Origin of the sequence: Leptolyngbya sp. NIES-2104, assembly GCF_001485215.1 — a bacterium.
Lineage (GTDB): Bacteria > Cyanobacteriota > Cyanobacteriia > Leptolyngbyales > Leptolyngbyaceae > Leptolyngbya.
Window position 1 is genome coordinate 1,607,200 of the sequence record NZ_BBWW01000001.1, and the last position, 115,343, is coordinate 1,722,542.

The 115,343-nt window shown below is 46.7% G+C and carries 98 protein-coding genes (2 of these 98 only partly in view); 54 read left to right on the forward strand and 44 right to left on the reverse strand.

Translation table 11 applies throughout. The features are described 5' to 3' along the window. A protein-coding gene (locus NIES2104_RS07420) for a YkvA family protein (protein WP_058997183.1) crosses the window boundary here: on the forward strand, positions 1–238 show its 3' portion. The gene continues 53 nt to the left of window position 1, outside the view; only the last 238 of its 291 coding nucleotides appear in the window; the start codon falls outside the window, past its left edge; its stop codon occupies positions 236–238. Positions 239–296: 58 nt separating this feature from the next. Here the strand turns inward: NIES2104_RS07420 and NIES2104_RS07425 are convergent, their stop codons facing one another. The 4 genes from NIES2104_RS07425 to NIES2104_RS07440 all read right to left on the reverse strand — a co-directional run bounded on the left by NIES2104_RS07425 (position 297) and on the right by NIES2104_RS07440 (position 5,180). Then, on the reverse strand, positions 297–1,139 hold the full coding sequence (locus NIES2104_RS07425) for a hypothetical protein (RefSeq protein ID WP_156426888.1): 843 nt from the start codon (positions 1,137–1,139) through the stop codon (positions 297–299). A 43-nt stretch (positions 1,140–1,182) separates the two neighbouring features. After that, positions 1,183–2,316 (reverse strand): glycosyltransferase family 4 protein, encoded by a 1,134-nt coding sequence (locus NIES2104_RS07430; protein ID WP_058997188.1) that lies wholly within the window; start codon positions 2,314–2,316, stop codon positions 1,183–1,185. An 8-nt stretch (positions 2,317–2,324) separates the two neighbouring features. Continuing rightward, positions 2,325–3,524: a glycosyltransferase gene (locus NIES2104_RS07435; protein ID WP_058997190.1), complete on the reverse strand. Its 1,200-nt coding sequence runs from the start codon at positions 3,522–3,524 to the stop codon at positions 2,325–2,327. A 582-nt stretch (positions 3,525–4,106) separates the two neighbouring features. Continuing rightward, complete coding sequence (locus tag NIES2104_RS07440; protein WP_059001608.1) at positions 4,107–5,180, reverse strand: polysaccharide biosynthesis/export family protein; 1,074 nt, start codon at positions 5,178–5,180, stop codon at positions 4,107–4,109. 279 nt (positions 5,181–5,459) lie between these two features. Between NIES2104_RS07440 and NIES2104_RS07445 the strand changes: the two genes are divergently transcribed. From NIES2104_RS07445 to NIES2104_RS07470, 6 genes are all read left to right on the forward strand, one after another. Then, the gene (locus NIES2104_RS07445) at positions 5,460–7,733 is read left to right on the forward strand and encodes a polysaccharide biosynthesis tyrosine autokinase (protein ID WP_058997192.1); all 2,274 of its coding nucleotides are present in this window, start codon (positions 5,460–5,462) and stop codon (positions 7,731–7,733) included. 148 nt (positions 7,734–7,881) lie between these two features. Continuing rightward, positions 7,882–8,784 (forward strand): FkbM family methyltransferase, encoded by a 903-nt coding sequence (locus tag NIES2104_RS07450; RefSeq protein ID WP_058997195.1) that lies wholly within the window; start codon positions 7,882–7,884, stop codon positions 8,782–8,784. Then, complete coding sequence (locus NIES2104_RS07455; protein WP_058997197.1) at positions 8,785–10,137, forward strand: hypothetical protein; 1,353 nt, start codon at positions 8,785–8,787, stop codon at positions 10,135–10,137. It begins immediately after the preceding gene. Further along, the gene (locus NIES2104_RS07460) at positions 10,134–11,285 is read left to right on the forward strand and encodes a glycosyltransferase family 4 protein (protein ID WP_058997198.1); all 1,152 of its coding nucleotides are present in this window, start codon (positions 10,134–10,136) and stop codon (positions 11,283–11,285) included. The genes NIES2104_RS07455 and NIES2104_RS07460 overlap by 4 nt, the downstream gene beginning before the upstream one ends. A gap of 12 nt (positions 11,286–11,297) precedes the next feature. Continuing rightward, positions 11,298–12,356 (forward strand): glycosyltransferase family 4 protein, encoded by a 1,059-nt coding sequence (locus tag NIES2104_RS07465; RefSeq protein WP_058997200.1) that lies wholly within the window; start codon positions 11,298–11,300, stop codon positions 12,354–12,356. Further along, positions 12,353–13,516, forward strand: coding sequence for a glycosyltransferase family 4 protein (locus NIES2104_RS07470; RefSeq protein WP_058997202.1), 1,164 nt, complete (start codon positions 12,353–12,355; stop codon positions 13,514–13,516). Before NIES2104_RS07465 ends, NIES2104_RS07470 begins: the two co-directional genes overlap by 4 nt. Here NIES2104_RS07470 and NIES2104_RS07475 read toward each other — a convergent pair. From NIES2104_RS07475 to NIES2104_RS07500, 6 genes are all read right to left on the reverse strand, one after another. Next, positions 13,492–14,412 carry a glycosyltransferase gene (locus tag NIES2104_RS07475; protein ID WP_058997204.1) on the reverse strand — a complete coding sequence of 307 codons (921 nt, stop codon included), beginning with the start codon at positions 14,410–14,412 and terminating at the stop codon, positions 13,492–13,494. The two genes, NIES2104_RS07470 and NIES2104_RS07475, sit on opposite strands and share 25 nt — an antisense overlap. A 100-nt stretch (positions 14,413–14,512) precedes the next feature. Then, a complete protein-coding gene (locus NIES2104_RS07480) occupies positions 14,513–16,537 on the reverse strand; it encodes a hypothetical protein (protein ID WP_058997206.1) in 2,025 nt (674 codons plus the stop codon). A gap of 11 nt (positions 16,538–16,548) precedes the next feature. After that, positions 16,549–17,322, reverse strand: coding sequence for a bifunctional 2-polyprenyl-6-hydroxyphenol methylase/3-demethylubiquinol 3-O-methyltransferase UbiG (locus NIES2104_RS07485; RefSeq protein WP_058997208.1), 774 nt, complete (start codon positions 17,320–17,322; stop codon positions 16,549–16,551). Between the two features lie 2 nt (positions 17,323–17,324). Then, entirely contained in the window at positions 17,325–18,584 is a 1,260-nt protein-coding gene (locus NIES2104_RS07490) for an ABC transporter ATP-binding protein (protein ID WP_058997211.1), read from the reverse strand. Positions 18,585–18,596: 12 nt separating this feature from the next. Beyond that, positions 18,597–19,421 (reverse strand): ABC transporter permease, encoded by an 825-nt coding sequence (locus NIES2104_RS07495; RefSeq protein WP_058997213.1) that lies wholly within the window; start codon positions 19,419–19,421, stop codon positions 18,597–18,599. A gap of 92 nt (positions 19,422–19,513) precedes the next feature. Continuing rightward, on the reverse strand, positions 19,514–20,584 hold the full coding sequence (locus tag NIES2104_RS07500; RefSeq protein ID WP_058997215.1) for a hypothetical protein: 1,071 nt from the start codon (positions 20,582–20,584) through the stop codon (positions 19,514–19,516). A gap of 244 nt (positions 20,585–20,828) precedes the next feature. On the opposite strand from NIES2104_RS07500, the gene NIES2104_RS07505 reads away from it, so the two are divergent. The 3 genes from NIES2104_RS07505 to NIES2104_RS07515 are packed head-to-tail and all read left to right on the forward strand — an operon-like array spanning position 20,829 to position 24,090. After that, a complete protein-coding gene (locus tag NIES2104_RS07505) occupies positions 20,829–21,581 on the forward strand; it encodes a bifunctional 2-polyprenyl-6-hydroxyphenol methylase/3-demethylubiquinol 3-O-methyltransferase UbiG (protein ID WP_058997217.1) in 753 nt (250 codons plus the stop codon). Position 21,582: 1 nt separating this feature from the next. Beyond that, a complete protein-coding gene (locus tag NIES2104_RS07510) occupies positions 21,583–22,689 on the forward strand; it encodes a glycosyltransferase family 1 protein (RefSeq protein ID WP_058997218.1) in 1,107 nt (368 codons plus the stop codon). A 3-nt stretch (positions 22,690–22,692) separates the two neighbouring features. After that, positions 22,693–24,090 carry a glycosyltransferase family 4 protein gene (locus tag NIES2104_RS07515; RefSeq protein WP_058997220.1) on the forward strand — a complete coding sequence of 466 codons (1,398 nt, stop codon included), beginning with the start codon at positions 22,693–22,695 and terminating at the stop codon, positions 24,088–24,090. A 39-nt stretch (positions 24,091–24,129) separates the two neighbouring features. Here the strand turns inward: NIES2104_RS07515 and hisC are convergent, their stop codons facing one another. Then, complete coding sequence (gene hisC / locus NIES2104_RS07520) at positions 24,130–25,176, reverse strand: histidinol-phosphate transaminase (RefSeq protein ID WP_058997222.1); 1,047 nt, start codon at positions 25,174–25,176, stop codon at positions 24,130–24,132. Positions 25,177–25,215: 39 nt separating this feature from the next. Further along, the gene (locus tag NIES2104_RS07525; RefSeq protein WP_058997225.1) at positions 25,216–25,629 is read right to left on the reverse strand and encodes a hypothetical protein; all 414 of its coding nucleotides are present in this window, start codon (positions 25,627–25,629) and stop codon (positions 25,216–25,218) included. A gap of 87 nt (positions 25,630–25,716) precedes the next feature. Here NIES2104_RS07525 and NIES2104_RS07530 point away from each other — a divergent pair, with 87 nt between their 5' ends. Then, positions 25,717–29,442, forward strand: coding sequence for a tetratricopeptide repeat protein (locus NIES2104_RS07530; protein WP_058997227.1), 3,726 nt, complete (start codon positions 25,717–25,719; stop codon positions 29,440–29,442). Positions 29,443–29,547: 105 nt separating this feature from the next. Here the strand turns inward: NIES2104_RS07530 and NIES2104_RS07535 are convergent, their stop codons facing one another. Together NIES2104_RS07535 and NIES2104_RS07540 are read right to left on the reverse strand one after the other, a co-directional pair. Beyond that, positions 29,548–29,934 carry a XisI protein gene (locus NIES2104_RS07535; RefSeq protein WP_082689947.1) on the reverse strand — a complete coding sequence of 129 codons (387 nt, stop codon included), beginning with the start codon at positions 29,932–29,934 and terminating at the stop codon, positions 29,548–29,550. Beyond that, complete coding sequence (locus NIES2104_RS07540; RefSeq protein WP_072218040.1) at positions 29,913–30,314, reverse strand: element excision factor XisH family protein; 402 nt, start codon at positions 30,312–30,314, stop codon at positions 29,913–29,915. The genes NIES2104_RS07535 and NIES2104_RS07540 overlap by 22 nt, the downstream gene beginning before the upstream one ends. 165 nt (positions 30,315–30,479) lie before the next feature. Here NIES2104_RS07540 and NIES2104_RS07545 point away from each other — a divergent pair, with 165 nt between their 5' ends. The 3 genes from NIES2104_RS07545 to NIES2104_RS07555 all read left to right on the forward strand — a co-directional run bounded on the left by NIES2104_RS07545 (position 30,480) and on the right by NIES2104_RS07555 (position 31,644). After that, complete coding sequence (locus NIES2104_RS07545; RefSeq protein WP_058997234.1) at positions 30,480–30,986, forward strand: DUF4365 domain-containing protein; 507 nt, start codon at positions 30,480–30,482, stop codon at positions 30,984–30,986. Beyond that, complete coding sequence (locus NIES2104_RS32235; protein ID WP_058997236.1) at positions 30,976–31,233, forward strand: hypothetical protein; 258 nt, start codon at positions 30,976–30,978, stop codon at positions 31,231–31,233. Before NIES2104_RS07545 ends, NIES2104_RS32235 begins: the two co-directional genes overlap by 11 nt. 129 nt (positions 31,234–31,362) lie before the next feature. Continuing rightward, positions 31,363–31,644, forward strand: a complete 282-nt coding sequence (locus tag NIES2104_RS07555) for a hypothetical protein (RefSeq protein ID WP_058997238.1) — start codon at positions 31,363–31,365, stop codon at positions 31,642–31,644. A 244-nt stretch (positions 31,645–31,888) separates the two neighbouring features. Here the strand turns inward: NIES2104_RS07555 and NIES2104_RS07560 are convergent, their stop codons facing one another. From NIES2104_RS07560 to NIES2104_RS07590, 7 genes are all read right to left on the reverse strand, one after another. Then, positions 31,889–34,687: a hypothetical protein gene (locus NIES2104_RS07560; protein WP_058997240.1), complete on the reverse strand. Its 2,799-nt coding sequence runs from the start codon at positions 34,685–34,687 to the stop codon at positions 31,889–31,891. 4 nt (positions 34,688–34,691) lie between these two features. Further along, positions 34,692–36,956 carry a hypothetical protein gene (locus tag NIES2104_RS07565; RefSeq protein ID WP_058997242.1) on the reverse strand — a complete coding sequence of 755 codons (2,265 nt, stop codon included), beginning with the start codon at positions 36,954–36,956 and terminating at the stop codon, positions 34,692–34,694. A 74-nt stretch (positions 36,957–37,030) separates the two neighbouring features. After that, on the reverse strand, positions 37,031–39,265 hold the full coding sequence (locus NIES2104_RS07570) for a hypothetical protein (RefSeq protein WP_058997244.1): 2,235 nt from the start codon (positions 39,263–39,265) through the stop codon (positions 37,031–37,033). A 191-nt stretch (positions 39,266–39,456) separates the two neighbouring features. Next, positions 39,457–39,990 (reverse strand): hypothetical protein, encoded by a 534-nt coding sequence (locus tag NIES2104_RS07575; protein WP_156426890.1) that lies wholly within the window; start codon positions 39,988–39,990, stop codon positions 39,457–39,459. Then, positions 39,987–41,726 (reverse strand): hypothetical protein, encoded by a 1,740-nt coding sequence (locus NIES2104_RS07580; RefSeq protein ID WP_058997248.1) that lies wholly within the window; start codon positions 41,724–41,726, stop codon positions 39,987–39,989. Before NIES2104_RS07580 ends, NIES2104_RS07575 begins: the two co-directional genes overlap by 4 nt. A gap of 8 nt (positions 41,727–41,734) precedes the next feature. Continuing rightward, positions 41,735–44,266, reverse strand: coding sequence for a hypothetical protein (locus tag NIES2104_RS07585; RefSeq protein WP_058997250.1), 2,532 nt, complete (start codon positions 44,264–44,266; stop codon positions 41,735–41,737). Positions 44,267–44,550: 284 nt separating this feature from the next. Continuing rightward, on the reverse strand, positions 44,551–45,861 hold the full coding sequence (locus NIES2104_RS07590; protein WP_058997252.1) for an NAD(P)/FAD-dependent oxidoreductase: 1,311 nt from the start codon (positions 45,859–45,861) through the stop codon (positions 44,551–44,553). A 92-nt stretch (positions 45,862–45,953) separates the two neighbouring features. Here NIES2104_RS07590 and yidD point away from each other — a divergent pair, with 92 nt between their 5' ends. Continuing rightward, positions 45,954–46,175 carry a membrane protein insertion efficiency factor YidD gene (gene yidD / locus NIES2104_RS07595; RefSeq protein WP_058997257.1) on the forward strand — a complete coding sequence of 74 codons (222 nt, stop codon included), beginning with the start codon at positions 45,954–45,956 and terminating at the stop codon, positions 46,173–46,175. Then, the gene (locus tag NIES2104_RS07600) at positions 46,172–46,861 is read left to right on the forward strand and encodes a M15 family metallopeptidase (RefSeq protein ID WP_058997263.1); all 690 of its coding nucleotides are present in this window, start codon (positions 46,172–46,174) and stop codon (positions 46,859–46,861) included. Before yidD ends, NIES2104_RS07600 begins: the two co-directional genes overlap by 4 nt. A 207-nt stretch (positions 46,862–47,068) precedes the next feature. Here NIES2104_RS07600 and NIES2104_RS07605 read toward each other — a convergent pair whose 3' ends face one another. Then, positions 47,069–47,509, reverse strand: coding sequence for a peptidylprolyl isomerase (locus NIES2104_RS07605; RefSeq protein ID WP_058997265.1), 441 nt, complete (start codon positions 47,507–47,509; stop codon positions 47,069–47,071). Between the two features lie 61 nt (positions 47,510–47,570). After that, entirely contained in the window at positions 47,571–48,701 is a 1,131-nt protein-coding gene (locus tag NIES2104_RS07610; RefSeq protein WP_058997268.1) for a cob(I)yrinic acid a,c-diamide adenosyltransferase, read from the reverse strand. A gap of 160 nt (positions 48,702–48,861) precedes the next feature. On the opposite strand from NIES2104_RS07610, the gene NIES2104_RS07615 reads away from it, so the two are divergent. Continuing rightward, positions 48,862–49,398: a phosphate-starvation-inducible PsiE family protein gene (locus tag NIES2104_RS07615; protein ID WP_082689948.1), complete on the forward strand. Its 537-nt coding sequence runs from the start codon at positions 48,862–48,864 to the stop codon at positions 49,396–49,398. A gap of 264 nt (positions 49,399–49,662) precedes the next feature. Here the strand turns inward: NIES2104_RS07615 and NIES2104_RS07620 are convergent, their stop codons facing one another. Genes NIES2104_RS07620 through ptsP form a run of 3 tightly spaced genes read right to left on the reverse strand, consistent with a single transcriptional unit; the run spans position 49,663 to position 54,886 of the window. Continuing rightward, complete coding sequence (locus tag NIES2104_RS07620; protein WP_058997270.1) at positions 49,663–51,468, reverse strand: PTS fructose-like transporter subunit IIB; 1,806 nt, start codon at positions 51,466–51,468, stop codon at positions 49,663–49,665. 2 nt (positions 51,469–51,470) lie between these two features. Beyond that, complete coding sequence (gene pfkB, locus NIES2104_RS07625; RefSeq protein WP_058997271.1) at positions 51,471–52,424, reverse strand: 1-phosphofructokinase; 954 nt, start codon at positions 52,422–52,424, stop codon at positions 51,471–51,473. Continuing rightward, complete coding sequence (ptsP, locus tag NIES2104_RS07630) at positions 52,421–54,886, reverse strand: phosphoenolpyruvate--protein phosphotransferase (protein ID WP_058997272.1); 2,466 nt, start codon at positions 54,884–54,886, stop codon at positions 52,421–52,423. The genes pfkB and ptsP overlap by 4 nt, the downstream gene beginning before the upstream one ends. Before the next feature lie 296 nt (positions 54,887–55,182). Between ptsP and ppsA the strand changes: the two genes are divergently transcribed. From ppsA to NIES2104_RS07645, 3 genes are all read left to right on the forward strand, one after another. Next, positions 55,183–57,660, forward strand: coding sequence for a phosphoenolpyruvate synthase (gene ppsA, locus NIES2104_RS07635; protein ID WP_058997278.1), 2,478 nt, complete (start codon positions 55,183–55,185; stop codon positions 57,658–57,660). A gap of 61 nt (positions 57,661–57,721) precedes the next feature. Beyond that, entirely contained in the window at positions 57,722–58,489 is a 768-nt protein-coding gene (locus NIES2104_RS07640) for a class I SAM-dependent methyltransferase (protein ID WP_058997285.1), read from the forward strand. Positions 58,490–58,492: 3 nt separating this feature from the next. Continuing rightward, on the forward strand, positions 58,493–59,179 hold the full coding sequence (locus tag NIES2104_RS07645; RefSeq protein ID WP_058997290.1) for a hypothetical protein: 687 nt from the start codon (positions 58,493–58,495) through the stop codon (positions 59,177–59,179). Here NIES2104_RS07645 and NIES2104_RS07650 read toward each other — a convergent pair. Beyond that, positions 59,166–59,570 carry an NIL domain-containing protein gene (locus tag NIES2104_RS07650; protein ID WP_058997292.1) on the reverse strand — a complete coding sequence of 135 codons (405 nt, stop codon included), beginning with the start codon at positions 59,568–59,570 and terminating at the stop codon, positions 59,166–59,168. The genes NIES2104_RS07645 and NIES2104_RS07650 overlap by 14 nt on opposite strands. A 251-nt stretch (positions 59,571–59,821) precedes the next feature. On the opposite strand from NIES2104_RS07650, the gene NIES2104_RS07655 reads away from it, so the two are divergent. Both NIES2104_RS07655 and NIES2104_RS07660 read left to right on the forward strand, forming a co-directional pair. Next, a complete protein-coding gene (locus tag NIES2104_RS07655) occupies positions 59,822–60,535 on the forward strand; it encodes a PTPA-CTERM sorting domain-containing protein (RefSeq protein ID WP_058997294.1) in 714 nt (237 codons plus the stop codon). 61 nt (positions 60,536–60,596) lie between these two features. Next, on the forward strand, positions 60,597–61,772 hold the full coding sequence (locus NIES2104_RS07660) for a PP2C family protein-serine/threonine phosphatase (RefSeq protein ID WP_058997296.1): 1,176 nt from the start codon (positions 60,597–60,599) through the stop codon (positions 61,770–61,772). Between the two features lie 151 nt (positions 61,773–61,923). On the opposite strand, the gene NIES2104_RS07665 is transcribed toward NIES2104_RS07660, so the two are convergent. Further along, positions 61,924–62,256, reverse strand: a complete 333-nt coding sequence (locus NIES2104_RS07665) for an STAS domain-containing protein (RefSeq protein WP_058997298.1) — start codon at positions 62,254–62,256, stop codon at positions 61,924–61,926. A gap of 332 nt (positions 62,257–62,588) precedes the next feature. Here NIES2104_RS07665 and NIES2104_RS07670 point away from each other — a divergent pair, with 332 nt between their 5' ends. Both NIES2104_RS07670 and NIES2104_RS07675 read left to right on the forward strand, forming a co-directional pair. Beyond that, positions 62,589–63,569, forward strand: a complete 981-nt coding sequence (locus NIES2104_RS07670; protein ID WP_058997300.1) for a sugar transferase — start codon at positions 62,589–62,591, stop codon at positions 63,567–63,569. Between the two features lie 21 nt (positions 63,570–63,590). Then, positions 63,591–64,049: an anti-sigma regulatory factor gene (locus NIES2104_RS07675; RefSeq protein WP_058997301.1), complete on the forward strand. Its 459-nt coding sequence runs from the start codon at positions 63,591–63,593 to the stop codon at positions 64,047–64,049. Here the strand turns inward: NIES2104_RS07675 and NIES2104_RS07680 are convergent. Further along, the gene (locus NIES2104_RS07680; RefSeq protein WP_058997302.1) at positions 64,046–64,741 is read right to left on the reverse strand and encodes a Uma2 family endonuclease; all 696 of its coding nucleotides are present in this window, start codon (positions 64,739–64,741) and stop codon (positions 64,046–64,048) included. The two genes, NIES2104_RS07675 and NIES2104_RS07680, sit on opposite strands and share 4 nt — an antisense overlap. A 116-nt stretch (positions 64,742–64,857) precedes the next feature. On the opposite strand from NIES2104_RS07680, the gene leuD reads away from it, so the two are divergent. Further along, positions 64,858–65,454 carry a 3-isopropylmalate dehydratase small subunit gene (gene leuD / locus NIES2104_RS07685; RefSeq protein ID WP_058997306.1) on the forward strand — a complete coding sequence of 199 codons (597 nt, stop codon included), beginning with the start codon at positions 64,858–64,860 and terminating at the stop codon, positions 65,452–65,454. 4 nt (positions 65,455–65,458) lie between these two features. Here the strand turns inward: leuD and NIES2104_RS07690 are convergent, their stop codons facing one another. Together NIES2104_RS07690 and NIES2104_RS07695 are read right to left on the reverse strand one after the other, a co-directional pair. Next, positions 65,459–65,920 (reverse strand): CYTH domain-containing protein, encoded by a 462-nt coding sequence (locus tag NIES2104_RS07690; RefSeq protein WP_058997307.1) that lies wholly within the window; start codon positions 65,918–65,920, stop codon positions 65,459–65,461. A gap of 4 nt (positions 65,921–65,924) precedes the next feature. Next, positions 65,925–66,968 (reverse strand): carbohydrate kinase, encoded by a 1,044-nt coding sequence (locus tag NIES2104_RS07695; protein ID WP_263970925.1) that lies wholly within the window; start codon positions 66,966–66,968, stop codon positions 65,925–65,927. A gap of 1 nt (position 66,969) precedes the next feature. On the opposite strand from NIES2104_RS07695, the gene NIES2104_RS07700 reads away from it, so the two are divergent. The 4 genes from NIES2104_RS07700 (at position 66,970) to NIES2104_RS07715 (ending at position 74,507) form a co-directional block, all read left to right on the forward strand. Next, on the forward strand, positions 66,970–68,265 hold the full coding sequence (locus NIES2104_RS07700) for a cytochrome P450 (protein WP_058997309.1): 1,296 nt from the start codon (positions 66,970–66,972) through the stop codon (positions 68,263–68,265). A 186-nt stretch (positions 68,266–68,451) separates the two neighbouring features. Then, complete coding sequence (carB, locus tag NIES2104_RS07705; RefSeq protein ID WP_058997311.1) at positions 68,452–71,688, forward strand: carbamoyl-phosphate synthase large subunit; 3,237 nt, start codon at positions 68,452–68,454, stop codon at positions 71,686–71,688. Between the two features lie 582 nt (positions 71,689–72,270). Further along, positions 72,271–73,227: an RNA polymerase sigma factor, RpoD/SigA family gene (locus NIES2104_RS07710; RefSeq protein ID WP_058997313.1), complete on the forward strand. Its 957-nt coding sequence runs from the start codon at positions 72,271–72,273 to the stop codon at positions 73,225–73,227. A gap of 494 nt (positions 73,228–73,721) precedes the next feature. Then, positions 73,722–74,507, forward strand: a complete 786-nt coding sequence (locus NIES2104_RS07715) for an alpha/beta fold hydrolase (protein WP_058997317.1) — start codon at positions 73,722–73,724, stop codon at positions 74,505–74,507. Here NIES2104_RS07715 and NIES2104_RS07720 read toward each other — a convergent pair. Then, positions 74,486–75,934 carry a proton extrusion protein PcxA gene (locus NIES2104_RS07720; protein WP_058997319.1) on the reverse strand — a complete coding sequence of 483 codons (1,449 nt, stop codon included), beginning with the start codon at positions 75,932–75,934 and terminating at the stop codon, positions 74,486–74,488. The genes NIES2104_RS07715 and NIES2104_RS07720 overlap by 22 nt on opposite strands. A gap of 168 nt (positions 75,935–76,102) precedes the next feature. Between NIES2104_RS07720 and NIES2104_RS07725 the strand changes: the two genes are divergently transcribed. Then, positions 76,103–78,178 (forward strand): hypothetical protein, encoded by a 2,076-nt coding sequence (locus NIES2104_RS07725; RefSeq protein WP_058997321.1) that lies wholly within the window; start codon positions 76,103–76,105, stop codon positions 78,176–78,178. A gap of 235 nt (positions 78,179–78,413) precedes the next feature. On the opposite strand, the gene NIES2104_RS07730 is transcribed toward NIES2104_RS07725, so the two are convergent. Next, a complete protein-coding gene (locus NIES2104_RS07730; protein WP_058997323.1) occupies positions 78,414–79,343 on the reverse strand; it encodes a phosphoribulokinase in 930 nt (309 codons plus the stop codon). A 276-nt stretch (positions 79,344–79,619) separates the two neighbouring features. Between NIES2104_RS07730 and NIES2104_RS07735 the strand changes: the two genes are divergently transcribed. Further along, on the forward strand, positions 79,620–80,408 hold the full coding sequence (locus NIES2104_RS07735; protein ID WP_058997325.1) for a 2-phosphosulfolactate phosphatase family protein: 789 nt from the start codon (positions 79,620–79,622) through the stop codon (positions 80,406–80,408). A 33-nt stretch (positions 80,409–80,441) separates the two neighbouring features. On the opposite strand, the gene hflX is transcribed toward NIES2104_RS07735, so the two are convergent. Further along, the gene (gene hflX, locus NIES2104_RS07740; protein ID WP_304607999.1) at positions 80,442–81,962 is read right to left on the reverse strand and encodes a GTPase HflX; all 1,521 of its coding nucleotides are present in this window, start codon (positions 81,960–81,962) and stop codon (positions 80,442–80,444) included. Between the two features lie 264 nt (positions 81,963–82,226). Here hflX and NIES2104_RS07745 point away from each other — a divergent pair, with 264 nt between their 5' ends. Both NIES2104_RS07745 and NIES2104_RS07750 read left to right on the forward strand, forming a co-directional pair. Further along, on the forward strand, positions 82,227–82,526 hold the full coding sequence (locus NIES2104_RS07745; RefSeq protein WP_058997331.1) for a type II toxin-antitoxin system HigB family toxin: 300 nt from the start codon (positions 82,227–82,229) through the stop codon (positions 82,524–82,526). Beyond that, the gene (locus NIES2104_RS07750; RefSeq protein ID WP_202815038.1) at positions 82,510–82,917 is read left to right on the forward strand and encodes a type II toxin-antitoxin system HigA family antitoxin; all 408 of its coding nucleotides are present in this window, start codon (positions 82,510–82,512) and stop codon (positions 82,915–82,917) included. Before NIES2104_RS07745 ends, NIES2104_RS07750 begins: the two co-directional genes overlap by 17 nt. Positions 82,918–82,953: 36 nt before the next feature. On the opposite strand, the gene NIES2104_RS07755 is transcribed toward NIES2104_RS07750, so the two are convergent. The 3 genes from NIES2104_RS07755 to NIES2104_RS07765 all read right to left on the reverse strand — a co-directional run bounded on the left by NIES2104_RS07755 (position 82,954) and on the right by NIES2104_RS07765 (position 86,428). Further along, a complete protein-coding gene (locus tag NIES2104_RS07755) occupies positions 82,954–84,810 on the reverse strand; it encodes a S8 family serine peptidase (RefSeq protein ID WP_058997336.1) in 1,857 nt (618 codons plus the stop codon). Positions 84,811–85,119: 309 nt separating this feature from the next. After that, complete coding sequence (locus tag NIES2104_RS07760) at positions 85,120–85,596, reverse strand: molybdenum cofactor biosynthesis protein MoaE (protein ID WP_058997338.1); 477 nt, start codon at positions 85,594–85,596, stop codon at positions 85,120–85,122. A 31-nt stretch (positions 85,597–85,627) separates the two neighbouring features. Then, entirely contained in the window at positions 85,628–86,428 is an 801-nt protein-coding gene (locus NIES2104_RS07765; RefSeq protein ID WP_058997340.1) for a DUF2927 domain-containing protein, read from the reverse strand. 305 nt (positions 86,429–86,733) lie between these two features. Between NIES2104_RS07765 and psaB the strand changes: the two genes are divergently transcribed. Beyond that, positions 86,734–88,950: a photosystem I core protein PsaB gene (gene psaB, locus NIES2104_RS07770; protein WP_058997342.1), complete on the forward strand. Its 2,217-nt coding sequence runs from the start codon at positions 86,734–86,736 to the stop codon at positions 88,948–88,950. A 105-nt stretch (positions 88,951–89,055) separates the two neighbouring features. Next, entirely contained in the window at positions 89,056–89,211 is a 156-nt protein-coding gene (locus NIES2104_RS32240; RefSeq protein WP_192843567.1) for a hypothetical protein, read from the forward strand. A 64-nt stretch (positions 89,212–89,275) separates the two neighbouring features. Here the strand turns inward: NIES2104_RS32240 and NIES2104_RS07775 are convergent, their stop codons facing one another. Then, complete coding sequence (locus NIES2104_RS07775; protein ID WP_059001610.1) at positions 89,276–89,971, reverse strand: glutathione binding-like protein; 696 nt, start codon at positions 89,969–89,971, stop codon at positions 89,276–89,278. 75 nt (positions 89,972–90,046) lie between these two features. Here NIES2104_RS07775 and moaA point away from each other — a divergent pair, with 75 nt between their 5' ends. From moaA to ilvC, 3 genes are all read left to right on the forward strand, one after another. Next, entirely contained in the window at positions 90,047–91,033 is a 987-nt protein-coding gene (gene moaA / locus NIES2104_RS07780; protein ID WP_058997343.1) for a GTP 3',8-cyclase MoaA, read from the forward strand. A 64-nt stretch (positions 91,034–91,097) separates the two neighbouring features. Then, on the forward strand, positions 91,098–92,567 hold the full coding sequence (locus NIES2104_RS07785) for a DEAD/DEAH box helicase family protein (protein WP_339375078.1): 1,470 nt from the start codon (positions 91,098–91,100) through the stop codon (positions 92,565–92,567). 71 nt (positions 92,568–92,638) lie between these two features. Further along, the gene (gene ilvC / locus NIES2104_RS07790; RefSeq protein ID WP_058997346.1) at positions 92,639–93,634 is read left to right on the forward strand and encodes a ketol-acid reductoisomerase; all 996 of its coding nucleotides are present in this window, start codon (positions 92,639–92,641) and stop codon (positions 93,632–93,634) included. Here the strand turns inward: ilvC and NIES2104_RS07795 are convergent. The 3 genes from NIES2104_RS07795 to NIES2104_RS07805 all read right to left on the reverse strand — a co-directional run bounded on the left by NIES2104_RS07795 (position 93,612) and on the right by NIES2104_RS07805 (position 96,429). After that, entirely contained in the window at positions 93,612–94,577 is a 966-nt protein-coding gene (locus tag NIES2104_RS07795; protein ID WP_058997350.1) for a hypothetical protein, read from the reverse strand. The two genes, ilvC and NIES2104_RS07795, sit on opposite strands and share 23 nt — an antisense overlap. Before the next feature lie 82 nt (positions 94,578–94,659). Next, on the reverse strand, positions 94,660–95,109 hold the full coding sequence (locus tag NIES2104_RS07800; RefSeq protein WP_225895215.1) for an aspartyl protease family protein: 450 nt from the start codon (positions 95,107–95,109) through the stop codon (positions 94,660–94,662). A 90-nt stretch (positions 95,110–95,199) separates the two neighbouring features. Next, positions 95,200–96,429, reverse strand: a complete 1,230-nt coding sequence (locus NIES2104_RS07805; protein WP_058997351.1) for a S8 family serine peptidase — start codon at positions 96,427–96,429, stop codon at positions 95,200–95,202. Positions 96,430–96,625: 196 nt separating this feature from the next. On the opposite strand from NIES2104_RS07805, the gene NIES2104_RS07810 reads away from it, so the two are divergent. Together NIES2104_RS07810 and NIES2104_RS07815 are read left to right on the forward strand one after the other, a co-directional pair. Next, entirely contained in the window at positions 96,626–98,785 is a 2,160-nt protein-coding gene (locus NIES2104_RS07810) for a pentapeptide repeat-containing protein (RefSeq protein ID WP_058997354.1), read from the forward strand. A gap of 271 nt (positions 98,786–99,056) precedes the next feature. Then, entirely contained in the window at positions 99,057–100,565 is a 1,509-nt protein-coding gene (locus NIES2104_RS07815; RefSeq protein ID WP_082690111.1) for an LCP family protein, read from the forward strand. Positions 100,566–100,615: 50 nt separating this feature from the next. On the opposite strand, the gene NIES2104_RS07820 is transcribed toward NIES2104_RS07815, so the two are convergent. After that, positions 100,616–101,266: a hypothetical protein gene (locus NIES2104_RS07820; RefSeq protein ID WP_058997355.1), complete on the reverse strand. Its 651-nt coding sequence runs from the start codon at positions 101,264–101,266 to the stop codon at positions 100,616–100,618. A gap of 218 nt (positions 101,267–101,484) precedes the next feature. After that, positions 101,485–102,780 (reverse strand): phosphopyruvate hydratase, encoded by a 1,296-nt coding sequence (eno, locus tag NIES2104_RS07825; protein ID WP_058997357.1) that lies wholly within the window; start codon positions 102,778–102,780, stop codon positions 101,485–101,487. 171 nt (positions 102,781–102,951) lie between these two features. Here eno and NIES2104_RS07830 point away from each other — a divergent pair, with 171 nt between their 5' ends. Both NIES2104_RS07830 and NIES2104_RS07835 read left to right on the forward strand, forming a co-directional pair. Continuing rightward, positions 102,952–103,728 (forward strand): DUF2887 domain-containing protein, encoded by a 777-nt coding sequence (locus tag NIES2104_RS07830; protein ID WP_058997359.1) that lies wholly within the window; start codon positions 102,952–102,954, stop codon positions 103,726–103,728. Positions 103,729–103,871: 143 nt separating this feature from the next. Continuing rightward, positions 103,872–104,996, forward strand: a complete 1,125-nt coding sequence (locus tag NIES2104_RS07835) for an AI-2E family transporter (RefSeq protein ID WP_059001613.1) — start codon at positions 103,872–103,874, stop codon at positions 104,994–104,996. Positions 104,997–105,196: 200 nt separating this feature from the next. Here NIES2104_RS07835 and ald read toward each other — a convergent pair whose 3' ends face one another. Further along, positions 105,197–106,291, reverse strand: coding sequence for an alanine dehydrogenase (gene ald, locus NIES2104_RS07840; RefSeq protein WP_058997360.1), 1,095 nt, complete (start codon positions 106,289–106,291; stop codon positions 105,197–105,199). Between the two features lie 114 nt (positions 106,292–106,405). Between ald and NIES2104_RS30735 the strand changes: the two genes are divergently transcribed. The 12 genes from NIES2104_RS30735 to NIES2104_RS07895 form a co-directional block, all read left to right on the forward strand. Beyond that, positions 106,406–106,576: a chlorophyll a/b-binding protein gene (locus NIES2104_RS30735; protein WP_072218042.1), complete on the forward strand. Its 171-nt coding sequence runs from the start codon at positions 106,406–106,408 to the stop codon at positions 106,574–106,576. A gap of 80 nt (positions 106,577–106,656) precedes the next feature. Beyond that, positions 106,657–106,962, forward strand: a complete 306-nt coding sequence (locus NIES2104_RS07845) for a hypothetical protein (RefSeq protein ID WP_058997362.1) — start codon at positions 106,657–106,659, stop codon at positions 106,960–106,962. Continuing rightward, complete coding sequence (locus NIES2104_RS07850) at positions 106,946–107,356, forward strand: heavy metal-responsive transcriptional regulator (protein ID WP_058997364.1); 411 nt, start codon at positions 106,946–106,948, stop codon at positions 107,354–107,356. Before NIES2104_RS07845 ends, NIES2104_RS07850 begins: the two co-directional genes overlap by 17 nt. A 66-nt stretch (positions 107,357–107,422) precedes the next feature. Further along, a complete protein-coding gene (locus NIES2104_RS07855) occupies positions 107,423–108,037 on the forward strand; it encodes a DUF3611 family protein (RefSeq protein ID WP_058997366.1) in 615 nt (204 codons plus the stop codon). A 116-nt stretch (positions 108,038–108,153) separates the two neighbouring features. Continuing rightward, positions 108,154–109,320, forward strand: a complete 1,167-nt coding sequence (locus NIES2104_RS07860; RefSeq protein ID WP_058997367.1) for a DegT/DnrJ/EryC1/StrS aminotransferase family protein — start codon at positions 108,154–108,156, stop codon at positions 109,318–109,320. A gap of 4 nt (positions 109,321–109,324) precedes the next feature. Then, complete coding sequence (crtB, locus tag NIES2104_RS07865; RefSeq protein ID WP_058997369.1) at positions 109,325–110,206, forward strand: cyanoexosortase B; 882 nt, start codon at positions 109,325–109,327, stop codon at positions 110,204–110,206. Next, positions 110,206–110,877: a cyanoexosortase B system-associated protein gene (locus NIES2104_RS07870; protein ID WP_058997372.1), complete on the forward strand. Its 672-nt coding sequence runs from the start codon at positions 110,206–110,208 to the stop codon at positions 110,875–110,877. Before crtB ends, NIES2104_RS07870 begins: the two co-directional genes overlap by 1 nt. Before the next feature lie 100 nt (positions 110,878–110,977). After that, complete coding sequence (locus NIES2104_RS07875; RefSeq protein ID WP_225895216.1) at positions 110,978–112,189, forward strand: polysaccharide biosynthesis/export family protein; 1,212 nt, start codon at positions 110,978–110,980, stop codon at positions 112,187–112,189. 29 nt (positions 112,190–112,218) lie between these two features. After that, positions 112,219–114,390, forward strand: a complete 2,172-nt coding sequence (locus NIES2104_RS07880) for a polysaccharide biosynthesis tyrosine autokinase (protein WP_058997374.1) — start codon at positions 112,219–112,221, stop codon at positions 114,388–114,390. A 48-nt stretch (positions 114,391–114,438) separates the two neighbouring features. Continuing rightward, the gene (locus NIES2104_RS07885) at positions 114,439–114,708 is read left to right on the forward strand and encodes a hypothetical protein (protein WP_058997376.1); all 270 of its coding nucleotides are present in this window, start codon (positions 114,439–114,441) and stop codon (positions 114,706–114,708) included. A gap of 15 nt (positions 114,709–114,723) precedes the next feature. Then, entirely contained in the window at positions 114,724–115,056 is a 333-nt protein-coding gene (locus NIES2104_RS07890; protein ID WP_202815155.1) for a type II toxin-antitoxin system PemK/MazF family toxin, read from the forward strand. A gap of 99 nt (positions 115,057–115,155) precedes the next feature. After that, positions 115,156–115,343 carry the start of an FAD-dependent oxidoreductase gene (locus tag NIES2104_RS07895; protein WP_058997380.1) on the forward strand. Its footprint extends 1,159 nt past the window's final position, so the window shows 188 of its 1,347 coding nt (coding positions 1–188); the start codon lies at positions 115,156–115,158; the stop codon falls past the right edge of the window.

Sequence of the window (115,343 nt, forward strand, 5' to 3'; positions counted from 1 at the left end):
CCGCTGGTTGATTATTGCTGGAACATTACTTTATCTGTTTAGCCCGATCGATTTGTTACCGGATGTGATTCCGGTCATTGGACAGATTGATGATACGGTCATTCTGGGTCTGCTGGTGGCGGAAGTGTCTTCGATGCTGATGGATCGCTTAAAAGCTCAAAAGGGTACAACGACTACGACGGTGAATGGTCAGCCTGCTGAAGATGCAGTCGAGGTCGAAGCGACAACGCTCAAGTAGTTTTTGATGCAAATGAATAGATTGAGTGAGGCGCGAGAGATTGCGCCTCTTTTGCTGATTATTTCTTCGCGATCGCTTTTCTCAACCGAGACAACCCGAACACACCAAATCCGAACAACGGATTGAACGCGAAAGGAATGGGTGTGATTGCAGGAGACAACTCGACTTGATTTAGCCTGAAGCTACCTCTTGCTGAGGTGGTATTGTCGCCGATGAAGATAAAGTTTGAAGTGTTATAGACAGCAGAAGCGGGTCCAGGAAAATCGATCGCTTCTTGGCGGTAATCTCGTAAAAGACCCGAAAACAGCGGAGTTGTGTAGTTGCCGTTTGCGTAAAGGTAATAAGTGCTGCCCAAAAAAGATAAATCGTATCGATTGATGGCAGTGTTTGTCGTGAAATCAGCGAATTCTGTTTGTGATTGAGTAAATCGAGTTCCCATAGGATTGGTTACTGGATCTGCTTTAGTTGCACCGTCATTCTGTGCCCAAACTCGATCTGCAAAAAAGCCGAGTTCGATCGCTCTTGCTCTGTCATTACTGACTACAAGAATGCTCAATCCAGCTCGATCGTCTCTTCCATCTAAGTTGTTGTCTGCGTTGCTATTCCGAGCTTCTTGAAGCAGTTGTAAATCAAATCGAAGATTGAATCCAATGTCTGGATTTAGAGTAGGTCCCATTCGGCTGTACCCGTCTCGAATGCCAAAATTCGATCCACTCCCGTTAGTGTCAAATACTACGCCTGTACTCTGAGGAATCTCAGTTCCATTAGGAGGAGATGGCGATAAAGCCCATCCTTGGGTGGTGGGGGACTGTCCTGAGAAGCCATTGTACAGCGCTGAAGCTCTGGTAGGACTTAAGAGCAAAATGCTACTTGTTAGGGCAATTGTCAGTAATTGTTTCATAATTCAGGGGGCAAAAAGCAATGATCGTAGTTTTCCCAATCTTTTAGAAAGTTGATAGCTCAGGCGTTTTTTCAAACAGCGATCGCTCAAGAATCTCATACAGCTTGTTCAGTTGTTGCACTGGATCACAGAGTGAAATTGCTCGATCGAGACACCCTTGAGAGAGTCGATCGCGTTCTCTCGCATCGGTAATCAATCGCTCTAACACTTGCGCGATCGCAGAATTATCTCCCGCAGGCACCAAACAGCCACAACTCTGATCAACAATCTCCGGTGCCGCCCCGATCGCAGTTGTCACGATCGGTAATCCTGCATATAGCGCCTCGATCAATGAAATTCCGAAGGACTCTGCATGACGATTAGGCTGACAGTACAAATCTGCGGCAGCGAGTAGTTCGGACACATCTGAACGCTGACCGAGAAATTTAACACGATCGACAAGCTGCAATTCTGTTAATTGCTTTTGTAGCGAAGCGAGATAAGTTCGCTCTTGTGCACGTTGCGGACCGCCTACGAGCCACATCTCCCAATCTGGAATCGATTTTAATTGACTCAATGCCACCAACAACGATCGATGTCCTTTACATTCTTCAAGTCGGCTCACTTGGGCGATTACCACTCGATCTGCGGGCGTTTGGAACTGCGATCGTATCCGCTGCCGGACAACGGTTGAATCTAAGCATTGCGAACTCAGCACCGGGAAATAAACAGTGCGACTAGGAACTTCTGGATAAAGATGGTTCAGCGTTGATGCAGTATAGTTACTGTTGGCTATGACTAAATCAGGAACAATTCGCTTTGCTAATCGCTCTAACCATTCCCGACCTGAAACAATGTTATGAGCATAAAACACTAAAGGCAAATTCTGAGCCTTCACCACTGATCCAAAAATGGCTTGTACCCAGCAAGCATGAGCAATAATAACATCGAATGATTTTTGCTGTAACAGTGCTTTGAGTTGCGATCGCGCTTTCCAAACTGTCCAAGGATGGCGAATTTGTACTGCACCGAGATTATGTACGATCGCGCCTGCTTGCTGAAGTTCTGAAGACAATCGCCCTTGAAAGCAAAGTGCGAATTCATGTTGCATCTGTGGCAGGCTCGTTTTTGCCAGCGTCACTAAATACGTCTCAATTCCTCCGAATAAATTTCCAGCATACAGATGCAGAATTCTCATTGCGACTCCTACACTAAAACAGGCTGCACATCTTTCTGATAGATCACACGCTCATAGATCCGTAAGCTTTCTTGAGCCATCAGCATTTGATCAAACTGTAAGGCTCGTGCTTGAGATGCGATCGCAAATTTCCCCCGCAGATGAGGCTCACGCAACAATCGATTTGCTGCATCCGCTAATGCCCTTGAATCATTGATCGGAACAGTAAATCCTTCGAGTCCATCGCGACTCACCCAAGTCACACCACTGTTCGGAATCGCTGCATTAATCACCGGACATCCACTTGCCATCGCTTCCACTTGCACTAAACCAAACGCTTCACTCCGAGCATTTGAAGGAAACCATAAAGCAGTCGCAGCTCGATAGGCACCAATCAGTTCATCTTGACTCACTTGCCATTTGAACACCACACGATCGCTGACTCCAACCTCGATCGCATGTTTTTGCAGCGAATCCGCCAATTCTCCTTTGCCCACAATGATTAATGTCCCTGGAACCGTTCTTAATGCTGAAATCGCAATGTGTAGAGCCTTATAGTAAACGAGCCGCCCGACACAGAGCCAGATTGGACCCGGATACAGCGATCGTAATCGTTTTTCATAAGCGATCGCCGCTGCACTCGGTTGCCGATACAAAGACAAATCAATCCCAAACGGCAGCACTTCTGCTTGATTTCGATAGGGACGCAAAAAATCTGATCCCGCTAAATAAGTCGGACTTGCAATTAAGATTCGAGCCGCTCGACGATAGATATGATTTAACAACGGACTGACGACATGCTTGAGAACTCTTTGCTTCACAATGTCGCTGTGATGTGTGACAACTAATGGAACCGTAGAATTAGCCAGTGTCCAGTGAAGCGCCATTGCAGGATTCGGGGCATGTAAATGTGCAATGTCATAGCCAAAGCCCTTTGCTTCAAAATACTCAGAAAACGCTCCAAACACATCAAATCGCGCCAATGTTCCCATGCGCCCTAACCGAATCACACGCACATTGCGATCGAGTTCTTCAACCGTTGCTGTCCGCTTTGCTTCTCTACCTTCTTCATCACACGCATTTACACAAATCACATCAACCTTCGCGCCTAATGCAGCTTGCGAAGTGGCTAATGCTCTGACATGTGTTTCGATACCTCCCGGTTGAGGAGGATAATACTTCGACAAATGACAGATACGAAAGGGTGTATCGGGATCTCGTCTGGTCACCCGGAGGTTAGATGGGACAAGGCGATCTGAGGTTTGGGTGTACGACATAGAAAGAATGCGATTTCACAATGTGGGCACAGACAAGCAGGTTGTAGCAGGCACGAAGTAAACACAGCAAAATCTGCTATGGGAACATTGCAAGTAGGGTGAGTGTTGAAATTCTGTTGATTGGATTGTACTGAGGATTATTTTTTTAGGAGCTACGTAGATGTGCGGGTTCTACAAAATGGATTAAAAGAATATGCGTAATTTTAGATAGTGACCACGGTAGATTGATAACGCAATTTCTTTTATTCCTTAAGAGGATGTTTGAAAAGTTGTCGTTTGTTGCAGCGTCCCGCCCTGAAATGAATTTCGGGCTAATCGGCGAAAGTCCATTAGAAATGGACTAAGAACCTGAAACTGCCTCTGAGTCTACTTCAGTAGACTTTCTACGGTTAGCCCGAAATTCCATTTCAGGGCGGGATGCAATCGAAGCGAAAAGGCTTTTTATGCTTTTCAAACACCCTCTAAGCTGAACATCAGAAAAACTCCGATTTTTAACGATCGGAGTTCTCATCTCAACTCAACTCAATAGCGCATTTAATTACCTAACAACAATCGCAACAATCCAAATGCTCCTGTAATCGGACTCACAATTGATCCAAGTAAATCAGACACTTTTGCAGTATTGCTGCGATTGACGACAATCACATCGTTTTGATGAATCGCAGGATTCGAGCTTTCATCTAATCCGCGGGTTACATCGAACTTAAATTCTCGTCGATCGACTCGACCATCCGGCAACAATCGCACGAGTTCAATCTTCGCTTTGTTGCCGCGTCCTGGAGTAACGCCCCCTGCCGCTAGAACAGCTTGCATTAAAGTTGAATTGGGGCGCACTCCCACACCGCCCGGACGCATCACTTCACCCACCACATTGACTTGAATCTGCTCTGGCGATAGATTGCTCATCGCGATTTGGTTGGCTTGAGTGGGATCAATCGCGATCGCAGTCGGCACGAAGATCGTATCGCCATCCTGAAGCGAAATATCCTGTGCGAGTTCTCCCGCTTGCAAATACTTCCACAAATCAACTTTAAGCTTTTCTGTGGTTCCATTTGCCTGTGGGCGACGGACTTCAATTTCGCGAATGTTGGCTAACTGTGCAATCCCGCCTGCGGTTTGAATCGCTTTAGATACGGTGGGCCACTGACTTCCGCTTTCTGTCGTACTCCGCTGGCTGAGACTTGCCTGAGTGACTTCACTCCCGATCGTATTCACAATGTAAGATCCGGGACGATTCACCGCTCCAATAATGCCAATCTTCAAAGGACGCGGTGCAATCAGACTGACGGTAATCACCGGATTCTGCACATACTTCTGATATTGTTCTCTCAAGCGCTCTGAAGCCTGCGCCAGCGTCAATCCTTGCACTGATACTCCACCCACCCAGGGCAAATTCAGCGCACCATCTAATAACACCGTGTATCGCGGCTCCAGCGTTAACTCTGGAACATCAAAAATATCCAATCGGACTAAATCCCCTGCACCGAGCTTGTAGCTACTATCAACAGGTAAAGTTCCTGCTTCTGATAGCTGCGGTTGCAATAAGGGGAGAGTACGCGAGGGCAGCATCGGAGTCTGTGCCCACACTAGAGTAGGTTGTACAGTCATAGTCAGGGCAAGACCAAGCCGAAACGCTAGACGATTGAAAGCATCATTCATACAAAAGGGAACCGAAATGATGTGCAGGCTGATTTAAGGTAAGCGATTCAGCAAAGTTCATACTCTGTGAAATCTCTGGATTCTCAGTGTTTGCCGAGATTCAAGGTTCAGTACTCTTACGGACTCTCGAATAGAAAGGGCATGAAATACTGAGCGCAACTGCATGAAGTTGTGTACGTGTCAGCAGATGTGCGCGAGTGACATCACGGATTACCCTTTCTAAGTCGCATGAGTAATAATCCCTTATCAAAATTGTATCAATCCGAGCTAAGTCAAGAGACGGGGAACTCCCTGCAATTTCTTAGGTTCAAAGGTGCAGAACATCGATCGGAGCTTGACCTGAAGAAACTGTGGGATGTGGTGCGACGGCGGAAAATATTTGTCGGCACAGTCGCGCTCATTTTGTTCACAGCAACGATGGCTTGGTCAACCACTCGTAAGCCTGTCTATATGAGTACGTTTCGGTTACTGATCGAACCGACCAAATCCAATGCGGGACAGCAACTCGCCCTACCCCTGAACGAACAAACAGTTGGCACAAATTACAACACCCTCATTCAAGTACTCAGAAGCGCTCAGATTCTAGAACCTGCGTTTAAGACACTGCAAAAACAGTATCCGTCTCTGACCTTTAATCAGTTTTTAATGAATCTCTCAGTGACGCGGCTGAAAGAAACTGAGATCATCGAGGTTAGCTATCTCGATAATGATGCAAATCAAGGCTTATCAGTGTCAGAAAAGCTGTCTGAAGCTTATCTGGAGTATGGTGAGCAACTGAGAAGCCGGAATTTACAGCAGGGCATTAAGTTTGTTGAGAAGCAGTTGCCGAATTTGTACAGTCGCGTTAATCAGATCCAGAGCCAGCTCGAATCGTTTCGAGAGCAGAATCAGATTGTGAACCCTGAAGATCGGGCTGCTTATTTGATCAAGATGAGCGGAGAAATCGAGTCGCAACAAAAAGCAACTCAGGCGAGATTAGCAGAATCAAGAGCACTCTACGCGACGCTTAGACGGCAAGTGGGAAGTAGTCCTGAAGTTGCGATCGCATCTTCTGCCCTAAGCGAATCCAAAACGTTTCAAGCCCTACGCGAACAGCTTCAGCAAGTAGAAACCCAAATTTCAATTAATACTGAGCGATTGACTCCTGATGCTCCTCCGGTTCAAGCCTTAATCAAACGCCGAGATGGGGTACTGGCTCAGATGCAGCGGGAAGCTAAACGCACGCTAAGCGCAACTGGAATTCAGCAAGCTCAGGGCAATTTAAGCGGCACCCTGATCGAACTCAATCGCCAGCTTGTAACCGTTAGCAATGAAATTCAAGCCTTAGAAGCAAAAAATCAATCCTTGCTTGGAACGGCGCAGCAACTTCAATCGAGTTTGACAACGATCCCCGCACTGGTACGTCAGAATGTGGACTTGCAGCGGGAATTGAAAGTCGCCAATGATAGTCTCGATCGCTTTCTCGCCAATCGCGAAAGTCTACAAATCGAAGCGGCTCAAAATACTCAACCCTGGCAAATTATCGCGGCTCCTGCTCAACGTCCTGCGCCTGTGTTCCCGTCGATTCCTCAGAGTGCGGCTTTAGGATTGCTCGGTAGCTTATTTCTCGGTGTTCTGGCTGGCTTGCTAGTCGATAAGCTCGATGATGTTCTGTACTCTGCTGAAGACTTGAAGCACGATAGCAAGTTTCCACTGTTGAGCGTGATTCCGTTCTACAAGAACTTGAGCGAATTTAGCTTACCCGCAATGGCATCGTTGCGGAACTTACCCGCTGCTTCCGAAGGTTCGACGCAATCCGCTCAAACGTTCTCGATCGACTTAAGCGAAGATGCAGCTATTTTCCGAGAAGCGTTTCGCACCTTGAATCTCAGCTTATCGATGGCAAATTTGCAGAATCCCCTTCAATCGATCGTGGTGGCTTCGGCACTGGCAAGCGATGGTAAATCGACCGTTGCGCTAAATATGGGATTAGCTGCGGCGACAATGGGACAGCGAGTTTTAATCGTTGATGCTGATTTATATCGCTCTAAGCTGCATACCTATGCCAGAGTCACCAACGAGCAAGGATTAAGCCAGTATTTGACTTCTGATATTTCCGTTCATCACCTGATCCAACAATCGCCGATCGAGCAAAATGTGTTTGTGCTAACGGCTGGAAAACCTCAAATGGATGCAAGTCGTTTGCTGTCTTCTAACAAGATGAAGAAAATGATGGAAGAACTAAAAGAACATTACGACTTGGTGATCTATGATGCGCCTCCGGTTCTGGGATTTTCTGATAGTTTGATTTTGTCAGGTCAAACCGATGGAAGTGTTCTCGTTGTTGGTTTAGGAAACACCGGACGAACTGCGCTGCTTGAATCCCTCCGAGGTTTGCAAATGTCAGGCACCCCGGTTCTGGGAATCGTCGCAAACTGCCTCAAACCTGGAACTCACCTAGCGCACAAGTACCATGAGTATGTGCGACGAAACTACAATTCGGACGTTGTGGAAACCGTGTAATTTTTTGAGCGATCGCACTCATGAACACGATGACTCGCGCAGAACAAAGTCTTAGAATCAGCAATGTCATCATCAATGAAATGTTGCAGCGTGTGCTGGCTCAACTTGAAAGGAAAACTGCTTGGAATACACACTCTGAATCATTCACATGAAACTATTGGGACTTCTCAAGCCTGAATACTACTATCAGCCTCACAAGCTACTCCAGAGATTGCAACATCGCCATCTTCAGACAGTAGACGAATGGATCAATGTTGTCCTTCCCTGGAAGATGCCGATTCGAGTTCGTGCTCACGAGGAACACGGTCGGATCTTAACAACTTTGGGAGTCGTTGATTTACCTGTGACTGAAACACTTTGGCGTTTGACTGACCCAGGTGAGTGTGCAGTTGATGTGGGTGCGAATGTTGGATATATGACAGCTTTGCTTGCGGCTCGTGTTTCTGGAGCTTCAACCGGGAAAGTTTATGCGTTTGAAGCTCATCCAGAAATTTTTTCAGAGCTTGAGTACAACATCCAACAATGGCATGATGTTCAAATTGAAGGGTGTGCGATCGCAGTATCTAACCATTTAGGTAAAGTTACACTCGCGATCGATTCTGCTTTTGCCACGAATCGAGGATTAGCGGCTGTTATTTCAGAGAAAACGGTTTCTGATAAATCTTCTCAGTTCTCGGTCAAAGCGACGACTTTAGATGCTCATTTTTCTGAAGTCATTCATGTGTTAAAAGTCGATGTTGAAGGACATGAACTTCAAGTGTTTCAGGGAGCGGAACAGCTTCTACGAGAAAAACGAATTCGAGATTGTGTGTTTGAAGAACATCGAGCTTATCCGACACCTGTAACGGAATTTCTCGAAGCTCATGGCTATCAGATTTGGCGCATCGATCGACAATTTTGGCGACCTGCTTTAGTTGATCCTACTACTTCAGTTCCCCGGAGCAACTGGCTCCCGACAAGCTTTTTAGCAACTTGCGATCCAGAACGCGCTCAGCGACGTTTACAAAGTACGGGATGGCAGTGTTTAACACAAGAAAGGAGGCAGCGTTAAATGCGATCGCTCCAGGCTCCCCAATCTTCTTGGCGGCTTCGCCTTCCTCAATTCTCATGGCTTCACGCTTTTGTTCTCGTACAATTTCTTCTGCAAATCTTACTGCTGTTTCCTGAGATTTCAGGATTCAGAATTGTAATGAGAGCAGGTGCATTTGCATTGAGTTTGGGACTATTGTGGAAGGTTCCCAAAACGGGAATTCAACATCCGGCTAAACCTTGGGCGATCGCAGTGCTTTGTATCATGCTGCTCCAGTTCTTTTGGCACCCTTATCTCAGCAGTCTTCCCGCAGGTTTCGCTCAGTGTTTGATGTATCTAGCGATTCTGGCTCCCTTATTTTGGGTCAGTCGTCTGAAGCTTAGCGACGAAGGATTCTACGGGTTGATTTATCTACTCTGGGGATTTCACACGCTGAGTTCGATCGTCGGTGTGCTTCAGGTTTACTATCCTGAAGTGTTTCAGTTTGCAGTTTCTTCTGTGATCGAGGAAGGACAGTACGGAGGTGATCAACTCAAAATTACCCTTGCGAATGGTTCATATATCTACCGTCCAGCAGGATTGAGTGATACTCCGGGTAGTGCTGCAATCTCTGGATTTTATGCACTTCTGCTTGGAACGGGAATTGCGCTGCAAGCTCGAAATTTAGTGATTCGGCTGATTAGTACGGCAAGTGTGCCGATCGGATTATTTTGTATCTATCTTTCTCAGGTTCGATCGACATTGATTGTTTCGCTGATTTGCTTGCTGGTCATCGCGTTGGTGCTGATTCAACTAAAGCGATTTGGGCAAGTTGCAATAATGGCTGGAACAATGATTGTTCTTGCGATCGCGACAACACACTGGGCAGTGGGAATTGGGGGTGAAATGTTAAGCGATCGCTTTCTCAGCTTATTGGCAGAGTCTCCCGATACGGTGATTTATCAAAACCGAGGTGTATTTCTTGAAGAAACGATCGTTGATCTAATCCCCAAGTATCCGTTCGGTGCAGGCTTGGGACGTTGGGGAATGATGAATGATTACTTTGGTAATAACTACAATCCTCTTACGTATCCCCTATGGGCAGAGATTCAATGGACAGGTTGGGTATTCGATGGCGGTATTCCTTTAGTCGTTGCTTATTCAGGAGCGATTATTGCTGCTTGTTGTGGAGTGTGGCGCGTGATTAGCGATCGCTTTTCCCCGCTTCAACTTTGGGCAGGAATTATCTTTGCGTATAACATGGGTGCGATCGCAATTACTTTTGGCTATCCCTTGTTTATGAGTCAAGCAGGGATGGAGTTCTGGTTGATCAATACCGCATTGTTTGTAGCGGCACGTCGTTCTCATACTGTTCTTTCAAGCTGGGAAAAATGAAGCCTTTTCTCTTAGTTGCAGCCGATTTTATCAAAACTGGGGGCATGGATCGAGCAAACTATGCTCTAGCCGATTATCTGGCTCGTCAAGGGGCAGAAGTTCATTTAGTGTCTCACAGGATTGATATTGAACTTCAAACCTATCCGAATGTGGTGTGGCATCCGGTTCCTAAGGTTGCGAACTCGAATTTTCTGGGTGAGTTTTTCATTGATCGAGTAGGACAGTTCTGGGCGCGACAAATCACCCAGCGAGGAGGGCGAGTTCTAGTGAACGGTGGGAACTGCTCCTGGGGAGACGTGAACTGGGTGCATTACGTTCACGCAGCCTATCAGCCAGAATCGAAAGTCAGTACTTTGCAACGGGCAAAAATTGCAGTAACGCATCAATATTTTTGTCAGGCGGAACGGCGCAGTTTGCAGCAAGCACAATTGATCATTACGAATTCAGAGCGAACCCGAACGGACTTAGTTCAACATCAGTTAGCGCCTGCTTCTAAAGTTCGATCGATCTACTACGGCATTGACCCAACTCTTTTTTACCCTGCCGCGCCTGAAGAAATCCGATCGCTCAGACAGCAGTTAAATTTACCGCTTGATTGTCCGATCGTAGTTTTCATCGGTGCATTAAGCGATCGACGAAAAGGGTTTGATGTGCTATTTGAAGCATGGAAACGGCTTTGTCAAACTCCAGCTTGGAAGGCTCAATTATTCGTCATTGGGCGTGGAGCAGAGTTACCGATTTGGAAGCAAAAACTGATGGATGCGAGCTTAGTTGATCGCATTCATTTTCTCGGTTTCCGCTCTGATGTCCCCGATTTGCTACGCGCCTCTGATTGTTTAGTTGCTCCAACTCGATATGAGGCTTATGGATTAGGCGTTCATGAGGCTTTATGCTGTGGAATTCCAGCGATCGTGACTGAAACGGCTGGCGTTGCAGAACGTTATTCTTCAGAATGTCGCAATTTATTGTTATCAGAAGTCACGGTTATTGAACTGGTGAAAAAACTATTGGATTGGAGCAATTCTCAAGATCATTATCAAGCGTTAATCCGATCGCAAATCACGCGCAAACTTCGACGCGAAACCTGGGATGAGATGGCAAAACAGATGCTTGATGCGATCGAAACTCCTACTTCTGTACTTGTTTAGAAGGAAACGATTATGAGAAAAACAGTCGCTTGCTCTGCACCTTATGGCTCTGGCGGATTAGGACAGCACTTTTCATTCATTGTTGAAGAAGCGCGATCGCAAAACACGCTGGCTGAGTACTATACGCCTCGTCCGAAATTAGATGATTCGCTCGGTCGAAACGTTCAAGTCTCCCAGCGCAAACAACTTCTCATGCAATACTCACCGCTCCGGTACGATCTAGGGTGGTTGACGTATTTCGCGAATGATTGGTTCGATCGTGCTGTCGCCGCAGTGCTTTCTCCGGGCGATGAACTCAACATTGTCGGTGCAGGACAAGCGCTTCATTCCTTTCAACGCGCTCGTGAGCTAGAATACCGCATTCTCTCGCTCCAAGCTGATACAAGTCATATCAATCATGTTGCAATTCAGAACTTAAAAGCAATTCGAGCATTTGGAATTGAGCCAAGTTGGTTAAACAACGCACTACGCCGCAAAACGCTGCAAGCTTATGAAATGGCAGATTTGATTTATGTTACTTCTGACTACTCATATCAATCATTTATTAGAGCAGGAATTCCAGAATCAAAGTTAAGAACGGTCAGCCTTCCGGTTCACTCACGATTTACGCCTGCATCTACACATAACAAAGATGGCGTTTTTCGAGTCCTGTACTGCGGTAGCTTAACCGTTACTAAAGGAATCCCTGTATTACTTGAAGCATTCTCGCGTCTTCCAGGACGTAACTCCGAGCTAATTCTAGTCGGTGGATCGACGACTCACGGGATGCGAAAGTACCTTGAAGCTTGGAAACAGCGAGATTCACGCATTCGGATTGCTCCGGGTGATCCACTGCCTCATTTGCAGCGTGCCAGTGTTTATGTGCATCCTTCCTATCAAGATGGGTTCGCTTATGCACCGATGGAAGCTCTCGCTTGCGGAGTTCCTGTGGTCGTTACAGAAGACACAGGCATGAAAACCTTTGTGCAGGAAGGCAGAAATGGTTATGTTGTGCCCACTGGAGATTGGGAAGCCATCCTCGATCGACTAAAACTTTATCAATCCTTGCATCAATCGGTAGCTACTTTATGATCATTGGTCACTATGAGTCAGATATTTGGGCAGCGGGTGGACTCGCTGCTTATATTCGTCGCATCGGACAAGCCCAGCGATCGCTGGGGCACACAGTCTACTACTTCTCACAGAATGCCAGTGTTGGAATTGAGAATGAGCAGGTGCAGCCCATTTTAGTAAGCAGTGAGCCTGACTTATACGATCAAGCGAAACGCTTAAAGCTGGATATTCTGCATGTGCACGGTGAAGTGACAACGATACCGCCGCGTCAGTTTGCTACAGTTCGCACCCTTCAGGGACATCAACCTTACTGTCCCAGTGCAAGTAAGTTTCTAAAACAATCGAATCAGCCTTGTAATCGGTCTTATAGTGTACTGGGCTGCTTACAGGGACATTTGCTCGATCGCTGTGGTAGTATTCGCCCAAATCAACTGATTCAAAATTTTCAGGCGATCGCGAAAATTCGACCAGTCTTATCACAGATGCCTGTGATCGTCGTGAGTCAGTTTCTCAAGGATCGGCTGGTTGAAGTGGGCTATGATGCTTCATCAATTCATGTTCTGCATCTGTTTGCTCCGAAAGTTTTTCAACCCAGTTCACCTCCAACGGTGGGAGTTCCTCGATTTGTGTTTTTGGGACGATTCACCCCTGAAAAAGGCTTGAGTTGGCTATTCAATGCGATTGCTCAAGTTTCTGTTCCGATTCATCTCGATGTGGCTGGACAGGGCAATCAAGCCGCACAAATTCAGCAGCAGATTGACACCCTTGGATTGTGCGATCGCGTTACGCTGCACGGTTGGCTAAATGAAGCTCAAACTGAACAGTTAATCGCTCAAGCCCGCGCAGTCGTTTATCCTTCGCTCTGGCATGAACCTGGTGGAACAGTTGCGTTTGAAGCGATGGCGCAGGCGAGAGCACTGATTATGAGTCGTGTTGGTGGGATGCCTGAAGTTGTGCGAGATGGAGTCAATGGTCTGTTAGTTGAGCCGAATGACGTTGTACAACTTGCCCACAGTCTAGAGCGATTAGCAAAGGATTGGCAGTTAGCAAAACAACTCGGAGAAACTGGACAAGCGTACGCGATCGAGCAGTTTAGCCTCGATCATCACTTGACTCAATTGATGCACATCTATCAGCAAAATGTTCGATCGACTCAGGAATCTTTGAGCTGCATCTGAGCGAGATCTCTCAGAGCTGCATCAATTCCGCGCTGAGCTGCATCGTGAAAACGACGCGATCGAGCATCCATGAACCATCGACGAGCATAGCCCGCGAATCGAGTCCGCCAAGTTCTAACCGGTAAATTTCCCCAGTTTGCCTGCATCACAATGCCAGAATAATACATCGCTTCTTGGAGTCGTAGCAAATAGTCTTCTTGAAGTCGGAATTTTGGAATGAGATGGGTCAACATCAACGCTTTGAAGACTCCGATTCCTAGTCCCATGTGACAGGCAGTAAAAGCAATGTCTGTATCTCCACCAGACATCAATGATTTGCCCTTACGATCGAGCTGCATTCGCATCGATTGTGCTTGAACTAATTTGACATACTGTTGGGCAACCGATCGACGCAAACACATTCCAGCTCCGCAAGGAAGAAATTCATTCTGCGGAATGTTGCCCCATCGATCTGCGTCTAACTCTTTTAGCGCTAAGTTTCCCCAGTAAGGTTTGATCCAGGCTTGTGATTGTTCCTCGAACTCTGGTAAAACTTGCCCACCCCAAGCCCCGATCATCGTCCATTGCTGGGAAAGGTCTCGTGCTGTTTCTAGATAGTTCGGTGCTAACACATTATCGTCATCGACCAAGATCAAAAGCTCAGCCTGTGATTCTCGAATTCCTCGCAATCGTGCAGGCGTTAATCCGAGTTGCTCTTCTCGAATGTGATGAGCTTGAAAATGCCAAGATAAATCAATCTCATCTGCCAGAACGCGATCGCTGGCATTATCGATCAACAACAGTTCCCATTGTTCTTGGCGTAACGTTTGCTGTTTCAGTGCTTCAAGAACGCGATCGAGATAATCTCGACGTGGATTGTGAGTACAGATGATGACACTAACAAGAAGTTGATTCATAGGTGATTATGTGAGGGAGCTAGAAATCTCTTGTCCCCTTTCCTGGGAGAGGGTTAGGGTGTGGGTAGAAAAGCTACGCTGCAAAATCGGAATGCTCCCATTATGCGATCGCTTGTGAAAAGGCGTACCAAACTCTGTGAACATACTTAGGAATTTCAGCCGCTCTAAATGATCCGTATCTGAAAAAGCGAACAATGGGCAACAAGAATTTCACCAGTCCTGAGCTTTGTGCCATGCTGACTGTTTGCCAACTCGACATCGGCAGGTAATCTGATCGGTGCCCGATTGCAAACTGGAACACATCAATCAAGCGAACTGGAGATGCCCAAGGTGTATAGTATTGTTCGTTCGGCTCATCGAAAAAGGGAAAACTACCCAATACAGTCATTTCCGCCTTTGAGGGATGATACCAAAATGCTGTAAACGAAGCTGCGATCGCTTCTCGATATAGCTTTGGATTCGATAGCTCGACGTTACTCTCAATCAAAGCGCGAGTGAAGTCAAGAACCGCTTCCTGTAAGACAGGTAATCCCCAATCATTCACGATCGTATTTGTGTGTTCTTTTAATCGAGGTGAGATGGATTGATCAATCATTCGTTGATAGCTCAGCGTGGTTCCATGTGTTCCCGCACAAAAGATTTCCATCATCGGAATCGCGCAATGAGTGATCGAGTAAAAGCCCGACTGATTGAGATGATCAAAGAAGAATCCGTAGCTTTTACCTTGCAAGGGTGTCGTCTTTAAAAATCCAAAGTAATACCAGGTTGGGAAGTGAGATGTGATTGGTTGAAGTACTTTTTCCAATGCTGCTTGTAAGCTTCCTCGCCATCCCAAATCGACCATTCCACAGCGCTGAGTCGATAACACCCCTTCTTGAGTCAGGTAATCGTGTAGAATTGCCCGTTCTCGCTGAGCCGATTTTGAGATTGCAGTGATAATTTCTTGACAGCTTGAGAAATGCGATCGCATTTGCTCACGCTCTGCAACAGATAGATTTCTCTGCCAAGTCGATCTCCCAAATCCCCAGCTTGTTAGAACTGGTTCAAAGTCTTCGGGCTGTAGTCCTACGCGCAGCCAAATCGCTTCGATCGTCAAAATCGTACTCGGCTCAAAAATCCAATCCAAAACAGTTTCGTTGATCTCGGTCATGGCTGGCAGTCGGAGCGCTTGACGACTCGCATAAAGGTAGCGCAACTCGATCGTTGGATTAATTTGAGGCGCTAATAAACGAGCAACTTTCAGTAAGATTTCTCCATCTCGCGCCAAAAAATACAGCCGTTCTAATCCTTCTTGCTGTGCAGATTGTAGAATCCAAGCAACATAAGCTACGATCGCAGGTGCAGCAATGCCAGCCGCAACTTCTCGAACGGTTTGACTATGGTTCGACGAAGCAGGATGAGCTAATCTTGCACATCGAGAAGCACCCGCCCAAAGTGGTGATTCTCCATCTGTACTTGCGCTTTGGTCTTGCAGAATTTGTTCAAATCGGTTCAGATTGGCATCAGGCTTAAAAACGGTTGCAACCTTCATCGCTTTTGCGGCTTGCACATCAGCGTGATAATTATTTCCGGTGTGAATCAGTTGTTCAGGATGAAGCTTCAGGTCTGACAGAACGACTTGAAACAGTTCTCCAGTAGACTTTGATTTTCTCACTTCACCAGAGACATACAATCGATCGTGCTCTTGCCAAAGTCTATACCGCTTGAGTTGCTCAACTAAGAAGGCTTTCGGTAGATACATATCCGAAGTAAAGACGATCGTAGATGCAATCTGACGAGTTTGTTCAATCCATTCTTTGGCTCTAGGAACAGAAATGATTAGTTCTGCTTCGATTTCGAGTTCAAGCTTGAGTAACTGTTGGGTTTGGTCTCCTGATAGATTGAGCGAATTTCTCAATTCACTGTAAATCTCAGTCAGCGTTACTTCTGCATTGTAAATCGTTCTTGCTCTCGATTCGGCAGCGACTCGTGCAGCTTGGAAAACACTGGAACTTACTTGAAGAAGTCCTCGATCGATTGCTCGATCGCCGCAGCGTTGAAACACAGTTTGAGGATCACCAACTTTTCGAGTCAGGACTGTATCAAAAATATCGAAGCTGTAAACCAGTGAATGAGTAAGCTGCATAGTTCAATGAATTACACCTGGGTAAGTTCTTTAAATGCGATCGCTCGAAGATTGATATCGATCGGAATCTGCTTAGCAGATTCTCCGAATTCTGCGGTTAAGACTTGCCGCCACAGTGCCCGAACTATTGATCGGTGTAGAAACTGAATCATTCTTTGGCGTGCGATTTGTTTCCAGAGTCTCAGCGACGGTCGCTTTGCTGGGTGTGCATCACCAATATCGACTTGGCTAAATCCACTGTTTAACAAGACAAATCGAAGGGAGTGCTCCGTAAACGTCGAACAATGCGTAAAGTCCATGTACCGAGTGCGGACACCCATCAACGAATTTGCATTTGGAACTTGCAAAATCAATTGCCCACCGGGTTTTAGTGAGGCATGAATTGATCGAATGACTGCAATCTGCTGCTTGACTGGAATATGTTCTAATACATCTAGCATTAGCACTAATCCAAACCGATTAGGAAATTGGTCAAGATACGCGATTGTATTACTCACCTGCTCAACGGCTAATCCTCGTTTTTTGCAAGCTTTGATCTGCTGGGTATCGGTATCAATTCCAGTCACCGAAGTAAATCCCAGTTTTTGAAGCGCTAAGATTGCAAATCCCATGCCGCAACCAATGTCGATCGCGGGATCAGTCTGAGAAGCCTGAATTAAAGGCTGTAACTGATAGCAATGGGCGGCTGCCATTTGTTCTGCATATCGATCGCTCTCATCATGCCAATGTCTGTAGTACAAGCTATAGTCATACTCTGACTGCATCGGAATTTGTACTGGATTCATCACTACGATACCTGTGTAACCTTTGGTGAATTAAATCGAATCGATCCCCATCCGGGTGTCCAAGTCGCACAGATTCCATCATTGCTTTCAGGAGCCATCACTTCAAAGTGCAACACATCTAAAATCACATCAAAATCTGAATGTCCTATACCTGGATGACCCATACCTGTTGCCAGTCCCGCATGATATAAGCCCTGAACCAGTTTTAGATCATGGAGTTCTAGGCGAAATGTTGCTTCTTGCCCTTGTTGAATTGAGTGAATCTCAGAACTGAAAAAGCTGCCGACAGGTGATCCATCGGCGCGAAAGATTGTCATGCTAAATCGAAATGAATCGATCGATTCATTCCCTCGAACCGTAATCCGAATATGAATATCTGCATTAAAGGGAATGATTTTATTCGGATAGTTTTCAATCTCAAGCTGGACGAATTCAACATTGCGAGGCAGATCCAAATACTTTCGAGGAGCGCGATCGACTTCATAAATTCGAGTCGATCGATCGATCGAGGTTTCTAAGTAACAGTGAATTGCTTCTTCACTAGTACCATAGAATGCCAAACGACCTTGATTCAGAACCATCGAAGTCTTTGTCAATTGCTGAACGGCTCCCATATTGTGACTGACAAACAATACTGTCCGCCCTTCTCGCTTTGAAACATCTTCCATTTTCCCCAGACATTTTCTCTGAAACTGAGCATCTCCTACCGCTAAGACTTCATCAACAATCAAAATTTCTGGCTCTAAATGTGCGGCAACCGCGAACGCCAATCGAACATACATTCCTGAAGAGTAGCGTTTCACAGGTGTATCTAGGAACTTCTCAACTTCAGCAAATGCAACAATCTCATCAAACTTGCGCTGAATCTCAGCTTTGCTCATTCCTAAGATTGCACCATTGAGATAGATATTTTCTCGTCCGGTTAGCTCTGGATGAAACCCGGTTCCAACTTCTAATAAACTTGCGACTCGTCCCCTGAGCTGAATTCTACCTGTAGTTTGTCGCGTGATACGGCTTAGAACTTTGAGTAGCGTTGATTTTCCGGCACCATTGCGCCCGATAACGCCCACCCGATCGCCCGGTTGAATCTCGAACGATACATCTTTAAGCGCCCAAAATTCCTCTTGAGACTGCGATCGCGCTTCCCTCCGAAGACGGTTCATTATCACATCGCGCAATGCTTTGTACTGCCGTCCCTGCTGTTGATGTTGCAGAGTATATTTTTTGCCTAAATTTTCAACTCGAATGACTGGATTAGACATACAAGGAACTCCTTAGATCACATCCGCAAAAGACTCTTCCATTTTGCGGAAGTACCAAATTCCACTCAAAAACAACAATAAAACGAGTGTGAGAGACAAAATAAATCCAGGAATGTTGATCGTCGTTTTTCCACCCAAGATCGCCCAGCGAAATCCATCAATCACGCTCACCATCGGATTAAGCGAATAGAGCCACCGCCATTGCTCAGGAACAATACTGCTGCTAAATCCAACAGGCGAAACATAGAGACCAAACTGCACCAAGAACGGTACAACATAGCGAAAATCCCGATACTCGACATTCAATGCGGCGAGCCATAATCCGGCTCCGATCGCAGCTCCAAATGCGATCGCAATAAACAACGGCAAGGTCAAAATTCGCCAATCTGGAACAAAATTATACCAAGCCATCAAGCCGAGCAGAATCATTCCAGAAATCATAAAATCAACAAAACTAACAATAATGCTACTAACCGGAACAATTAATCGAGGAAAATAAACTTTAGAAAGTAAGTTTGAGTTCGCAATCAGGCTACTGCTACAATCACTCAATGCACTTGCAAAAAACTGCCAGGGAAGCATCGCTGAGAACACTAAAATTGGATACGGTACACCTTCAGAGGGCAGCTTTGCTAATCCACCAAACAGCACCGAGAAAATCACCATCGTAAGAAACGGACGAATCAACGCCCAGGCAACCCCGATCGCGGTTTGCTTATAACGAACTAAGATATCTCGCCAAGCCAGAAAATACATTAATTCTCTGTATCTCCAGAGGTCTTTCCAATACTGTCGATCAAGGCGACCCGCTTCAAGGGTAAGCTCTTTAGTGTTCATGATGACAAAACTACGGAATCGAGTCACGAGCAGCTTAAAGCCGACTCCGTATAAAATCGCCAGTAAAATTACGGACTGATTCCACAGGACATTTAACAGTTGGGCAAGATTACCGAATTCATTTCAAAGCACTGAGCGAATTTTTCTGCGTGGACTTGGAGTGAATGCGTTAGATACCAGTTGTGTGCTGAAGTTGCGATCGCTTGAATCGATTCTGGAGCAGGCGACAGCATCCACCAGTAGTGATGATTTGCCTCTAATCTATCTTGATGATTCAAGTCCGATGAAATCACGATCGGCAGAACGCCATGCGAACAGTAAGCCGCAAAGATGCCTGATTTGGCTAGAAAAGCGGTTGGATAGCTCACAATTCCTGCGATCGCATCGCTCAATATCGCGCTGATTTTCTCCGCAGGCAGCACACCTAGCGATTGAACTGAGATAGTTCCAAGCTGATTTAACTCAACACTGAGCGCGGCTCCAATATCAATAATGGTTTCAATCTTAAGCCTATGACAAATCTGTTCGAGCCTTGATTGCTGATAAATTTCCTGACGTGAGCGAGGACTACCAAAAATGACGAGAGTGCGAGATCGAGCGGCTAGAGGCTTCGGGTACAAGCACTCTCCTACATTCGAGAATACAGGGAGCACGATCGCGGATTTTTGGCTGAGGTGATGAATCTTTTCAGCGTAAGATTGGCGGTTTGTGAAAGTGCGATCGCTCAAAGTCATTAGCTTCACTGCTAATCGTTTCTGAAAATGTCTGGTTAGCGTTGCGCTACTAAAAATCGGTCGAGTTGCATAAAGTTCGTGAAACATGGTGATTAAGCGACCTCCAGCCTTGCACCACTGTGTTAGCGCTTCTACGAGCCAGAGTGGACATCCTCGCTTTGCATATCCATGACCTGCATAATGCAGCAAGATCGGGGTATCTGTTGTGGGGAGTAATGTAACTAATGCTTCTGACGATCGCGCTGAAATGGAGCTGACCGAAGAGGCTCCAGACGACCTCCAACCTGGATCACCAACAATAAATCGAGTTTTCCAGCCGTAAGCCTGTTCAAGCTGTTGAGCAAGCTGAAATCCGTAATCTCCAAGACCATCGATCGCGGCTGGAAGTTTTGGAACAATCATGACGATCTCAGAAGATTGAGTTAGCATCTGCGTAATCTCAGGTAGCTTGAATGTAGAAAAGTTCAGGTTTCCGTATTTTCACGTTTGGTAAAATTGCCCAAACCGAGGACAGTCTTAAAGACCGACTGGGATTGTTATATCTTAGCTTTACCGATCTGAGCGCCAATTCTGGAGAGAATGCTGCGTGGTCAGTTCTAGATTAGATTCCAAACTCGGTCTACAACTCTTGACTACACGATTTACTACGATCGCTTATTTGCCTAAACAAGTCATGAAGCAAACTACCCGTGGTCACTATTATCGCAAGCAGCTAGAATGCCAATCCTCAGTGATTTCCTGGTCACATCGATCGAGGTTTGAAGCCGCTGCAAAGCTGATTGGACAAGGACAGCATTTTGATCTTCTCGATTATGGTTGTGGTGATGGAACTTTTGTGACGATGATTGCTCCTCGTTTTGCTCATGTTGTTGGAACAGACATTAATCGTCATCAGATTGAAGATTGCCAAGCTAGATTAAGTACGATCAACAATGCCCGTTTCTATCTCACATCGGAGCTAAACACAGTGCGTCAATTGTTCGATCGCATTGTCTGCATGGAAACGTTAGAGCATTGTCCAGAACCTATTGTAGATGGGGTACTACAGGATATTCAGCGATTGTGTAAGCCGCAAGGAAAAATCATCATTAGTGTCCCGATCGAAACGGGGCTAACGTTCTTGATTAAACTGGTGTTTCGGACTCTAGCAGCTTGGCGAGGACTGAGTGAGTACAAATATTATGAGTCTTACTCGCTATCAAATGCGCTGCGAATGATCTTTTCAACTGAAAACACTGTAGTTGAACGTCCAATCTATGGATTGCCCGATTCACCTCAGCACTCACACTATGGCTTCAATTGGAAGCGTTGTCGATTGCAAGTTGAAAAGTATTTCACGATCGAGGAAGTTTGCTTTTCTCCGGTTAATCGATTGAACGGAATTGTGAGTAGTCAAGTTTGGTTTATCTGTTCTCAGAAGTCGTGATATGCAGGTTGCAGTTGTTTGTGATTATCCCGAAGAGCAGTGGCACAGTATGGATGTCTGTTCTCGAATGTTGATTGATCATTGGCAATTCAACGACCACTCTCAGCGTCATTCGATTTGTCCGAGCTTCCAGCATCGATTTACACGACTTCCTGTGATTGGAACTCGGAAAGCTGCATTTAATGGCGATCGCTTACTCAATCGATTCTGGGACTATCCGAACTATTTGAAAAAGATCTCGAATCAGTTCGATGTGTTTCATGTTTGTGATCATACTTATGCTCAATTAGTGCATGAATTACCTGCGGGTCGAACGGGTGTCTACTGTCATGATATTGATGCGTTTCGATCGCTGGTTGAACCTGAACGAGAACCCCGCCCGCACTGGTATCGAGCAATGTCACAGCGGATTCTCGATGGATTGCAAAAAGCAGCGATCGTCTTTTATTCGACTCAAGCGGTTCGACAACAGTTAGAACACTATGGATTGGTCGATTGCAATCGCTTAATTCATGCACCTTACGGAATTTCGCCAGAGTTTTCGATCAAGCGTCATGGATTGCTGCCAAAAGCGATCCGATCGCCATTTATTCTGCATGTTGGAAGCTGTATTCCACGTAAACGGATTGATGTGCTGCTTGATGTATTTGCAGAGTTGAGCCAACATCATCCTGAATTGCAGTTAGTAAAAGTCAGTGGTGAGTGGACAGACGAGCAGAATCAGCAACTCGATCGGTTAAATATTCGATCAAAAACCATTCATTTACAGAATCTTCCAACTTCTACGATCGCAGCTTTGTATCGTCGGGCGGAAGTTGTCTTACTAACCAGTGAAGCGGAAGGTTTCGGCTTGCCGCTGATCGAATCTTTGGCTTGTGGCGCGATCGTAGTTGTGAGTGATTTACCTGTGTTTCGAGAAGTGGCGCAAGATGCAGCGGTCTATTGTCCGGTTGCGGATATTTCAGCTTGGGTGAACGCGATCGAGACAGTACTGAATGATCCAAATCAAGCTCCAGCACGATCGCGACGGCTAGAGATTGCGGGTCAGTATTCTTGGCAGAAACATGCTGAAACGATTCGGCAGGCTTATCTGCAATTGGGGAGCTAGACGATGAGACTTTTGTTTGTCAATGCAGTTGGCGCGATCGGAGGGGCAGAACGGGTACTGCTTACAATGATTGATAGTTTAAGAAAGCTCGATCGTCGATTAGAAATTTTTCTAATCGTTGGGACACATGGAGCATTGATTGAAGCGGCTGAAGCGCTCGGTGTAACGGTTGTTTGCTTGCCATTACCACAGCCGATTAATCGGTTTGGCGATAGTGGAGCACGATCGCGCTTTTTGAAGTTCAAATTACTACTAAAAGTTGGATTCGCACTCCCGGAGTTTCTCGACTATCGAAAACGGTTCCATCGTCTGATTCAGAAAATTCAACCTGACTTAATTCACTCGAACAGTATTAAAACGCATTTACTATTAGCTGCACTACCGCGAATTCAAGCTCCGATCGTGTGGCATATTCATGATTTTTATCAATCTCGTCCCGTAGTTGCTCGGATTTTGCAGTGGGCACAATCTTCGGCGGTTTATGCGATAGCAGTTTCAAACGCAGTTGCGAAGGATGCAAAATCGTTACTGCCTCGTGTACCGATCGGGGTAGTTTACAATGCGGTTCCGCCTTGCTTGATTCGTTCCGTTGTACCGAATCCATCTGTGAATGCTACAAATCCTCGCCCCCTAAATCCCCCATTCTGGGAGACTTTGAAACCTGTAACGGTTCTGACTTCCAAGGAGATTTTACACTCAAAGTCCCCCACTCGTGGGGAATTTAGGGGGCTACCAAGATCTGTGGCACTAAAAGATCAATCTGGTATTACACATTCAACAGTTCAGATTGGTCTAGTCGCAACCTTCGCACGTTGGAAGGGGCATGATGTCTTTTTGCGTGCGGCGGCTCAGGTGGTGCGTGAATTGCCTGGGGTTCCAATGCAGTTTTTGATTGTGGGTGCTCCGATTTATCAAACTCAGGGATCACAGTACTCGATCGCGGAACTTCAGGCAGGAGTAGCGCGATTGGGACTCGATCGATTTGTTCAATTTATTGGGTTTCAGTCTGATCCTGCTGCTATTTATGAAGCTCTAGATATTGTTGTTCATGCGAGTACTCAGCCTGAACCGTTTGGGTTAGTGATTGCTGAGGCGATGTCTTTTGGAAAAGCGGTGATTGTTTCTTATGCGGGTGGGGCGGCGGAGTTAATCACCCCGGAATATGATGCGATCGCGGTTCTTCCAAAAGATGTGGATGCGATCGCACAAGCAATGATTCGGTTGATTCAGAAGCCGGAGGAGCGGGAACGGTTGGGGCAAAATGCAAAACGAACTGCACTGGAGAGATTTAATAGCGATCGACTGGGAAGCGAACTATTAGAGGTTTATCGTCGGTGTGGTTTGGAAGAATGTTCGATTCGCTTCGTTGCTGACCCGCCCCGGAATGGAATTCGGGGCTGACAGTGCGAAGCCCGCTGAAGGGGGCTGAAGATGTATTGGCTACAAAACGTTGTTTAATGCTTTGATCAATCTGCGATTCTGTTCATCGGTTCCTACAGTAATTCTCAGTTTGTCGTCTAATCGGGATTGTTTGAAGTATCGAAGTAGGATGCCGCATTCTTTCAATGCAAGGTAAATCTTTTCTGCATTGCTAGAAGGTTGAGTCAGCAGAAAATTTGTTTGAGAGTCCCAAACCTTCCAGCCTAGCTGTCTGAGATCCAGTGCTAATGTTTTGCGCGATCGCTTCACTTTTTCTGCACATTCATTTTTATAATCTTGATCCTGCATCGCAGCAGTTCCTACTAATGTCGCGATCGCATCAATGTTATAACTATCTTTGATTTTGAACAATCCGCTGAGTAATTGAGGTTGTGCGATCGCGAATCCAAGCCGCAATCCTGCTAGTGAATATCCCTTAGATAGGGTTCTCAAAATCAAAACATTCTCGAATTCATGCACTAATGCTAAAGCAGTTTCTTCAGCAAAATCGACATAAGCTTCATCAATGACGAGAACACCGGATAGTTTTGAGGCAAGATGTCTTAGATTTGAAAGTGCGATCGCATGACCAGAAGGACTATTTGGAGAAGCAACAAACGTAATTGCTCCTTGAGCGGCAATCAGTTCATCCATCGGAAATTCATAGTTCTCGCTGTAGGGAATTTCAACGCGATCGGCAACTTGCATTTCGACCAAAGTCCGATACAGAACATAGGTCGGCATTGGATACACTACACTGCGTCCAGGTTCCGCACAAGCCCGCACAATCACATTCAAAATATCATCGCTCCCATTCCCGACCATGATCCAATCTTTGGGAATGTTCAAGGCTTCGCTGGTGGCTTGTCGGAAGTCGTTAGCATAGGGATCAGGATAGCGTCGGAGCCATTCGGGATCGAGTTGGCGCAGAACTGCGATCGCGTTCGGTGACGGTGGATAGGGATTCTCATTGGTGTTGAGCTTGATGATTGGAGTTCCGGGTTTGGGTTGCTCACCTGGAATGTACCCGGTCATTGCATCAACACTGGAGCGGAAGTAAGACGGCATGGGAAAATGAATTGAACAATCAGTTCTCAGCTTAGCGGTTTAAGTTGCTGGCGAAGACCATTCGCAAAAAACATCAATCCCGATGTGAAGAATGTAGAGCGCGATCGCGGTTGCAATCGCAGAATCGATCGGTAACGGAACACCAGAGAGATTGACTAAAGCAGTAATAATTCCAGTCACTAGCGTTGCGTTTGCTGGGTTCTTTTTCGCGCCTTGAATTAAGCTGCGAAGACTGTCATTCTCACCGCAGACTTCTTGCTGGACGCGTTTGAGAAAGATGTGCCAGAGAGATTGTTTCTCGAAGCTGCGAGGTTCACCATAGCGATCGCCATAAATCTGATCAAAGGTGGCTTCAAAGTCTTGGGATTGTTCTAAAAGCTGCAAGACTTCGGGATCAGCAGCAGGAGATTGACGGAACTGATTGATCTCTTCGGGAGTGGGAAAGGTTGGCATAAAGATTTTCTGACGATCGGAGTTTGTCTATCCGGAGATGCTAGAGGATGAGTGTAGCTTTTTACAAGGCTATACTTGTTTGAAATTATGCAGACGATCGAGATTCGGCAAACGACGGGATTTAATGCGATCGTGTCGATCGCGGGTTCACAGTTTGAGATTACAGTGAGCGATCCGTTTGTGGAACAAGATGAGCAGCTTTTGGAATGGTACTTTGAGGAGTGGATTAAGTTTCCGTTTTCAGATAGCACGATCGCGAAGCGGGCGGCGGACAGTGTGCGATCGTATGGGGAAGCGCTCTTTCGGCAGGTGTTCCGGGATGCGGATGCTTATGTGCTCTACAAAAGCTTGAAGCTGAGTGAATTGGAGATTGTGATTGCGGGAGATCCAGAGTTTCAGGGGTTGCACTGGGAAGCCATGCAAGATCCGAAAATGGCGCGTCCATTGTCGATCGATTGTGTGATGGTGAGACAGCGACGGATTCGGGGCGCAGCGAATTTGATCCGGGTTGAGCCTTCAACGGTGCTGAATTTGTTGATTATGACGGCGCGACCGAATGAAGAAAATGATGTCGGATATCGGACGATTTCGCGACCGATGGTAGAGGCGATTCGGGATGCACAATTGGCGGTGAATGTGGAGATTGTGCGACCGGGGACGTATGAGGCGTTTGTGCGGCATTTGGAAGCGAAGCCGGAGGGGTTTTATCATGTCGTGCATTTTGATTTGCATGGCGGATTGATGAGTTATGAGGCGTTTCAGAGTTATTCGCATGGGACGGAGAACTATACGTTTCAGCGGGGGTACGGGCTGGGAGATGTGGCAGCTTATGACGGGGTGAAGGCGTTTCTGTTTTTTGAGGGAGAAGCGGCGGGGCAGGCGGTTCCGGTGATGGCGGATGAGTTGGCTGAGCGGTTACAGGGGCGGGGAATTCCGGTGTGTATTTTGAATGCGTGTCAGTCGGGCAAGCAGGTACAGCAAGACCGAGTGGATGAACGCGAAACCAGTTTGGGGGCGCGGTTGATGGATGCGGGGATGCAGATGGTCGTGGCGATGGGGTATGGCGTCACGGTTGATGCGGCAAAGGTGCTGATGCAGCGGGTGTATCAGGAGATGTTTGCGGGGGAGAAATTGCCGATCGCACTTCGAGCGGGGCGGCGGGAGTTGTTCGAGCATAAAAAACGGCGGATGTATTTTAATCAGGAAGAGGATCTCGAAGATTGGTTGCTGCCTGTGGTGTATGGCAATCAGGCGATCGAGTTTCACCTGAGAGAAATGACGTTTGCGGAACAGGAGGCGTATTACGCTCGGCAGGCGACTCAGTATCGGTTTGCGGGGGTGACGTATGAGTTTGTGGGGCGGGATTTGGATATTTTGAAGCTGGAGAAGGGGTTGCTGCGGCATGGGGTTGTGCTGGTTCAGGGAATGGGCGGCACTGGGAAGACGACGCTGCTGCGGTATTTGCAGGAATGGTGGGTGCAGACGAGTTTTGTCGATCGCGTGTTTTATTTTGGCTATGACACGCGGGCTTGGACGCTGGAGCAGATGAGTTTTGCGATCGCGGGTGAGATGTTGCCGGATGGGGAGATGCGGCAGTGGCAAGCGATGCGGGGAGAGGCGCGGATTGGGCGGCTGATTCAGGTGTTGCGATCGCGGCGGTGTGGGTTGATGTTGGATAATTTAGAGTCGGTGACGGGGGAGGCGTTGGCGATTCCGAATACGTTGCCGCTGGAGGAACAGGAGAAGATTCGGGAGTTTTTGGCGCGGATTGCGGGGGGTCGATCGATAGTGCTGCTGGGATCGCGGGGGCGGGAGGCGTGGTTGCAGTTGGTGTATCGCGATCGCTATGAGTTGCGCGGGTTGGATCAAGAGGCGCGATCTCAGTTGGCGAAGTTGGTGCTGGCGCGACAGGTTGTCGATCGGGTTAAACGTGAGGCGATTTTGGCGGATCGGGAGTTTAAGCGGTTGATGCGGCTGTTGGCGGGGTATCCGTTGGTGATCGAGGTGGTGCTGGCGAATTTGAAGCGTCAGACGGTAGCGGAGGTGTTGGCAGGTTTGGATTTTGGGGATGTGGGACTCGATCGGGTGGGGGGACGGACGGAGAGTATTTTGAAGTGTGTGGAGTATTCGCACAGCAATTTGTCGGAGGAGGCGCAGAAGTTGCTGTTGTGTTTGGCTCCGTTTAGTGGGTTTGTTCGTCGAGACGTGTTATGGAATTATGCTCAGGAGTTGCAGAAGCTCGAACCCTTTCAGAATTATCCGTTTGAGCAGTTTGATTCAGCAGTACAGGGAGCAATCAATTGGGGATTGTTGGCTTCGCTGTTTGAGAATGAACCGCGATTGCTTTCAATTCAGCCTATGTTTCCGTATTTTCTCAAAACGAGGTTAGCTGAGCAAGGTCAAGTAACTTGCGAGGCATTGCGTGAAGGATTTAAGAATCACTATCTAGGGTTGGCGGGTTTTTACTATCAGTTGATGAAGTCCAAAGATGCACAGGAGCGGCAGTTAGGAATCTTTTTCTGTCAATTGGAGTATGAGAATCTTTACAGCGCTTTGCAAATCTGTTTGAAGCAACAAGCAAGCATTTTGATTTTTGGTTGCTTAGATAAGTACTTTGAACTGATTCACAACGTTCAGAGCGCATTAGCACTTGCGGAAGAAGTTTCTCAGTCAATTGAACGATACCCACAACAATGGAAAACCGAGGCTGAAAATCGTGAATATATTGTTGCACTTAATCTGATTGCCTACTGCTATCTAAAAACGCGACGGTACGATCAAGCAAAGCAAAGCTATCTAAAAGAACTTCAAGCTAACCAAGCAATAGGTGACCGCTATTCACAAGCCCGTACATATGACCAGTTGGGAAGAGTTGCTCAGGAGTTACATGAATATGAGGAAGCGCGAAATAACTATCAGCAGGCGCTCCAAATTAAAATTGAATTCAATGATCGATATAGCCAGGCTAGTACACACCACAATTTAGGCAATGTTGCTCAGGAGTTACATGAGTATGAGGAAGCGCGAAACAATCTTCGGCAGGCACTAAAGATTTTTGTCGAATTCAATGATCGATATAGCCAAGCTTGCACATATCATCACTTAGGTATCGTTGCCGAGATGCTATGTGAATATGAGGAAGCGCGAGGTAATCATCAACAAGCACTTCAAATCAAAATTGAATTCAATGATCGATATAGCCAATCTAGTACATATCATCATCTAGGCAGAGTTGCTGAAGAGTTACGCGAGTATGAGGAAGCGCGAGGTAATTATCAGCAAGCACTTCAAATCAAAATTGAATTCAATGATCGATATAGCCAATCTAGTACATATCATCATCTAGGCAGAGTTGCTGAAGAGTTACACGAGTATGAAGAAGCGCGGAACAATTATCAGCAAGCACTTCAAATCTGTGTTGAACACAACGATCGCTATAACCAAGCTGAGACGTATTATCAGTTAGGTATCATCGCCGGAAAACTGCGGGAGTATGAGGAAGCCCGTATCAACTATCAACAAGCATTGCAAGTCTATGTGGAATACAACGATCGCTATTCGCAAGCCCGCACGTATTACCAACTTGGCAAAGTTGCAGAATTAACAGGTGAACTTGAAGAAGCAAAAGCGAATTATATGCTTGACCTTGAGATTACTGCCGAGTTTAACGATGAACATGGCTTGAGTATTGCCCTCCGTAACCTCGCTCAGTTCTACCAAACCACTCAAGATCCAGAGTTAGTTTCTACCGTTGCTCAACTCTTAAACGCATCTGTTGAAGAAGTAGAAGACTTCTTTAATCAAACAGAATAAGGCACTGGTGCGATCGTACAGCGGACAAATGGAAATACGATCATAGGATTCAATCAGCGGATTGTGAAGTGCGATCGATCTCTTTGCGCTTCGTCCTAAACCGGACTAATCGATCGCGTACTCGCTGAACCGCCGTAAACTCGGAGAATGCAATCCCAACACAATATCTGACGCATCCACATCCCACTCTAAAAGCTCTTTCGCTAAGTCAATATCGGTCACATTTTCTTGAATCCAAATCTTGCCCTCTAGTAACTCTAGATGAATAATCGGCTGAAAGATGCGATTGCCAGATTCATCCCAGCCAATTTCCAAAATCTGATATTGGTTGTGAGCTTCATCAAAGACTGGAACAGTTCTTACCGAGTCTGTTGACTGGAATCGAGCCACAATTTCCTGCAACACACCCAAAATAATATTGCGATAACGTCGATCGCTCATCCACTGCTCAAGCGGATCTCCTGCGTCATTTATAGGGGTTCGGGTATCCATTGCTTCACCTCTTCCAAATCTGGATCAACCAATAGCAATCGGACTTGATTCTCCTCTAGGCTATCGTGAAAAAACGGAGTCTGGAAAAAACGCTGATAAATTTCACTCGGTACTGCCAGATAAGGTTTTCGATCAGGCTGAATCTGCCTCAAGACCATCCGATAATGAATGTATTGCCCGATCGCTTGATGAAACTCATACACAACACTTGCTGCCGAAAAACTTTTCACCTCGATCGCAATTTGCACACTATCTTTTTGAGCCATCAGAACCCGCTCAGCACCTAAGTCAATTTCTAGCTTTGAGTATATTTCTTGTGAATGAAACGATTCACAACCAAAAATAGAAAATCGATCGCACAGTATTCGTTCAGCGAACAAACGGAAATACGATCATGGGATTCAATCAGTGGATTGTGAAGTGCGATTCCATCAGATTATTAGAGAATTGGGGATGTGACCGCTTCTTGTTGATACTTGCGATCGCTTTAAAATCGCGTTGAGATTTATACTAAAAACGCGATTTCGCATCATCGTTAAATTTACATGGTCAAAAAACGTAGAACCAGACAGCACATCATTGCAGATCTCAGTGCCAATCACGTAGAACGCATAATCTTACAGTGCGGCTATTCCGTTGAGAGAATTGTTAATGATTATGGAACAGATCTAATTATTTCCACATATAACATCGAAGGAGAAATCGAAAATGGATTCATCTATATTCAGCTAAAAGCAACTGATACAATTAATTTATTAAGTGACCAAGAAACAATCTCATTTACGGTAAAACGATCTGATTTAGAACTTTGGTTACAAGAACCAATGCCTTATATCCTGATTCTGTACAGTGCTCAGCAGGACATCGCCTACTGGCTGTATTTGCAAGCTTATTTTCAGCAGCAAGATATTGAACTTACAGGTATAGGAACAACCTACACCGTTCATTTCAAAAGGTGTAATATACTAAATAAAACTGCGATCGAGAAGTTTGCTGATTACAAAAGTGCAGTCCTCCAACAATGTCAGGAGATCATTCGTCATGAAACCTGAAATCATCACTTTTTCGGATCTAGAGAAGCTGCTTTTCCGATTGGGCTTTGTTTCGTGTGAAACTATAGGGACACAAAAAGTTTTTCAACATTCAGCATCTGATACCATTTTCATTTTTCCTGCCTATCAACTTCAAGAGCCGCTTCGAGCGATTCATCTAGCAAGCGTTCGGAAGACGCTAGTCGAAAAGGACTTAATCAGTTTGGCAGCATTTGAAGGCGCTCTAGAAAAGATCAATCCAGCTTGATCAACTATATTCTCAATTTTAGCAATATGTGATCGAGTGTCGGATTCGATGAGCGCACGGCATCCGTTCAGCGGACAGATGGAACTGTAATCGTCACTTTTCATATGTTGGACGACTAGGAGAACTGTGATGAATCCTCTACTCGAACAGTACACGGTGAGTACAGAATTTCCAGAAGCGAGCGGTGCTGAACAACTAGAGATGTTACAGATGCGAGATCGCCTTTTAGCGGTAGAATCCACCCTCTCTGACCTAGAAAAGGAACAACTCAGCCAAGCCGATCGCCGCCTGATTCAGCAAGCCCCCCAAGTGCTGCTAGAACTTTCGCAATTTGTAGATTTAGCCGCAATGCGACGAACCCAAGATATTTCCGCAGAGCGGTGGTGGTGGTACTTAGATGTGTTGGCATAGATTCAGGAAAACACCGCACTATCAACCGCGCTGACGTAATGTTTAACTCGTCGATCGCTTAGCAGAGTGAATGCGATCGTACAGCGTTCGTTCAGCGGACAAATGGAAATGCGATCGTAGGATTCGATCAGCGATTTATGAATTGCGATCGCAAATTTTCAGTTATAAAAATCGCTGCGATTCACAGAACCACAGCGAAACGGGGCGAGTGAATAACGAAGCGAAAAGACGCATCACATTCACGTCAAATCACATCAGAGACACCAATCAGAGTTTCTTCAGTCGAAACGAAAGCACTTTGACGGAGTTGGTTGTCTTTTACCACTGTAAGACGATATTGAAACGATCGCTTAGTCCGATCCTTGAGCGCAAGGCGTAATGGAATGGGTGCGGTTGATGTTCCTGATAGTTCTAGACGTTCTTCACGATGATAGTGATTCACTGGATCGTCGTATCTCACATCGATGAACATCATGCGGAGTGAGCCAGGAGTAAACAGTGGAATAAATTGAATATCCAGTGCGCCTTCAAACGGATCATTTAGCGCGATTGCACTTGTTTCTGTAGTCTGTAGCTCAGATTCCTGCTTTGTTCCATCTTTGAGATGATAGATGAATCGATACTGATACGATCGAGCATTCGGATCATCTAATCGAATCTTCCAAGCTTGAGCAGGCGAAGCAGAAGTAAACGTGAATGTTTTCGATTTGTTCCAGCCTGTCGGACTTTGGTAAGACAAGAGAGCATCGATCGAATCAATCACACCCCAATCAATTCGATTCGGAACAACACGCACTTCTAAAAAGCCAAGATGTTCAAAAGGATTGATTGCAAGAGTTCGATCGTCGGTCGGAATCGCAGGGATTTCATAAGAGTAAGCGCGTCCTTCCCAATCTGAACCTGGATCAAAGTGATACTGAACACTGTATCTGTAAGTTGTATCAGCGGTAGAGTTCATGAACACCTCGAACTTCTGTTCGGCAGGCTCATCGGGTTCAAACACAAAATCAGCGTGTTTATGGTCGATCGCATTGTTTGGATTGCCATAGTCGATCGCGACTTGAGCGGACTTTAAGCCGATTCGATTAAAGTCGATCGAGCCATCTAACTGAACAGTAAAGACCCTGAAAAACGAATCATCTAAATCGACTTCGACAAAGTGTTTCCGCTTGTCTGCTAAGTCATTCAGCAGTAATCCAATCAATCCTTGAGGCGCATAAGTTCGTTGCACCGCTTCAGAGCGATTGTATTGTAAGGTAACTGTTTTTTGCTCCTCTTGGTGAATGAACTTGAGTTTTAGCGCGATCGCTGGATCTCCAGCAGTTGGTGTTGGGGTCGGTCTTGGTGTTGGGGTTGGTGTTGGCGTTGGAGTTGGGGTGATGGGAGCGGGACGGGAAAGTTTAGCTTCAATCTTGGCAGCAGGGGTTGAGATGACTTTTCCGGTGATTTCGGCAACGCGATCGCGAAAATCTCCGACTCTCTGAGGTTGAGCATCTCTAGCGCGAGTATGTCCGAAAGCTGTCTCAGTGGTGCTAGTGACAAGCGGTAAGATCAACCCTTTTGCAACTTGCGATCGTCGCTGAGATAGTTTGAGATTGAATTTTTGCTTTTCTGGTGAATCATCGTTCTCAAAGCTGGCATGAGCTTTTATCGTGACATCCTTGGGAACAGCAAGGCGATTTTGTACCCAATCTTTGAGCTGGTTGCCATCACCGGAAATGTGTGTCCCTGGAGTATCAGTGATGCCTTGACGCGATGTTGTCGTTGAGAACTGTACATCCGGTGGATTTGGGTTGTTGTTCAGGTAGCTGAGATAGTTTTTTGAACTGGTAGACCAACCGGACTCGCGAGGTTTGTCGTAGTCAAAGAAGAGATGGAACGTTTCATCGGTGGTCGTTGCGGGATATTCGACCAGGATGTTTGCTTGGGAATTGTCGGCAATGTTGATCGTGATTTGATTGTTGGCATCTAGCGATCGCACTTCTCCATTAATTCGCACAGTTGGATTGTTTCCACGAATCGTGAGCGTTTCAGTCGTTCCAGTGGATGCGGGAGAATGTTCGATCGTATATCCATTGGGTGAAGGATTCGGATCGCGGCTAGTAATTTCAAGTGTTGCGGGCTGTCGCTCTGAAGTTGGAGCAGGTGGAGTTTCAGGTGTGGGTTCTGTTGGTGGATTGGTTGGAGTCGGTCGATTTGGTAGTTCAGGAGGTGTTACTTGACCGCCTGCGAGTTGACCGGGTGTTAATGTCGGCTCAAACCATTCCTTGAGTAGATTTTCTTTGAAGAAATCAAGCGCCCATTTTTCTTTTTCGGCTCGATCGTCTGCACTGGAATAGTTCGTTACTTCGATCTTAATTGCCCCATTTTGCACTAAGCTTTCAAATGCAGCTTCGATTCCCACTTTGACAAAGTAGTATTGTCCGCTTAAGGCTGCACTGAAGTGGTTGTAAACGCGCTTGAGGTCTGCGGTAATCTTGACTTCGAGAGCGGGGCGCATTCCGGTGTATTTGAGGTTGTAGAGAACGCCGACGGGGGTTGTTCCCTGCTCAAAGGCTTGCTCTAAAATCGTTGCTCCCTCTTGGCTCAACACTAAGCTAAAAGTTGCAGAATTTGTTGCATCGAGAGAAGGAATGGTCGCACCGAGGATTTTTTCAACGGCTTTGAATGTTCCATCGGGTGCGGTTGTGCCTCCAGATCCTTGTAAGTTCAGGGCAACACAGGCGACAGTTCCTTCATCGAATGACACCGCAGACAGTTTCGGTTGATCGGGAGCAATTCCTCTGAGTTTCCCTAAGATTCTCTGCTCGATCGCCGGATCTAACTGTAAGTCCACATCGAACATCAAATATCCGCCGCCTTTTGCCCCTCCTGCAACTGCTGCGGGTTTGTATTTGATGAAGGTGAAGCTGGCACGTTTATCTGCGCCTCTACGGGCGAATTTGACGGGTCTGGGTAAATACCAGAATTGATTCGGATCAGCGTGATCCGCGAAGATCGTTGTGTTCTCGATCGTTAAAGTTTTCGTTCCAAGTAACAGCATAGTTCTAAGCAACAGGTAAAAGAAGCAAATCCGTATTTGTCGTCATCCAATCGAGCGATCGAGACAGTCCATTGAGGTAACGGTAAGTGATGCGGTAGCGATAGGCTGTCTTTTGATCATCTGCGTAGTCAAACTCGAACGTTGATCGATCGTTGTTTGATTCAAAGGTGAATAGGTCTGAAAAGCTCAAACCATTGTCTTCATCTTCATAGTTCAGTTCGACTTGAATTTCTGCGAGTCGTTTCAGAGCAAAGTCCGTTTTCTTCGGTTGTACGGTGACGATCCGATGACCTTGCATATCAGTACGGAGAATAATTCGTCGATCGTTGGTCACAGAAGGCGGAATTTCGAGCGTTCTTCCACCTTTGAATAATAGGGTTACTTGATAAGCCACGGTTCGATAGTCAGGATTGATCAGATCAACTTTGAAAACTTTAGAAGTGCTATCCTCTTTGTTAAATTCAAAGGATTGTTCTAGTAAGACATCATTCTTTGCATCGTCGTAGGTGAGATCGACAAAAGCGCGATCGACAAGATTCCAATCGAGACTGGGAACGACGGTTAGCGATCGCTTGTTCGGTCGTGGATCGCGTAGCGTAATTCGTTCATCCGTTGCATCTAAGAACGGTGTTTCGATATCACGATTGTTTGCAGCTCGATAGATGAGTTTGTACTGGAATTGAGTCAATTTCGGATCGCGAACAAACATTTTCCAGGTTTGCTCACTGTGTGCTTGATCAAGCAGGAAACTATCATCCATCCGAATACCGTTCTTTTCATCGGTATATTTCAGATGAACTTCAATCTGAGGATAGCGATCCCAGGGAAAACTTAGAGCCACGATCGGAATATGCACGATCGAATAAAGTTCACGCGGATTGATTTCTAGGTTGTCTCCATCACAAGTTAATGGTACTGATTCGACCGCGATTGGTCTTTCGTTGCTATCAATTCCTTTGAAAGTGACTTTGTACTGAGCGGTTACATCGCGCTGCATGATTGAATCTTTGACAATGCTTGCCCATTCCATCTGAGTTCGAGCATTGGAAGACTCTAGTAAAACATTATTGGGAGAAGTACCATAGTTCAGTCGAACGTTGATCGAACTAATCGAATCTTCCTCGAAGTTCGCACGAGAAATGACCGCTAAGCGGCGACGTTCAAACCAGGGATCGTCTAAATCGACAGAGAGAATAAAATCTTTCAGATCTAGTCCTTGATCGGCAATCATTCGAGTAAGCCCGGTCAAATGACCTTGAGGATAGATGCTACGTTTAACAGTAGTTCGTTCGCTGATGTTGACATCGAGAGATTTACGATCGATGCGTGTGTAGTCTAGTCTTTTGTATGAGAACGTCCCCATCGAAGACCAGCCGCCTGTAGTTGCAATTTGAGAAGCCCGATTTGCAACATACAACGCTTTATCCCAGCCATCTTTCTCTTCTTTGACTGGATCAATACTCGGTTTGAAAAACGCATCGGTGATCATATCGCGTACTTCATTCACCGCTTGATCACGCCGTTCCAGAACTGCGCTTTCATCTTCGCCTTCTGGCACAAAAGTATCTGCCTCAATGACGATCGCACGATTTTCAATCAGTTCATCGACCGCTTTATCAATGTCGATCGACACAAACATCGCATCAATTCCAAAATGTTCATCTAAATGCTTCTGAACCCGATCCCAATCGACGCTAAGCTTGACAGAATAAGCAGGACGAAGAGCGAGGTAATCGAGCGAATAAACAATACCGATCGGAGACATTTCGCCCTGTAGCGCTTTCTCCATCACCGTGACACCATATTGATCTAGTGCAACTGAGAACGCTGCCTGATTGCTACCATACAGAGAAGGTTTCGCAGCTTGATCAATTTTGAGCACAAATTGAGGAGATGAACTATTGGGATTAGAGGTGTCGCCCGTCTGCTTGCCAAATAGTAAGAGTCGTACCGTTCCATCGATTAAGGGAACAGGAGCAAGGCGTGGAGTTTGTGATAGATTTGCAGCTTGCTCGAGTTTTTGACGAATTTTTTCTAAGGTTTCTTCTTCAACGCCAATGTTGACATCAAAGTTTAGAAAGCCGCCATTCCCCGCTCTACCGCGATATTTGATCAGTTGAATTTGGGGGATTTGTTGACCTGTGGTTTTATCCTCGATCGTGGTCAACTTCGGCATCAAGGGTAGATAGTAATATTGCAGCGGATCAGCATGATCGCAAAAGAGAGAAACCCCTTCAATAATGTGAAAAGGTGGATTGAGATATAGCATTGTTGTTTCCTTAACTTGAAGAGAAGAGAGATCCAATCTCTTAACAAGATCGGATCTCAATTTAATTGATAGAACTACACGCCGACAGGCATCCGCAGCGCCAATGTGAGCGAATCAGACAATTGAGGAGTCGCATTCATTTTGCGTTCAGAACCATCCGCCATGTAGAAGACAGCATTCCAGCTATACTTGTTCAAATGCTTGTCTTTCAACGGCACAGACCAAGTTTGAGGTGTTTTTGCAGTCGCATCAAAAGTCAAATCAGTCCGAGCAATGATGTCGTTCTTCAGATCCTCATAGCTCAGTGACACAACAACCAGCATCACTTTGTTAAAGTCAATTCCGATCGGAACCACTTTAACGTTTAGCATATCTTCGATCTTGCGACCGACCATGATCGTGAGATCTGTTGTTTCAGTTTCGGGAATCTCTTCGATCTGACCATTCTTAAGCTGAATGGTGCCTTTGTAGATCACCTTGCCACCCTCTTCGTCGATCGCTGGAAACGCCCAATCAAAGAACGGCTGAGATTTGCTCAGTGCAACAGTCGTCGTCTTGGTGTAGTCGTTTTTCTCATCAATGTACTTCACATCGACAAAGATCGTTTGAATGTCTTTATCGAGATCGCCTGCTGCTCGTAAACTAACCGTCTTAGTCGCATTGAACGGATCATTGATGTAGAGTTGTGGCGATCGAGAAGTTTTTTCACTCACTTGATACTCTTTGCCATCCGCCATAAAGTACTTCACAGTGTACCGATACGGCGTTTTTACAGGAGCAAAGACCACTTCTCTCAGAGTCGCTTTTGGATTGCTCTTATCAAGCAAGTATTCGTGCTCGATCTGACCGACACCGCCTTCAGAAGCATCATAAGCAAGTTTGACCTGAGCTTGTGTAACCTGATTCCAGTTCAGATCGCCGGGGAGAACGTCGATCGCTAAAATTCCAGTTTCACCTACGTTGATCGTCAAGAACTTTTCATCAGTCGTTGCTTCTTGCGACTTGTAAGCCCGACTTTCGTTCTTGTAGTTCACCTGATACCAGTACTTATAAGCCCACTTGCCGTTTTCGATGAAAGACTTGAACTTTTCTACTTTGTCAGGATTGTTGAAGCTAAACTCATCAATTTGGTGAACGGTTCCTTCTTGGTAGTCTAAGTGAACTTCAACACTATCGAGCGGCAAATCTTTGAAGTCCGCATTCACGCGAGTTGTCACTTGCAAAGTCTTGAAGAACGGATCATCGAGATCGACTGTCGTTGCATAGTCTTCCCACTTCAGCGGCTTACCCTCTTTATCGAGCAAGGTAGTAATCGGTTGCAGCATTCCTTGAGGAGCCATATTCCATTCAACAGCTTGACTTTCTCGGTAGGAAGTATTGAAGCTATTAAACTTGTATTGGCTCAATCGCAGATGAAAATCCGTTGCATTCTCAGGAACTTTCTTCTGCTCTTCCGTAAACGGTTGTAGCTTATCCTCGTTAGAATTCTTGATTGCTTCTGCTAAAGAATTCATTGCCCAATCGCGGATTTTTTGCTTGACATCATCAGAGGTTTTGAAGTCTTTGAAGTCAATTTCCACGCCGCCCCATTGATACTGACTTGCGTACTCAGTCACGGTTTTGTTGATGATGGTGCGATTGCGGTTTGATCCACCGAATAACCAGCGCCAGACTGTACCAAATGCACCTTGAGATTGTTCACGTCTGGTGAAATCTTCCACGAAGCTTTGGAACTTGCTGGAATCAAACCAGATCCGGGCTGTAATTGCAGGCAGTTTGACGACGCAGTAGAGATCGTACGCAACTTGAACAAATCCACCTTTGTTTTGCAGGGCTTGTTCAAAGAAGGTAGCACCGAGATCCGTTAGCTCGATCGTGAATGGCGTAATGTTGCGTCCGTACAGTGAAGGTTTACCAGGGTTGAAAACCGTTTCAACAAATTTGTCGCTAATGCTTTCAACGTTGAGTTTTGCGGTTCCTTTGGTGTAGGTGATAGTTCCGATCTTGACTTGAGGTTTCGGATTTTGACTTGGAAACAGTTGATCGACTTGTTCTTGAAGCTTTTTGACAATGAGTTGTTTCTTATCTTCAGGAACACTAAATTCAACATCACAAACCAAGAAGCCGCCGCCTTTGGTTTGATCTGCACGCTCGATCGGTAAACGATATTTGTAGAAGCTAAACGAAGGGCGACCATCTTCATTGACTCGAAAGCGAGGCAGATCAGGGACGAGATAGAACAATGTAGGGTCTTCGTCGCCATAGATAGTTACGCCTTCGATGACTTGCACTTTTTCAATTAACAACATGAGTGATGTTCCTCATTGGTAAGCTGTTCGGTCTGTATCAATTCTGCGAAATCAAGTAGGGAAGTGAGAGTAGCCGATCGGGGAATGTTTAAACCGACGAATTTGATGATTTTTCCCTCCGTTGTTCATCCGCCCCGAATTCTATTCCGGGGCGGATGAACAACGAAGCAAAGAGATTCGTCAAGCTAACGTTAAATCGCTAGAATTTGCACGTAGTCCATCCCATTCCCGCCCGTAAACCAAGTGCTTACATCTGTCGATCGCTGAATTTCTGACTCTCCAAGCATCGCTCTGTAAGTAATGATTAACTGCTCTTTTCGCCCATTAAAAGCCGCGATCGCTTGTGCTTTCTGATCGCCTTCAAGCTGAATACTAAATACGGTTGTAAACGGTGGATAGCCCGAAGATTTAGTAGATTGAAGGACTTCAAATTCACCGCTGTTTGTTTTAACAGAGAGCGTTACGGATTCAACAGTGAGCGGCGCAGGATGTAATGAGACGGATTCAAGATTGAATTGTTTTGCGATCGCGCTTTCGAGTTCTTCCAGTTGTTGAGTCGGGACACTCCATTCACTGCTCAATTGCAACATCGCGACTCGATCAAGCACAATCAGCGAAGCGGCTGGATGACCTTGCGGAGTTGCTTGAGAAGTGGGAGCACCCGGAATGTAGTAGAAATAGGAACAATCGGCATAGTACTCAATGCCTTGATAGTTAAACATCATGTCAAATCACCTTGAATTTTAAGTGGGACAAATGGAGATTGCACCGCTGACCATTCCACAGCAGGATCACGACGGGGACGATAGCGATATCCAGCTTTGAACGGAGACTTTGCAAACCAACTCCAAACTTTTACAGGTTGAACAGGTGTGAAGAACAATACGTTGATGTCTGGGGAATCTTCAGGAAGAAGCTCGATCGCATAAATTTTCAAACCCTCGCTAAATTCACACTCGATGCTAATTTGGTGCGCTCCATACTCTCGAAATGAGTGCAGCCCGATCTGACAGTTTTTTGCTGGAAATGGAGCGATTTTGAGTGTTTGAGAGCTATCGAGAGACTGAGCCGTTAGCTCGATCGTTGAATTTGTAGCAGTTTTTGGAAGTGCTAGTGTAAGTTCACCATCGAGATCAAACCATTGTGCATTCGATTTTTCGCCTTCTTGCCAGCGACAAATTCCTTGAACTTTAGCGATCGCTATTATCGATCGAGCAGCATCAAGCATGAGAAAGTTTACGGGGAACTGATTCGGTCGAATATACAAGCGATCGCCTGTGTGTGAAAAGTCTTCGCTGTTTAGCTGTTGAACTCCGTTGATATCCTGAATGACGACTGTAGTTGAGAACGTATAGTTAAGCGGTTCATTGGGAGATAGTCTGAGGAGTAAGTTTGCAGAGTCATTCGGTGGTAAGAGTTCTGAGGAAATGACTCTTGCTTGAGGACGAAAGGGGAGAACGGGAGCCGCTTTGAGGCACACACTGATTGAAAGTACTCCAGGTCTACGATCGGGCAAATTTGCAGAAACCGCGATCGACCAAGATCCGGTTGGAATTGGAGAAACGATCGCTTCTTGAAAAACTTCGCTCAATCCCTTCTCCTGAACTAATCGACGTGCAGACGCTAACGGATCAAGCGTTAGAATCACAGTTCGATAAGCTTGCAGCGGTTGAGACAAGTCCCACTCATAGTGACCAGAACTAACAGAGGCAAGCTTGATGTATGCTCTACCATCATTGTTTGGAGACGGAATCAATGTTCCGAACTGGGCGCGAACCCAATCCGTCATCGTTTCCGCAAATTCAAGATTTGAACTATCTCCTATGATTTCAAGCGGTAGTAGATTGCTACGGAAGAATGTTGTAATCTCCTCACAAGCAATCTGCCGCTGTGCATCTCCGAGTGTCGCTAAACGATCGATTAAAACTGCCGGATCAAATCGAACCTGAATCGGTAAACGCGGTGCAACACCAATCATTTCCATTTCAGCCCGCGCCATGAGTTTTAGAACATTGTTTGTGAGTGCGCCTTTGAGTTCGATCGCAGTTAAATCCGAAACCGTCAAGCCATACCGCGCACTCGTTAAACCATTCCAGGCTAGAGGAATTGGCGCTTTCAGATCATTCGGGATCTCATCTGCATACAATCGTAGAAATCCTGCTCTGAAAATTACAGGCTGTATGGTTGCATCAGATTGCTTAGTTCGGATTGCATCCAGAGCTTCAGTCAGTGGATAGTTAGTTCGCAATCGAAACTCTAATAGTCCATGTGGTTTGGGGGGTAGGATTGGATTTTGACCTCTGACTAAAATCAAGTTGAAATCAGGTTTATCGTTTGTGTTGCCAATGTCGATCGCATTCGGCAACACGAAACAATTCCCCGCATTTTCATATGGATAGAAGATCCATCCCTGCTCGAACTGAATGGGATTGTGAAAGTCAGGGAGTCCTTGAAGTGACATTTCGACCTCTAGGGTAAAGGTGGCAGCTTATCAGTCGTAATCCACAACGGTTCTCGACTTTCCGATCGCCATTGTCCTGCTGGATCTTCAACGCTCGTTCCATTGCTCAAAATGACTTGCGATCGATAGTCATAACTTCCGGTATCAACTTTGTTCAAAATCCAATCTCGAACAGGTGTAATCAAATCAGTCTGAACAATTAAGCGATCCGGAGTTGCATCCCGTAAGAAGGTGATAGCAGTGCCTGATTTGAGATCGATGCTAATGGCTGCAATACGATCGCTAAAAATTCCGCTGACAGTTCTCACTTCAAGTTTGCGCTTGTATGTTGCAGTCGAATCGAGGCGCACAATCGAATTCCAGATTGCTTCTCGATCGGCAAGAACATCCACACCACTAAAATCGAAAACAGCTTGAGAGCTATTGTTTAACGGAATCGAACTATTGACTGTGAGATTGATGGAAGCACCGGGAGCGAGATCGATCGGAAAAGCAGCACCCGTGATAGTAGTCTGAACTTGTAGGTTTGAGTTGATTCTGGCAGAAAGGGAATTGATGCGGACTGGACTTTCGATCGCATTTTTCAGCGCGACTTGAATGGTTCCGGTGGTGATATCGATCGATTGAGTTACATCGAAGATTTCGCCGACCATATCATCGACCTGAGCAGTAAAGGGAATAATCTCAGTCTTACTATTTGGTAGACTGACTTTCACTTGACCTTGAAACAGTTGCGTTGCGGTAAATAATGCGTTGTAAATCTTCTGAAATGCTTTCATCGAGAGCGTGCAAGAATCTCTGAACCCGCTTCGCATCTCGACTAAAACATTTGGTCGATCGCGATAGTCAAGCGAACCATCTTCTTTCGGTAGTCCTAAGAACAATTGAGGCGAAGATTCAGTGACTAAAGGCTTAAACTCAACACCTGAAGGAGAGTATTGCTCTAAATCTTTTGCCGCCGCTGCGAGTCGAGCGGGATTCACAAACGGATAAGCCCAAAACTCGATCGATACCTGCATTTCCTCAGATCCTTCAACAGGTTGAAACTCGATCGACATCATTGGATAATGCGGACTTTCTGGACGGCGCACCAGTTTGAAACTATCCGGTAGATAGTAAAACACATTGCGTTCAGCCGGATCTTGATAGTAGCTATAGCCATTCGACTGACGAAAATCTAGCTTAAAGTTCGTATTGTTCGAGTCTCCGATATTGCGATAGATATATGGGTGCAAGCTTGGAGGAAATACAAACGGACGATAGTCACTTTGAATATCTAACACCCGCGTTGCTTCTCGAAATTGAGGTTCAGCAGGTGGGCGATAAGTAACCCATTGAATTTTAATATTATAGCCATACTCAATCACTTGAACTTTCGCAAAATTCCCACTGTTCGTTCTCACTGCAAAAACGCTTCCATTCGTAAGCTGATTGCTGCGATTGGGTGCAGGATCATCAGAAATCACAATCGGCGGACGTTTTACCGGAATGCGATCGACTGGAATCCGACCCACGACATCAATTGGACGAAGCTGATTGATTTCCGCTGCTTTCGGGCTAACTCGCTTAAATCGATCCGGATCAACGCCCCGCAAAATATCTGGTTTTGTCACTCGATCGATGCGATCGACAATATCAATCGGAAGCCGTTTTCGCCAAATCACGATCGAGCCATCAATCGGATTAGAACTGTAAGCAAGCGAGCGAAGTTCTTCCACTGCGATCGCATCAAAATCACGCGCTCCCAAGCTCACAATCTGAGCATTTCCCCGTGGAGTCATCTTTCGCAACACATCGGTTTCTTGTTGCCACCAAACATCGCCTTTATCTGTTTCTACGCCGGTATCAAAGTTAAAGAGCCAAGTCCCGCGAATCGTTCCGGTTCCAGAAGAAACAATCGAGGTCGCAGTTTGAGAGAGCGGAAGTCCGATTTTTGTCGATCGACGAACAATCAACACTGAAGCATAAGCCGTATTCGTCAACGCTTGATAAACTAAGTCCCGCTCTGGCAGTGAAGCGAGTTGCAGTACTGCTTTGATACCTTCTGGCTCTGGTGTAATTTCTTGAAAAATTAGCTCTTTTTGTCCAGCATTCGGATCATTCGGATCAAGTCGGTGCTGCAAAATCACGCTGATAGAATGAGTTAATTCTTGAGCCGATCGTGCCTTATTTTGAAGTACTGGAGCCGGATATTTTTCTAGATGAATCGTTAAGCTCCAACCTTGAGGACTTTCTGCCATCAATATCTGAATCTGTTGATTACGCTCAGACACGCGATATCGCGGTAGATAGTACTTCGTTTCATCTGTCGGAGCTTCGTAGAGAATTTCATCGCTCACGGTGCCATCTGAACTGATCGGAACGGTGATTTGATTGCGAGGTACACCATTGATCGGTTCTCGGATTAAGGCAATCTTGTTTGCTAAATCAGGATTGATCCATTTCACTTGATCAAGCCTGACGGGAGTAGTGGCGATTTCGATCGCTGAAATCGCTTGCGAAAGTTGTTGAGTTGTACGATCGCTAATGTTAGTCAACACGGGTGCTCCTGAATCGCGGCTTTATTTCCATAGTGGAAGGCACGATCTAAGGAAGGCAGTACCCATGTGGGGAGTTTTGGAGAATGTTTGAAGAGTATGGATAGTCTCTTCGCTCTCGTTGCACTCCCGCCCTGAAATGAATTTCGGGCTAACCGTGGAAAGTCTACTAAAGTAGACTAAAAACCAGTTTCAAGCTCTTAGTCCATTTCAATGGACTTGCGTCGATTAGCCCGAAATTCATTTCAGGGCGGTTGATGCAACGAACGAAACCTTCTGAAACACTCTTATCGCAATGATGCCATCAAGACCTGTGCTGCAACTTTCGGTGAGAAAAACTCAGCAGGTGACTTTAATTGATGAGCTACTTCCATCAACAATGTATTTAACGAAGCATTCGTGCTGGTTTGTTTGACTAACTGTTGCGTGTACCAACCTAAGACAGTTGCAAATCGATTCGAGGGTGTCCGACCTGCGGTCGTGAAAAACCGAGAATCCTGCCCAACTGCAACCGACCAAGGAAGCTGATTGTTTTTTGCTAATCGACGCTGAAACTCACTAGAACTTCGTCGATCGCTCTTTTTCAGCCAATCTCGCAGTACCATCGCTGCAAGTGCACTCACCGTCATTCCTTGACCATATACCGGACACAACGCACAGACCGCATCTCCAAGCGCTACAAATCCATTTGGAACTTCGATCTTTTCGTAGTGATACCACCGATTTGCAGTCGCACGATGAGCATAAATCGGAGAAATTGGAGTTGCAGACGCGATCGCATCATGAAACCTCGGACTTGCAAGACTCCGAGCAAAGTCTAAAAATCCTGCATCATCAAGCGGCGGAAAGTCCCGCCCATATCCACCGAGTGTTGCAATCCACTGATTGTTCTCAATCTTAGCTAAGTAGCCTAATCGAGTGTTATCGGGTGGCTGCTGCGGAACGAGCATCACTTTCCAATCTTGATCAATGTCATTAGAGGCTTGATAGCGACGAGTGGCATATCCCAAAAACGGATTGATCACAGTTGTTGTCGGTGCAGTGAATCCAGATTCAGCTAACCATTTCGGGGCGGCAGAACGACGACCACCAGCATCGACAACTAAAGCTGCTTCGAGATCGATCGACGATCGCGAATTCGATTGTGCTTTCACGCCAACAATCTGCCGTTGTTGCTCGATAAATCCAGTGACACGATGCGAATTGAGCCATTGAATCGAGGAATTAGCCGGTAGTCGTTGTCGAATTGCCCATTCTAAAAGGGGGCGGGAGCAGGTGAAGGAAATGATTTGAGAGGGAGTACGATCGCATTGATTCCAAGCCCCAAAATCGAAATGCTGAAATTCACGTGCCCAATCAATCTTGAGCGCTCCTGCGGCTTCGAGATCCGTTCCAATTCCCGGAAATAACGCTTCTAAAATTTGATAGCCTTTGGCAAACAATACATGAGGTTGTGGAGATTGCGGCACTCCTCGACGGGCTTCGGGCGTTTGAGGTAGTGCATCCGACTCGACGATCGTCACCGAGTCATAGAACTCGCTTAGAACACGAGCCGCTAACAATCCGGCAATGCTTCCTCCGATGACAACTGCTTGCATGATTCAGCCTGTGATAGTTTCATTGATCATAGTACTGCACAGAAATTCTGCTCGATCGTCTACGATCGAACAATTCCCCCGTTGTTTCAGCTATGAAAGTTCTGCTCATCGGATTGGTTAAAGGCTACCGAATTGCAATTTCGCCGCTCTTGATGCCGAGTTGTCGGTTTCATCCGACCTGTTCCCAATACGCGATCGAGGCGCTACAAACTCACGGCGCACTAAAAGGGAGCTGGCTGAGCGCTCGAAGAATTTGCCGCTGTCACCCCTTTAATCCGGGTGGTTATGATCCTGTTCCGAAAAAAGAAGCATGAAACCGTATCAGAAAATCGCGATCGCAGAGTGCAATGAACCCTTAGTCGAGATTCCCAAAAAATTCGCAAGGGTGTCACCGCATCCTTACACCAAATTGGGCGCACCGTATGAAGATCGATCGCCCTTTTTTGTAAGGCAGGGAATTCTCGATCGCTTACTGATTGCCGATGCTCATCTTCAAACTCTTCAGCCTGGATGGAAGATTCAGATCTTCGATGCGTATCGTCCGGTTGCAGTTCAGCAATTCATGGTGGATTACACGCTAAAAGAATTAGTGAACGTGAATGGACTCGATTTAGAAACACTTTCTACAACACAGCGAGAAGAATTTCAGCAACAGGTTTATCAATTTTGGGCAATGCCAAATTTAAATCCTGCAACTCCGCCGCCTCATAGTACCGGAGCCGCGATCGATGTGACATTAATCGATGAAACTGGAAGCGCGATCGACATGGGATCAGACATTGATGAAATCTCGCCTCGATCGTTTCCCAATCATTACGCTGATTCTGATTTACCGTATCATCGACACCGCGAAATTCTTGCAAATAGCATGATCTCCGCAGGCTTTAAGCGCCACTGGAATGAATGGTGGCACTTTTCCTACGGAGATCAGATCTGGGCATGGCTCACGAATCAGGATGAACCGGGAGCGAATGAGATCGCTAAATACGGCAGAGGTTAAAGAGACGTTTGAAACCGCTTCGTTGTTGGCACAGCCCGCCCTGAAATGAATTTCGGGCTAATCGGCGTAAGTCCATTGAAATGGACTAAGAAACTGAAACTTGCTCCTAGTCTACTTCAGTAGACTTTCGTCGGTTAGCCCGAAATTCATTTCAGGGCGGGAGCGCAACGAGAGCGAAGAAACTATCTATACTCTTTCAAACATCCTCTAAGCTTCGATTTTCACCGATAAAATGCGATCGTTCCCCCGAATCGCATTCACCACATTCATATCGTCGGTCTTACCAAACACGGTATGAACACCATCCAAGTGAGGCTGGGGAGAATGGCAAATAAAGAATTGGCTACCGCCCGTATTGCGTCCAGCATGAGCCATCGACAATGAGCCTGCTTGATGCTTATTCGGATTGATTTCGCAGTTGATTTTGTATCCAGGTCCGCCCGTTCCCGGCATTCCCGATGCGCCTTCACGAGTGTTCGGACAGCCGCCCTGAACCATAAAGTTTGGAATCACCCGGTGAAAAGCTAACCCGTCGTAAAAGCCTTTATTTGCTAAATCAACAAAGTTCTTTACGGTGTTCGGCGCATCCTTGTCGAATAGTTCTAGATGGATTGTGCCTTTGTCCGTTTCCATGATTGCGCGAGTCATATCAGCGCTCCCTCATATTTTCAGCTTTTCCATCCTATCAGGGTCTTCACGATCGCATCATCTAAAAATCGACTCCGCGCTTGAGATCAATTCCTTTTTCCGCGTAATGTTTGTGACAGACCATCTCTGAGTGAACAGTTGCCAACTCAAAATATGCAGGCGGATTCTTACAGCGTCCGGTAATCACAATCTCCGTATCGCGTGGCTTTCTTAACAAAGCTTGCACGATCGGTTCTTCAGGCAGTAGTTCTAAATCAACCGTCGGATTTAATTCATCGAGAATAATGGTTTTATACAATCCAGACGCGATCGCGGCTCGTGCAATTTCCCAACCCCGCTCTGCTTCGACGTAATCTAATTCTTGCTGTTGACCGCGCCACACGATCGCATCTCTTCCTGATCGCTGATGATCGACCAAGTTCGGGTAGCTTTGTCGCAGCGCATTAATCGCGGCATCCTCGGTATAACCCGTTCCACCTTTAAGCCATTGCATAATCAAGACGCGATGGGATTTATCCTGACTAATTCCTTTCCCGATCGCTTGAAGTGCCTTTCCCAATGCGCTCGTCGATTTACCTTTTCCCGCCCCTGTGTAAATTTCGATGCCTGCAATTCCTTCCTCTTTTGCCACATGATAGTGAGGCTTCATTTCCGAGTGAAGATCGGCAATATCAATCAACGGTTGGGGTGCAGCCCGTCCCGTCACGATCACTTCCATGTGATCCGGTTTGTTCTTCAGGGTTCGGACGACTTCATCGACTGGAAGCAATCCGAGATCCAGCACAGGATTGAGTTCATCCATTACCACGACTGAATATAAGCCTGATGCGATCGCACCTCTTGCCACATCCCATCCACGCTGTGCTTCTTGTCGATCGAACTTCGTAATCTCATCGGCTCCGAAGAATTCTCCGCGTCCAGTTCGCACTTGGTCGATCAAATGAGGAAATGCCCGCTGTAGTGCTTGAATCGAGGCATCTTCGTCATACGTGCGTCCGGGACCTTTGAGAAATCTCAGCAGTAACACCCGTGTTTGAGAAAGATTTTGAATTCCCAGCCCGATCGAGCGCAGCACCACACCGAGTGCCGCCTGAGACTTTCCTTTACCCGCCCCATCGTAGACGTGAATCTGTCCGGTCATGCGTTCTGATCGCGTTTGGGCGGTGCGAATACCAACGCCTGCTCTAGTCATATCGATCGCCGTTTTAAATGCAGATTTACTCTAGCAGTTTTCTCGAAGCTGGAACATCAATCCTTGATGGAATCGATAAGCGACTCTGATGTAAAGTCACTTGAAATATAAACTTCACTCAACTTAAAGTAGAACCAGTCTCACATCAAGGAGCGCCGAAATGCAGGATTCGATGAAGCCAACGTTTACTCCAATGACTGACTCCGATCGATGGTCTGCAAATTTCAGCCGAAATCATGTTGTTAAAGCACTGGAAACGGTTCAAGATTTGATTGTCGTCTCATTGTGCATTGGATTGTTCTGCGTGATGGTGATCCAATTGCGCGATATGTTTATTTCCCTGTTACCGCCGTTGAATTTTCATGATGTGACAGCGGATATTTTGTTCTTGCTGATTCTGGTTGAATTGTTTCGATTGTTAATTATCTATCTACAAGAGCAGCGAATCTCGATCGGGGTTGCGGTCGAAGTCGCGATCGTGTCGGTGCTGCGAGAAGTGCTGGTGCGCGGAATTTTAGAAGTACCTTGGACTCAAGTTCTGGCGACCTGTTCGTTTTTGATGGCGCTGGCGTTTTTGCTGGTGGTGCGCGTTTGGTTGCCGCCGACGTTTAAGGGGATTGACCCGGAGAAGCGGTATGCGATGCATTTTCACGATAAGGACTTTGAGAGGGTTCCGTTGAATGGGCAGGGGCATTAGGGCGAGAACGTTCCGCCCGATGAAACTGCTTGGGCGGAACATTTCGATTGAGCTTAGAGGGTGCTTGAAAAGTATAGATAGTCTCTTCGCTTCGTTGCGCTCCCGCCCTGAAATGAATTTCGGGCTAGCCGACGAAAGTCTACTGAAGTAGACTCAGAGCTTGATTCAGGTTCTTAGTCCATTTCTAATGGACTTGCGCCGATTAGCCCGAAATTGCATTTCAGGGCGGGGCGCTGCAATAAACGACACTTTTCAACCATCCTCTTAATGGCTAGGCTGAGAAACCTGCTGTTGTCGATCGCTCTTTTTCGGTTGCCAACGTTTGAGTTGAGCCGCAACGATCGCGGTCACCAATGTTCCAACCGCGATCGCAACTACATAGAGTCCACCCTGACCAACCGCATTCGGAATCGCTAAAACAAAGATGCCACCATGCGGAGCGCGAAGAGTACAACCGAATAGCATCGAGAGTCCACCTGCGATCGCAGATCCAGCAATACAAGCAGGTAACACTCGAATCGGATCTTCTGCGGCAAACGGAATTGCACCTTCTGTGATAAACGAGATTCCAAGAACTGACGCGACTTTTCCCGCTTGGCGTTCTTCTTGAGTAAAATGCCGTTTTGCCAGTAAAGTTGCTAGTGCTAATCCGAGGGGTGGAGTCATTCCGGCTGCCATCACTGCTGCCATCGGTTGGAAGATGTTGCTTGCAAGTAATCCAACTGCGAAGGTGTAAGCGGCTTTGTTCACAGGTCCGCCCATGTCGATCGCCATCATCCCACCCAGAATAAACCCTAGGATAACTGCATTCGTTTGTCCCATTCCTTGTAAGAATGCGGTGAGTCCGTCTAGAATCGCTTTCACAGGTGTACCAAACACAAAGACTAGCAGCAATCCGACAGCTAAGGTAGAGAGTAATGGAATGACTAAGACAGGTTTTAAGCCTTCAAAGTTTTCGGGTAGGTTCACTTTGTCGCGCACGAACCGGGCAATGTAGCCTGCTAAGAAACCGGATAAGATGCCGCCGAGAAATCCCATTCCTAGATTAGAAGCCAACATTCCGCCGATTAAACCTGGAGCTAGACCGGGACGATCTGCGATCGAGAATGCAATAAATCCCGATAGTACCGGAACAATCAAAGCGAACGCTGATTTTCCACCAATCTGTAAGAGTGCATCTCCGAAGCTTCCCGGTTCAGGTTTGAGTCCGAACGCGAACGAGAGCGCAATGATCAAGCCCCCTGCAACAATTACAGGCAGCATATAAGAAACACCAGTTAGCAAATGGCGATATGCTCCTGTCCGCTTTGAGCTTTGGGATGCTTTCGCTTGTCGAACGGCAGTCGCGTAATCTTGTTCTGATTGTGCGGTTTGGGCTTGCGGTTCGGGTTGTGCGAGAGCAGTTTCAATCACCGATCGACCCGATTTCAAAGCCTGCTTGGTTGAAGTTTCATAGATGCGTTTGCCTTGAAAGCGAGATAGATCGACATACGTATCTGCTGCAATTACAACCGCGTCTGCTTGGTCGATGTCTTCAGGGGTCAGTTGGTTTTTAGCTCCTACTGATCCTTGAGTTTCGACTTTGATATTGTGTCCAAGTGCGGCGGCTCCTTTGCGGAGTGCTTCGGCTGCCATAAAAGTGTGAGCGATTCCAGTCGGGCAGGAAGTGACACCGACTAGATGTTTAATGGTCGAAGGTACGGTCGGAACAGGAATCGATTCGGTGCGATCGATTTGGGGCGGTGTTTCGAGTTGATCGACTTCTGCAATCGCGTTTTCGATCACGGTTCTTGTTTCTCGAATTGCTCGACTGGTTGAGGTTGCATAAACGGTTTTATTGCCAAATCGAGCTAGATCGACGTGAATATCTGCGGCAACGATGACTAAATCGGCTTGGGCGATGTCTGCTTCGGTGAGTTGGGATTTCACGCCTTCTGCGCCTTGAGTTTCGACTTTGATGCGGTAGCCCATCATTTCAGCCATCTTTCTCAAAGCTTCGGCTGCCATAAAGGTATGAGCAATTCCAGTCGGACAAGCCGCGATCGCGACAATGTGATGAATCGGTTTCATAGTTATCGATGAGTTTGTAAAAGAGATTTGATTTTGACTTGTGACATCCAAGATTCGATCGTGTCTCTGGGCGGTAGTCTGGGTCCAATTTGGCTCAGGGCTGCGATCGAACAAGTAGTCGCTAACTTTGCACAGTCTGAGAGTGAGAAGTTTTGAAGCTTACCTACAATGAAACCCGCGACCATTGCATCACCTGCACCCACGGTACTGATAACTTCAACTTGAGGGGGGCGGGCATGAATGACTTCAGAGCGATCGACAAAAATCGCACCCTTTGCACCCATTGAGACAACTACACATTGAATTCCTTGATGGATCAGATCTTCAGCGGCTTGGATAATTGCTCGATCGTCGTCTAATGATCGACCAATGAGTTCCTGAAGCTCATTCACATTCGGTTTAATTGCATAAGGTGCAAATGGAATTGCTTGTTGTAAGCTTTCACCACTGGCATCGAGAACAACGGTTTTACCTTGGCGTTTTAGTCGATCGATTAACTTTCCATAGATATCCGCAGACATCCCCGTTGGAATACTTCCCGATAGAATAAACCAATCGCAATCTTTGATCAGACTATCAATCACTTGATCAAACGATGATAGATCTGTCTCAGTTGGCGTGAGTCCTGGAAAGTTAATATCTGTAACTTGATCTTGTGCTTCATCGACGATTTTGATGTTAACGCGAGTGTAGCCATCGACCATCACAAAGCGGTTATCGATCTGTTTCTCAGCAAAAAAGCGTTGAAATAAGTCGGCATTGTGTTGACCGAGAAAGCCACTCACACTGATTGGAACATCGAATCCTGATAGAAATGAGGCAACATTGATACCTTTTCCACCGGGATCAATTTGTTCCCATGTGACGCGGTTTACTTCGCCTGCGGTGAAATAGGGAATTGCAGCCGTATGATCGATCGCTGGATTGAGCGTAATCGTTGCAACTTTCGTTTTCATAGCGCTCGAACTTCCTGTATCGATCGACATTGCAACGCCCGTTTTGCTAATTCCTGTGTTTCAGCAAACGAAAGACTCCGAAGTTTTGCCTTTATTGCCGCAACACTCGGAATGCTCACACTCAATTCTGCGACTCCTAGCCCGGTTAGAATTGCTGCACCTTTTGGATCACCCGCAATACCACCACAAACCCCGACCCATTTTCCAGCAGTGTTCGCCGCTTTCACGGTTTGATCGATCAAGCGCAACACGACTGGATGTAAGCCATCTGCTTGTTTTGCAAGTGCGGGATGTCCTCGATCGATAGCCAGCGCATATTGGGTTAAATCATTCGTGCCGATCGAGAAGAAATCGACTTCCTGAGCTAACTCATGCGCCATAATCACCGCTGACGGAACCTCGATCATGATGCCGATGTCGATCGAATCTGCACCAACTTCTAATCGAACTTCTTCAGCGATCGATTTCGCTGCCTGCAAATCTTCCAGGGTCGCAATCATCGGAAACATCATTTTGATTGCTCCCGTTTGCGATGCTCGATAAATTGCTCTCAATTGAGGCTTAAATAGATCCGGTCGCTGCAAACAAAGTCGAATGCCTCGCACACCTAAAAACGGATTCGCTTCTGCGGGAAGATTGAGATAAGGAACTTCTTTATCTCCACCAATATCTAATGTCCGAACAATCAACGGCAATCCATTCAGAGCTTGTGTCATCTGAGAATAAGCTTTGAATTGTTCCTCTTCTGACGGTGGCTCAGTGCGATTTAAGAAGAGAAATTCCGTTCGCAGTAGTCCAATTCCTTCGGCTCCTGCATTCACCGCTTGTTCTGCTTCCTGAGCGGCTCCAATGTTGGCAACGACTTCTACGCGATGTCCATCAGTCATCAATGCGGGCTGATAGCAAGCGAGTTTTTCAGCTTCTCGAATCGTTTGTAAATCGCGCTGTGCTGTTTCTGCGATCGCTAAATCTTGCCGAGATGGATTCGGGTAGAGAGAACCGCGATCGCCATCTAACACACAAGGCGTTCCGTCGCTCAGATGTAGCACCGTTGGACCTGCACCGACGATCGCGGGAATATCAAGCGATCGAGCAATGATCGCACTATGCGAAGTCGGACCGCCGTAAGCTGTACAAAATCCTGCAATCAAAGCCGGATCAAGGTTTGCGGTATCCGAAGGCGTGAGATCTTCTGCAATCAAGATCACAGAATGATCAGGCAAGCTCGGAGCCTCTTGAACATCGTCTGCAAGTAGCCGCAAGACTCGCTCTCCCACATCGCGCAAATCAGTTGCTCGACCTGCTAAAAGCGGATCAGAAAGCTTTTCTAAGGATTGAGCGCGTTGTTCATAGCTTTGTTTCCATGCTGATGCTGCACTTTGTCCCCGATTCAATTGTGCAGACACTCCATGCAGCGAAGCTACCGCACTTTCGATTAGCTCTGGATCATCCAGAAACTCTTGATGCGCGAGGAAGATTGCAGCTTGATTGTTCCCTGAGCGGCTTTTTACATCTTTGTAAAGGCTCTGAAGCTGTTGTTTTGCGGTTTCGACTGCTTGCCGTAAGCGCGTTGTTTCAGATTTTGAATCTTGAGCGGTTTCTGTGAAAATAATTTGACTGCGCTTGAACTGGAAAATTGGCGCGATCGCAAGTCCAGGAGATGCCATGATTCCCGATATTGCAGGCGTTTCAAAGTTCAAATCCGACGATCGATGCTGGACTGAAGTGTGCTCAGCTTCGTCTTCGAGACCGGATTCGATCGCGGTTTTTAGCGATCGTAATGCTGTATCTGCATCGACTCCATCAGCGATTAACTGAATTGTTTCTCCGCCTGAAACTCCAAGCTTTAACAATGAAATCAAACTCTTTGCATTCGCTGTTTCATTCTTGTAGCGAACTTGAATATTAGATTCAAATTGCTTTGCTAAATTGACTAAAGTGGTTGCTGGACGAGCATGAAGTCCTGCACCTTTTGAAACAGTCACATCAACAGATTGACCGGAATTAGAAGCGATCGCTTGAGATGTGTCAGAGCTTCGATTCGTTAAACAAGCAACAATGTCATCAGAATTCGCAGTTTGAGACAGCCTTTGAATCGTTTGTTCATCATCGAGAACGTGTGTCAGATTCGACAAAATTTCGAGGTGTTCATCAGATTTTGCGGCAATTCCTACAACGAGATGCACTCGTTCACCGGGGTTCCATTCCACACCTTGGGGAATTTGCACGACAGCAATTCCGGTTTGCAGAATTAAATCTCGATCGTTTGGAAGTCCATGAGGAATTGCGATTCCATTACCGAGATAAGTATTCGCAACTTTCTCGCGTTCCATCATGCTGTCAATATAATCCGGTTTCATGTTGCCGTTCTCGACTAACAAGAGTCCCGCTTGGCAAATTGCCTCGGCTTTATTCGAGGCGTTGGAATGGAGTTTGATGTGGTTACGATCGAGCGTAATCATTTTTAAAAGAATATTGAACCTTGTTTATTATGAATTCTCTAAAACTGACCTGACATTTATCCGGGGATCATTGTTTTTCAGAATAAGTTGTGCCACGATCTAATCAACCGCAGCGCATTTTCTGTTAATAGAATAAAGGTTTAGGAATCTCAATACACGCCCGAATAAAGAGTGCGTTAGACTCGCAGAATGTAGGCATTTCAGAAATAACAAAGTGATCACTTCTGTTGTTCAAACGCACTTCAAAAACTTGTCTTTAGTTTTAACATTTCCACAATTTATTCGAGAATTATTCCATGTTTACAACGCATAAACTAGAAATTTCTTCGCTCAATCAAGATGCTAAAGAAACCGAATTTGTTCTTTGGTTTGAGCAGGTTGGAATTGCAGATATCTCGATCGTGGGTGGCAAAAATGCCTCTCTCGGAGAAATGATTCAGCAACTCACACCAAAAGGAGTGAATGTTCCGACAGGTTTCGCAACGACGGCTTATGCGTTTCGGTATTTCATGGAAAAGGCAGGGTTAGAAGCTCGATTGCGGCGATTATTTGCAGATTTGAACGTGGAAGATGTGAATAATTTGCGCGATCGAGGTCGTCAAGCCCGCCGATTGATTTTAGATACACCCTTTCCAGCAGAGTTAGAATCTGCGATCGTAGAACATTACATTCAGCTATCACAACGCTATAACAGTCCAGTTGAGCAATTAGATTCAGATGATCTGAGTCGTCATAGTGGGGTTGATGTGGCGGTGCGTTCTAGCGCGACTGCGGAAGATCTTCCTGATGCAAGTTTTGCAGGACAACAAGAAACCTATTTGAATATTTATGGAATCAGGGACGTTCTCGAAGCTTGTCATAGTTGTTTTGCGTCGCTGTTTACCGATCGAGCAATCTCCTACCGTACGACTAAAGGGTTTGATCACTTTGATGTGGCATTGTCGGTTGGTGTGCAGAAAATGGTGCGATCGGATTTGGCGGCTTCGGGGGTGATGTTCTCGATCGATACTGAAACCGGATTTAAAAATGCTGCCTTGATCACCGCTGCTTATGGACTAGGCGAAACAGTGGTTCAAGGGGTTGTGAATCCAGATGAATACATTGTTTTCAAACCCACACTCAAACAAGGATTTCGTCCAATCTTAGATAAGCGATTGGGCAGTAAAGAAATCAAGATGATTTATGACCTTGGTGGTAGTAAACCAACGATGACTGTTCCCGTGGCGAAATCTGAACAAGCAGAATTCGCGCTGCAAAATGATGAGATTTTGCAGCTTGCTCGATGGACGTGCATCATTGAAGATCATTATTCTGATGTTCGAGGCAGTGAAAGCCCGATGGACATTGAATGGGCAAAAGATGGCTCGACAGGTGAGCTATTCATTGTTCAAGCACGTCCTGAAACAGTCCATTCTCAGAAAACGAGTAATGTTCTAAAAACTTATAAGCTGAAGGTTAAGCCATCAGAACCGCTGCTAATCGGTCGGGCAGTGGGTGAAATGATCGGTCAAGGAAAAGTAAGAACGATCGTGGATTTAACCAAGCTCGATGAATTCCAAGAAGGTGAAGTTCTAGTCACTACGCGGACTGATCCAGATTGGGAACCGATCATGAAAAAAGCGAGTGCAGTGATCACCAATCAAGGCGGGCGAACTTGTCACGCGGCAATCATTGCACGAGAACTGGGACTTCCTGCGATCGTGGGTTGCGATCATGCAACTGACCTCCTCAAAGACGGGCAAGAAGTAACCGTTTCTTGTGCTGAAGGAGAAGAAGGACATGTGTATGATGGCTTGCTGCCGTTTGAGATTGAAACACTTGAATTTGACAATCTACCGCGCCCAAAAACCCAGATTTTGATGAATGTGGGCAATCCTCAAGAAGCTTTTCGACTATCTATGATTCCAAACGATGGTGTAGGGCTTGCTCGAACGGAGTTTATCATCGCGAATCAAATCAAAATTCATCCGTTAGCATTGCTGCACTTTGAGCAATTGAAAGATAAAGCTGCAAAGTGGGAGATTAGTCAGCTAACGGCACAGTACGAAACTTTAGCAGATTATTTTGTCGATCGACTTTCTTCCGGGATTGGAATGATTGCTGCTGCTTTCTATCCAAAACCAGTGATTGTGCGAATGTCAGACCTCAAGAGCAATGAATATGCCAATCTGATTGGAGGTCGGCAGTTTGAGCCAGTGGAAGAAAACCCAATGATCGGCTGGCGTGGTGCATCCCGCTACTATGATCCGAAGTATGCGGAAGCGTATGGATTAGAGTGTCAAGCTTTCAAGCGAGTCCGGGAAGAGATGGGATTAACGAATATGATTCCAATGATTCCGTTCTGTCGTACTCCGAACGAAGGGCGAAGAGTGCTCGAAGAAATGGCGAAACATGGATTAGTCAGAGGTGAAAATGGGCTGCAAGTGTATGTGATGTGTGAGTTGCCGAGCAATGTTGAGTTAGCCGATCGCTTTAGCGAAATTTTTGACGGTTTCTCGATCGGCTCGAATGATCTAACACAGCTTACATTAGGTATCGATCGAGATTCGGCTTTAGTGTCTCAGCTATTTGATGAACGCGATGAAGCGGTCAAACGCAAGCTCCAACGAGTGATCGCAACGGCAAAACAATTCGATCGTAAGATTGGAATTTGTGGTCAAGCTCCGAGCGATTATCCTGATGTTGCAAAATTCCTGGTCGAGCAGGGGATTGATTCGATTAGCTTGAATCCGGATTCTGTGTTGAAAACGCGATTAGCGATTAGCGAACTGTAATCATTGATCGAGGCGTTGAAAGGCACTAGGATTGATCACAAAATGCGTTCAATTCCTTGTCATGTCTGAAACGCCTCCGCTTCACACACTTGATCCTTTGAATCGATTCTCCGATCGCGCAACTGACTATCAAAAATACAGACCTACCTATCCGCAAACTGCGATCGACAAGATCCTCTCCAATCTCGGCGATCCCGCTCAACTGATTGCCGCTGATATCGGTGCTGGAACTGGGATTTCATCTCGGTTACTTAGCGATCGAGGTTTACAAGTTATCGCGATCGAACCCAATGCTGCAATGAGTTCTGAAGCAGAACCTTATCCGCGAATTGAATTCCGACAAGCGATCGCAGAACAGACTGGGCTTTCTGATCAATCGGTTGATTTAGTCACTTGTTTTCAAGCCTTTCACTGGTTCAATGCTGATTCAGCCTTGCGCGAGTTCCGTCGCATTCTTAAGCCATCTGGACGACTTGCATTAGTGTGGAACACACGCGATCTAAATAACTCATTTACAGAGGAATATGGTGCATTGTTGCGACAGGTTTCAGAAAAGCACCCGGCACTCGATCGATTATTTGGTCGTAAAGAAACCTTGCCAGAAAATCCCTATTTTCCAACCTTCGAGGAGCATCACTTTCCGTTAGAACACGCGCTTGATTTACCCGCATTGATCGGGAACTCGAAAAGTCGATCGTATGTTCCAAGTTCTGGTGAATTGCTCGATCGACTTCTAGCAGATCTCGAAGCTTTGTATCAACGCAACAAAGATGATCAAGGATTGGTTTACATTAAGTACCTGACCAGAGTATTTATTGCTGGAGCCTAACAGATGGGATTGCGACTTGATCAGATTGTCCCTTGGGGTCGATCGCGCTCTGAGTACATTCAGATGTTTGATCTGACCGAAGCGGATTTGCAAAGGAAGATTCTTGATTGTGGTAGCGGTCCCGCCAGCTTTAATTTTGAAATGACACAGCTAGGACATTCAGTAATTTCTTGTGACCCGATCTATCAGTTTTCGACTGAGCAAATTCAGCAGCGGATTGATGAGACTTACGATGTGCTCCTGACTAAAGTAGAGGCGACACGAGAGAATTTTGTTTGGACAAACTTTCGATCGCCCGAAGATATGGCGCAATCTCGCATGGCTTCGATGAAAAAATTTCTAGCTGATTTCGATTCAGGATTGCAGCAAAAACGCTATCGAACCGATGAACTACCGAATCTTCCGTTTGACGATCAACAGTTCGATTTAGCTTTGTGTTCTCACTTGCTTTTTCTCTACTCTGACCAATTGAGCTTAGAGTTTCACCTAGCATCAATCTTTGAGATGTGTCGTGTCGCACCTGAAGTGAGAATTTTTCCACTGCTCCTCAACATGACGGGCGAAACTTCGCCATTCGTTGAACCTGTCATGCAAACCTTGAAAGAACAAGGCTATCAAGTCAATCTCCGACAAGTGCCCTATGAATTCCAGCGAGGCGGAAATCAGATGTTAGAAGTTAAAACGTTGTAGAAATCGCCTGCACTGGACAAGTTGGAATACATTGCTCACACACAATACAGCGCGATCGCGTAAACGATAATCGAAATGACTGCGGATCAAGCGTCAAGGCTTCCGTCGGACAAACCCCGGTACACAGCCCACAATCGACGCAGACACTTTCATCGATCGTAATTTCGCGACTGGCAAACGAGACGTGAATGTCTTGCGATCGCATCCAATCGATCGACGCATCCAATTGATCAATGTCACCCGACAATTCCACGACTAACTTACCGACCTGATTCGGAGCAACCTGAGCGCGAATAATATTTGCTGCTACATTAAAATCTTTCGCCAATCGATAAGTGACAGGCATCTGAACAGAGCGCTTCGGAAACGTTAGAGTGACTCGCTTTTTCACGGGGTTCGATCGCTTTTTCCTCATTCTAACGGTGGGGCGGGCATCTTGCCTGCCACCCCAATTCCGTAATTCCACAGAGCGAACATATAAAGATTTCATGAAGCGCTTTGCGATCGATCCGCAATTCCGCCAGAATGCTTAGCAGTGTTAAGCAACACATCTGAACGCATTTACCCAAGCCCCAATTCGCTGAATTTCTCAGCACCGATCAGGGATACGTGCCTATTCACCTGAATTGGAGTCAAGTTTGGATGACAACATTACAGCAGAATAAAAGAGTTTTCGCCGCAGTCACGATCGCGGTCAGCTTTAGCGCGATCGCATCTTTCAAAGTCGATGCTGCCATTATCACCGTGAACGATTCCGGTTCATGGATCAATGGCACAAATACGATCGCCAATCAAGGATTTAATCTAATTCCAGTTCCGAATGGATCTGAGGCGCTCGGTTCAGATCTATCAACGCTCAGTTCACCGACCGGCAATATTGACTTTACGAACAGTGTCAACAAGCGACAAGTTGGAATTTTAGATAAGAAGACTGGCTGGGAGAGTTGGAGTAATGGATATCAGGGCGAAGTCTACTACAGCGGGAAGGATGTTTTAACGCTCGATATCAAGCTACCGAACCTGAACGCCTTCGATTTTTACATTCAGCCTGATTTTCAAGAGATATCGACAATTTCGGTGATTGCTCAAAGTGGCACCCTTTCTGAGGTTCTGAGTCAAGATGTCGTCAATGGACTCGGAGGAGCAAAGTACTTTGGCTTTTACTCCGATGATCCACTTGATTCGATTCAATCGATCCGGATTGAGGGACCCAAATCAGGTGGATTCGCGATCGGACAGCTACGCGGAGCCAACACCAAAACAGCTAGTGTTCCCACTCCAGTTTTACTACCTGGACTGATTGGACTCGGTTTAGGACTATGGCGAAAAGCACGAAACAGACAAAGTGAAAACTAAGCCAACTTAACAAACGAGACTGGGCACTCTGAAAAAGATGATGTGCCCCTCTTCTCGTTGTATGCCTCCAGTTCTGATTATTGAAGACGATCGATTAGTACGGAAATTGCTCAAAAAATTGCTTCAGCCTCAAGGCTTTGAAGTGGTGGAAGCAACCACCGGAGCAGAAGGTTTAACGCTCGTTTCATCAGTCCGTCCAGCATTGATCCTCTGTGATTGGAGCTTACCTGGAATTGATGGGCTGTCAGTGTGTCGCACGATTAAAGCGAATCCTGATTGGTCAGATGTTTACTTCATTTTGGTAGCGGCTTATAGTTCGCCGGAACATCATGTGAAAGCATTGGACAGTGGAGCCGATGACTTTCTCTGTAAGCGGATTAAGATTGAAGAACTCAGTGCTAGATTGAGAGCGGGTCTAAGAGTCTATCGCGCCTTTCAAGAACAGCGGCGACTTGCTCAAGAATTGAAGCTTCAGCAAGAACAATTAGAAACCGAAATGGCAGAGGCATCAGAATATGTCCGATCGCTATTACCCGCACCGATGAACGATCGCATTGTAGCGCGATCGCAGTTTCTTCCGTCTCGACAGTTAGGCGGTGATTGTTTTGACTATCACTGGCTCGATTCTGAGTTCTTCGCGATGTATCTGTTAGATGTTTCTGGACATGGATTAGGAGCCGCTTTAGTGTCGGTTACAATTCAGAACGTGCTACGCGCTCAGATTCTTCCGGGAACAAACTTTTATCAGCCTGGATTAGTCTTAACTGCACTGAACGAAGCCTTTTCATCAGAAACGGATTGGTTAAGTGAAGCACCGAGCGATCGCTATTTCACGATTTGGTATGGTGTGTATAACTATTCCAAACAGTTACTGATGTATGCCAGTGCAGGACATCCACCCGCGATCGTGGTATCGGGACATTCTCCCAATCATCAAATTGATCAACTCCGCACACCTGGAACCCCGATCGGAATGTTTGCGGATTCAAAATACAAAACTCAGTTTTTCAAAGTTGAACAAGAGAGTACCTTGTATTTATTCAGTGATGGTATCTATGAAGTTCAGCAATCGGATGGAACCATTTGGAATTTAGATCAATTTGTGGATTTAATCGATCGACATCATCATTCAGAACAATTAGATAACTTAGAAACGATTGTTCGAGCGGTGAAAGATTTGAAATGCGATCGAGATTTTGACGATGATTGTTCGCTGTTGCAGATCAAATTGCGGTAGGTTGTTTGGATGGGTTGGATATCCGATTGAATTTGTCGTATCGCCATAAAATGCCGTAGAGACGCGATTAATCGCGTCTCTACAATCGGTTGGATAAACGCATCATTCGTCGCGTGGGCACCCCATACCCATTACATCGATCGATTTTTTATCAAACCATTGAACATCCTTCCCGCGCCCGATCGAATTCCAACTGATTCGCGAAAATCGGAAAAAACTGAATCACATCTGCAAGCTCTAGCAACATTCTAATTTCTTGCCCTAATGAACACAGCGCTAATGTTCCCTGTGCTGCCTTGACGACTTTTAACGAACTGACTAATGCACCTAATCCAGAACTATCCATAAACGTAGCCTGCTCAAAATCAACCAGAATTTGCACTGTCCCGGCTGCAATCACATCGAAAATATCTTGTTTGAACTGTTTTGCTTGAGTGTGACCCAGAATGCCACAAACCTTGACAACCTTCACAGGATGACTCATCACAACTCACCTAAGTACTAGATCAACGAGCTTTGTGACTGCTTCATCAAATAAACAGCCCTATCCCATAAAGCCCTGATATTTCTGAGAGTTCTTTATGTAAAATTTCAGATCTTTCAGCAATTTCTCGCGATCGCTAAACCAAGTCTTTCCGTAATTTCAACCTGTATGAATCGTGCTTAGAGGCAATATCTTTTGGCGTAAATTCAGGAACGTGCTCATCGAGTTCATCACCTAAAGTGTTATCGATCGCATCAGCACAGGCACTCTGGTATCAGTTAAGCCTCAATTTTGCTTGATTGTCCAATGCTGTCTAATCTTACGGGGTCAACATGATTCAACAGTCTTCGATCGCTTTTCCCGTCACGCAAACTGAAGAACTCTATCAAGTGCAGCTTCCGGCATTGTTAACCGTGACGGAGGCGATCGCATTTCGCGCAAAATGTCGAGAATTGATCGAAGCAAAACCGACTCCGACTAAAATTATTCTCGATTTTGCTCAAACGACCTTTATTGATAGCAGCGCGATTGGAGCATTAGTCATGTGTCTCAAAGCAGCTCGATCGCGTCAAATCGAACTAGTCCTATGGAGTGTTAAATCTGAAATTCTCACGATTCTAGAGTTAGCTGATCTCGGTCAACATTTCACGATCGAATCCAAGACGATCCCGCTCGAACCGCATCCCAAACCTCAGATCGAAGCGACTCACCCCTCAGTTCAATCAAAAACGAAACGAGCGATCGACATTGTTGGTGCAATGGTCGGCTTAGGAATTACAGCCGTTGTGTTTATCCCGATTGCGATCGCGATTAAGCTCGATAATCCAGGTACAATTCTATTTTCTCAAACTCGTTGCGGTCACTTGGGGCAGCGGTTTCAAGTTTGGAAATTTCGCTCTATGGTGAGCAATGCTGAACAACTAAAAGCACAAGTAGAAAATCAGAACGAAGGAGCATTTTTTAAGAATGAGAATGACCCACGAATTACAAGAGTCGGGCGATTTCTAAGAAAAACAAGTCTAGATGAGTTTCCGCAGTTTTGGAATGTTCTACGGGGCGAAATGAGCTTAGTAGGAACTCGTCCGCCATTGCCTGAAGAAGTCGATCGCTATGAAATCGCAAATTGGCAACGGCTCAATGTTAAACCGGGAATCACCGGAGAATGGCAGGTACATGGTCGATCGAAGATTCGCAATTTTGAGGAAGTGATTCAGTTAGATTTGCGGTACCAGGAGCGCTGGAGCTTGAAGTATGATCTACAGCTACTACTCAAAACCGTGATGGTTCTGTTCAGAAAAGATAGTGCATTTTAATCAGCCTAGGAGTGCATCACCATGAACAATCTCGTATCAACAGAAGGTGTGATTCACTTCGATCGACTGATTGTTCAAACGGACTTGACCGTAATTCCGCAGATTCTATCGTGGTTTGAAGCGTTTCAGCGGTTTCCGGTTTCTCAAGTGGTTTGGCTGCAAGGACAAATTGCGTTGGTAGAAGGTTTTACCAATGCAGTCCGGCACGCTCATGCCCAATTCTCAAAATACACTCCGATTGAGATTGAGGCGGGTATCTATCCGAATCGGCTCGAAATTCGAGTTTGGGATCAAGGTTCACCGTTTGATTTGGCGGAATTGATCGATCGAGTAGAGCAAGACTATCCAAATCCCCTAGAACACGAGGTACACTGGGGCGCAGCATTGTTCAAGAAGCTCAAAGATCAACACGGCTGGAATGTTGAATATTCCTGCTCTGGTGAGGGTCAGAACTGTTTGAGTTTGATCAAGTTTTACTAAAGTGCATCTGGATCGATTCCGAGCGATCGTAGTCTTTCTGCCATTTGTTGCGATCGCTGCCGTTCCTGTTCTAATTGTTGTTCTGCTTGCTCTGCTCGTTGGCGCTCTTGGTTGAGCATTTGATTAATCTCAGCGAACGAGAAAAAGGGTGTTCCGTCTGGTCGATACAACTCTAATTCTGCGTTCAACTCAAATCGAACACTCAAGCGGGGACTAACCCAACCCGACATCGATTCAATTTGATCGAGTAATCTATCCTCATCGCGAATCCACCCGCTTAACTGAATGCGATCGGGATCGTAAACGTAATACTCTTCGACTCCGTAGGTGTGATAAAACAGCAACTTCCGATCCATTTCAGGCTGTGTGTTCCCTGGAGATAAAATCTCAAATACGACTTGAGGCGGGAGATTATCTTCTCTCCACTGTTGATAAGAACCACGATCGCCTTTTGGTCTGCCAAATACGACCATTGTATCTGGAGCAGTACTTAACCGATTGTTGCCTTCTACCGGATACCAGAGTAAATCTCCCGCAACAAAAACATTGGGATCGTCCGCAAATAGCCATTCTAGATTCTGCTCGATCACCACAATCCAGCGAAATTGCTTCGTATTGTCCGCCATCGGTTTGCCATCACTTTCTGGGTAAAAAACCTCGCGCTGATCGAGGTTCTGCGGCTGTGTCACCATCGGGCGAAATCTCCTGCAACGATCTGCTTTCACATCAATATAGTACAGACGACTCAATTTTTCATCCGCACTAAAGAAATGCGAGAATAGACAACAGTGAAAAAAGGCACAACAATATGGTGAGTGAAGTTAAGACCGTGACAGGACGCGGAATTCCTTTAGTCGGAAATGACATTGATACCGATCGCATTATTCCAGCAAGATTTCTACGCTGTGTGACATTCGATGGTTTAGGAGCGCAAGTGTTCGCTGACGATCGCGTTCAGTTGCAAGGACAACATCCGTTTGATCTCCCTCAGTACCAAAGTGCAACCGTTCTGATTGTGAACGGAAATTTTGGCTGCGGATCGAGTCGGGAACATGCGCCACAAGCGATCGCGAAATGGGGGATTCAAGCGATCATTGGTGAGAGCTTTGCAGAAATTTTCTTTGGAAACTGTGTTGCGATCGGAATTCCTTGTATTACGGCTGATCCAAGTGTTACAAGCCAACTGCAAAAGCGAGTTGAAGCTGATCCACAGCTTGAGGTATTGATTAATCTAGAACAATTGAAAGTGCAGTGTGGATCATTTGAGGCTGAGATTACAATGCCATCGGGAGCACATCAAATGTTAACTTCTGGAACATGGGATGCGTGTGGTCAATTAGTTTCACAAGCTGATCAAGTTCGAGCAACTGCGGCAAAGTTACCTTATGTGGCTTGGAGCCGATGAGCTTCTACCAAGTTGTGTAAGGATGCTGTGCAAGATTAGAATTGTAGTAGCACGGATCATGCGAAACATCTTCCCCGATCCATTCAGGAAGCTCGATCGCTTGATCCGCACTTTTTAGCTCAACTTCTGCGATCGTCAATCCCCGATTTGCTCCTAAAAATTCATCGACTTCCCACACTAAACCATTCAATTCGATCTTATGGCGGTACTTTTCGATTAAAGGCGGCTTGCAAAGTTGATCCAGCATCTGTGTTGCATCTTCAACAGGAATTTCATACTCAAACTCTGCACGGGAGATTCCTTGAGTCTTACCTTTAATCGTGAGGAAACCTCGATCGCGAATTACTCGAATTCTCACCGTACTTTCAAGCGTCGGAATGTAACCTTGCCGATAGAGTTCACCTTGAGCCAGATTTCGCCATTGATCACTTTTTACTAAAAACTTTCGCTCAATTTCAACACCCATAAATTTAACCCTCCTGATCTTGTAGAAATAAGAACGCATCGACTTCTGCGCCCGTGGGTTGAGCATCGATCGCGCCTGCTCTCATGGTTGTTAGTGCGCCTGCTGCACTGGCATATCGCACAATGCGATCGGCATCTTGTTTTACTTCCGATAGTTGATGCTGGCAGAGTTGATGCACAAATCCTGCTAAGAAGCTATCGCCCGCACCTGTGGTATCTTCAACCTCGATCGAGAATGCCGGAACTTTCCCTTCTTTCTGGCTCAAGCAGTAAGCACATCCTTTCTCTCCAGCCGTTACGAGCACACCTTCTAAGCTTTCCAGCCGATGAGCAATCACACCGGGATCAGTGGTATCGAACAACCATTCTGCTTCTTCTTCTGCCAGCTTTAGGTAATCTGCACGTTTGATCAAATTGTGAATCATTCTAGGAGCAATGCTTTGATCATTCCAGAACACAGGTCGCCAGTTCACATCGAGTACAACCTTGACAAAAAATTGCTCACAGAGTTCAAGGGCACGTCCGATCGCGGCTCGACTTTCTGGATACGCTAGTAATAAGGTTCCAATCACTAAATAATCCGCGTGCTGAAACAATTTGACTGGAATGCGATCGCTCTTCAAATGTGTGTCTGCAAATTCGGTCGTATCCCGCTTGTCCCCAAATGCAACGAAACTACGATCGCCCGTTTCCGATCGCAACACTAAAACCGTCCGCGTTGGTGCTGGATACGTCTGAACTCCGCTGGTATCGACCTGAATCGTCTTGAGCAAATCGATTAGCGATCGACCTAAATCATCCTCGCCCACACAGCCAATAAATGCGCTCGGTGTCCCTAATTTCGTCAGTGCACAGGCAACATTCGCGGGAGCACCTCCTGGATACGAAGTCCAGGAAGACACGGCTTCGAGCGGCAATCCAGGCTGATTGGAAATACGATCGAATAAAATTTCACCTAAACAAATCACGCGGGGGTGCATTACGGTTTCATCTTCGAGTGTTTCCTTTATAGTATTTACGATCGCTCTCTTCAAACCTAAAGAATTCACGATGTCTCTTTTACCTCCCGGAAAATTTGGTTTACCGTTTGTGGGTGAAACCTTCGAGTTTCTCCTTGATCCGCAGTTTGTCGAAAAGCGCTATCGCAAACATGGCGCAGTGTTCAAAAGTCGCATTCTCGGAAAGCCAGCGGTGTTTATGGTTGGAGCAGAAGCGGTTGAATTTTTGCTTTCAACGGGATTCGAGAATTTTACTTGGCGGGATGGGTATCCGGAGACGTTTCAGAAATTGTTAGGTCGATCGCTGTTTGTTCAAGAAGGCGAAGAACACCGCAGAAATCGCCGTTTGATCATGCCTGCATTTCATGGGGCAGCATTGGCGCGATATTTTGACACGATGGATAAATTAATCAATAAGTACCTCGTGAAATGGGAACAGCAATATGAATTTAAATGGTTTGATGAATTCAAACAACTGACGTTTGAAATTGCAAGCCAGATTTTTTTAGGAACAGCGAACAGCGACGAAACGAAGCAACTGAGTGATTTATTTGCAACATTAACTGCCGGATTTTTCGCATTTCCAAAGCTACCAGGCAGTAAATTTCATCAGTCTATGAAAGCGCGTCAAGCACTGTTAGCGCATTTAGACCAAGTGATTGAAAGCCGCAGAGAGCACCCGACCGATGATGCGCTGAGTTTGCTAATTCAAGCTGAAGATGAAAATGGCGATCGCTTAAGTCACACCGAAATTCGCGATCAAGCCTTGTTACTGTTATTTGCAGGACATGAAACGACCACAACAATGCTGACTTGGTTTGCGCTAGAACTCGCGCAGCATCCAGATGTATTAGAAAAAGCGCGATCGGAACAAAGCACCTTCGAGCATCCAATCACATTAGACCAACTCTCGAAAATGCCCTACCTCGATCAAATCTGGAATGAGGTAGAACGCCTGCATCCTCCAGTTCCAGGTGGTTTTCGAGGCGTGATCAAACCGTTTGAATTCAACGGTTATCGAATTCCTCAAGGTTGGATGGCGCAGTATTCGATCTATTTCACGCATCGATTACCCGAACTGTATCCGAATCCTGATGTGTTTGATGTCGATCGCTGGAAAGATACCAAGCAAAAACCTTTTAGCTTAATCGGTTTCGGTGGCGGTTCTCGCATCTGTATCGGGCTTGCTTTTGCCAAACTCGAAATGAAACTAATCGCGGCTCATCTGTTGCGAAACTACACTTGGGAGCTTTTACCGAATCAAAGCCTTCAGCCTGTGTTTATTCCCACAATCCGCCCGAAAGATGGATTAAAGGTAAGATTCCAGCGACAACAGGAGGGATTTTAGAATGACCAAAACAATAAAAGATTGTGAAAAGAATAGAAAATTCTCTGCAAATTGAGGAAGTGCGTAGTCTATGTTACTGTTCCGCTGAACCTGGTTCAATTCTGCGAAATAGATAAAGTCACGACAGAAATCCAAACGAAACCCTCTAGAATGTATTGGATTTAGAGAAGAGAGCAGAGTGAGACTATGCCCCGTCGCCAAGACCTCCACAAGATTCTGTTAATCGGTTCCGGTCCGATTGTGATCGGGCAAGCGTGTGAGTTCGATTATTCTGGAACTCAAGCCTGTAAAGCCCTGCGAGATGAAGGATTTGAAGTGATTTTGGTCAATTCTAATCCAGCGACCATCATGACTGATCCAGAGACTGCCGATCGCACTTACATCGAGCCACTCACTCCCGAACTGGTCGAACAAATCATTATCAAAGAGCGTCCTGATGCGTTGTTGCCGACGATGGGCGGTCAGACAGCGCTAAATTTGGCGGTGTCGCTGGCGAAAAGTGGCGTTTTAGAAAAGTACAACGTTGAACTGATCGGGGCGAAGCTGCCCGCGATCGAAATGGCGGAAGATCGCAAGCTGTTTAAAGAAGCGATGGAGCGAATCGGGGTCGGGGTCTGTCCGTCGGGATTGGCGGAAACGCTCGAAGAAGCGAAAGCGATCGGGCAACAGATCGGCTCGTATCCGTTAATTATTCGTCCGGCATTTACGATGGGCGGCTCTGGTGGTGGGATCGCTTACAATCAGCAGGAATTTGAGGAAATTGCTCAATCGGGATTAGATGCGAGTCCGGTTTCGCAGATTTTGATCGAGAAGTCGCTGCTCGGTTGGAAAGAGTACGAACTTGAAGTCATGCGCGATTTGGCAGATAACGTCGTGATTATTTGTTCGATCGAGAACTTAGATCCGATGGGGATTCACACGGGCGATTCGATCACGGTCGCGCCTGCTCAAACTCTGACCGATAAGGAATATCAGCGGCTTCGAGATGCGTCGATTAAGATCATTCGCGAAATCGGCGTGGAAACGGGTGGATCGAACATTCAGTTTGCGGTGAATCCGGTCACGGGTGAAGTGGTCGTGATTGAAATGAATCCGCGTGTGTCTCGGAGTTCGGCTCTGGCTTCTAAAGCGACCGGATTCCCGATCGCGAAAATGGCGGCAAAACTCGCAGTCGGTTACTCGCTTGATGAAATTCCCAACGATATTACGAAGAAGACTCCGGCGAGTTTTGAACCGACGATCGATTATGTCGTGACGAAAATTCCTCGATTCGCTTTTGAGAAATTTCCAGGTTCTCAGCCGTATCTCACCACTCAGATGAAATCGGTCGGGGAAGCGATGGCGATCGGGCGAACCTTTCAAGAGTCGTTTCAAAAAGCATTGCGATCGCTCGAAACCGGACGGGCGGGATGGGGTTGCGATAAGCAGGAAGTGTTGCCGAGTTTAGAGCAAATTCGAGCAGGATTGAGAACGCCGAATCCTGAGCGAATCTTTACCGTTCGACACGCGATGTTGATGGGAATGCCCGTTGAAGAGATTTTTGAACTGACGAATATCGATCTTTGGTTTCTCGATAAGTTAGCAGATTTGCTCGAAACGGAGAAAGCACTAAAGCGATCGACGCTTAAAGATTTGACCGCTGACAAGCTGTTAGCGATTAAGAAAAAGGGATTTAGCGATCGTCAAATTGCTTTTGCAACAAAATCGACTGAAGATGAGGTTCGCACTCATCGAAAATCGCTCAATATCATTCCGGTCTACAAAACGGTTGATACTTGCGCCGCAGAATTTGAAGCATTCACGCCGTATTACTATTCGACGTACGAAGAAGAGAATGAAATCCTGCCTTCGGACAAGCGCAAAGTCATGATTCTCGGCGGCGGACCCAATCGGATTGGACAAGGAATTGAGTTCGATTACTGTTGCTGTCATGCGTCGTTTGCCTTACGCGAAGATGGCTATGAAACGATCATGGTCAACTCGAATCCTGAAACCGTTTCGACCGATTACGATACCAGCGATCGACTTTATTTCGAGCCGCTAACGAAAGAAGATGTGCTCAACATTATCGAAGCAGAACAGCCCGAAGGTGTAATCATTCAATTCGGAGGACAAACGCCGCTAAAACTTGCAGTTCCGCTCGATCAGTTTCTCAAACAAGGCACCGTTCCAACCAAGATTTGGGGAACTTCACCAGACTCGATCGATACCGCAGAAGATCGCGAACGGTTTGAAAAAATCCTGCGTGAGTTGAACATCCAACAACCTGCAAACGGACTTGCCCGCGATTATGCGGACGCGAAAAAGGTCGCCCGCCAAATCGGATATCCGGTGGTGGTGCGTCCGAGCTATGTCTTAGGCGGACGAGCGATGGAAATCGTTTACTCGGATCAAGAACTCGAACGCTATATGGTGTATGCGGTTCAGGTTGAGCCGGATCATCCGATTTTGATCGATCGATTCCTCGAAAACGCGATCGAAGTCGATGTCGATGCGATCGCAGACCAAACCGGAAATGTCGTGATCGGCGGCATCATGGAACACATCGAACAAGCAGGAATCCACTCTGGCGACTCGGCTTGCTCGATCCCAACGGTGACATTGAGTGCTGAAATTGTCGATCAAATTCGCACTTGGACGGTACAACTGGCGAAGGCTCTAAAAGTCGTGGGCTTGATGAATATTCAATTCGCAATCCAAGGCGATCAGGTATACATCATCGAAGCGAATCCACGAGCATCCCGGACGGTTCCATTTGTCTCCAAAGCGATCGGGGTTCCTCTAGCGAAAATGGCTTCTCGAATCATGTCCGGGAAAACCTTAGTAGATCTCGGTTTTACTCAAGAAGTGATTCCCAAACATATCTCTGTGAAAGAAGCGGTTCTCCCGTTTGAGAAATTCCCTGGAACCGATACGATTCTTGGACCTGAAATGCGATCGACCGGAGAAGTGATGGGGATCGATTCCGATTTCGGTAAGTCTTATGCGAAAGCGGAATTGGCAGCGAGTCAACGACTCCCCCGTCAAGGAACCGTTTTTGTCTCGATGAACGATCGCGAAAAATTTGCCGTTGTTCCAGCGGTTAAAGAACTGATGGAACTCGGCTTTAAGGTGGTCGCGACTTCTGGAACTCGTAAAGCCTTAAAAGAACACGGTCTTGATGTGGAACTCGTTCTGAAACTGCACGAAGGAAGACCGCATGTGCTGGATTCGATTAAAAACGAGCAGATTCAGTTGATTATTAATACGCCCGCTGGACAGGAGGCACACGAAGACGATCGCTTAATTCGTCGAACAGCATTGACGTACAAGATTCCGATGATTACCACGATCGCGGGTGCAAAGGCGACCGCTGCGGCGATTCGATCTTTGCAGGCTGAAACCCTTACAGTCACGGCACTGCAAGACTACATTTCTCATTAGCACCGTCAGGGGCGGTACTCACATCGAGTACCGCTCTTCTACCACTTGATAGATGACAAACTTCGATCGAAACCTGTATCCCTATGAAACGATTTACGGAAACGATGGCACTAATTTAACCCTTCCGACTCTTAACTCGGCTTGCTCTAATTATTAAAGCAATGTAAAGATCTCTCATAAACATGCTCGTTGTCACTCCGCCCTTTGAATTTTGCTGAAACCTGTTATTCTGTCTCACAGAAAACAGCAAGAGAAAATATTCTTGATAACCTACTCTCTATAGATTAAGAATCAAACGATCGCTTATCCTGAATCATGTGCATTTCTTACTCAGAATCTTTACAAACCTTAATCGAATGATGGATAATCCTTAATACCATCGCTTAATGCTGCTGTGAAAGTGAATGTAAGAAGCAGCACCCCGATCCACCGCTCGTTCAGTAAGTTGCACCTGCCTGAATCCTTGAGATCTACCTTTGAAGTAAGTTGTACTGCCGGACACTTGAGAGCAATCCTTTCTCCTCATCGATTCCTGCTATCTCTTATCGTTTCTTCCTACCTCTCACACCGACTAACGCCGCTATGAAAACCGCTCAAACTCCTACTGACTCCGTTCGGGCTTACCTGCGTGAAATTGGTCGTGTGCCTCTGTTGACGCACGAACAAGAAGTGCTCTACGGCAAACAAGTTCAGCGCTTCGCGATCGTTAATTCGATCAAAGCCTCGCTCACCGAAAAACTCGGAACTGCTCCAGATGATGCCACGTGGGCAAAAGCGGCTGAACTCTCAGAAACCGAACTGCGGCAAATTCTAGCGGAAGGCGAACTCGCAAAACGTCGCATGGTCGAAGCGAATTTGCGTTTAGTCGTTTCGGTTGCCAAAAAATATACGAAACGTAACGTTGATCTCATGGACTTGATCCAGGAAGGCACGATCGGGATGCAGCGGGGAGTCGAAAAGTTTGATCCCACGAAAGGCTATCGATTTTCGACTTATGCGTACTGGTGGATTCGGCAAGCGATCACAAGAGCGATCGCAGAAAAAGGTCGGACGATTCGCCTCCCGATTCACATTACTGAGAAGCTAAACAAAATTAAGAAAGCGCAGCGAAGTTTATCTCAGCAGTTAGGACGGGCGGCAACGCTGTCTGAATTAGCGACTGAATTAGAATTACCCGTGGCGCAGATCCGGGATTACCTCGAACGTGCACGAGTCCCGCTGTCCTTAGATTTGCGAGTCGGTGATAATCAAGATACTGAGTTAGGAGAACTGCTCGAAGATCCCGGACTGTCACCAGAGGACTTTACGACTCAGACTTCGCTGAAGCTGGATCTCGATGCGCTGATGGCAGATTTGACGCAGCAGCAGCGGGAAGTTCTGATTTTGCGGTTTGGTTTGGATGATGGCAAGGCGTTGACGTTGGCGAAAATTGGCGATCGACTGAATATCAGTCGTGAACGGGTGAGACAAATCGAACGCGAAGCCCTAACGAAATTGCGGAAGCGTAAAGGTGATATGGGTGAATATCTTGCAAGTTAATGTGTTTTGAAGCTTTTTTGCTTCGATTCAGTCTCGCCCCGGAATGGAATTCTACTGTGTATACGCAAGTCTGAATCGCTTGGTTTTAGTCGGCTTCTGCCCCCTAAATCCCCCATTCTGAGGGACTTTGAGTAAGAACAATTTTCAGAATTCAGAACGATTTCAAGCATTCAAAGTCCCCCAATTTTGGGGGATTTAGGGGGCGAAGGATTTCGGCAACGACAGATCAATCGATTTGCGTATACACAGTAGGAATGGAATTCGGGGCTAATCGAACGAAGTCCACTGAAGGGGACTAAAACCAAGTCGAGCGTCTTCAGTCCGTTAAAAACGGACTTCGCACTGTCAGCCCCGAATTCTATTCTGGGGCGATTAAGCAACGCAGCGAGAAAACTTTAACCCACGCTCTAACGCGATTTAACTCCCAAGATAGTTTGGTCAAGCCTCTTCACCTTGGTACAGTCGGAGAATCTTCTGAGCCAAGGTGAAAAGCCATGATCGATCGCACAATTCAGCTAAATGAGTGCAAACTTCACTACCAACAGTGTGGGGAGGAATGTCGATCGCTGCCGATTCTATTTCTCCACGGTTGGGGAATCTCGGCGGAACCGTACGGCGAAGTGTTAGAACAACTTGGAAAAATTCATCCCGTTTATGCGCCTGATTTACCGAGCTTTGCGCGATCGGAATACGATAAGCTGATCCCCGATTACAAAACCTATGCGGCGTTTTTGGTCGAATTTTTGGACAAGCTGAATTTAGAGCAAGTTCATTTAGTCGGGCACTCGTTTGGGGGTGGAATTTCGTTGACGATCGCGGCTCTGTTTCCAGAACGAGTCAAAAGTCTTGCGCTTCTCGGCAGTACTGGAATTCCGACGGTTTCAGTTCCAGAAATCATTCCGAGACGAGCGATCGAGATGACGGCACAATTAGCTTTACCAAAACCAGAATTGAAATTCGCCACGATCCCGAAAGTATTCACGCACAATCTTTTAACCAATACTGCAAATCTGCTTCAGGCGTTGTTGCTTTCGCTGTATGGAGATTTGCGGCATTTGTTACCGAGTATTCAAACGCCTGCATTGTTGCTTTGGTCGGACAAAGACTTGACTGAACCGTTAGCGATCGCGAATGAAATGGCGACTTTGCTCCCGAATTCGAGATTAGCGATCGTGCCTGAAGGCTTCCACGAATGGGGACTTTGGTATCCAGAAAAATTCACCTCAATGGTCTTGGAGTTCACTCAACAGATTGAGCGTTATTCGTTCATTTCTCGGTAAGTTGCCACCGCAGAAGGCGAAACACGATTGAGATAACGGAAGATCCAATACTTAAAAATCGTGTCTAGAATCACTGGAAAAGTTGCAATAAACAAGAAAATAAAATCGCGATTTGCAGGTAAGCCAAAATGTTTTGAAACACCTTCGAGAATGATTTCCCAACCGTGTGGTGAGTGGAATCCGACAAAGACATCAGTAAACAGAATGATAATAAATGCTTTAGCACTATCGCTCAGACCGTAAACGGTTTCATCCATGAATGACTTGAGAATCTCGATTTCGCGTTTACCGTTGAGAAGAACCACGACAAAAGCGATCGTGCCTAAAATATCTGCAATCCAGTTCTTAATCGCGTTTGCGCTTTGATTTGAAAAAGTTTCTGCAATTTCAGTCGCTTTCTCACGCACTAAAACTTCGACTTCTCCAGCGCGTTCTTTTGCTCTAGTTTCGACTTCTTCCGCTGTTAAAACATTCCGTTCTAACGCTTCTTTGATCATATTCTCAAACTTTAGCCGCTCCTCGTATCGCTGCATTTCTCGGATTGCTTCTTCTGCCATTTCACCGTTTAGGAAAATGCGATCGGGATTCTCGATTTTGAACTGGCGAGAAATCCAGGCACCAGGGGGTAACGCATTAGTCAGAACGAAATTTCGCGTCACTTGCTGAACTAATAACGGAATGACGATCAGAATTAAAATAAAGCGAACTGCCAGTAAAGTTTTTACTTTAGAAACTCGATAGCTTTGAACGAATTCAGCTTCAGATTTAGGGTCAAGGTCGCGTCTTAAGCGGTTCAAAGTAGCAAGAATCGATCGTGGAAGTAACCCCGTTTTATCAGAAATACTTTCAAAATCTTCAGAAGTCGTTGCCGCTGTGGTGGGAACTTTTTCAGTATCGGGAGTTGTTAAATTTCGATTAGAATTCTTTTTCTCAAGGCTGCCATTATTTTCAACCGAAAGTAGCGAGGTTGAAACGGCTTCTAATGTTAATTGTTCATTTGCATATCGAGCGAGCATCTCATCAATAAATCGCAGTTTTTCTAATGTAATCGCTGGCTTATCGCGGATGGTTGGGACAAATCGAGCCGAACCAATCTCAGCCGTTTCAATCGTCCGAACTTCTTGCACCCGTTTATTCGGATTGGTGATAGCGAGTGCTGACCGACTCCGACGAAATTCGGTCAATCGCATCCGAATAACGCGGAGGTACTTTTGTAAATCAGCAGAGAAATAGTCATAAGCACTGCCCCGCAGTTGTGTCGATTGCGGAGAAATCTTTTTGCCACCGAAATGCTCGTTTTCGATCGCTTTAATTTTCAGTGCTGCATCGTAAGCCTGGTCAAGGGCACGATCGGGGGTTTCTAAGTACCATTGCTCAGCCCGACGCACGTAAGCTCTTAGTTGAGAAAGTAGCGAATTGTTGTTCATAGCTGGACGCAAAATCGGAGTCAAAAGAGGTGTCTAATGTTACAGAGTAGCGGATTAACGGGTTAGAGTTGGACGATCGAGCTATTCTGAAGCCGCTTTTTTCAGAAGGTTTAGGATAGAGGAAGCGGATCGTATCCTAGCAAATCCGACCGAGGAGATTTCGTGCAAATGCAAACATTTCGATCAGTCTGGATTCAAGGCGCGTCGAGAACTGGGAAAAGTGCCCGTTTGGTAGCTCAGGCGTGTGAATGGATGCGGGTGAAACGATCTGGAATTTTAGTTTTAGCCGCGATCGGAGATAATCGTCTGGATTTAAGCGATCGATTAACCGATGCGACTCAAGGCAAATTTCCCTTCCGCGCAACAACCCCGCTCGGATTTTTTGAAGATGAAGTGACGCTTTTCTGGTCGCTATTAGTTCAACACTTAGATCTTAAAGCGCAATTTCCAGTCAGGTTGCGCCCCGAAAATGAGCAGGAGTTAGCGACGAAATTATGGCGGGTTGAGTTGGATCATGCGATCGACGAATCCGGTATTCCCGAAGCGCGATTAGTTCGGCGTGTTTTGGACTTGATGCAGCTTGGAGCTTTGGGCGGAGTCGCGATCGAGGACATTCCCGCGATGCTAAATCAGGGTTTACCTAAATCAGAAGAAGGGTTCGCTGAATTGCCGCTGTCCCCAGAAACGATCGGGGAAATGATGCAGCGTTGGCGATCGTGGTGTTTGCGGCGTGGATTATTAACCTACAGTTTGATTACAGATTTATACGGGCGTTATCTGCTGCATGATCCGACGTATCAACAGCATTTAACCGAGCGATATCAAGCGGTGATTGCAGATGATGTCGATGAGTATCCTGCCGTCGTGCGTCAACTGTTTGAATTTTTGATCGATCGACAAATTCCCTGTGCGTTTACGTTTAATCCTGATGGAGCGGTGCGATTGGGATTAGGAGCCGATCCGGTCTACTTGATGGAATTAAGCGATCGCTGTTCGGTTGTGGAATTAAGCGAACGCGGAGCGCACTGCAAGCATCGGATGAATTCCTGCCTCATGGACGAACTCGGAGAATCAATCTTAGATTTGGTCACTGATCCGGTTTTCTTTGCCAGTCTGCCCGATTCGATTCAAACGATTCAAACGACAACTCAGGCGCAATTGATTCGCCAAACCGCAGAAATTATCATCAAAGGGGTGCAATCGGGAACGGTTGAGCCGCGTGATATTGCTCTGATTGGTCCAGGGATTGACCCGATTTCTCGATATGCGCTGCGGGAAATTCTCACTCGTCAAAATATCCCAGTCGAGTTTCTAAACGATCAGCGACCGCTTGCAAGTAGTCCGATCGTGCGATCGCTTCTCACACTCTTGACGCTGATTTACCCCGGACTCGGACGATCGACGAATCGAGATACGATCGCTGAAATGCTCGTGATTCTCAGTCAGAAATCCGAATCGCCTGCAAGCTATGCGATCGATCCCGTTCGAGCCGGATTGCTTGCTGATCATTGTTTCGAGCCGCATCCGGATCAGCCGCGTTTACTTCCAGCAAATACGTTTCCGCGTTGGGATCGATTAGGGTATCAGGCTTCTGAAGCGTATGAAAATCTGGTGCGCTGGATTGAATTGCAGCGATCGCAGTTAGAAACGCGCATGATTTCGAGTCCGGTTGTGATGCTCGATCGAGCCATTCAGCGGTTCTTTCTCGGTGGTAGTCATCTGCCGTTTGATCAATTAGCAGGACTGCGGGAATTAATGGAAACGGCGCAACATTACTGGGAAGTAGACGATCGACTTAGACGCAGTGATTTAAGCGATGCGCCTCAATCGTTAACGGTGCGGAACTTTATTCAAATGCTTAGAAGTGGAACTGTGACGGCGAATCCTTTCCCAGTGCGGTTAGTGCAGCCGAATTCGGTCACATTGGCGACTGTGTTTCAGTATCGATCGGTACGTCGATCGCATCGGTGGCAGTTTTGGTTAGATGCGGGTTCGTCTCGCTGGCTCAGTGGGGTTGATTCGCTGTTTGCGGCTCCGTTATTTCTGCAAGATTGGTCGGGGCAGATGTGGGATGTCGAAGACACACAGCAAATGAACGAACAGCGATTACGGCGGATTTTGCTCGATTTGCTGGGACGGACAGAAGAGCGATTATTCTTGTGCTACAGCGATCTTTCGACCAGCGGGCAGGAACAAACGGGAATTTTGACCTCATTGGTGAATGCGGCGATTCCGATCGGTTGATTTTGGAACGATCGCATTTCCAAATCTTTTAGAGCCTGTTTGAACAGTCTTCGTCGTTGGCATAGTCCGCCCTGAAATGGAATTTCGGGCTAATCGGCGCAAGTCCATTAGAAATGGACTAAGAATCCGAAACTGGCTCTGAGTCTACTTCAGTAGACTTTCGTCGATTAGCCCGAAATTCATTTCAGGGCGGGAAGCAATCGAAGCGAAAAGACTATCTACACCTCTCAAACACCTACAACGCCTTCGTTGCCTTGATCATGTGATACACAATCAATAATTGAGTCATCGCCAGCGGATAGCTCTGAATCATCTCCCCAGTCGTTCCCGACACTTTCCCTAATTCCGTATCGCCTGTTGGATTACACACATTTGACAACGCTGGAAGCTCATCGCAAATAAATCGCTCTAAATGCACCACCTGATCTTTTGTTGCGTGTCCATCGATTTCCAGCACATCCACAGGCTTACCCATATCTCGATCGAGTCCCAACCGAATCGCCGATCGCGTCGGGTCATCCCCTCCTACCACTCGCGTTAACTCCGGATGTGGAATCGTCGGACGCAACACCAATTTCACATCCAAATGTCCGTTAATGGGTAAAGCGCTCGGCGGACAAAAGCTCACCACCATATCCGACCAAGCTCGCTGCGGGCGAATATACTCGGCTGAATCTGGCTCTCGTTTCTGCAACTCTTCTAAAACTTGTTCCTCTGTATAACCCCGCTTCTGAGTATCCCGTTTAACCTTCCATCGAGCACGTAGCTCTTCAGGCGGCGCAAGATACACTTTCACGTCATAACAATCCCGCGCCACACGAGTCGAATACCCCAGCAAGCCCTCGATAATCACAAAGCGATTCGGCTTAATGTAAGTTGGAGCCTCAAACGTTCCGGTTTTGTGACTGTAATTTGGCTTCAGAATCGGTTGACCCGATCGCAATAACGACAAATGCTGCTGCATGATGTCTAAATGATTACAGTCCGGGTGCAGTGCCGTGATTCCGATTTGAGAACGTTCAGCGCGATCGTATTTGTGATAATCGTCCGTACAAATAATCGTCACATTCTCTTCGCCCAGTACCTGAGCAATTCCACGTGTTAGGGTTGTTTTTCCAGCCGCACTATCTCCAACAATGCCAAGAATAATTGGGCGCTGTGACATGATCGCTCCTACCAGTCTCAAAGAGATTTGAATGATAGAAACATCCTAAGCGCACTCTCGTTCTGGTTTTGTTCAAGAATCATTAATCATAATTTTTCATTGTGGCGTAAATTGCCTCATACCGTATACACAATAGCGACTTTGGTCTATCATCGACTTCACTCTATGCTTAGCCGTTAAGATATATTTCGCAGTTTCGGTCTGCATTTAGTATTCTGAAGCTGCGACCCCCTTCAACTTCACTTGAGTCTCCGCAGTTTCTCTACTCTACACATTATGAAATTTTCTGTTTTCCACACGCCCGAACTCACGCCCGTACAGAACTCTGCTGATTGTGCGATCGCGATTGATGTGCTCCGGGCAACCAGCACGATCGCGACGGCTTTGTCTTCGGGTGCGGAGGCGGTTCACGTCTTCAGCGACATGGAAAAGCTAGTTCACGAGAGTGAGGCACTTCCACCCGAAAAGCGCCTGAGAGCTGGAGAACGCGGCGGCAGTAAAGTTGCAGGCTGCGATTTAGGCAATTCTCCGCTCGATTGCACTCCTGAACTGATGAGCGGCAAACGCCTGTTTATCAGTACCACGAACGGAACTCGCGCCCTGCAAAAGATTCAAGCGTCTCCGACTGTGTTAGCTGCTGCCCTGATCAATCGTCATGCGGTTGTAGAGTATTTGGTCGAGCATCAGCCAGAAACGGTCTGGATCGTGGGCGCAGGGTGGGAAGGGTCATTTGCGCTAGAAGATACGGTCTGCGCGGGCGCGATCGTACAAAGTGTGGCGGAACGTCTCGGATTATCGATCGGGGAATTGGTCGGAAATGATGAGATGGTCGGCGCGGTGTCGCTGTATCAGCAGTGGAAGGACAATCTTCTCAGTCTGATGTATCACGCCAGCCACGGGAAGCGGTTACTGCGATTGAACTGTTTGGAAGATTTGAAGTATTGTTCGACGCTGGATTCGCTTGATGTGCTGCCGATTCAGACCGAGATTGGGACACTTGTGAAGCACAAAGCGATCGTGAATTCTGTGCTGAATCCACAATTGTCGAACGCGGCTTCGAGATAGAGGAACTGTGCCCCGGTGCTGTCTAACCGTGGCTCAGTTCGTCATCGCATAGCGAACCAGTTGACACAATCGTTGCCGGAGTGTTTCCAGTCCTAACCGTTCGTTTGCTGAGATAAATGCCGCTTGCGGAAACTCTTCACGAGCGATCGCTAATCTTTCCGCATCGACTTGATCGATCTTATTGAATGCCAGCAGTGCAGGACCCGGAGTAATCGGCATCTCAGACAGAATTTGCATCACTGCTCGAATTTGACTCTGCCAAGCAGGATGCGATAAATCTACGACATGCAAAAGTGCATCCGCTTCGGTCACTTCTTCGAGTGTGGCTCGAAACGCATCCATTAACGAAGGCGGTAACTCATGTATAAACCCTACAGTGTCGGTTAGAAGTAACTCTGTATTTTTATACGTTTCTAAATCTGATACCGTGAGTCTCCGAGTGGTTGGATCGAGTGTTGCAAAGAGTTGATCCGCAGTATAAACTTCTGCGTTGGTCAAAGCGTTTAACAAAGTCGATTTTCCAGCGTTGGTATAACCCACAACTGCGATCGAGGGAACTTCTTCGTGCTGTCGTCGCTGCCGCAATCGTGCGCGATGTGCCTGAAGCTGGTTCACTTCTCGCTGAAGCCGAGTAATTCGCCGCTGAATCGATCGACGTTCTGTCTCTAATTTGGTTTCTCCAGGTCCTCGTGTCCCGATGCCGCCACCGAGTCGAGACATCGCCTGCCCGCGTCCGGTCAGTCTTGGCAACATATATTCAAGTTGAGCGAGTTCGACTTGGAGTTTTCCGGCTCCAGACTGAGCGCGTTGAGCGAAAATATCGAGAATCACTTCAGTCCGATCGACAATTCTGATGCCGATCTGCATTTCTAAATTGCGGATTTGAGCCGGGGACAAATCGCGATCGAACACAATCAAATTCGCCCCAACGGTCTGAGCCGCTAAGGTAATTTCCTGGACTTTTCCCTCTCCCACAACGGTTTGAGGATGCGGGCGGGGGCGTTTCTGGCTCATCGTTTGCAGCACTTCACCGCCCGCCGTTTCAACTAATCGCGCTAATTCCTGAATACCCGTTTTGAATACTTGCGGGGATTGATCATCAGTTTGTATTCCAACAATGAGAACTTGATCGTGATCTCGATCGACTTGTTGCGCGACGTATTCCCGGCGGAATTCTTCTTCTAGTCCTTCAACCAGTGCGAGAAAGTCCTGCTCTGCAACAATATCCAAACTCAACGGTGGCGAAATCGTCCAATTTGCTTCTGGATGCGGGACTAAATGAGCGAGATATGCACCTCTGACATATCCCGTTGCACCGCCACCTCGCCGCTCAAATCCGCCACCTGTCAGCGTTAACGCGACATACGCATCTAATCGCTGCAGCGCCATCACCGTTAACATCGATTCACCCGGTGGATCTTGCTTCAGTTGGGTTGCAATACAGCGAATGCCACAAAGCCGCTCCGCCCCGTAGCGTGGAAGTTCCAGCATCGGAATCTGAGTTTGCCTCAGCGTTCCGACTCCGACGCGAATCACTTGACCGCGACGATTCACGTAGGTACAGACGGGCTGGCTGATTTCTGAGCTAATCGCGGCAATCCGCTGAGCGAATTCGGCTGTGGTGATGCGATCGCCCGGTAAGCGCTGGTGATATAACCGCTGTAGCTGTTTGATTTGGCTTGTCTTTAAGCCGTTGAGGTTTCCGTAGACGGTTTCGATAACTAAACTTTGCCAAACGCGACTTCATTTTATTCTAGATCGACCCCGAAGCTTGCAGGTTAAAGTTTGTAAAATGTGCGATCGAGTGTTGGACAATCCATGAGAGTTATCAGTCGAAAGAAACTGCGAGAATTTTGTAAGGGTCATGCTGATGCTTGTGATGCCCTTTACAATTGGTATCGAGTCTCAAGCAAAGCGAATTGGCAAGATTTATTGGAGGTGCAGCAGGTTTATCCTAATGCGGAAGCCGTTGGAAATTTTACGGTATTTAATATCAAAGGAAATCGATATCGATTAGTTGTCGATTTGGTTTATCGGACTCAACGAATTTACATTAAATATATTCTGACTCACGCAGAGTATGACAAGGATGAGTGGAAAAATGACCCATACTTTTGATAGACAGTCTTACACTGATTTGCTAGTTCGATACCAACCAAAACCAATCTTAACGGACGCTGAAAATGAAGCTGCGATCGCACTTGCACAAGAACTTGAGCATCGCCCTCAAAGAACTCCAGAAGAAGACCTATTTCTAGAGCTTCTAGTTACGTTAATTGAGAAGTTTGAGAATGAACATGAGCCGATTCTATCGGGAAGTGCAAGTTCGATCGTGCAGCATTTAATGGAAGTAAGAGAATTAGACGCAGTTGATTTGCTTCCAATTCTTGGGACACAAACAGCCATAACAGAAATTTTAGAGAACAAACGGCAAATTCAGCAGAATGAAGCTAGAAAGCTCGCAGATTTCTTTCATGTAGATATCAGTTTATTTCTTGAAACATCGTGAGTTTTTCCAGTTTAGAGATTTTTACCGTAAAAAATCTCAACTTGCATCTGTCGTCGATTCAATCAAAATCTGCCGCACTTGATCATGCGTTAGGTTCGGGTTTGCACTTAGCATCAATGCGACCACACCAGAAATATACGGTGCTGCGATCGATGTACCCCACCAACCGGATTGGCAGGAATTTCCTGGAATCGTCGTTTCGATGCCGCGTCCTGGAGCGAGAACATAGCGCATCTGAGGATCAGTACCGGAACGATTTGAGAATGAGGATAAACGTTGATCGCGATCCACCGCTCCTACTGCTACACCGAATTGAGTCGCATATCGTGCAGGATGACTCGGCTGGTTTGCTCCTTCATTGAGTGCTGCTGCTACCGTGATCACATTTCGACTTGCAGCATAGGCGAGAGCGTCTCTTAACTGTGGAGAGTCTGACCACCATAGCGATAAATTGATTACCTTCGCACCGTTATCAACTGCGTATCGGATTGCATTGGCTAAATTACCATTCCAGTTATCCTGAGCATTTGTCACTCGAATTGGCATTAATTTAGCATCGTAAGCGACCCCTGTGATCCCGATATTGTTTCGAGCTGCGGCAATAATTCCACTCACTGCGGTTCCATGTGCGCTAGACGGTGAAACATCATTGTTGTTTAAGCTGAAATTCCAGCCGTGAATATCATCGGTAAAACCATTACGATCGTCATCGATTCCATTCCCCGCAATTTCTCCCGAATTCGTCCAAAGATTGGATTTGAGATCTGAATGCGTTAGATCAAGACCAGAATCGATCACCGCGATCGTAATTCCTTGCCCGGTATATCCACGCGCCCAAACCTCTGGAATGTTCATCATATCGAGTGCCCAAGACGTGTCTTGCACCTGAGCAAACGGAGCTTGACCGATCGCTGCTCCAATTGCAATTCCAGCATTTACGATTCCATAACCAGAATTCGGATTATACGTTGGTACTTTGGTTGTAAATTCTGATTGCTTGAATGGTTGGATTTGCCAGCTATTGAAATTTTCAGGACTGATCGATCGCTGCGGTTGCAATTGATTCATCGCCCAATATTGAAGCGTTCCAGCCTGTGTATGCTGCCAGAGAATATCATCGGTTCCGTCTTGGTTGTAATCGTGAATGCCTTTAACTTGCCAACTGGGATCAACCGCGATCGACAAAGAAATTCCCTGTTCGATGCTCATTCCATTCATCTGCCAAATTGCAAGCTGTCCTGCTTGATTGTGCCGCCACAACAAATCCAACTTTTGATCGCCGTTGAAATCACCGCTACCAACAATTTTCCAATTTGGATCTGGAACTGAAGCGATGAAAAATCCAGACTCGATCGCGGCTCCATTCATCCGCCAAATCACATTTTCTCCAGATCGATCGTGTCGCCATAAAATATCTAAATCGCCATCATTGTCATAATCCTGCACATCCGCAATTTTCCAGGCTCGATCGCTCACGGTTGCGAGAACTCGTCCTGTCTCTATCTGCATTCCGTTTAATTGCCAAAGTGCAACCTCTCCGGTCGTTTGATTGCGCCAAAGAATATCGCGATCGCCATCTCGATCGAAATCGCCAACTCTCTGAATTTGCCAGTTTAAATCGTTGAGTGTATGAAGATTGAAACACTGATCGTTACTTGAAAAATACAGTGAATTATCGCGTCGATCATTCCAAAGGAGATCGGAGCGACTATCGCGATCGTAATCGTAAATATCAACGATTTGAAGATTCGGATCAGCAACGGGAATCGAAGCGCGATTGATGATGCGATTATCTGCGATCGCAAACCAAGCCGTTTCACCCGTATTGAAATTTGAGGCAATTAAATCTGTTGATTGAGCAATTGCGCTCCAAGTCGGCTGCAAAGAAGCCATAAGTCTGACAAAGCATCAGGAACAATGCCTTCAGAGTTCCCGCCCCACTTTGTCAAAGCTTTATAAAATGAGTGATCCTCGTCACGCTCAAACTGTGATTAGAACGTGCTTCAAAGTTCCTCGCTTCGTTCACCCCCGCCCCGGAATGGAATTCGGGGCTAGTCGAACGAAGTCCGCTGAAGGGGACTAAAAGCCAGTATCGGTTTCTTCAGTCCTTTTCAAAGGACTTCGCACTGTTAGCCCCGAATTCCATTCCGGGGCGAGTCAGCAACGTAGTGAGAAGACTATAAAGCACACCCTAGGCTATGATTAGCAACACTTCACCCAACTCGAACACACTTCACCAGATTTGCCGTAGTAAAATTCTTTTTTCCAAATCGGTGCCCGATGCTTCAGAGTGTCGATCGCATATTGACACGCCTCAAACGCTTCTTTGCGATGCGGACAACCTACCGCAATCAAGACACTCATTTCGCCAATTTCTAAGCGTCCGACTCGATGATGAATCACCACATGAGTCACATCGCTCCAAGTCTGCCGAATCTCTGCTGCAATCTGTCTGAATACCTGAATCGCCATCGGTTCATACGCTTGATATTCCAGATGTAGCACCGAAAACCCTTCGCTATTGTTGCGAACCATGCCGCTCATCAGCACGATCGCACCATTCGCCGCATCATCCGCCTGCTGGTAAACTTCATCGATCAATAAAGGCGCGATCGTAATGACAAAGTGATCATTCGGATGTGCAGAAACGGATTGAGAACCTAACGAAGAAGCCAACATAGAATTTCACGCTCACAGTGCACTTCTTATGTTAGCGGTTTGCTTGAATTGAATTTAAGGTTCTCAGAACTTCTGCGGTGGTCATTCCGGGTTTAATTTGCGGGAGGTAGAGCATTTGAATCAAAGCGCGATCGAGATCTGAAAAGCGCGTCGTATCTGTCCAAGGCTGATAAAACATACTATCTGCGTAACGGTAAGAGTCGCGCATCAAACCGAGCGCCTGAGTCAGTTCTTCACGAATTAAATGCGATCGTTCTTTCTGAGTGACTCCCGTTGTGGTAACCAAAACATTGGCACGATTAATGGTGTCTTGATTGTTCCAACGTGTCACGAAAAATCCAAAATTTACTGGAATGTAAGCAGGTTCGATTCGGCGGAATTGAGCTTCTGGAACAAAGTGAATCGTCACATTCGGATTGCTATTCACGAGTTGCATCCGAATTGCACCTCCGGTTAATCCATTTACTTCGCTAATTACCGTTCGCAGTGTTCTTAAGTCTTCGCTTGTCGGCTTGCCGAAAGCCTGAATCCGGACTTCTCCGCTCCATTTGCGAATTCTGGGTGCGCCTTGTTGGTTGTACTCTGACCCCATTGCAATTTCCATGAAATAGTCGATCTGAGCTTGGGAAAAAGCAGAATTAGAACGAATTGTTTTTGATTGAAGCTGTTTCGGTTGGGCAACGGGAGCATTCGAGGAAATAGATCCGCCGCCGAAAGATTCCATTGATCGAGCAGACAGCGATCGACCAATTCCTGCTGTCAAAATCCCTAAAGAGAGTGCGCCCGTCAGCGTCAAAATTCGACTCATTCGCTCTGCAACCTTTGGCTTCATGATTCTTCCCCCAGGTAGACTTTAGATGCCTCCTAGAGTTCCCCGGTGCTTTTTGAACTCACCTTCCCTAAGTTCGGGCAATAATTCTCTATATCGGGATAATCTATCGAAGATTCTTGCAACATTGATTAATTCTTCATCAGAAATTCCGATATAAAATGCAAGATTTGCAAAATTGATTCTCTATCTTTGGTCGTACCTCTCAAAATCTGACTTTGATTAATCTAATGAACTATCGATCGAGCGATTTCCCACTCAATCTGCACCTCACTTCGTTTCACTAGAGATGAGAGTAGTCAAATTATATGGCGACTAAATTTCCAAAATTTAGCCAGGATCTCGCGCAAGATCCCACAACGCGACGGCTTTGGTATGGGATTGCCACCGCTCACGACTTTGAAAGTCATGACGGCATGACCGAGGAGAAGCTTTATCAAAAGATTTTTGCGACTCACTTTGGTCATGTAGCAATCATTTTCTTATGGACTTCTAGCCTGTTGTTCCACGTTGCATGGCAGGGCAATTTTCCGCAGTGGATTAAAGATCCGCTGCATATTCGTCCCATTGCTCATGCGATCTGGGACCCTCAATTCGGTAAACCTGCGATCGAAGCTTATACGCAGGGTGGTGTGAACTATCCCGTGAACATTGCCTATTCAGGTGTGTATCACTGGTGGTATACGATCGGCATGAGAACGAATGCTGATTTGTATCAAGGCGCAGTCTTTTTGCTCTTGATTTCAGCATTGTTCTTATTTGCAGGTTGGCTGCATTTGCAACCGAAATTCCGTCCGAGTTTGGCTTGGTTTAAGAATGCGGAATCTCGACTGAATCACCACTTAGCAGGACTGTTCGGGGTGAGTTCTCTCGCTTGGGCGGGTCACTTGATTCACGTTGCAATTCCTGAATCTCGTGGTCAGCACGTGGGCTGGGAGAACTTCTTAACGACACTTCCACACCCTGCGGGATTGAAGCCCTTCTTTAGTGGAGATTGGGCAGCTTATGCTCAAAATCCTGATACGGCGAATCACATTTTTGGAACGGCTGAAGGTTCGGGTAGTGCAATTCTGACCTTCTTGGGAGGATTCCACCCGCAAACTGAATCGCTGTGGTTGACTGACATGGCGCATCACCATTTAGCGATCGCAGTTATTTTCATTGTTGCGGGTCACATGTACCGCACTAACTTTGGCATCGGTCACAGTATCAAAGACATTCTTAATGCAAAGAGCTTCTTTGGTAATCGGATCGGTGGTCAAGGCAACTTGTCGCATACCGGACTGTATGACACCTACAACAATTCGCTGCACTTCCAGTTAGGGATTCACTTAGCTGCCTTGGGTACGGCGCTTTCTGTTGTAGCTCAACACATGTACGCGATGCCGCCGTATGCGTTTATGTCAAAGGACTTCACGACTCAGGCATCGTTGTACACTCACCATCAGTATCTTGCCGGATTCTTTATGGTGGGGGCGTTTGCTCACGCAGCGATTTTCTGGGTGAGAGACTATGACCCAGACAACAATGCGGACAATGTGCTAGCTCGATTGTTAGGACACAAGGAAGCGATCATTTCTCACCTCAGTTGGGTTTCGCTGTTCCTCGGTTTCCATACGCTCGGCTTGTATGTTCACAATGATGTACAAGTAGCGTTTGGTGCCCCAGAAAAGCAAATTCTGATTGAGCCTGTGTTTGCTCAGTTTGTGCAAGCTTCACATGGTAAAGCGCTCTATGGATTTAATACGCTGCTATCGAATCCTGATAGTTTGGCATCGAATCCGGGTGCGGCTTATTTACCCGGTTGGCTTGATGCGATTAACAGCGGCACGAATTCATTGTTCCTTACGATCGGTCCGGGTGATTTCTTAGTGCACCATGCGATCGCACTTGGTTTACACGTCACGACGCTGATTTGCATTAAAGGTGCGTTAGATGCGCGTGGTAGTAAGTTAATGCCGGATAAAAAAGACTTCGGTTTTAACTTCCCGTGTGATGGTCCGGGACGAGGCGGCACTTGCCAAATCGCGTCTTGGGAACAGTCTTTCTATCTGGCGATTTTCTGGATGTTGAATACGATCGCTTGGGCGACTTTTTACTGGCACTGGAAACATCTGGCGATCTGGTCGGGTAATGTGGCTCAGTTTAATGAAAGTTCGACTTACCTGATGGGTTGGCTGCGAGATTATCTCTGGCAGTATTCAGCACCGTTGATCAACGGATACAACGTTTATGGAACAAGCAATCTCTCAGTTTGGGCGTGGATGTTCTTGTTTGGTCACTTAGTGTGGGCGACAGGATTCATGTTCTTGATTAGCTGGCGGGGATATTGGCAAGAGCTAATTGAAACGCTGGTTTGGGCACATGAACGCACCCCGTTAGCAAACTTGATTCGGTTCAAAGATAAACCTGTGGCGTTGTCGATCGTACAAGGTTGGTTAGTGGGTTTAATTCACTTTACGGTGGGTTACATTCTGACTTATGCAGCCTTCTTAATTGCTGCGACGACAGGTAAGTTTGCTTAACGATGCTTGATTGGGCATTTCGTGCGATCGTCACTCTAAGTTTGCTCGGTTTGTTGCTTGTTGCTGCACTGTACTACGGTGCAATTAATCCTTAAACGGTAAAAGGTGGAGTCAGTTGGCTTCACCTTTTTTCGATCGCTGTGGATGATCGATCGTGCGATTATCAACAAATGGGCAATTTTTGGAAAATTATTCGGTTTTCTAAATCGGCGTGATGGGTTGATCGATTTATCCGACAACGACGATCGATTTACCCGATAACGTAGAGACGCGAACACCAAAGGTGCAGCGAAGCTCCTAATCGCGTCTCTACAATTTGGAACCATTAATGTTTCACGGTTCCCGCCGATTGATTGAACAACAATTCTCGCGCTTGATCGGGGCTGATTTGTTCCGCCTTAAATGCGTCCGCCTTCTCGTACGCCCGAATCGTGGCAGGACGCGATCGAATCGCCTCAAACCATCGCTTCAAATTCGGAAAATCTTCGAGGTTTTGTCCTTGGCGCTCGTACGGCACAATCCACGGATAACTAGCAATATCGGCGATCGAATACTCACCCGCTACAAATTCGCGATCGCTCAATCGCTTATTCAACACCGCATACAATCGCCCCGTTTCATTCACATACCGATCGATCGCGTAAGGAATTTTCTCAGGTGCATACTGGCTGAAATGATGGTTCTGTCCCGCCATCGGACCTAAACCGCCCATCTGCCAAAACAACCATTGCAAAACTTCAGTGCGCCCCCGCAAATCAGAAGGGATTAATTGACCTGTTTTTTCAGCGAGATATAGCAAAATTGCGCCTGATTCAAAAACGGAAATCGGTTCACCGTCTGGGGGATCACGATCGACGATCGCTGGAATTCGATTATTTGGAGAAATCTTCAAAAAATCCGGCTGAAACTGATCACCCTTTCCAATATTAATCGGCACAAGGTTGTAAGGAAGTCCAACTTCCTCTAGAAACATCGTAATCTTGTGACCGTTTGGCGTTGTCCAGTAGTAGAGATCGATCATAACCACTCCGGTAATCAATGCCTCAATTCTAGGATCGGGTTTGATGCTGCGGTGTGAATCCGGCAGAATGGATTTATGAATCAAGTGGATTATTTGCGGATTAGTTTAATCGATCGCTGTAATTTCCGGTGTCAGTACTGTATGCCGGAAGGAAGCGATCTCGAATATGTGTTGCAGCAAAACCTTCTCACGCAGGAAGAATTAACAACGCTGTTGCGAGAAGTGTTTATTCCGGTGGGATTTACTCGGTTTCGACTGACCGGAGGCGAACCGCTGATTCGTCCGGGAGTCGTGGAGATTGTCAGAACGATCGCACAATTTCCCGAAACTCAAGATCTTTCGATGACGACGAATGCGTTTCTGCTCGATTCGATGGCGCAAGATCTTTATGAGGCGGGATTGAGACGGATTAATATCAGCTTGGATTCATTAGAGCCGGAAACGTTCGATCGCATTATTGGAAATCGTGGTCGAACGCGCTGGCAACAAGTCTGGAACGGGATTCAAACCGCTTATCGAATTGGATTTACTCCGCTTAAATTAAACGTGGTCGTTGTTCCGGGTGTGAATGATCATGAAGTGCTGAATTTAGCGGAATTGAGTGTCGATCGAGAATGGCACGTCCGATTTATCGAATTTATGCCGATCGGAAACGATAATCTTTTCAGTGATCAAGGTTGGATTGATTCAGAAACGATTCGTCAACAGATTCGACAACGCTGGGGATTGACTGAAGCAAACGTCAAGGGAAATGGTCCCGCTGATGTTTTTAGAATTCCAGGAGCGAAAGGAACATTAGGCTTTATTAGTCAAATGTCAGAATGTTTTTGCGATCGCTGTAATCGAATGCGCCTTTCTGCGGATGGCTGGTTGCGTCCGTGTTTGCTGAATGAGATTGGACAAATTGATTTGAGATCACAACTGCGATCGGGTATTTCGACAAAAGAACTCCGCGAACAAGTCAGCGAACTTCTCAACTTAAAGCCTGAGATTAACTATAAACAGCGCGAATCGGGCACCACTGGCAAGTATCAGCGAACCATGTCACAGATTGGGGGTTAGACTCCAACTCAAAAACCTTGTACGATGAGCAAAGATTAAGCACGACAGATGTACTATGCCGAGAATGCCCAGTCTGTCCTACGATCGCGGAACGCTGATTCTCCATCCGCCGCCTAGAGGGAAGGCGTGGGTTGAGTTTGCGGTGTGGGACGATCGCATCGAAAAATTTCGCATTCCCGCAAATCAGTATCGGGAGTTGGTTCTGGCATTGCGATCGGAAGGAACCGAGATCGACGATCGAGCTAAAGGATTTGATGCGATCGAGCTGGTTCCCGCTGTCGAAATGGAACCTTACCCACATCAAAAAGAAGCCCTCACAGCCTGGAAAAATTCAGGTCACTTAGGCGTTGTCGTCTTACCTACCGCAGCAGGTAAAACTTATCTCGCTCAACTTGCAATTCAAGCCACACAGCGCAGTACATTAATCATGGTTCCAACGCTGGATCTCATGCACCAATGGTATGCAAATCTCTGTGCCGCATTTCCAGATACAGAGATTGGATTGTTAGGGGGCGGATCACGCGATCGTACTCCCATTCTCATCTCCACTTATGACAGCGCAGCAATCAATGCTGAAACATTAGGTAATCAATACGCGCTCTTGGTCTTCGATGAATGCCACCATTTGCCGAGTGACTTCAATCGAGTAATCGCGGAATATGCGATCGCGCCTTATCGATTAGGGTTAACCGCAACACCAGAGAGAAGCGACGGTAAACACGAAGATCTAAAAGTTCTCATCGGTGAAGAAGTTTACCGAAGAACGGCAGAGGAATTATCAGGATCAGCACTTGCAAAACACGAAGCGATCGAGATTAAAGTATCCCTTTCAAAACAAGAACGTGAACGCTACGATCAATTGATTCAAGTTCGTAACGCATTTCTAAAAGAATCAAATATTTATCTCAGTAATGCTCAAGGATGGCAACGATTTGTACAAGCGAGTGCGCGATCGAAAGCCGGACGAAAAGCGATGTTAGCTCACCGAGAAGCGAAATCGATCGCATTCGGAACCGAAGGAAAATTGCGAGTTCTCGCTGATCTTCTCGCTCGTCATTATCCCGAACGCACTCTAATTTTCACAGACGATAACGCAACCGTTTATCGCATTTCTCAAGATCTATTAATTCCTGCAATCACCCATCAAACCCCGGTGAAAGAGCGTCACGAGATTCTGACGAAATTTAAGCAAGGGGAATATCGATCGCTCGTCGCTTCCCGTGTGCTAAACGAAGGGGTCGATGTGCCCGATGCGAGTATTGCGATCGTGCTTTCAGGAACCGGATCAGCCCGCGAATACATTCAGCGCATGGGACGAATTCTGAGAAAGAGCAAAGACCCCAAAAAACTTGCAATCCTTTACGAAGTCGTGGCAGAAGATACGAATGAAGAAGGCGTTTCGCGCCGACGTAAACCCAATCAGAAATCGAAACCCAAATCAACGAATCGCCAACTCGAATTAGTCCCCTACTCCCCACCCCCCACCGTGATCCCCAGAGCCGCAGAAGGCGAAGCAAATTACGACGATTGGTAACGGACGTTTTCTGATAAGATTAACGGTTCTGACACCTCAATTTAACGACTTGCTGGAAGGAGACTTTTCATATGGCTCGGATGTATTATGACGCTGATGCCAACTTAGATTTACTTGCGGGAAAAACGATCGCAATTATCGGTTACGGTTCTCAAGGGCACGCGCACGCCCTCAACCTGAAAGACAGCGGCATGAACGTCATCGTCGGGCTGTATCCAGGTAGTAAATCCGCAACAAAAGCAAAAGACGCAGGAATCACTGTTCATTCGGTTGCAGATGCCGCCAAAGCCGCAGACTTCATCATGATTTTGCTGCCGGACGAAGTTCAGCGATCGGTCTATCTCAACGAAATTGAACCGAATCTGAGCGAAGGAAATGTGCTGGCATTCGCTCACGGTTTTAACATTAACTACGGTCAAATCGTGCCGCCTGCAAATGTGGATGTCGTGATGGTCGCGCCGAAAGGTCCGGGTCACTTAGTGCGTCGGACTTACGAGCAAGGTCAAGGAGTCCCGGCACTATTTGCGGTGTATCAGAATGCGTCGGGTCAAGCACGCGATCGCGCAATGGCATACGCGAAAGGAATCGGCGGAACTCGTGGTGGCGTTCTCGAAACGACCTTCCGCGAAGAGACTGAAACCGATTTGTTCGGCGAACAAGTCGTACTCTGCGGCGGTTTGAGTGCATTAATTAAGGCAGGATTTGAAACCTTGGTTGATGCAGGCTATCAGCCCGAACTCGCTTACTTTGAGTGTTTGCATGAAGTGAAGCTGATTGTCGATTTGATTGTCGAAGGTGGTCTAGCGACCATGCGCGACAGTATTTCTAATACGGCTGAGTATGGTGATTTGACTCGCGGACCTCGAATCATTACCGATGAAACTCGTGTTGAAATGAAAAAGATTCTGTCTGAGATTCAAACCGGGCAGTTTGCGCGGGAATTTGTCTTGGAAAATCAATCGGGTAAAGCAGGCTTCCATGCAATGCGTCGCCGTGAAGCAGAACATCCGATCGAAGAAGTCGGTAAGGATCTGCGATCGATGTTTAGCTGGTTGAAGAAGGTCTAACCCTTTGGAATGCGATCGCAGGTAATAGTCTACGAATTCGGAATTCAAACCATAGACCACTTGCGATCGCACTTCCCCCCAACAATCCAAATACGATCGCTCTTGCTGCCGGACTCAGTTCATACTCCAGCAATCGACTCAAAACTTGCACAATTAGAAGTATCACACCGAACCAAAACGCCCTTCGTTCCCCGGTTCGTAAACTATCTCGGACAGTTACGATCGCTAAAATTCCCAACATTGCATTAAACACAATCGGTGCAAAAACTGGAATCGGTGCAATTCGTAAATGCCAAGATTGCACGATCGAACTCACAACAATCATCAATCCGATCATCGTGCTCTTCCATTCCCGCGCTTGAATCAGTAGATAGATCCATTGTGCGATCGTAATCGCTACGAAAATCCCTACACTCAATAGCGATCTCCATTCCACGATTCGGCTATACCAGCCATAATCAATCCACGTCCAATAGAACGAAAACCAGTAAAACAATCCCGCTAAATACACCACTGCGAATCGACGAGCGATCGATTGAAATAATTTTCTCTGTTGCCCCACTGTCCAAATCGTATCGTCATACGCCCAGAGCAATGCAGCCGGGAGAATTAAAAGCAGGGCAGGTAAAATACTTCCTTTTGTAAGAGTTGCACCTAAGTTACTTAACAGCGATGAGCAAATCGCGATCGCGCTCATCCCGAATAATTTTTGCGATCGACAGCGGTAAGCTAATGGTAGAAATGAAATTGCAGCGACGATCGGCATTTGTAGCGAAACCGAATCGACCAGCGATAAATCGCGTTCCGTAAAACGATGAGTCCATCCGCTCCAGTAGCTCAGTCCGATGAGTGAGATTGCCAAAAGTCCAAGCGTAGAACGGCGAAACGAATACGCGATCGCCAACACTCCCAACCCAAAAACAAACAGAACTTCAGCCAACATGAAAAATGCGAGAAGCGGAAAAACACGGAACTTTTCCAGCCTCTCACATCTCATCTCAGTATTTTTCGGGAATTATGCCACTCTAGAGAATTGTCAGATAAGTTCCAGTTGAGTCATCCGGCAAAACTTTCAGCGTTTGATTTTTCAAATCCGGCTCCAATCCCATCGCTTCTAGCGGAATCACTCCAAGTAACGCGCTCCCTCCACCAGGCAATTCAAGGCATTCAAACGTGCCTTCTCGTCCACTGATTGAAAGTTTTGCGTCTTGAAAAATGCGAGCGCTTCCGGTTCCCATTGCAGTTTCAACCAGGACTTCTCGCGCCAGTTCTAGCCCTAATCGATCGATGACACTCGCAGGTAAACATAACGTTGTCGCACCTGTATCTACCAAAACGTTCTCGATCGTCATCGATCGAATTTCATCCGGTGAAATCGTGCCGTCGTTTGCGCGAATCTGATCTGCACGGTTTGTCACCGTGATTGTCGTATACACTTTGCCCATCGTTGAATGCTCATTTGTTGCAGAGTGCATATTACCTCCTAAATGCAAAGGACGACGTTCTTCTATTATCGCGCTGAAAAAGTTGATAGCTCAGAAGCACAACTTTTTCAGCATGGTGTTCTAGCTTTGAGGGGCACGAACCATTCCGGCACCGATATCAAATGGATCAAATTCCGCAGCAATGCCATCCGGGGTGGAATTTCCGATCACACGCGCTGTTAATTCCAATGCGGTTAATCGTCCACTCTGCTTCAGTTTTTGTGCCCAAAGTGCCGCTACACCTGAGACATGAGGAGCCGCCATACTGGTTCCATTGAGCGCGACCAGTCCGCCGCCCGCTTTGGCAGATAGCACTTGTACACCGGGTCCTGAGAGATTCGCTCCAGTGTTCGAGAAAGGCGCGATCGTATAGCCCTTTTCTCCCCGACCCAGCGCCGCCACCGAAATGATTCCTTCTGAAACCGCTGGAGGTGCGACCGCGATTTCCCAGTCTTTATTTGTTTGACGACGGCTTTCATTTCCTGCTGCTGCCACTAACACAGTCGGTTGAGCGAATGCAGTCCGAGCATTTGCCAGTGCGGCTAAGCTTTGAAACAGTTGAACATTGGCGCGATAGCCTTCGAGAGCGCGAGAGGTCGCAAGCTCGATCGGTAAACCGCGCCCGACAAAGAACTGCACAAATCCCGGAAAATCAATTCCCAGCGACATCGAGATCACATTTGCGCCATTTTCAAATGCCCACAGAATCGCATCGGCAATCTGATCACTAGAGCCGCCTTGCTCCCCGATGACTTTTCCAATTAAGGCTTTGCTCACTCCGGGTGCAACCCCAATTCGAGTGTCCTCGACTGCACGCCCAAAGATCGTTCCGGCGCAGTGGGTTCCGTGTCCGTCTTTGTCGCCGTCGCCTTCACCTGTAAAGTCTTTTTGAACGATTTCCACGCCAGCAAAGGCGGGATGAGTCGCATCAATTCCCGAATCGAGCACTGAAACGACAATGCCTTCTCCGGTAAACGGTGAAGTATCGGCTCCCACTGCTTGGACTCCCCAGGTTAATTTAGGAGCGGTTTGTGTCGAAGCCGTCAAACTTGCCGCATTTTCGACGGTGGTGCCTTCGAGTTCGACGTTTTCTAGGGCGACCGGGCGAATGAGATTCATCGGCATCACAGGCGCGATCGCGACCACATCCGGATCGCGATTCAATGAGCTAATATCTTTACGCTCAATGTCGTCCACTGCGACTTGGAGCGTAGGAGGTGCGGATTGTGCGGATTCGAGTGAACCAGGACCCGCAAAGAAATCGCGAGTCGTTGCATTGAGGTTTCTTAGAACAATGTGTTTGGTTTTCATGGTGCTCTTAAATAGAAAGAATGACGATCGCTTCAGGAACATCAGCTTGAGTTTCGGAACTCTGCCGTAGAAAATTTTTGATAGAAGTCTTCAGCATGATATTTCTCTTGTTGAAAATGAAGCAGAAAGTTTTCACAAGTTGTAATCGATGCGATCGTTCTTCCGGTATAAACAGACAGAGAGTGTTAGGTCTGCTGTGCGAGCGTTTTTTACTGTTTTATTCGCAATTTTGATTTGGGTTTGGGCGGTTCCGGTTGAGGCAGCTTCCCTCGATCGCGTGCCTCTCACGTTGGAATTGTTACAGGAACGATTGCGATCGCCCATTCCGAGTGAAGGAACGCGTATCGTCGATCTTAGAAGAATGTCGATCGATCTACGTCCCGAAAATGCTGCATTTCGCGATCAGTTTTACAGTTTGGTGCAGGCACAATTGCAAAAACCGGGAGTGCCGCTCGGATTAGATTTAAGTAATTCGCTGATCGAGGGGGACTTTACGACGAGTAAATTGGGATTACGGGCACCGATTTACGATGGAGCCGCATTGTCGAAATTGTTTACGTCTGCGGAACAGGAACAATTGAAGCGCGATCGTAGACGTTTATATCGGTTAAGTACGTTATCACAATCGTTGTTAATTAAGCCAACCGAAACGATAACGCCGCTGCAATTAACGGTGTTTCGTGCACCGATTAAATTAGTGCAAACTCGGATTACAGGATTTGCAGACTTAACGAATACATTTTTTCTGAATCGATTTGAAGCGCAAGGAATTCAATTTCCAACGGGAGCAGATCTTTCACAATCACGGTTTAGTTTACCGATGAATTTTGCTAGTGCGAATTTTGGTCGAGAAGTTCAGTTTCGCAACACGATCTTTTTTGCTAAAGCAGAATTCAATCAGGTTCAATTTCGGGGCGACGTGAATTTTCAAGGGGCAGAATTCCAGAACACCGCAAATTTTAATCAAGCGGTGTTTTATCAGCCTGCAAATTTTACGCGGGTTCAATGGCAAGGGAATGCTGATTTTGCTCAAACTCGATGGCGCGATCAAGCGAATTTTAGTAAAGCTCGATTTGGTCGATCGCTGTTTCTTACCGATGCCACATTCGAGAAATCTGCGGTGTTTCGAGAAGCTCAGTTCGATTCATTGGCAAATCTTAGAGGCGCGACGATTCTCGATCGAGCGGATTTCAGTTATTGCAGTTTCACCAAAGGCGCATATCTGAATGTTCCAGGATTGCGATTCGATTCAGATAAAGCGAAAATTCTCGGTGATCCTGGACAAATTGGACGAGTGATTTCTGTCCCAACCCTGCAAGGAAACGAAAATTTACTGCGGGAGTTGGTGCGAAACTTTCGACGATTAGAACAGATTTCTGATGCGAATCAGGTAGACTATCTCACTCAAACTTTGCGATCGCGCCAACTCAAACGCCTGCTTTTCGGCACTGATCTCAACACCGCAACTGTCGCGAAATTAAACCAAATCGGATTTAGTGAGTCTCAAGCGAATGCAATTATTCAACGCCGCAAAGATCAACCGTTTCGGAATTTAACAGAATTACTCGCAGTTGATCAGATTGGCATTGCGACTTACATTAATGTTCGCGATCGCGTGATTGCTGCTGATCCGTTACCGCCTGCGTTGAATCTTTGGCGAAAACTCTCGATCGCGTTTCGTTGGATTAGTTCAACGCTGCTGTTGTTACTCAGTCGAAACGGCACGAGTTTTTGGCTAATTTTCGGAATCGGGATCGTGACCGTTGCTTATTTCAGCGTTTTGTTTTGGATAGTCGATCGCGTTCGTCGTCGCCATCCAAAACCCATTTTGCCAACCGTTTCTGAAATCATTTCGACGATCAGTTTTGCGATCGTTCTGTTTCTTCTCGGCTTAACTGCGGTGATTCAAACTGCCGATCGTCCGTTGATTACGCTGCTGTGGTGGTCGATCGTTGCGATCCCTGTGCCCTTAATTCTCATTGCACTCCTTTATCGCCAAGGTCGATATCACCCAATGATGGAAGTCAGCTACTTTTCAGAAGAAGGCACATTGCGGCAACTGCGAATTTTAATCGGCAGACTTCCCACAATTCCGAGATATCCCTTATTTCGAGAGCGATACTTACCGATTCTCTGGGATCGTAAATGGAACTGGTTAAATTACTTCGACTTCAGCTTTAATAATTTTCTTCGCTTTGGATTTAATGACATCCGCTTACGAGACGAACACTTACCCGGATTGATCTCTGTCTTAGTTTGGTACCAATGGGCGTTAGGAACCCTGTACATTGCATTACTTTTGTGGACTCTCTCTCGGACGATTCCAGGATTGAACCTCTTGATCTACTTTAAGTAGGAAAACAATATAGAGGTACAGTTTCAAAAAAGTGATTCATTTTCATCTTTGCTTCTAAAATCAATGCAGTTACAAAACAAGTTCTTGATTTTATCCAGTTTGTACCGCCAAAATCAGGGAAATATGGTTAGCATACTGCCTTTAGTCATTCACTTTGCTCGTGAATGACCCTGAAAAATCTCGCTGATTCGGGTTTCATTGCGTACCATTGAAGTCCGAGATTTGCGAAGTTCCGAGTTCAATCGAAAATTATGGTGTGATGAGGGTACCTGTGAAAAGCGTCAATCAGCAACGTCCGGTTAAGAAGAAAGTCCAGCCCGCACAAGTCAAATCGGGACAGCCGATCAAAGCGGGACAATCCCCGAAACCGGGACAACCCCGCAAAAAGAAACCCACACAGCGATCGCGCAAAATGCGATTGCTGTTCATGGCACTTTCTCTGAGCGGAATTGCAATGATTTCCGCGACCGCTGGCGCACTTCTCGCGGTTTCCCTCGCCAGCACTCCTTTAATGCAGCGACAACTCTCGCCGTCTGAAGCTTCGATTTTCGGAAAAGGCGATCGCTTTTCGACGCGAATGAGTCTCCAGCTTCCTGCTCTAACCCGCCCTGTTAACATTCTTGTTCTCGGTACAAAAGTTCTCACGACCGATGTTGGTAATGCGCCTGAACACCTGAAAAAACTTCCGTATCAAGCACTGGTCAACTCGTTCGAGGGTTTAACCGATACGATGTTGCTGCTCCGATTTGACCCGGAGAATAAAAAAGTCGTGGTGATGTCGATTCCGCGTGATACCCGCACTTATATCGCGGATCACGGCATGACCAAGATTAACGAAGCGAACTATTACGGGGGTCCAGCACTGAGCGCAAAATCTGTAAGTGAACTGCTCGGCGGCGTGGGTATCGATCGCTATATCACAATCAATGTTCAAGGGGTGCAAGCGCTCGTGGATGCGCTCGGTGGTGTCACGGTTCACGTTCCCAAAGACATGAAATATCAAGACGATAGCCAACGTCTCTACATCAATCTCAAAGCCGGACGGCAACAGTTAGACGGCAATAAAGTGCTGCAACTTTTACGCTACCGTCACGACGAAAATGGCGATATCGGGCGGATTCAACGCCAACAGATGGTGATGCGGTCACTGATGGAACAATCGTTGAATCCTTCGACAGTGGCACGATTCCCAAGTTTGCTCAATGTCGTGCAGTCTCACATCGATACTAATTTGACGGTCGAAGAACTGGTCGCACTCGTTGGATTTGCGTCGCAGGTGAATCGATCGAACACGAAAATGCTGATGGTTCCGGGTGAATTTAGCTCACCAGGTGAATATAAAGCGAGTTACTGGTTGCCGAATCCCGATCGCATTAAAGGCATGATGTCGCAGTACTTCAATTTCGGCACGTCCAGCTTAGAATCTCCTGAGCCAGCTTCGATCAAAATCGCAATTCAAGACAGCACGAAGCAAACCAAGAGCGTTCAAACAGCGATGTCTGCCTTGAACAAAGCGGGCTATGAGAACGTTTACGAAGGGCAAGACTGGAGCGAACCGCTCAGCGTGACTCGAATCGTGGCGGAATGGGGCGATGTCAGTAGTGCGGAAGCGATTCGACGAGCATTAGGGTTTGGAGAAGTGCGAATCGAAAATACGGGCGATCTGCGATCGGATATCACCGTCCAATTGGGTCGAGATGCGCTGCAACCGAGAAAAGCCGTGAAGCGTCCCACGACAGATTCCGAACGATTGCAGCCCGCGAATAAATTATCGAACTAAAGGAACTGAGCGATCGCGAAAGGTCGATCGCTCTTTCACGCTTAGAAGTGCTATTTCCCCAAAACGTTGCCAATCCACTCTTGTTCTTCTCTGACGCAACGTGCATAAGCGGGATGATTACGGTCATTTCTAATATCAATGTTACAAGCTGCGTCTTTCCCTCCCTCTTGCGTCATTGACCCGTACTGTGAACTGAGTGCAGCGAGACCCAGAATAAACAGCAGTGCAGCTTGATCCGCTTCTCTTTTTCGTCTTTGCTGCTGTGCCAAATACGCTTTTTGTTCTTGTGGTGAAAGACTATTAAAATATTGCTGCCGTCTTTCTGCTTCTAGTCGCTGTTGTTCGGTTGAACGTTTGCGGGCGGCTTCGAGTTCTACTCGGCGCTGTTGTCGGCTTGCTTCGATTTCGCGCCGTAACCGTTCGCGCTCTGCGGCTCGTTCGCGGCGTTTTTGGGCTTCAAGCTCTCTTTTTCGTTGTCGTTCGCGGCGGCGTTCTTCTGCTTGAATCTTGCGGCGAATTTGATCCGCTTCTCTCGTGCCTTGGTTGATGACATCGATAACACTGGCGACTTCAAGTTGAGCGGAGGTTTCTGATAGTGGTTGATCGTTCAGCAAGTTTACTGTTTTACTGAGGGCAAAAACCGGGGCGATGTTCACAAACGAGAGGAGGACAAGGCTCGAAAGCGCGATTGTAGATTTCATAAACAGAAGTACTTGAACGCTGGATCTGCGATCGATGCGGAGACGGGGGCTTCAATCCTGCGCTGATCATACTTCTCGCTATAGAAAAAACATCAGTCAAGGCTGAAACTGATAAATTCTTTACACTTTCTTCAAACTATTTCATGTACATCTGCTGAATTGTTATTTCTTCAAATCAAGGAGTCGATCGCAGACGGTCGATCGACTCCTTAATCTTCCTACTTATAGCTCGGAGCCATCCCAGCCGTTCCAGCATAAACCGCACGATCGCCCAATTCATCCTCGATCCGCAGCAAACGATTGTATTTTGCCACTCGTTCACTCCGGCACAATGATCCAGTTTTAATTTGTCCCGCACGAGTTGCGACTGCTAAATCTGCGATCGTTGTATCTTCCGTTTCTCCAGAACGATGACTGATAATCGATCGAAATCCGTTTCGCGCTCCTAAATCGATCGCTTGTAGCGTTTCTGTAAGTGATCCAATTTGATTCAATTTGATTAAAATCGAATTACCCGCTTTCTGTTCAATTCCCTTTTGCAGTCGCGTAATGTTCGTGACAAACAAATCATCTCCGACTAATTGGCATTTGCTACCAATCTTCTCGGTCAATAACTGCCAATGTTGCCAATCATCTTCGTGTAAACCATCTTCGATCGACACAATCGGATAACTACCGACTAACTGTGCCAGATAGTCCACCATTTCTACCGGACTGTGAGCGGTTCCATCGTAGGTGTATTGTCCCTCTTTGTAGAACTCACTCGCTGCCACATCAAGCGCAAGGGCAACTTGTTCACCTGGTTTGTAGCCCGCTTTCTCGATCGCCGAAATCAACAGATCCAGCGCTGCCTGATTCGATTCTAAGTTCGGCGCAAATCCGCCCTCGTCACCGACTCCGGTTAACAGTCCCTTGTCATGTAGCACTTTGCTCAGAGATGTGAACACTTCAGCACCCCATCTCAGCGCTTCTCGGAACGACGCTGCTCCAACCGGAACAATCATGAACTCTTGAAAATCGACGTTGTTATCCGCATGAGCGCCCCCGTTAATCACATTCATCAACGGCACAGGTAACACATTCGATAACGGTCCGCCCAGATAACGATACAGCGGCAATCCGAGTGCGTCTGCCCCTGCTTTTGCGGTTGCCAAAGACACTCCTAAAATCGCATTCGCGCCCAGATTCGACTTATTCGCAGATCCATCGATCGAGATCATCGTGCGATCGACTAACTCTTGATTAATCGCATCGAGTCCGATCAACTTCGGGGCAAGTGCTTTCTCGACATTTTCCACCGCTTTGAGGACACCTTTTCCTCCGTAGCGGCTCTTGTCATCATCGCGGAGTTCGTGCGCCTCAAAACTTCCGGTCGAGGCTCCACTGGGAACCTGTGCCAATCCATACGCACCATTGGCAAGCATCACTTCAGCTTCGATCGTCGGACGACCACGCGAATCGAGAATTTCACGGGCACGAATCGATTCGATCGCGGTGTCTAAGGCATCCATCATAGTTGTTAACTCGGTAGTGAACAAGGCGGCATTTTCGAGCAAATCAATTTTTGCCTTTGCCTAGAATACGACCTTCCTGCTCCATTCTTGTAGCGAGTCACACAATCCCCATCGCAAGACAGTAGAAAAAATTTCGGGATCACGTTCAATCTGAGAAGTACACTTGTTTTTATGAAAACTGACTCAATTTTCTACAAAATATTCCAAACTGCTCCCAGTACGTTCTTTGAGTTGATTGGTGAGACTGATCCTCGATCGAGCGCTTACGGGTTTGGCTCTCAAGAAGTGAAGCAAACGAGTTTTACGATCGATGGCATCTTTTTTCCACCGCTCCGAATGCGTCAAGCGCCCATTTATTTTGTGGAAGCTCAAGGGTACAGAGAGGAGGAAAACTTCTATTACCGATTCTTTGGTGAAGTTCATCTGTACCTGAAAGACTACAAACCCGTGAATCCCTGGCAAGCGGTGGTTATCTTTACTGAGAAACGCTTTGACCCTGGACTGCCACATCCTTATTCTGAATACGATAATAATCCGAGGTTACAACGGATCTATCTCAACAAACTACCGCCGGAGATGGGCGATCGCTCAATAGGACTGGGACTTCTGCAACTGATCGGGACGAAACCGAAACAGGCTCCAACGAAAGGACGGGCGTTAATCGATCGCACTCGTCAAGAAGTTACAGATGTGACAGTACAGCGAAATTTCATAGAATTGATCGAGACCGTTTTCGTATACAAATTTCCACAGCTAACTTTCGGGGAGATAGGCGAAATGCTAGGACTTGGGGATCTAAGACAAACTCGTGCATATCAACAGGCGCAAGAAGAAGTGCTTGAAAAAACCGTGCCTCTTTTGCTTCAGAGTGGAATGACTGTTGAGCAAATCGCTGCACAAACCGGTTTTCCAGTAGAAACTATTCAGCGCTTCGTTCCTCAAAATTAGGAGCGGTGCAATGTGGAGACTGGAAGATTTGAAGAAAACTGATCGTCGATGTCGCATCCCTCTCGTAAGGCAGTAGAAAAAATTTCGAGATCACGTTCAATCTGAAGAGTACACTCAATCAGGTTCGATAAGGAGTGATCACGGTGGGACTCGGCAAATGGATCGGATTTTTGGCATTCACGATTTCGCTCTATATTCTCTGGGAGCTTCGTCAAGTCTTGCTGCTAGTCTTCGCGGCAGTCGTATTTGCGACCGCGCTGAGTAGTCTGGCGAAGTCGCTGCAACGATTTGGATTGAAGCGCGGAGGAGCAGTGCTAGTCTCGATCGTGACGCTCATTGTGCTGATGGTGTTATTTGTCGGGCTGATTGTGCCGCCGTTTATTTCACAGTTTCAGCAGTTGATTGAATTAGTGCCGAGAGGCTTCGATCGCGCTCAAACTTGGTTTGATCAAATGCAGCAGATGATTCCTGGATCGTCGCAGTATTTACCAGGTGTCGATGATTTGGTGCGGCAGGTTCAACCGCTGGTCACTCGATTGTTAGGAAATTTCGTTGCGCTGTTCTCGAATGCGTTGACGGCACTATTGAATGTTTTGTTGGTGTTGATCTTGACGATCATGTTGTTGATTAATCCCCAACCGTATCGCCAAGGATTTATTGCGCTGTTTCCGTCGTTTTATCGCAGACGTGCGGATCAAATTCTTTCATTGTGCGAAGTGTCGCTAGTGAACTGGATTATTGGAATTTTGATCAACATGGTCGTGATTGGTCTTGTAAGTGGAATTGCTTTGCTGATTCTGGGTGTGCCGCTTGTGTTGGCGAATGCCCTTTTAGCGGGATTGTTAGAGGCGATTCCGAATGTGGGTCCGGTGTTGAGTGTGATTCCACCGATCGCGGTTGCGCTCCTCGATGCGCCTTGGAAAGCTTTGGCAGTTCTAATCGTTTACGTTTTGATTCAGCAGCTTGAACAGTATTTGCTCGTTCCGTTTGTGATGTCGAAGCAGGTGTCAATTTTGCCAGCGGTGACTTTGATTTCGCAGGTTGTTTGTGCGATCGCGTTCGGGTTTCTCGGTTTGTTTCTGGCAATTCCCTTAGTGATTGTGGGTCAGATTTGGGTGAGAGAAGCGCTCGTGCGCGACATTCTCGATCGCTGGCGCAAAGATGAATACGAGGCGCAAATTATCGAACACGCACAAGTGGAATTAGAGAAATTGCCAGAAGCACCGCAAGAAGTAATTGATGCGCCAGACAAATCAGATGTGTCCTAAATTGACGCGAGTTTGACAAGTCTTTAAGTCTTTTCGCTTCGATGCGGTCTCGCCCCGGAATGAAATTCGGGGCTAATCGCGCGAAGCCCACTAAAGGGGGCTGAAGACGGGTGAATCTAGCGGCTTGCAGTCCTGAAGGGACTTCGCACCGTCAGCCCCGAATTCTATTCCGGGGCGAATGGACAACGGAGCGAAGGAACTCATTGATCGGACGTTAAATCGGGAAAGACTTCTTGAACTGCGGGATGAATCAAATGGTGATTTTGCACATTTAATCCTTTGGCTAAGGCAGAATCCCGATCGAGTGCCGTCATTCCATAGTTTGCCAACTTGATCACATACGGTAGCGTACTATTATTCAACGCTTGCGTTGCCGTCCAGGGAACAGCTCCAGGCATATTGGGCACACCATAATGCACGACACCTTCATCGACATAAGTTGGCTCTGTGTGAGAGGTTGGATGCAGCGTTTCAATACAGCCACCTTGATCGACTGCGACATCGACGATTACAGAACCCGATCGCATTTGTTTCACCAAGTCTCTCGATACCAAGGTCGGAGCTTTTCGCCCTGGAATCAGCACTGAGCCAATCAGTAAATCAGCCTGCGGCACAAGTTCCTCAATATGGCTGGAATTGCTGTAAAGTAGCTCAACGCGTGAACCGAAAATCGTTTCGAGATACGACAAGCGATCGACATTCACATCGAGAATTGTCACTTGTGCACCCATCCCGATCGCCATTCTCGCCGCTTCCGTTCCGACCATTCCGCCACCAAGAATCACGACTCGCCCCGGTCTAACTCCCGGAACACCGCCGAGCAAGACACCCCGACCGCCTTGTTGTCGTTCTAAATAGCGCGATCCGAACTGCACCGATAAGCGTCCGGCGATAATGCTCATCGGGGTTAATAAGGGCAAACGTCGATCGGGAAGTTCAACGGTTTCATACGCGATCGCGCTCACGCCTGAATCTAATAATTGCTCGGTCAATCGTCGATTCGCTGCTAGATGCAAATAGGTAAAGAGCAATTTCCCTTTTTGCAGAAAATCGTATTCCGAGGAGAGCGGTTCTTTGACTTTCACGACCAATTCGCGATCCCAGACTTCCTTGGCGTGAGAAACGATCAAGGCTCCTGCTTGTGTGTATTCTGCATCAGTAAACCCCGATCCCGTGCCCGCATTCGACTCGACAAAGACCGAATGCCCCTGCTCTACCAACACCCGCACACTACTTGGACTTAGACCCACTCGGAACTCTTGATCCTTTGTTTCTTTGGGCACACCAATTTCCATAGTCAACCTCGATCGATATATCTCTAATTTAATCGGCAATTTATGGGAGAGCCGTCATTCGAGAGCGAGTCATGTTTAGAATGAGGACGAAGAATTGTAAAAGCTTTGTTCACCATGACCCAGACTCAACCCACCGTGACTCCGAAACTGGAGAATCCGAAATTTGGCTTTAATGATTATGCCGAGCGATTGAATGGACGGGCTGCAATGATCGGTTTTGTCGCAGCGCTGATCGTGGAATATGTTACCGGACAAGGCGTACTCACCTGGCTGGGACTGATTTAAGCGTGTCTGAAGACTGAGGGATTTCACCGTCTCTCAGTCGAAGCCTTTAAAATAGAATTCAGCGTATTCCCGGAAAATCTATGAACGTTTTATGGTTTCGCTTTTTGAGAACGTTTTATCGCAAAGAGCCACTGACCGCATTTATTCTGACCGCAGGTGCAATGAATGTCGCGATCGGAGGATTTGATCAAAGCACGTCGCTTGTGATGTTTGGACTAAGTACGGTTTCACTTTCCTTTCTCTTCCGCTGGTGGTCGCTGTCTCAACGTCCTGCACCCGTGCGCGTCACTCCTTCAGACGATCGCCCGACTCGAATGCCTCGCGCCTTACCCGAACGGTCTTCCCGTCCTTCGCTCCCTGATTTAAGAAATGCTGAAAATCGGTGAAGCTGCTGCGAAAAGCGGTTTACCTGTTAAAACGATTCGCTATTACGACGATATTGGATTGCTTGCGCCGACCGTCGAGCGATCGCAGTCTGGATATCGGTTATTTCTGCCGCAGGTTGTCGATCGATTGGCATTCATCAAACGAGCGCAGTCACTAGGACTGAGTTTAGAAGAAGTGAAAGAAATTCTGGCAGTACACGATCGAGGGGTGTTGCCTTGTGAAACCGTGAAAGGGCAGATTCAAGACAAAATCGCTCAAATCACGGAACAGATCGAACAGTTGAATACGCTCCGAACGGAATTACAATCGGTTCTGTCGCAGTGGCAAGAACCCGCACCAGAATTCGTCGAAACTACGATTTGTCCGAATTTGGAAGCCAAGAGATCGTTCTAGAGAGAGTCGTCTCGATCGTTCCTCTCGAATAGCTTGTGAAATAACAAGTCGATCGAGGAAAGAAGAATGCAACCTCATACACCACTTCCCGCCACTGAAGATGATTCTCTTGTTCATAAATTAGGACAGATTGGACGGATTTTGCGTCTGATTGGATGGTCGGGGATCGTGACTCAGCTTGGACTCGGAATTGCCGCAGGAGTTCTACTACTGTTCGCGATCGCGGGACGCAATTTTAACAACGCGATTAGTTCTCAAGAAAATAATACCGCTGGCACGACTCCTGGACTTGGAATTGCTACGTTTTGGGCAGTGTGCGCGATCGCGGTTTTACTGTACACGGCGTTTCTGGCATTTCGTCAATTGCTGTTTGCTCGTCGGTTGCGTCATGCAAATCACGATCGACATCCGAAAAAAAGCGACGTGATTCAAGTCTTAAAACTTGGCATTTTGGCAGGTTTTATCGGTATGGCGTTTTCTATTTTGGGTGGCGGTTCAGCATTGGGGGTGTTGTTATCAAAATCGATTTCACAACCGCAAGGAGTCGCCATTTATGATCCGACTCGAATTATTCGCCCACTCGATGTGTTTCTGGCAATGGCGAACATGATCACGATGACGGCGCATTTTCTCGGAACGATCGCATCGGTGGCAACGGTGAATTGGTTACATCGTCAGTAAATGCGCTGGAATTGAAGCTCGATCGCTTGGGTACTCTGAACCAGTCAGACTCGCGACTCTAGATAGAGCGCGGTTTTGACTTTTCCGAGTTTTGACTCTATCGCGGCGGCTTCAATATGCAGAGCATCTCTCCTAGCGTTCCATTCGTTGATCTCGCTCCTCTTCACCAACCGATTCAGGCTCAGATCGAGCAGGCGATCCACGGTGTGCTTCAGCGCGGGGATTATGTGATGGGGCAGTCAGTGAAGGACTTCGAGCAGGCATTTTCTAAAGCTTGTGGAGTCGCGCATGGGGTTGGGGTCGCTTGTGGAACGGATGCGATCGCACTCGGTTTACAAGCTTGCGGAATTGGTCACGGCGATGAGGTGATTCTCCCTGCGAATACGTTTGTCGCAACCCTGATCGGGGTTTTGCGCTGTGGCGCGACACCGATTTTAGTTGATTGCGATCCAAAGACTGCTTTGATCGATTTAGCAGCAGCAGAACGGGCGATTACACCCCGAACAAGAGCGATCGTACCTGTGCATCTTTACGGGCAAATGGTTTCTCCCTGTTTGCTCAGAGATTTAGCGCACACTTACGAATTGATTATTTTTGAAGATGCTGCACAAGCGCATTTAGCAGAACGTGAAGGGATTCGGGCAGGCTCGATCGGGCTAGCGGCTGCATTTAGTTTCTATCCGAGTAAGAACCTAGGCGCGTTAGGCGATGGCGGCATGGTCGTCACAAAAGACGAAGCGATCGCAACAAAATTACGCACGTTAAGAAACTACGGTGCACCCCGCAAATATTTTCATACCGACTTCGGAACCAATAGCCGACTCGACTCGATTCAAGCGGCGATTTTGAATGTGAAACTACCACATCTTCACAGTTGGAATCGCGATCGTGCTCAAATTGCCGAACAATACAACGCCCTTCTAAAACCGTTGCAGTCACGTGGATTAGTCCCAATTTTTAATCAAAGCGGAAAAGGTCATGTTTATCACCTGTATGTGATGCGGGTGCTGAAATCAGGAGTGATCGATCGAGAAATGCTACAAGAACGCCTCGAAGCTCAAGGCATTCAGACGGGAATTCACTATCCGTTACCGTGTCACTTGCAGCCCGCGTTTAGAAATTTGGGCTATCGAGCAGGCGCTTTTCCGATCGCTGAAAGTCTGTGTGACGAGATCATTTCGCTGCCGATGTATCCCGGTTTGACTGAAGCGCAAGTGATTCAAGTCGTTGGCGCGATCGAAGAAAGTCTCGCAACTCCCGTTACTGTCGAACTCCCGGTGTAAGGCTATGCAAATTCGGCGTTTTTCATTTCTCGATCGACATTGGAGCGATCTGGTTCTCCTGGGATTACTGGCAATCTTATATGTTCCGTTGCTGATTCATTGGTACGACGGCTGGATCAGAAAATCGATCAGCATTGAACATGAATATTTTAGTCACGGCATCATTGGTTTACCTTTCGCAGCAAATATCGCTTGGTACAACCGGAAACGCTGGACTCGACTTTCAGACACGGTTGGATCAGCCAGATTTGTAAGTCTTGGATTGATTCTGCTTGCAGGAGTGTTTTATCTCAGCGGACTGCCTGATCCGGTCAATCTTTCATTGCCGATTTTATTGACCGCAATCTGTCTCTGGCTTAAAGGATTACCCGGATTGAAGCTGCAATCCTTTCCTCTATTGCTCGTCTTCTTGGCAACCCCGAACGAAATCCCATACTTGCTTGCACCATATACAATGCCGCTTCAAAGTTTTATTGCGGGGACAGCAGGCTTTATTTTGAATCAGATCGGCATGGATGTCACGGTTCAGAACATTTACTTATCTGTCAACAATCGCCGAGTCGAAGTGGCTCCCTATTGTGCTGGCTTGAAAATGCTTTTCACCAGTTCGTACGTGGCATTGATGATTCTGTATTGGACAAACAATTTACGATCGCGTTCTTTCTCGATCGTTTTTCTCATCGCCACTCTCTTCATCAGCGTCACTGCAAACGTTATTCGCAATACGCTTCTCACTTTCTTCCACGGTACGGGTCAAGATTCAGCATTCCACTTACTTCATGATGGCTGGGGTGGCGATGTCTACTCGGCTGCAATGCTGGGTTTACTAATAGTGCTGTCAAACCAGATGGAAAAATTCTTCGCACCATCCAGCCCCCAATCCTGATGTTAGTTTCGTTCGCCAAGTCTAATGTTCCGAAGGTTGTTCTACTGCTCATCTTGCTCGGATTGATTTGCTTTGGTGCACTGCCCGGATATTTATCAGGGGGAGAATGGCGCTGGAAAGCTCCGCCTCAAGTGGCAGTATTAAACCAAATGAAAGCGCTGAAAAAAGACGGCATTGAAATTTCAGGTTGGCAAACGATCGAGAAAAACGTGATGCAGATCGGCGATCGTAAATGGATGGTGGAAGCGCTCAAAGATTCCAAGCAAACCCAAGCCACCGTTTTCTTTTTGCCGCAAGCTCGATCGATCGACCAACCGCAAGTGGAATGGGTAGACCTCGATGGTGCTCAAGGCTTAAAAACCGATTCCCATCGCCAAATTCAAATCGGTTCGATCACGGTTGAATTTCTTCGAGCTTGGACACCGAGACAAACTTATGCGGTGATGCGGTGGTATGCCTGGGAAGACGGGGGACATCCTGCGCCGTTTTGGTGGTTTGTTCGCGATCGTGCGCTTCAATGGCAGAATCGCCGCGCTGCTTGGATTGCCGTGAATGTCAGTTTAGCGATCGAGCCACTCGACGAAATCGCGCCGCACCGTAACACACTAGAGTCCTTAGTCCAAACCGTACAATCCGCCTTGACGACTCAAGTTTTGCGTTCTAACTCGTAAATCTGGGCATACTGAGCGCGGAAAACTCGGATGTCATTTGGGTGCATCTCAATACAATGTTGCTCACGATTGAGCTAGAAACCCCGCTGGACTGCTTCCCATGCGTTTAGTTGAATTTCATTTTCTCCGGTCTGCTCCGTATGGATGGATCACGTCACTGTTCATGGCGGGCGTGTACTCGATCGCTCCTGCAAGTTCGATCTGGCTATCTGCCCGAAGCGTTTCGGCTCAGCCTTCTGCACCCTTACCGACTCGTCCTTCTCCACTGGAGTTGATCGAACAAGCGCGGCAAAAATTACGCGACTCTGCGACTCCAGAAGTTCCCACGACTTCTAACAATACGTCGATCGCTCCCCCTGTGAATTCTTTTAATCTCTACCGACTCGGAGCAGGTGACACAATTTCTGTTCAAGTCCAGCGATTTGCTGATCTAAATTTTCAAGCGACGATCGACCAAGAAGGCAACATCACCGCGCCATTATTAGGAAAAGTTCCGCTTCAGGGATTAACGATCGCTCAAGCACAAGAACGCATCCAGCAAGGCGTGAATCGATTTGTGATTAATCCGGTCGTATTCGTTGCCCTAACGGGTCAGCGTCCGGTTCTCGTCACAGTGACAGGCGAAATTGCCAAACCGGGACTTTATACCCTGACGTTGCCTCGGACTTCTGCCGCTTTGTTACTAGCAGGTGGCGCAACCGGGCGGGCGGATTTGCGATCGGTACAAGTTAAACGATCGTTATCCGATGGCTCAATCCTTGAAGAAAAGCTCGATTTAGTCACACCCTTACAAGAAGGAACCCCCTTACCGGATCTCAAACTGCAAGATGGGGATGTGGTTGTAATTCCGAAGTTATCCGAGCAGGAGCAAAACTACGATCGTTTGCTCATGGCTCGATCGACGTTAGTTAAACCCCAAATCACCGTCCGACTTCTCAGCTATGCCAACAACGGACTTGGAACGCTAACCCTTCCAAATGGCAGCACTTTTCTGGATGCTCTGACGGCTGCAAGACCCGGACCTGATAACTCAAATCTGCGTCGAATTGCCTTAATTCGCTTCGATCCGATTCAGAAAAAAGCAGTCACTCGTGACATTGATGCCCGGAGCATTCTGAGCGGCAACATGGCTCAAAACGTTCAGCTTGAAGACAACGATGTGATTGTCATCGGTCGAAATCTCGTGGGCAGAATCACGTATGCGCTCAACACTTTCACCCAACCCTTCCGAGATGTGCTGGGCTTCTTGCTGTTCTTCCGTGAACTCCGCAGTGGAGCCGATAGCTTATTTGGTCCCACCGGACGCGAGTAATCACTTTAACTTCTAGTCAGGGCTTTCTTATGGTTCCACCGATCGTCAAACGTTATTTACTCGCGGTAAATCGCTACAAGTGGGTGATTCCAGCAGGGGTCATTGTAGGTTTGGGTGCAGGCGGTGTTGTGGCAGTCCAGCCTGAGCCGCCACTAAGCTACATCGGGGAATCCATACTCGTCTCGAATGCGCCCCCAATTACGTTTTCGACGATCGGTTCTCAAGTTCGCCAACCTGTAGAAGCCTTTACAGCAGAGACACTCCTCACCAATGAAGTCATAGAAGGGATTGCCAAAGAAGTGGACATCCAGCCAGATGTGCTGAGGAAAGGAACGACCATCAAAGTTCAGGCGGGCGGTGATGCCAAAGATCCTGCGGCTCAAAAAGCTCAGGTGAATATCGCTTACAAAGATGGCGATCAGAAGCGGGCTGGAGATGTCATTAGTCAATTATCTCGTCGCTTAGTGGAACAAAGTCGATTGAATAACACGGCTCGACTCCGATCAATTATCGGCGCGATCGAACAACGCCTACCGAAAGTGAAGCAAGAACTTTCCGACGCGGAACGCACTTTAGAACAATACGATCGCGTTGAAGGACCTCAGCTATTTGCCGCTCAAGATGGCAATATCATCAAATCAATTTCAGGCAGCCAACAACAGCAACAACAGCTTCGATTGCAGTTAGATGGCATCAATGCTCAAATTAGTAGCATTCAAGCAAAGCTTGGACTCGATCCGAATCAAGCTTATGTTTCCTCAGCTTTGAGTGCTGATCCGATCATTGCCAGTCTACGTGCTCAATTGCAGCAGATTGAATCACAAACGTCTGTTTTGCTAAAAGACTTACGCCCTGAACATCCTCAAGTCGTCACATTACGAAAACAGCAGCAAGCCTACGAAGAAGAGATTCGCAAACGAGCAACTGAAGTGATCGGTGGAAACGGTCAAGTGACCCCATTCATCGCCAATGTGCGCCAAGATAGCAGTCTTGATCCGGCTCGCCAACAATTAGCAAATACATTAGTTAACCTACAAACTCAGAAAGAATCTTTAGAGCAGCAAATTGTTTCAACCATTCGATCGGAACAAGAACTTAGACAACAGTTCTCAAGCATTCCAAACAAGCAACTAGAACGAACCCGGCTTGAAGATCAAGTCAAGCTGAAAAAGAACCTCTACGATCAAATGCAGCAAAAACTCGTGGATGCGAGAGCGGCTGAAGTTGAAATCGTGAGTAGCTTAGGATTGTCTCAATCTCCGACCGTTTCGCCAACAGGTATCAAAGCTCCGAAAAGTATTCCGATCACCCTAGCAGTTGGCGCGATCGTCGGTTTAGTCGTCGGTGCAGGTGTGATCTTCCTGCTCGATACGCTTGAAGGCACAATCTACACCGCAGAAGATCTACGCGAAGCCATTCGCCAAAGAGATGTGGTAATTCTCGGCATCTTACCGCTGGTGAAATCCTTTATCCCGAACGATTCCCCGATTCTAGTCAATCCCGATTCACCTTATGCAGAATACTATGAGCGCTTCCGCAGCAATCTTCGCCTTACCGAATCGAAGAATCTGCGGGTGATCATGATGATTAGCACGATCGAGAACGAAGGTAAAACAGTCACAGCGTATAATTTAGCGATCGCGTCCGCCCGCGCTGGCAAACGCACGTTATTGATCGAAGCCGATTTACGATCGTCCTCTGCCGCCCATCAAGTCAATCTCACCCCTGATCCCGATAGCCAACTCGAACCGCTCCGCTACTTCGGACAAATCAGCGATTGTATTCGACTCGCCCCCGATGTAGAAAATCTATATGTTGTCCCAAGTCCCGGTCCTCAACCAACCGCAGCATCATTACTCGAATCAAGCGAACTCCGCCGCTTACTCGAAGATGCACGCGGACGATTTGATCTGGTGATTCTCGACTCCCCACCACTTAGCAGATGTAATGATGCCCTGATTCTAGAGCCGTTCACAGATGGCATGGTGTTGGTGACTCGTCCGGGTGTCACTCAGCAAAGCTTGCTCGAAGAAGCGATCGACCAACTCACTGAAACCGCAAGTCTTCGTTTACTCGGTGCAGTCACGAACGGCGTTGAGGTGCAATTACCGCGTACCGCTGAAGAAGCATTGATGAATGATGCGAAACAGTGGTTATTTAACTCGGAGCCGGAAAACGTGGTAATGAGCGATCGTAACTAAGCGTGAGTCTGGCTTTTAGAATAGAAATAACCTCGACCAAGCCGTAAAATGACAGAAATCACCCTGCAACTGAATCATGAACTGCTACAAAAAGTGAATCGTTGGGCAGAAAGTAGAGGAATTTCTGTGAATGAAGCGATCGTGAATCTAATCGACCAGCTCCCTGAGTCAACTTTAGAACAGCGAAAAGCATTTCTCAGGCTGCCGCTTGCAGAGCGTCAGCGCATCTTGGCGGAACAGGCAGACGCGCTGACGTTTCATTATGAGCAAGATACCGAGTGGAAAGAGCTACAGGCAGGAGACATCGTTGAGTATTAGTCCGAAGCGGGTGAAATTTGGCTGGTTAACTTCGATCCTACTGTCGGATCAGAGATAAAAAAGGTTCGACCTGCCATTATCGTGAGTTCTGATCAGATTGGACGATTACCGCTGAAGTTAATCGCACCAATCACAGACTGGAAGAGCTACTTTGAGCAAAATCTCTGGCATATCCAAATTCAGCCTGATATTCAAAACGGACTTTCCAAAGTTTCAGCGATCGATGCGCTACAGATTCGGGGTGTGGATGTGCAGCGCATCAATCGCAAACTGGGAGAGGCTTCGGAAACAATCATGCAGGAGCTTGGAATCGCGATTGTCAGCATCATCGAGTTTCAACCCGAATAGTTTCTCAGGTTGGATCGTATCGAATTCCCTGAAAAATCAGATCAAATCGAGATGCAGGTACGCTAGGCTGAAAAAGCTAAAAACTCGATCGGAAAACCAATGTCTGAGCAAGTCTATGATGTCGTTGTCGTGGGTGGGGGTGTTGCTGGAGCCGCGTTACTGTATTCCCTCGCAAAATTCACAGATCTCAAACGAATCGCGCTGATTGAAAAGTATCCACGAGTTGCGACCGTTAATTCAAAACCGACGAACAATAGCCAAACGATTCATTGCGGCGACATTGAGAC

What these genes read in the sequence shown, in the direction of transcription:
- NIES2104_RS07425 (WP_156426888.1), bottom strand. Translation starts at nt 1,139, where the DNA reads ATGAAACAATTACTGACAATTGCCCTAACAAGTAGCATTTTGCTCTTA.
- NIES2104_RS07430 (WP_058997188.1), bottom strand. Translation starts at nt 2,316, where the DNA reads ATGAGAATTCTGCATCTGTATGCTGGAAATTTATTCGGAGGAATTGAG.
- NIES2104_RS07440 (WP_059001608.1), bottom strand. Translation starts at nt 5,180, where the DNA reads ATGACTGTACAACCTACTCTAGTGTGGGCACAGACTCCGATGCTGCCC.
- NIES2104_RS07445 (WP_058997192.1), top strand. Translation starts at nt 5,460, where the DNA reads ATGAGTAATAATCCCTTATCAAAATTGTATCAATCCGAGCTAAGTCAA.
- NIES2104_RS07450 (WP_058997195.1), top strand. Translation starts at nt 7,882, where the DNA reads ATGAAACTATTGGGACTTCTCAAGCCTGAATACTACTATCAGCCTCAC.
- NIES2104_RS07455 (WP_058997197.1), top strand. Translation starts at nt 8,785, where the DNA reads ATGCGATCGCTCCAGGCTCCCCAATCTTCTTGGCGGCTTCGCCTTCCT.
- NIES2104_RS07460 (WP_058997198.1), top strand. Translation starts at nt 10,134, where the DNA reads ATGAAGCCTTTTCTCTTAGTTGCAGCCGATTTTATCAAAACTGGGGGC.
- NIES2104_RS07465 (WP_058997200.1), top strand. Translation starts at nt 11,298, where the DNA reads ATGAGAAAAACAGTCGCTTGCTCTGCACCTTATGGCTCTGGCGGATTA.
- NIES2104_RS07470 (WP_058997202.1), top strand. Translation starts at nt 12,353, where the DNA reads ATGATCATTGGTCACTATGAGTCAGATATTTGGGCAGCGGGTGGACTC.
- NIES2104_RS07475 (WP_058997204.1), bottom strand. Translation starts at nt 14,412, where the DNA reads ATGAATCAACTTCTTGTTAGTGTCATCATCTGTACTCACAATCCACGT.
- NIES2104_RS07480 (WP_058997206.1), bottom strand. Translation starts at nt 16,537, where the DNA reads ATGCAGCTTACTCATTCACTGGTTTACAGCTTCGATATTTTTGATACA.
- NIES2104_RS07485 (WP_058997208.1), bottom strand. Translation starts at nt 17,322, where the DNA reads ATGAATCCAGTACAAATTCCGATGCAGTCAGAGTATGACTATAGCTTG.
- NIES2104_RS07490 (WP_058997211.1), bottom strand. Translation starts at nt 18,584, where the DNA reads ATGTCTAATCCAGTCATTCGAGTTGAAAATTTAGGCAAAAAATATACT.
- NIES2104_RS07495 (WP_058997213.1), bottom strand. Translation starts at nt 19,421, where the DNA reads ATGAACACTAAAGAGCTTACCCTTGAAGCGGGTCGCCTTGATCGACAG.
- NIES2104_RS07500 (WP_058997215.1), bottom strand. Translation starts at nt 20,584, where the DNA reads ATGCTAACTCAATCTTCTGAGATCGTCATGATTGTTCCAAAACTTCCA.
- NIES2104_RS07505 (WP_058997217.1), top strand. Translation starts at nt 20,829, where the DNA reads ATGAAGCAAACTACCCGTGGTCACTATTATCGCAAGCAGCTAGAATGC.
- NIES2104_RS07510 (WP_058997218.1), top strand. Translation starts at nt 21,583, where the DNA reads ATGCAGGTTGCAGTTGTTTGTGATTATCCCGAAGAGCAGTGGCACAGT.
- NIES2104_RS07515 (WP_058997220.1), top strand. Translation starts at nt 22,693, where the DNA reads ATGAGACTTTTGTTTGTCAATGCAGTTGGCGCGATCGGAGGGGCAGAA.
- hisC (WP_058997222.1), bottom strand. Translation starts at nt 25,176, where the DNA reads ATGCCGTCTTACTTCCGCTCCAGTGTTGATGCAATGACCGGGTACATT.
- NIES2104_RS07525 (WP_058997225.1), bottom strand. Translation starts at nt 25,629, where the DNA reads ATGCCAACCTTTCCCACTCCCGAAGAGATCAATCAGTTCCGTCAATCT.
- NIES2104_RS07530 (WP_058997227.1), top strand. Translation starts at nt 25,717, where the DNA reads ATGCAGACGATCGAGATTCGGCAAACGACGGGATTTAATGCGATCGTG.
- NIES2104_RS07535 (WP_082689947.1), bottom strand. Translation starts at nt 29,934, where the DNA reads ATGGATACCCGAACCCCTATAAATGACGCAGGAGATCCGCTTGAGCAG.
- NIES2104_RS07545 (WP_058997234.1), top strand. Translation starts at nt 30,480, where the DNA reads ATGGTCAAAAAACGTAGAACCAGACAGCACATCATTGCAGATCTCAGT.
- NIES2104_RS32235 (WP_058997236.1), top strand. Translation starts at nt 30,976, where the DNA reads ATGAAACCTGAAATCATCACTTTTTCGGATCTAGAGAAGCTGCTTTTC.
- NIES2104_RS07555 (WP_058997238.1), top strand. Translation starts at nt 31,363, where the DNA reads ATGAATCCTCTACTCGAACAGTACACGGTGAGTACAGAATTTCCAGAA.
- NIES2104_RS07560 (WP_058997240.1), bottom strand. Translation starts at nt 34,687, where the DNA reads ATGCTGTTACTTGGAACGAAAACTTTAACGATCGAGAACACAACGATC.
- NIES2104_RS07565 (WP_058997242.1), bottom strand. Translation starts at nt 36,956, where the DNA reads ATGCTATATCTCAATCCACCTTTTCACATTATTGAAGGGGTTTCTCTC.
- NIES2104_RS07570 (WP_058997244.1), bottom strand. Translation starts at nt 39,265, where the DNA reads ATGTTGTTAATTGAAAAAGTGCAAGTCATCGAAGGCGTAACTATCTAT.
- NIES2104_RS07575 (WP_156426890.1), bottom strand. Translation starts at nt 39,990, where the DNA reads ATGATGTTTAACTATCAAGGCATTGAGTACTATGCCGATTGTTCCTAT.
- NIES2104_RS07580 (WP_058997248.1), bottom strand. Translation starts at nt 41,726, where the DNA reads ATGTCACTTCAAGGACTCCCTGACTTTCACAATCCCATTCAGTTCGAG.
- NIES2104_RS07590 (WP_058997252.1), bottom strand. Translation starts at nt 45,861, where the DNA reads ATGCAAGCAGTTGTCATCGGAGGAAGCATTGCCGGATTGTTAGCGGCT.
- yidD (WP_058997257.1), top strand. Translation starts at nt 45,954, where the DNA reads ATGAAAGTTCTGCTCATCGGATTGGTTAAAGGCTACCGAATTGCAATT.
- NIES2104_RS07600 (WP_058997263.1), top strand. Translation starts at nt 46,172, where the DNA reads ATGAAACCGTATCAGAAAATCGCGATCGCAGAGTGCAATGAACCCTTA.
- NIES2104_RS07605 (WP_058997265.1), bottom strand. Translation starts at nt 47,509, where the DNA reads ATGACTCGCGCAATCATGGAAACGGACAAAGGCACAATCCATCTAGAA.
- NIES2104_RS07610 (WP_058997268.1), bottom strand. Translation starts at nt 48,701, where the DNA reads ATGACTAGAGCAGGCGTTGGTATTCGCACCGCCCAAACGCGATCAGAA.
- NIES2104_RS07615 (WP_082689948.1), top strand. Translation starts at nt 48,862, where the DNA reads ATGCAGGATTCGATGAAGCCAACGTTTACTCCAATGACTGACTCCGAT.
- NIES2104_RS07620 (WP_058997270.1), bottom strand. Translation starts at nt 51,468, where the DNA reads ATGAAACCGATTCATCACATTGTCGCGATCGCGGCTTGTCCGACTGGA.
- pfkB (WP_058997271.1), bottom strand. Translation starts at nt 52,424, where the DNA reads ATGAAAACGAAAGTTGCAACGATTACGCTCAATCCAGCGATCGATCAT.
- ptsP (WP_058997272.1), bottom strand. Translation starts at nt 54,886, where the DNA reads ATGATTACGCTCGATCGTAACCACATCAAACTCCATTCCAACGCCTCG.
- ppsA (WP_058997278.1), top strand. Translation starts at nt 55,183, where the DNA reads ATGTTTACAACGCATAAACTAGAAATTTCTTCGCTCAATCAAGATGCT.
- NIES2104_RS07640 (WP_058997285.1), top strand. Translation starts at nt 57,722, where the DNA reads ATGTCTGAAACGCCTCCGCTTCACACACTTGATCCTTTGAATCGATTC.
- NIES2104_RS07645 (WP_058997290.1), top strand. Translation starts at nt 58,493, where the DNA reads ATGGGATTGCGACTTGATCAGATTGTCCCTTGGGGTCGATCGCGCTCT.
- NIES2104_RS07655 (WP_058997294.1), top strand. Translation starts at nt 59,822, where the DNA reads ATGACAACATTACAGCAGAATAAAAGAGTTTTCGCCGCAGTCACGATC.
- NIES2104_RS07660 (WP_058997296.1), top strand. Translation starts at nt 60,597, where the DNA reads ATGCCTCCAGTTCTGATTATTGAAGACGATCGATTAGTACGGAAATTG.
- NIES2104_RS07665 (WP_058997298.1), bottom strand. Translation starts at nt 62,256, where the DNA reads ATGAGTCATCCTGTGAAGGTTGTCAAGGTTTGTGGCATTCTGGGTCAC.
- NIES2104_RS07670 (WP_058997300.1), top strand. Translation starts at nt 62,589, where the DNA reads ATGATTCAACAGTCTTCGATCGCTTTTCCCGTCACGCAAACTGAAGAA.
- NIES2104_RS07675 (WP_058997301.1), top strand. Translation starts at nt 63,591, where the DNA reads ATGAACAATCTCGTATCAACAGAAGGTGTGATTCACTTCGATCGACTG.
- NIES2104_RS07680 (WP_058997302.1), bottom strand. Translation starts at nt 64,741, where the DNA reads ATGGTGACACAGCCGCAGAACCTCGATCAGCGCGAGGTTTTTTACCCA.
- leuD (WP_058997306.1), top strand. Translation starts at nt 64,858, where the DNA reads ATGGTGAGTGAAGTTAAGACCGTGACAGGACGCGGAATTCCTTTAGTC.
- NIES2104_RS07690 (WP_058997307.1), bottom strand. Translation starts at nt 65,920, where the DNA reads ATGGGTGTTGAAATTGAGCGAAAGTTTTTAGTAAAAAGTGATCAATGG.
- NIES2104_RS07700 (WP_058997309.1), top strand. Translation starts at nt 66,970, where the DNA reads ATGTCTCTTTTACCTCCCGGAAAATTTGGTTTACCGTTTGTGGGTGAA.
- carB (WP_058997311.1), top strand. Translation starts at nt 68,452, where the DNA reads ATGCCCCGTCGCCAAGACCTCCACAAGATTCTGTTAATCGGTTCCGGT.
- NIES2104_RS07710 (WP_058997313.1), top strand. Translation starts at nt 72,271, where the DNA reads ATGAAAACCGCTCAAACTCCTACTGACTCCGTTCGGGCTTACCTGCGT.
- NIES2104_RS07715 (WP_058997317.1), top strand. Translation starts at nt 73,722, where the DNA reads ATGATCGATCGCACAATTCAGCTAAATGAGTGCAAACTTCACTACCAA.
- NIES2104_RS07720 (WP_058997319.1), bottom strand. Translation starts at nt 75,934, where the DNA reads ATGAACAACAATTCGCTACTTTCTCAACTAAGAGCTTACGTGCGTCGG.
- NIES2104_RS07725 (WP_058997321.1), top strand. Translation starts at nt 76,103, where the DNA reads ATGCAAACATTTCGATCAGTCTGGATTCAAGGCGCGTCGAGAACTGGG.
- NIES2104_RS07730 (WP_058997323.1), bottom strand. Translation starts at nt 79,343, where the DNA reads ATGTCACAGCGCCCAATTATTCTTGGCATTGTTGGAGATAGTGCGGCT.
- NIES2104_RS07735 (WP_058997325.1), top strand. Translation starts at nt 79,620, where the DNA reads ATGAAATTTTCTGTTTTCCACACGCCCGAACTCACGCCCGTACAGAAC.
- NIES2104_RS07745 (WP_058997331.1), top strand. Translation starts at nt 82,227, where the DNA reads ATGAGAGTTATCAGTCGAAAGAAACTGCGAGAATTTTGTAAGGGTCAT.
- NIES2104_RS07750 (WP_202815038.1), top strand. Translation starts at nt 82,510, where the DNA reads ATGACCCATACTTTTGATAGACAGTCTTACACTGATTTGCTAGTTCGA.
- NIES2104_RS07755 (WP_058997336.1), bottom strand. Translation starts at nt 84,810, where the DNA reads ATGGCTTCTTTGCAGCCGACTTGGAGCGCAATTGCTCAATCAACAGAT.
- NIES2104_RS07760 (WP_058997338.1), bottom strand. Translation starts at nt 85,596, where the DNA reads ATGTTGGCTTCTTCGTTAGGTTCTCAATCCGTTTCTGCACATCCGAAT.
- NIES2104_RS07765 (WP_058997340.1), bottom strand. Translation starts at nt 86,428, where the DNA reads ATGAAGCCAAAGGTTGCAGAGCGAATGAGTCGAATTTTGACGCTGACG.
- psaB (WP_058997342.1), top strand. Translation starts at nt 86,734, where the DNA reads ATGGCGACTAAATTTCCAAAATTTAGCCAGGATCTCGCGCAAGATCCC.
- NIES2104_RS07775 (WP_059001610.1), bottom strand. Translation starts at nt 89,971, where the DNA reads ATGATCGATCTCTACTACTGGACAACGCCAAACGGTCACAAGATTACG.
- moaA (WP_058997343.1), top strand. Translation starts at nt 90,047, where the DNA reads ATGAATCAAGTGGATTATTTGCGGATTAGTTTAATCGATCGCTGTAAT.
- NIES2104_RS07785 (WP_339375078.1), top strand. Translation starts at nt 91,098, where the DNA reads ATGCCCAGTCTGTCCTACGATCGCGGAACGCTGATTCTCCATCCGCCG.
- ilvC (WP_058997346.1), top strand. Translation starts at nt 92,639, where the DNA reads ATGGCTCGGATGTATTATGACGCTGATGCCAACTTAGATTTACTTGCG.
- NIES2104_RS07795 (WP_058997350.1), bottom strand. Translation starts at nt 94,577, where the DNA reads ATGTTGGCTGAAGTTCTGTTTGTTTTTGGGTTGGGAGTGTTGGCGATC.
- NIES2104_RS07800 (WP_225895215.1), bottom strand. Translation starts at nt 95,109, where the DNA reads ATGCACTCTGCAACAAATGAGCATTCAACGATGGGCAAAGTGTATACG.
- NIES2104_RS07805 (WP_058997351.1), bottom strand. Translation starts at nt 96,429, where the DNA reads ATGAAAACCAAACACATTGTTCTAAGAAACCTCAATGCAACGACTCGC.
- NIES2104_RS07820 (WP_058997355.1), bottom strand. Translation starts at nt 101,266, where the DNA reads ATGAAATCTACAATCGCGCTTTCGAGCCTTGTCCTCCTCTCGTTTGTG.
- eno (WP_058997357.1), bottom strand. Translation starts at nt 102,780, where the DNA reads ATGATGGATGCCTTAGACACCGCGATCGAATCGATTCGTGCCCGTGAA.
- NIES2104_RS07830 (WP_058997359.1), top strand. Translation starts at nt 102,952, where the DNA reads ATGAAAACTGACTCAATTTTCTACAAAATATTCCAAACTGCTCCCAGT.
- ald (WP_058997360.1), bottom strand. Translation starts at nt 106,291, where the DNA reads ATGGAAATTGGTGTGCCCAAAGAAACAAAGGATCAAGAGTTCCGAGTG.
- NIES2104_RS30735 (WP_072218042.1), top strand. Translation starts at nt 106,406, where the DNA reads ATGACCCAGACTCAACCCACCGTGACTCCGAAACTGGAGAATCCGAAA.
- NIES2104_RS07845 (WP_058997362.1), top strand. Translation starts at nt 106,657, where the DNA reads ATGAACGTTTTATGGTTTCGCTTTTTGAGAACGTTTTATCGCAAAGAG.
- NIES2104_RS07850 (WP_058997364.1), top strand. Translation starts at nt 106,946, where the DNA reads ATGCTGAAAATCGGTGAAGCTGCTGCGAAAAGCGGTTTACCTGTTAAA.
- NIES2104_RS07855 (WP_058997366.1), top strand. Translation starts at nt 107,423, where the DNA reads ATGCAACCTCATACACCACTTCCCGCCACTGAAGATGATTCTCTTGTT.
- NIES2104_RS07860 (WP_058997367.1), top strand. Translation starts at nt 108,154, where the DNA reads ATGCAGAGCATCTCTCCTAGCGTTCCATTCGTTGATCTCGCTCCTCTT.
- crtB (WP_058997369.1), top strand. Translation starts at nt 109,325, where the DNA reads ATGCAAATTCGGCGTTTTTCATTTCTCGATCGACATTGGAGCGATCTG.
- NIES2104_RS07870 (WP_058997372.1), top strand. Translation starts at nt 110,206, where the DNA reads ATGTTAGTTTCGTTCGCCAAGTCTAATGTTCCGAAGGTTGTTCTACTG.
- NIES2104_RS07875 (WP_225895216.1), top strand. Translation starts at nt 110,978, where the DNA reads ATGCGTTTAGTTGAATTTCATTTTCTCCGGTCTGCTCCGTATGGATGG.
- NIES2104_RS07880 (WP_058997374.1), top strand. Translation starts at nt 112,219, where the DNA reads ATGGTTCCACCGATCGTCAAACGTTATTTACTCGCGGTAAATCGCTAC.
- NIES2104_RS07885 (WP_058997376.1), top strand. Translation starts at nt 114,439, where the DNA reads ATGACAGAAATCACCCTGCAACTGAATCATGAACTGCTACAAAAAGTG.